The sequence below is a fragment of the Stenotrophomonas sp. Steno-C17 genome (genome assembly GCF_056393165.1).
The window spans coordinates 111525-197485 of record NZ_JBWJPD010000006.1; the positions used below are offsets into that span (position 1 = coordinate 111525).

The window sequence follows — 85961 nt, forward strand, 5'->3', positions numbered from 1 at the left end:
ACGACAAGCAGCGCTTTGCGATCAGCGAGGATGGCCTGCGTATCCGTGCCAGCCAAGGGCATTCGATTGCCGTGGACCTGGGGCTGCAACCGTTGGAGCCGCCCGCGTGGCTGTACCACGGCACCGTGCCGCGCTTCCTGGATGCCATCGCCACGCAGGGCCTGCGCCCCGGCGAGCGCCAGCACGTGCATCTGTCGCTGGACCGGCAGACGGCGCAGCAGGTGGGCGCGCGCCGTGGCGCGCCGGTCATCCTGAGCGTTGACGCCGGCCGCATGCATGCCGACGGCCACCGCTTCTACCGTTCGGCCAATGGCGTGTGGTTGACCGACCACGTGCCACCGAAGTACATCGCCGGGTGAAGCGCCCGGCCCGCGGCTGTTGGCCGCGGCAATGCTGCTGAAACCTGGAGGAGTGAATGCGTTCGTTGCTGCGTGCCGTGCCGTTGTTGTTGCTTTCGCTGGTGGCGCATGCCGCCGAGGTGGACCGTCGTATTGCGGTCACCATCGACGATCTGCCGTGGGCGCGGCTGGACGAGATCGTTCCGGCCGATCTGCCGCAGCGCCATGCCGCGCTGCTGGCGCAGCTGCACCAGGCCAATGTGCCGGTGGTCGGCTTCGTGAACGAAAACAAGCTGGAAGTGGATGGCCAGGTGCAGCCGCAGCGCGTGCAGATGCTGCGCGACTGGCGCGATGCCGGCTACGCGTTGGGTAACCACACCTATTCGCACATGGATCTGAATGCCAAGGGCGTGGCTGCGTTCCAGCAGGACTTCCTGCGTGGCGAGCAGACGCTGCGGCCGCTGCTGGCCGAGCGTGGCCAGGCGCCGCAGTGGATGCGCCACCCCTACCTGCGCGCGGGGCGCACCGCCGAAGAGCGGGCGCAGATGGACGTGTTCTTCCAGCAGCACGGCTACCGGGTGGCGCCGGTTACCGTCGACAACGGCGAATGGGTATGGGCGTTCGCCTATGCCAACGTGATGAACGAGCAGGCCGATTCGCCGCAACGCGAGGCGCTGCTGCAGCGCCTGCGCCGTGGCTACGTGCCGTACATGCTGAACAAGGTGGACTACTACGAACGGCAGTCACAGGCGCTGCTGGGCTATGCGCTGCCGCAGGTGTGGCTGATGCATGCCAACGAACTCAACGCGGCCACCTTTGCCGAGCTGGTGGCTGCCACCCAGCGCCGGGGCTATCGCTTCGTGTCGTTGCAGGAAGCCTTGCAGGACCCGGCGTATGCACGCGGTGCCGAAGGCTACAACGGTCGCTACGGTCCCAGCTGGCTGCACCGCTGGGCGATGGCCGAGAAGAAGCCCAAGGACTTCTACGCCGGTGAACCGGTGGTGCCGCAGTGGGTGAAGCAGCTGGCGAAGGTGGACTACGAGTGAGCGTCAGCGGCGCACGGCCAGCACGCCGTCCAGCGCCAGTTCGGCCTTGAAGCCGGCTTTTTCCAGGCGCTTGGCCACCTCACGCGGCACATCGCGGCCGCTGGTCAGCTTGTTCGGCGCGCCGGTGTAGTGGAACAGGCGCCCGCCCTTGCGGATCACGCGGGCCAGGTGGTCGTAGAACACCTGTGAGTACAGTTCGCCGGCAATACCAAAGCGCGGCGGATCGTGCAGGATGGCATCGACGCTGTTGCTGGCCACCTGTTCGATCTGCTGCGAGACATCGCCCTGGCTGAACTGCAGGCGCCCGCCTGCCGCCGCCGATTCCGGGTCGGGCGACCAGGGGTTGAGCGTGCGCAGCCACATTACGTCGGCGTTCTTTTCGAACGAACGGATCTGGCCGACACCGGCTTCCAGCGCGCAGGCGGCGAAGTAGCCCAGGCCACCGCAGGTATCCAGGATGGCCTTGCCGGCCGGCGCCACCAGTTCCACCTTGCGCCGCGCATCTTCGAACGGTGACAGCTTGGAGGTCGGCAGCATCTTGATGCCGTCGATCTCGAAGGTCGGTGCGCCCCATTCGGTGGGCACCAGCTTGATGAGCGAGCCACTGAAGCGGGAAATGGGCGCGAATTCCTCGCCATCCCAGTAATACAGCGTGCGGTCCTTCAGCTTGCCCGGCCAGGGGTAGTGCTGGCCACGGAACTGGAAACCTTCGGCGGCCAGGACGACCGTGTCCTGGGTGCGGTCCAGATCCAGCGAGCCCTGCCAGTCGCCCGCGCCCTTGTCGTGCGCGCGCTGCAGCGCCAGCGCGCTGTCGCGGGTGAGCAGGGGACCGGAGTAATGGGGCACGGCGGGCTACCGGGGCAGGTGGGGGAGGGCATGGTACCTGACCGGCCGCAACAGCGTGGGGGAGGTGGCCACAGTCACGCTGCACCGGACGGGTCTGGTTACTTCAGGTAGATTGGGTCAGCGAACGTCGATAGTGCCAGCATTGCTCCCGCAGGTCTTGGGAATGCAACCTTCCATACCTGTATTCAGGCTGCGCTGAGTCATCTCAATGCAGTTGATTCCGGCAACATGCTGTCCGTCGAAGGCCGAATCGAAGAACTTGTTGTAGTACGTCGAGCATCTCCTGTTGTCGACCTGAACGCTTCCACGAAGTTCGCCAGGAACTGAACTGCTAAAACGTATGACGCCTTCCGCAAAGAAGTTCTGGCCCACGGATGCCTGACCGTTGGGTGCTGAGGCGAACACATAATCAGTGCTCTTGAATGCCTCTGAGTTGCTGCTGACGTTCGCGCTCGAACAGTGGAATGCGGAAGCACCCTCACCTTCGGTGATCGCTTCACCGGTCGCTGGATCCATGCCGAATTTTGCACAGTATGCGCGGTGATACTGCTGGGTCTCCTCAGTCTGTTCGCTGAAACGGTAAACATATTTACCCTTGCTGTTCAACGTCAACGATTGATGGACTTGGACCGTGTGCCCAAGGAAGTCTGGCCATTCGCTCGGTGCTGTAATCGTCGCTGGTACTGTTTGTTCGACTACGTTTCGTCCGGCTTCTGCACCTTGGGCTGTGGGCCAGCCGATGGAAGTGGAAACTAGAAGCAAGTAAATGGAGATGCGCTTCATGAGGAACCTCGGGTGTGTGGTGAGGTTTCATCATGTTGCTGTGTGCTCGTGCGATTCCGTGGCCCGTTGTGCGGATTCAACGAATTACAACTTTCCTCATTGGGCCGATCTTGTAATCCACAATTCATCCCACGGTTGCCGTCCCGCGGATGCCGCACACGGCGTATCAATCGCACTTCACCGCGTACACCGGGCCGGCACCGATCAGCAGCAGCGCCATGTAATCGCTGTCGCGGGCCTTGGCTTTGAGCGCAGCGCCATCCTTTGCGTAGAACAGACCGAAGCCGCCGGCGCTGCGGATCAACGCGCTGTCGATCTGCTGCGCATCGTCGGGGAAGTACGTGCCGATGTCGCTGCGGCTGGCCTTGTACAGCGCGTTGGGTTCACGCTGCCAGCTGCCGTTGCGTTCGAAGGAGACGAAGTACTGGCCGCCTTCCTTGTCGATGCGGAACTCGGCGGCGCGGCGCGTGCTGGTGGCGAAGCAGCCCAGCAGCGGGTCGCTGGAGAACGGCAGATGGGTATCGCCGCTGCACGCGGCGAGCAACAGGGCACCGGGCAGCAGCAGGCCGAGCATGCGCATGGGATGTCCCCACGGGGCGGGTGCGGCTAGTGTAGACAGCAGTCGGGCGCGGCCCGTGCAGAAAATCGGCAAGAACGAGGGAGCGGCGATGGCACAGGGCAGGGCACCGTGGTGTGGGCTGGCGAGCTGGCTGGGGCTGGTGGCCGGCTGGGGGGCAGGCCGTCTGGCCGCCTGGGCGTTCGGCGCCAGCGCGCCGTCGGCGGGGCTGGGCGTGGCCGTGCTGGCGTCCGTGCTGGTGGGCGGCGGATTCGCCGTGGCCGCGCGGGTGCGCGGGGAGCGCCATGCGTGGCTGGGGATCGGCGGTGCGGCGCTGAGTGCGTTGCCGCTGGCGGTGTATCTGCTGCGGATGATGCTGAAGCTGTGATGGTCCAGTCGAGCGTGGCTGAACGCTACGAAGGCAGCGCGCTTCTGTAGAGTCGAGCCATGCTCGACTGGCGCTGCGCAGAGCAGTCGAGCAAGCTCGACTCTACGGAGGCAGCGCGCTTCTGTAGCGTCGAGCCATGCTCGATTGGCTCTGCGCAAAGCAGTCGAGCAAGCTCGACTCTACGGTGCGTTGGTCCGGCGGTGGATTTCCAGGGTGACGTGCACCAGCTCCTCGTGCACGCCCAGCGCCCCGCGCAGCATATCGGCGTCGAGCGTGGCATCGTCGGTGACCACGCTGGCGGCCACCGCGTATTTGCCGCGCCCCACCTGCCAGACGTGCAGGTCGGCCAGGCGCGCCTGCCAAGGGCCCTGTTCAATCACTTCACGCACCTCGGCCACCACCGGTGCATCCATCTGCGCATCCAGCAGGATGCGGCCGCTGTCGCGCAGCAGGCCGATGGCCCATACGGTAACCAGCACCGCGCCGACCAGGCCCATCACCGGGTCCAGCCATGCCGCGCCCCACAGCTTGCCGCCCAGCAGGGCGACGATGGCCAGCACCGAGGTCGCCGCATCGGCCAGCACGTGGATATAGGCCGAACGCAGGTTCAGATCGTGCCCGTGTGCGTGGTCATGACCGTGGCTGTGATCGTGACCGTGATCGTGGTGGTGCGCATGTGCGTGGTCATGGCCATGTCCGTGGCCATGTCCATGGTGATGGTGCGCATGGCCCGGGCTGTCATGCAGCCACCAGGCGCACAGCAGGTTCACCCCCAGCCCCACGGCAGCGATGGCAATGGCTTCGTCGTAATGGATGGGCGCCGGTGTCCACAGGCGCTGCAGCGACTGCGCCGCCATCAGTGCGGCCACGCCCAGCAAGGCAATGGCGCTGGTGTAGCCGGCCAGGATTTCAATCTTCCAGGTGCCGAACGCAAAGCGGTGGTCGTGCGCGTAGCGGCGCGCACACCGGTAGGCGAACACCGACAGCCCCAACGCCAGCGCGTGTGAGCTCATGTGCCAGCCATCGGCCAGCACCGCCATCGAGTTGAACCACCAACCGCCCACGATCTCCACCAGCATCATGGCAACGGTCAGCCACATGGCGCGGCGCGTGTTGCGTTCGGCCAGCGGATTGCCGTCGTCGAAGCGGTGGTCGTGGCGGCGTGCGGCCGCAAGGGCGTCGAGGTGCATGGGGGCAAAGGAGTGGATGGGTACCCCCCTAGGGTATATGATTCGCGCATGGGACATGTACACACACAGCGGAAACAGTTGCTGGCCCGGGTGCGCCGCATCGGCGGCCAGGTGGCGGCGTTGGAACAGGCGCTGGATCGGCCCGAGGGCGAGGCCGCCGATTGCGCCGGGGTTCTGGTGCAGGTGGCCGCGGTGCGCGGGGCGGCCCACGGCCTGCTGATGGAACTGCTGCACGAGCACCTGCAGGAACACGTGGTGGCTGCCGAAGACCCTCAGCAGCGTGCGGCCGAGGCCGAGGTGCTGGTGGAGCTGCTGCGCCGCTACGGCAAGTAAGGGCGGTCACCGGTTACGCCGGGCCATGCCCGGCGGCAGCACTGTGGGCTGAGCCGGAAATGTTATACAGTAACATTTCCATCCGCAGCCTTCCGCCCCGCATGAACCCTGTTTCCCGCGCCGACCGCCGCCTGCCGGTCACCGTGCTGTCCGGCTTCCTGGGGGCCGGCAAGACCACCCTGCTCAACCAGATCCTGCGCAACCGCGACGGCCTGCGCGTGGCCGTGATCGTGAACGACATGAGCGAGGTCAACATCGATGCGCAGCTGGTGCGCGACGGCGGTGCCGCGTTGCGCCGAACCGAAGAAACCCTGGTGGAGTTCAGCAACGGCTGCATCTGCTGCACGCTGCGCGACGATCTGCTGCAGGAAGTGCGGCGACTGGCCGACAGCGGCCGCTATGACTACCTGTTGATCGAGTCCACCGGCATTGGCGAACCCATGCCGGTGGCAGCAACCTTCGCGGTGCGCGACGAGCACGGCTTCAGCCTGGGCGATATCGCACGGCTGGACACGATGGTGACGGTGGTCGATGGCAGCGCGTTCCTGGCTGATTTCGGTTCGACCCTGCGCCTGGCCGAGCGCGGCCAGCAGGCCGGCCCGGACGATGATCGCGGCGTGGTGGATCTGCTGTGCGAGCAGGTGGAGTTTGCCGATGTGATCGTGGTCAGCAAGGTGGACCAGACCGACGATTACGTGCTGCAGGACACGCTGGCGGTGCTGCGCGGGCTGAACCGCGAGGCCAAGCTGGTGCTGTCGCGTTTCGGTGATGTGCCGCTGAGCGAACTGCTGGATACCGGTCGTTTCGACTTCGAGCGCGCGCAGCAGGCGCCCGGCTGGGTGAAGGAGCTGCGTGGCGAACACACGCCGGAAACCGAGGAATATGGCATCGGCAGTTTCGTCTACCGCTCGCGCCGGCCGTTCCATCCGGGGCGCTTCGCGCGCGTGCTGCAGCAGGGCATGCCGGGCGTGATCCGCAGCAAAGGCTGGTTCTGGTTGGCCAACCGCATGGACTGGGTGGGCGAACTGAGCAGCGTGGGGGCCGCCACCCGGACCCAGGCCGCCGGCTTCTGGCATGCCGCGCGAGAGCGTGTGCGGGCGGGCGAGGAAGACACCACGCCGCTGCTGTCGCCCACGCCGTTGCCGTACAGCGACCTGGGCTGGGCGCGGCAGCAGGCCGACTGCTGGAGTGCGCCACTGCCTACGGCTGCCGAATTCGCGGACGACGCCGCACATGCGGCCATGGCGCGGGTGTGGCACCCGCTGTGGGGCGACCGCCGGCAGGAGCTGGTGGTGATCGGTGTGCACATGGACGAACGCGCCGTGCGCGCGACCCTGGATGCGTGCCTGTTGAATGACAACGAACTGCGCGCGGGCCCGTTGTTGTGGCAGCAGCTGCCGCAGGTGTTCCCGGTGTGGAAGCGTTGAAGCAACGGCATCCACGCGTGTGGTAGAGCGGGGTCAGATCCCTTCTGCGTTGCAGAAGGGATCCGACCCCGGCTGTGCGTCGCGCCACTGCCAGCCTGCGGCGCCCACGTGCAGGATCTGGGTGGGCTGCAGCGCCTGCAGCAGATGGGTGTCATGGCTGACCATCAGCAGCCCGCCTTCCCACGCGGCCAACAGTGATTCCAGCGCCTGCAGGGCGGCCAGATCCAGCGCGTTGCCGGGTTCGTCCAGCAACAGCAGCTGCGGTGCGGGATGCGCGTACAGCACGCTGGCCAGCGCGCCCTTCACCCGCTCGCCATCGCTGAGGCTGCTGGCCGGGCGCTGGATGCGCTGGGCATCCAGGCCGAGCAGGGCGAGCCGTGTGCGCAGTTCGGCAGGATCGGCAGCCGGGTTGGCGGCCTGCACCGTGTCGAGGATGCTGCGGTCGCCCGCCAGTGCCAGCAGTTGCTGGTCCAGCAGGGCCAGCGGTGCGTGCCGCTGCACGCTGCCACTGCGCGGCTGCAGTTGCCCGGCCAGTACACGCAGCAGGGTGGACTTGCCGCTGCCGTTGTCGCCGACCACGGCAATGCGCTGGCCGCGGCGGATATCCAGCTGCAGTGGCGCGGCGCAGCCATGCGGCAGGACCAGATCCTGTGCCTGCAGCAGGCGCGCGCTGCCACGTTCGCCCTCGTGGGCGAACAGGGCCAGCTGTGGCGCAGCCTGCACGGCGGCTGCGGCACTGCGCAGCTGCTGCGCGCTGGCCTGCAGGCGATCGGCCTGGATCTGCTGCGCGCGGCCCTGCGTGGCTTCGGCACGCTGCTTCTGCCCACCCAGCAGGATCGGCGCCTGGTTGGCCTGCTTTGCATCACGGTTGCCGCGCGCCTGCCGCTGCTGCTGGCGTTCGTGCTGCTCGCGCGCGCTGCGCTGCTGCTGCCGGTGCTGCGCACGGGCGTGGTCCAGTTGGGCGGCGGCGGCTTCGCGTTCGGCGGTACGCGCATCCACGTAGTCCTGCCACGCACCGCCATAGCGATGCAGGCCGCGCCCATCCAGTTCGACGATCTGCTGCATGTGGGCCAGCAGGCCGCGGTCGTGGCTGATGGCCAGCAGACCGCCGCGCCACTGCTGCAGGTGCGTGTACAGCTGCTGGCGATGGCGCGCATCCAGGTGGTTGCTCGGCTCGTCCAGGATCAGCCAGTCGGCGCCACTGGCCCATGCGCCGGACAGCGCCACGCGCATGGCCTGGCCGCCGCTGAGGCGCGCGGCAGGTTGCCCCGCCTGCAGGTCGGCGGGCAGGCCCAGGGATTGCCACTGCTGCTGCAGGCGCTCGCGCAGATCCCAGCGCTCGCCCACGCAGGTGAAATCGTGCTCATCGATGCCACCGGCTTCGATGCGGTCCAACGCGGCCAATACATCACCCACGCCGGCCAGCTCGCCCACCGTGCCCCGTGGCGGATAGCCGAGCGTGGGCAGCAGGAACACCTGTCCACTGCTGCGCACCTGGCCGCTGTCGGGTGACAGTTGCCCGGCCAGCAAACGGGCGAGCACGCTCTTGCCCACGCCATTGCCGCCGACCAGCCCGGTGGCCAGCGGTTCGAAGGAAAACGACAGATCAGAAAACAACGGACGGCCATCGGCCAACCGATACGACACGCGATCGAGCGTGAGGGAGTGCGAAGTCATGCGACCTCCAAGCAATGCCATGGTCTCCCCTGCGCGCAGGGGCGGGAAGAGTCAGGCCGTCCGGTTTGCAGACGGCGGCATTACTGGCGCATTGGTCGCGAGCCTCTTGGAGGAATGAGGGGAAATTATAGCGTGGGTGGCTGAACGGGCGCGCGTGGGTTGTAGAGTCGAGCCATGCTCGACTGCTTCAAGCAGTCGAGCAAGCTCGACTCTACGGGTGCGCGCGGGTTGTGAAGTCGAGCATGGCTCGACTCTACAAGAAGGGTTACGGCACGGTTTCCAGGCGGGCGCTGACGAAATCGATGAAGGCGCGCAGCTTGGGCAGCACGTGGCGGCCGGACGGCCACAGCAGGTGGAAGATGCCGCAGGAATGCACGTGCTCGTCGAGTACGGTGACCAGGCGGCCATCGGCCAGTGCGTGGCGCACCGAGTGCACGGGCACGAAGGCCAGCCCGCCATCACGCAGGGCCATGGCAACGCGCGCTTCAATGGTGTTGGCCACCATGTTCACCGGCAGCTCCTGCGCCACTTCACCGTCGGGCCACTGCACCGGCCATGCTTCCAGTTTGCCGGTGCTGGGAAAGCGGTAATGCAGCAGGCGATGCTGCAGCATGTCCGCCGGCGTGCGCGGTACACCGTGGCGCTGCAGATACGCCGGCGAGGCCACCACGCGCCGTGGGAACACGCCCAGGCGCCGTGCGTTCATGCGTGAATCGCTGGGCTCGCCCACGCGCAGCACCGCATCGAAGCCTTCTTCGATCACATCCACCAGGCGGTCGCTGAAATCCAGTTCCAGGCGGATATCCGGGTAGGCGGCCATGAAGTCGGCCAGCAGTGGCAGGGTCAGGTCGCCGACCAGGGGCAGGCTGATGCGCAGGGTGCCGCTGGGCGATGCACTCTGCTGGGCCAGTTCGGTGCGCGCGGCATCGCGCTCGTGCAGGATCCGCCGGCAGCGCGCCAGGAACAACTGGCCCTCGGCGGTGAGGGTGATGCTGCGCGTGCTGCGGTGGAACAGGCGCACGCCCAGCGCGTGTTCCAACCGCGCCACGCACTTGCCCGCGGCCGATGCGGAAATGCCCTGCAGGCGCCCGGTTTCCACGAAGCTGCGGGTTTCGGCGGCATGGATGAAGGTCTGCAGGTTGGCCAGGTTGTCGAGCACGGACATGGCGGGCGTTCCGGGGGCATGGCGGTAGTGTCGGTCCGCTCATGGTGCCGATTGCGGACTTCACAGTCCACGATGTCGGGAGCGTGCCTTGGCTTTTTCCCGCCGACAGCGGGCTCTAACGTGGCGGCCCTCCCTCCCAAGGACTGCCGTGATGAATGCACTACCTGCGCTGGCGCCCGCCCCGCTGCTTCCTTCCGTGCAGCGCGTGCTGCAGCAGGCCCACCCCCGCCAGATCGTGGGGGCGGTGGTGCTGGTGCGGCACCGTGGTCTGTGGCGCCACGCCAGTGCCAGCGGTCTGGCCGATCGCGAGCTGGGCACGCCGATGCGCCGCGATCATCTGTTCCGCCTGGCCTCGGTCAGCAAGCTGCTGCTGACCGTGGTGTTCCTGCGCCTGGTGCAGCAGGGCGTGCTGGATCTGGATGCCCCGGTGCAACGCTGGCTGCCCACGTTCTGTCCCGCGCTGCCCAGCGGTGAAGCGGCGGCGATCAGCCTGCGCCAGCTGCTGAGCCACAGTAGCGGCCTGGGCTACCGCTTCCTGGAAGCCGATGCGCAGGGGCCCTACGCGCAGGCCGGGGTGAGTGATGGCATGGATGCCAGCCCGATCAGCCTGGCCGAGAACGTGCGGCGCATCGGCCAAGTGCCGCTGCAGTTCGCCCCCGGTACGCAATGGATGTATTCGCTGGGCGTGGATGTGGCCGGCGCCGTCGCCGAGGCCGCCACCGGGCAGTGCCTGCAGGATCTGTTCGAGCAGCACCTGGCCCGACCGCTGGGGCTGCGCGACACCGGTTTTGCCACTGCCGAGGGCGCACGCCTGGCCGTACCGTACGTGGACGATGCGCCGGCGCCGCACCGGCTGGGCGAAGGCGAAACCGTGCCGGTGTACGCCGATACCGTGGGCATTGCCTACAGCCCCGCGCGTGCCACCGATGCCACGCGCTTTCCGTCGGCGGGTGCGGGTCTGGTCGGCAGCGCCGACGATCTGATGGCGGTGCTGGAAGCGCTGCGCGACGTGCGCCATTCGTCGTTGCTGTCGCCTGAAATGGCTGCGCAGGTGGTGAGCCTGCAGGTCGGCCATGCCGGTCCTCCCGAGCCGGCGGGCTGGGGCTTCGGGCTGGGCGCGGCGGTGTTGCATGACCCGGCTGCCGCGGCCACGCCGCAGGCCATCGGCACCTGGCGCTGGGGCGGTGCATATGGCCACAGCTGGTTTGTCGATCCGCAGCGGGAACTGAGCGTGGTGGCGCTGACCAACACGCTGTACGCCGGCATGCACGGGCCCTTCGTGGATGCACTGCGCGATGCGATCTACGCCGACCTGGACGGTGCCCGATGAGCGGCCACGCAGCGGCCGATGCCCTGCCCGCGGGTGAGGCCACGCGGCTTCCCTGGGCGGCACTGCTGGCCCTGGCCGGTGGCGGCTTCATCACCCTGCTGACCGAAACCCTGCCGGCCGGTGTGCTGCGGCCGATTGGCAGCAGCCTGGGCGTGAGCGATGCCGCGGCGGGGCAGCTGGTGAGTGTGTACGCGCTGGGCTCGTTGCTGGCGGCACTGCCGATGACCGCGCTGACCCAACGACTGCCACGGCGCCCGCTGCTGCTGGCGGCCATCGCCGGCTTCGTGCTGGTGAACACGCTGACCGCGTTGAGCAGCAGCTACCCGCTGATCCTGGTGGCGCGCTTCCTGGCGGGTGTGTGCGCGGGCCTGTTGTGGTCGCTGGTGGCCGGCTATGCGGCGCGCATGGTGGTGCCGGCGCTGCAGGGCCGGGCCATCGCGGTGGCCATGGTGGGGTCACCGCTGGCGCTGTCGCTGGGTGTGCCGGCGGGCACCTTGCTGGGACAGCAGTTCGGCTGGCGCTGGGTGTTCGCCCTGATGAGCGTGCTGGCCGTGGCCCTGCTGGGCTACGCGCGCTGGGCGTTGCCGGCGCTGCCGGCCGCGGGTGGCGGGCAGCGCATGCCGCTGGGCGCGGTCTGGCGCCTGCCTGGCGTGCGCAGCACGCTGCTGGTGATGGCGCTGTACGTGCTGGCGCACAACGTGCTGTACACCTACATCGAACCGCTGGCCCTGCTGGCCCATGCCGGGGCATGGCTGGACCGCCTGCTGCTGGTGTTCGGGGTGTCGGCCATTGCCGGCATCATGGTGGCCGCCTGGGGCGTGGACCACCATCTGCGCGCACTGGTCTGGGCCGCCGTGCTGGGCTTCGTGGCGGCGGTGCTGGCCCTGCTGTTGTGGCCGCACAACGCGCGGGTGCTGCTGCTGGCGACGGCGCTGTGGGGGCTGGCCTTCGGCGGGGTACCGGCACTGTTCCAGACCGCACTGGCCCGCCGCGCGGGCGCCGCAGCGGACCTTGCGCAGTCGATGCTGGTGACCGGCTGGAACCTGGCCATCGCCGCCGGTGGCGTGGCCGGCGGCGTGCTGCTGCAGGCCGCCGGGGCGCAGGTGCTGGCGTGGCTGCCGCTGGGCCTGCTGCTGGTATGCGGGGCCTGGCTGCTGGCCCGGCCGCGGGCCTGGGGCTGACCGTCAGTTGTCGGAGAATTCGCGCTCGATCGGCACGCTGCGCGGGTTCTGCATGTGCTCGCGCGCGGCGCCGTACTGCTGCTGGCGCCGATGGTGGAAGGCCACGAACTCATCGCGTGGCAACGGGCGCGAGAACAACCAGCCCTGGCCGAAGTGCACGTGCTGGCTGTGCAGGTAGGCCAGCTGCGCTTCGGTTTCCACACCTTCGGCCACCACCCACAGGCCCAGTTCACGGGCCATCTCGATGATGTGCGGGGTGACCGGCGTGGTGGCGCTTTCGGTGCCGATCGCATCGACGAAGGACTTGTCGATCTTCAGTGCGTCCAGCGGCAGCTGTTCCAGGTACTGCAGGCTGGAATAGCCCACGCCGAAATCATCGATGGCGATGCTGTGCCCGGCCCGGCGTGCGGCGGCCATCATGGTGCGGGCGCGGTCGATATCCAAGAAGCCGCGCTCGGTGGCTTCCAGCCAGATCTGCTGCGGCAGGATGCCGCTGCCGGCCATGCGCGCCGAGACGACCTTCAGCGCACGGCCGCTGCTGATGTCTTCCGGCGCCAGGTTGATGGCGATGTGCGCGCTGCGGTCGGACACCAGCAGATCGCGCATGTCCTTCACCACGTTCTCGATCACTACATCGGTGAGCGCCTGGATCAGGCCGTGTTCCTCGGCCAGCGGAATGAAGATGTCCGGGCGCACCTGGGTGCCGTCGGGGTGCTGCCAGCGCACCAGCGCCTCGGCACCCACGCAGATGCCGGTATCCAGTTCGATGATGGGCTGGTAGTGCAGGTACAGTTCGCGGCGGCGGATGGCGGTGGCCAGTTCGCCGCGCATGGACAGGCGCCGCTGCGACAGCCACACCACCACGCCCACGCCCAGCGCGGCCAGCAGCAGGCCCACCGGTACGAACAGCCAGGCCTGCTGGCGGAACGTGGCGGCCAGGGCGGTGCGTGGCGCGGTGGCGATGGCCAGCCATTCGTCGTTGCGCGCGCTGGCATACAGGGTGTCCTGGTCCAGCCCTTTGCCCGGATTGCGCAGCAGGTCCAGCAGCAACTGGCGATCGATGCCGTCCTGGCGGGTCAGCAGGCGCCCATCGGGGCTGGCCAGGGCCAGCCGCACATCGGGGTCGGCGATGACGCCGACGAAGTGACGCGGGTCCACCAGCACATCGTACGACCCGTACAGCACCGCCAGCACCTTGCGCCCACCGGTGGCGGCGGGGCGGATATCCACGGCAATGCCGGCGCCGTCGCTGGTGACATGGTCGGCACGGGGCTGGTCCACGTTGCCTTCGAACGCGCCCCAGGACGTGCAGCGCAGCTTGCCGGCCTCGAAGTAGCCCATCTGGTCGATGGACGGGGTGGTCATCACCAGCGTCTGCATGCGCTTGATGTGCGCGCTGCCACAGGGCGGCATGGCGCCGGCCTCGGCCGATTTCAGCGCGGCCAGTGCTTCCTGGTAGGACAGGTCGGCGCGCCGCAGGGTTCGTTCGGCAATGCCATGCAGGCGCTGCTGTTCCACGTCCACGGCGCTGTTCCAGGTGGCATAGACCATGGCGGCGATGGGCACCACGGCAGCGACCAGCGCTGCGACGACGCCGAGGATGACGACCCGCAGGCGGCTCATGGCCGGTACTCCGGTCGGGCGGGCAGGGCTGCGGGCATGGCGGCCGATCCTTGGGCGGATGCGCTATCTGAGCATGCCGGGCCGCTGTGCGGAATGGGGCAGGAACGATAATCCGTCACATTGTGGCAATTGCGACAGCAGCTGGCGGCATCGAACCGACCCCGGCTGGCGCTCCGGGCCATACAGGACTACCGTCGAGGGCTTCACCCGCCCCTTCCAGCGCCCCGTCCATGACTGAACCCGCCACGCCCCCCGAGCATCTGCGCCGCAGCCTGTCCAACCGCCACCTGCAGCTGATCGCCATCGGCGGTGCCATCGGCACCGGCCTGTTCATGGGCTCGGGCAAGACCATCAGCCTGGCCGGGCCGTCCATCATCTTCGTCTACCTGATCATCGGCGCGATGCTGTTCTTCGTGATGCGGGCGATGGGCGAGCTGCTGCTGTCCAACCTGAACTACAAGTCCTTCATCGATTTTTCCACCGATCTGCTGGGCCCGTGGGCTGGCTTCTTCTGCGGCTGGACGTACTGGTTCTGCTGGATCGTGACCGCCATCGCCGATGTGATCGCCATCGCCGCCTATGCGCAGTTCTGGTTCCCCGAACTGGCCGCGTGGATACCGGCGCTGCTGTGCGTGCTGCTGTTGCTGGGCTTGAACCTGGTGACGGTGAAGCTGTTTGGCGAAATGGAGTTCTGGTTCGCGCTGATCAAGATCGTGGCGATCTGCGCGCTGATCATCACCGGTGCCGGACTGGTGGCGTGGGGGTTCACTTCGCCCAGCGGCCACACCGCCGCGTTGTCGAACCTGTGGAATGACGGCGGCATGTTCCCGATGGGCCTGGTTGGTTTCTTCGCCGGTTTCCAGATTGCGGTGTTCGCCTTCGTCGGCATCGAACTGGTGGGCACCACCGCCGCGGAAACCGCGAACCCGGAACGCAATCTGCCCAAGGCGATCAATTCCATTCCGGTGCGCATCATCATCTTCTACGTGCTGGCGCTGATCGCGATCATGGCGGTGACCCCCTGGCGCCAGGTGGTGCCGGACAAGAGCCCGTTCGTGCAGCTGTTCGTGCTGGCCGGCATTCCGGCCGCCGCAAGCCTGATCAACTTCGTGGTGCTGACCTCGGCCACCTCGTCGGCCAACAGCGGCATCTTCTCCACCAGCCGCATGCTGTACGGTCTGGCCGAAGAGGGGCACGCGCCGCGCGGGTTGTCCAGGTTGTCGCGTGCAGCGGTGCCCGCGCGTGGGCTGCTGTTCTCGTGCCTGTGCCTGCTGGGCGGCACGCTGCTGATCTACCTGATTCCCAACCTGGTTACCGCCTTTACCCTGGTGACCACCCTGGCTACCGTGCTGTTCATCTTCGTCTGGTCGCTGATCCTGGTGGCCTACATGGTCTACCGCCGCCGCTACCCCGAGCGGCACGCGGCATCGATCTTCAAGATGCCCGGCGGCGTGGCGATGTGCTGGGCCTGCCTGCTGTTCTTTGCTGGCGTGCTGGTGCTGTTGAGCCTGCAGGCCGACACCCGCCAGGCGCTGCTGGCCAGCCCGGCGTGGTTCGTGCTGCTGGGCGTGGGGTATTGGCTGCGTCGCGGGCGGCCGTAGAGTCGACCGTTGGTCGACTATTTGGTCGACTATCGCGCGCAGCGCGGGGATTCAGTCGACTGACAGTCGACTCTACCCCCCATTCACCCGGATTTAGCGGGCGCGGCCGGATCATCCGGCCGCCATGTTCCCCTGCCGTGCCGCCGTTGCGCTGTCGCTGCTGCTGGGCCTGTGGCCCGGCCTGGCCCAGGCGCGCACGGTGTACCGCTGCGTGCAGGGCAACACGGTCAGCCTGGCCACCGCACCCGAACCGGGTTCGCGGTGTACCGCAAAGCAGATCGATGACAACGCGGTGCAGGCACCCAACCTGTGGGGCAACATGGGGGTGTTCAGCGGCGTGCTGTACGAGCGTGAGCAGGACGGCGCGCTGGTCTATTCCACCCGCAATCTGCCAGGTTCGCGGGTGTACCTGAAGTTCACCGTGGCCACGCCACCGGGCGAGCCTGCGCATGAGGGCCTGGGCAAGGTGGGGGCGCCGCAGCTGGCGCCCCATGCCAAGCAGTTCAAGGCGGCAGCCAAAGCCACCGGGGTGGACGATGCCTGGCTGCGCGCGATCGCGCATGCCGAAAGCAACTTCGATGCGCTGGCCGTTTCCCGCAAGGGCGCGCAGGGCGTGATGCAGCTGATGCCGGAAACGGCGGTGGAATACGGTGTGCGCGATCCGTTTTCGGCGCAGCAATCAATCGATGGCGGCGCGCGCTACATGCGCAGCCTGCTGCGCCGCTACAACGGTGACCGCCCATTGGCGGCGGCGGCCTACAACGCAGGTATCGGCGCGGTGGCACGCTACAACGGCGTGCCGCCGTATGCGGAAACCCTGGCTTACGTGGAAAAAGTGATGGCGCTGTACGCGCGCTATCGGCAGGCCATGGGTATCCGCAGCGAGGTGCCGGCGAAGTAGCGTGGTTCAGCGCGACGATGTATTTCCGTACAGTGCGTAGCGCTCGATCCGCCCGACCTTGGCAATGGCCGCGCGCACGTCGGCGCGCTGCTTCAGCTGCCGCCAGCGCGCATCGATCTCCACTTCGGTGGGCAGCGACGGATAGACGCGCATGTCCTGCAGGTCCAGCAGGGCTTCGTTGCGGTCATCGGGCGATTGCAGCTGGCCGATCAGCGCGGCCGCTGCACCGTCCAGGTCGCCTTCCTCCAGCAGCATTTCCCGGTGGAAGGTGCGTGCCGTTTCGCGGTTGCGCACCAGCGTGGCCCGTGCCGTGGCAGCGGCGGCGGCATCGCCACGCTTGCGTGCCGCCACGAAGTCGATCAGCGCCTGCGCCGATTCCCGGTAGGGGGTTGGATTGTCCAGGCGGGCCAGCACCGTCTGTGCCTCGTCCAGCTGATCGGTGACGGCCAGCATGAAGGCCAGGTTCATGACGTGGTCCAGGTGGTCCTGGCCACGTGCACCGACCTTCTCGGCCAGCCGTGCCATGGCCCCGGCGTCATCCAGACGATCCAGCCGGCGCAGCGCCACCATGCGGTTGGTCAGCAGCCAGGCCATCCATTGCGCTTCATTGCCACCGGGCAGGTTGCCCTCGGCCACGAACTGCGCCATGCCGTCGGTGAACTGCACGATCTGTTCGTTCTCACCCAGCATCAACTGGGTGGCACTGAAATCAACCAGCGCAGCATTCAGGCTGCGATCCAGCAGGCTGGATACACGCAGGTCGTCCAGGTGCTGGCGCGCGGCGCGTTCGGGGTCATAGCGCGGGTCTGTGCGGTCTACGTAGCGGTCGAAGCGCTTGTCACTGCGCAGGGCGATCAAGGCCTGCGGTGTGCGGATGCGCTCGAGCGTGGCCGCCACATCACGGCCCGAATCGGTTTCGATCTGCAGGCGGGCCAGCGCCACCCAGTACGCGCTCGGTTCGAGCCCGTCAGTTTTCCAGCCGTTGTCGAACAGGGCCTTGAGCACCTCGCGCTGGCGTGCGGGCTGGTCGCGCAGCGCATACAGCAGGTAGCCCACCACGCGTGTGCCGAAGGTGAGGGGTTCGCGTGCGTGCGCCGTGGCCTGCAGCAGATGAGTGGCGGCCTGCTCGGTCTGCTTCTCGGTCAGATCGATCGATACCAGTGGCACCAGGGCTTCGATGTCGCCCGGATCGACGGCCAGCGCCATCTGCAGGTAGCGGCGCGCCAGGATGATGTCGTTCTGCAGGACCGCGGTCATGCCACCGATACGCGCGCCTTCGGCACGCGCTTCGGGTGTGAGCGTGGCCAACTGCGGATCGTCGATCAGCTTCTCGAACTCGACCATCGCGCCCAGCAGGTTGCCGCTGCTGGCGGTGGTCTGCGCGCTCTCCCAGCGTTGCTGGAACGTCGCGGCGGCCGTGCTGTCGGCGGCCGCCGCAGCGAAAGGCACCGCCAGCAGAGCGGCGGACAGTGCAAGCGGCAGCAGGCGGGCACGGGACATGGGCGGTTCCATCCTTGGCAAGAGCACTGATTGAAACCCGCCGCGCGACCGGCGGCAAGCGAGGGCATCGCAGGCGACCCGGCGGCGATTGGCACAACGGCACGCCAGCGACTATCGTCGTGGCCTGAAAATCGGCAGGGATGACGCGCAGCGATGGCACAGCGGTACTGGTGGGTGGCAGGTGTGGTGGTCGTGACGGCGGCGGCGTTGGCGGCGACCTGGTGGCCCATGGAGCCACCGGAGGCGTCTGCCCCGGTGGGGCCGCAACCCACGCCCCTGGCCTGGACCGCGCAGATTGAAACGCTGGCCGGCGACGGGCATCCCGGCAACCGCGATGGTGCCGCCGCGCAGGCGCGCTTCGCCGATCCCTATGCGGTGGTGCGCACGGCGCAGGGCGCGGTCTACTTCACCGATGCCGGCGACAACAACCGTATCCGCCGCTGGTGGCCTGATGGCCGTGTGCAGACCGTGGCCGGGCAGGGCGAGGGGCGCGTGGACGGACCCGCCCTGCAGGCCAGCTTCAACACGCCCTCGGGCATTGCCGCTGATGCGCAGGGCAATCTGTATGTGGCCGACACCGGCAACCACGCGATCCGCCGCATTGGCAGCGACGGACAGGTGACGACCCTGGCCGGGGGCGAGCAGGGCTACGCCGATGGTCCTGCCGCACAGGCGCGCTTCGATGGGCCGATGGGCATCGCCGTGGATGCGCAGGGCCAGGTATTCGTGGCCGATACCTGGAACGATCGCATCCGGGTGATTGGCACCGACGGCCAGGTGCGGACCGTGGCCGGCGGCGACCGCCCGGGGTTCACCGATGCGATCGGTGGCGAAGCGCGGTTTGATACGCCGGTGGCACTGGCCTTCGATGCGCATGGCGCCTTGCTGGTGGCCGACCTGTTCAACAACGCGGTGCGCCGCGTGGGCGCCGACGGCACTGTCAGTACGGTGGTGAGCACCGGCGGGGTGATGAACGGGCCCCTTGCGTTGGCCACGACCCACGATGGCGTGCTGTACGTGGGCGACCTGGACGGGCGCGTGCTGCAGATCACCCCGCAGGGCCACCAGATCGCGCTGCTGGGCAATGATCGCCTGCCACGCCTGGCCCGTCCCAGCGGCCTGGCGGTGGATGCCGATGGCAGTGTGCTGGTAGCCGACTCCACCGCGTACCGCCTGCATCGCCTGCGCCCGCTGCCGGTGGGCGAGCTTCCCGCACCGGCATTGGTGGGTCCGGCCGCCGATGCGGGGTTGCCAGATACCGGCGGACGCTGGCCGCTGGCACCGCAGGACGGCTGGCACGAAGTGGTGGGCACGCTGGGCGAAGTGCGTGGCACCTTCAAGGGCGAGAGCCGCCACCACCTGCACGGTGGCTTCGATGTGCGCGGCGACGTAGGGCAGACCGTTCTGGCCATTGCGGAAGGCAAGATCAGCAGCCCGATCGCCGCCTGGAGCCTGGGCGGGCAGGGCGAGGGCCTGGCGGTGGACCGCCTGAAGTACATCCACATGCGCGTGGGCCGCACGCCGCGTGGTGAACCGTTCGATGCACGCTGGCAGCCGCTGTATGCCGACGACGGAACGCTGAAGCGCATCCGTGTGCGCCGGGGCACGCGCATCCACGTGGGTGACCGGCTGGGCAGCATCAACAGCCAGGCGCACGTGCACCTGGCGCTGGGTACCGGTGGCTTCGAAACCAACGCGGTGGCCCTGGGCTTCCGCAACTACGCTGACCACTTCGCCCCGCGCATCACCGACGTGGCGCTGCTGGATGACAACGATCAACCCATGGCGCCGGGCAGCGACGGCGTGGTGATGGTGGCGCGGCAGGGACGCGGCGTGCAGATCGTGGTGGAAGCGTGGGACCAGGTGGACAACAACCTGCCGCGCCGCCGCCTGGGGCCTTACCAGGTGGGCTACCAGATCCTGGATGGCAGCGGCCAGCCGCTGCAGGGTTACGAGCAGCCGCGCTGGAACATCGTGTTCAACCGCATGCCGCCGCAGAACCTGGCAGCGAAGGTGGCCTATGCACCGGACAGCGGCATTACCGTGCACGGCAGTGCGGTCACCCGTTTCCGTTACCTGGTGACCAACACGGTGCGTGACGGCCTGATGGAAACCGGGCGCTGGCAGCCGGCCGCGCTGCCACCGGGCGAGTACATCGTGCGCGCCAGTGCGCGCGACTACAGTGGCAACGAGGGTGTGGGCCGGCGCGAGATCAGGGTGCGGCTGCTGCCGTAGCCGCAGGGGCGCCGCAGCGTTCGCGTTCGGCGTCCATGTCTTCCAGCGGGCGCACTTCGATGCTGCCGAAGCGTGCCCAGGGGAAGTCGCGGGCGATGGCCATGGCTTCGTCGCGGTTGCGCGCCACGATCAGGTTGAAGCCGGCCAGCAGTTCGCGGGTTTCGGCGAAGGGGCCATCGAGCACACGGCTGTGGCCATCGCGCACGCGCAGGGTCTGGGCGGTATCTACCGGCTGCAGTTTCTGCGCGGCCAGCAGGGTGCCTTCGGCCTGCAGTTGGTCGGCGTGGGCCAGGCAGTCGCGCATCAGCGCGTTGAATTCTTCGCTGGGCAGGGCCTGCAGCAGGGCGGGCTCGATATAGATCAGGAGCAGGTACTGCTGCATGGGGTGGTCCTGGCGTGGCGGGGCGGGTGACCATGATGGCGCAGGTCTGCGCGGAATCATGCTGCAGCGCGAAAAGCGCGCCTTCGGCGGGGACCGGCGAACGGCGGAGCCCCTCCGTGGTGGGTTTGGGTTTGTCGAGGAAAGCTGGGCTTGCTGGTTTGGGCCGGGCGGGTGGGGTTGGCTGGGACGCCGTGAATCCCTCCGTGGAGGCTTAGCCGCGCCATCCATGGCGCGGATACCCCGCCAACCCCACCCGCCCGGCCCCAGACAGGTTCACGCGGCTGACCCACCACGGTAGATCAAGAGAAAAAGGCAAAAGCAAAAGCAAAAGCAGTCCGGGCGCGGTGCTGGCTCTGCGAGCGAAGCGACCCGCTCTGTGCCTTTGCTTTTTGATTTCCCGTGGTGGGTCAGCCGCGGGAACCTGTCCGAGGCCGGTGGGGGTGGGGTCGCGGGACCGCAGGCGCCATGGATGGCGCCTACGAGCCTCCATGGATGGATTCACGGCGTGTCCCGCGGCCCCACCCCCGCCGGCCCAGCCAGCGATCCCAGAAAATGACCCACCACGGAGGGGCTCCGCCGTTCGCCGCCCCCCGCCGAAGGCGCGCTCTCCGCGATAAAAAATAAATTCCAGAAACCTGTCGATCCCCGTCCTCCTCGTTCGTTGTAAGAGAGAAGGGCGCGCCAATGCCGCCCACGGGAGAACGACATGAAAGTGATGGTGATCGTCAAAGCCAGCGCCGATTCCGAAGCCGGGCGCATGCCCAGTGAAGCGGAACTGACCACCATGGGCGCTTACAACGAACAACTGGTGGCTGCCGGCATCATGCTCGCCGGCGAAGGCCTGCACGCCACCGCCCGCGGGCATCGCATTCAGTTCGGTGAGGGCGCACCCACCGTGCAGCCCGGCCCATTCGCCCCGGCCGAGCAGCAGATTGCCGGGTTCTGGCTGTGGGAAGTGCGGTCGCTGGACGAGGCCATCGAGTGGGCACGACGCGCCCCGTTCAAGGCCGGTGATGCGCTGGAGCTGCGCCCGCTGATCACCGCCGAGGACTTCGGCGAGGCTTTCACCCCCGAATTACAGCAACAGGAACAGCGTCTGCGGAACCAGATCGACGCATGAGCCGTCCCGTAGTGTCATCGCCGGGCGCGCCCCGGCACCCACGCCCCCGCACACCCACTGGAGCATTGCCATGAAACTGATTCCCTTCCTCGGCTTCAGCGGCCAGACCCACGAGGCCATGGCGTTCTACGCCAAGGCGCTGGGCGGCCAGGTCACCTCGGAAATGAAGTACCGCGACATGCCACCCTCCGATGAGCCGGGATGTGGCGACATGCCGCCGGAAACGCTGGACCACGTGGCACACAGCCAGCTGGAAATCGGCGCGGCGATCCTGATGGCGGCCGATGGCCCGGGCGGCGAGGGGGGCAGTGCAACCACCATCAACGTGGACGTGGACAGCATCGAAGAGGCCGAACGCGTGTTCGCCGCGCTGGCCGAAGGCGGCCAGGTGCAGATGCCGATTGCCGAAACGTTCTGGGCGCATCGCTGGGGCATGCTGATCGACCGCTTCGGCAAGCCGTGGATGGTCAACTGCATGAAGCAGCCGTAACCGGCCCTCTCTTCAATCCAAGGAAAGCAGACCATGAGTGCAGCGCAACCGCAGATGATCTTCGTCAACCTGCCCGTGCAGGATCTGGACGCTTCCAAAGCGTTCTTCAGCGCCCTGGGCTACCAGTTCAATCCCGCGTTCACCGACGAGAACGCGGCCTGCATGGTCATCAGCGAGAGCATCTTCGTGATGCTGCTGGTGAAGCCGTTTTTCCAACAGTTCACCAACAAGACCATTGCCGATGCCCAGGCCACGACCGAGGTGATCACCTGTCTGTCGGCCGACAGCCGCAAGGCGGTGGATGTGCTGGTGGACAAAGCCGTGTCTGCGGGCGCCAGCGAGCCGCAGCCGGCGCGCGACTACGGTTTCATGTACCAGCGCGGCTTCCAGGACCTGGATGGCCATCTGTGGGAGATCGCGCACATGGACGGTGAGCCGGGGTGAGTGCCCCGCTTGTGGGGGCCGGCCGTTGATGCTGTGATCGGCACATGGCCGAGCCCACCCTGACCCAGCGCATGGATACCCTGTGGCGAATGGAATCGCCCGTGTTGATCGCACGCCTGGCACGGCTGCTGGGCGGTGATGTGGGCCGTGCCGAAGAGCTGGCCCAGGACACCTGGCTGGCCGCGCTGGAGCGTTGGCCGGCCCAGGGCGTGCCGGACAACCCGGGGGCCTGGCTGATGACCACCGCACGCAACCGCGCCATTGATGTGCTGCGCCAGCACCAGCGCGTGGCGCAGCAGCATGCGCAATGGGGTGAACTGCTGCACCCGGCGCCGCTGCCGGCGCCCGACGACAGCCAGGCGCTGGAGGACGATCTGGGCGACGATCTGCTGCGGCTGATGTTCGTGGCCTGCCACCCGGTTCTGCCGGCCGATGCCCGCGTGGCGCTGACCCTGCGCCTGTTGGGCGGGCTGACCACGCCGGAGATCGCACGCGCTTTCCTGCAGCCCGAGCCCACCGTGGCCCAGCGCATCGTGCGCGCCAAGCGCACGCTGGCGCAGAAGCAGGTGCCGTATGAAGTGCCGCGCGCCGATGCGCTGCCGCAGCGGCTGGGCTCGGTACTGGAAGCGATCTACCTGATCTTCAACGAGGGCTACGCGGCCAGTGCCGGCGATGACTGGATGCGTCCGGCGCTGTGCGAGGAAGCCCTGCGGCTGGTGCGCATCCTGGCGCACCGCATGCCGGTACCGCCTGTGCTGGGCCTGTTGGCGTTGATGGAACTGCAGGCCTCGCGCGCAGCGGCCCGCGTGGATGCGCAAGGCGCTGCGGTGCTGCTGGAGCAGCAGAACCGCGCGCGCTGGGATTGGCTGCAGATTGCGCGTGGGCAGCAGGCGCTGGCACAGGCGCTGGCGGCGGGCGGCCAGCATGACCCCTACGTGCTGCAGGCGCAGATTGCCGCCTGCCACGCCGCTGCGCGGCAGGCGCAGGACACCGACTGGGCGGGCATCGCCGCGCTGTACACCCAGCTGCTGCAGGTCATGCCGTCGCCGGTGGTGGCATTGAACCGTGTGGTGGCGGTGTGGCGCAGTGAGGGTGCGCTCGCCGCGTGGGCGCTGCTGCAACCGCTGCTGGTGGACGCACGGTTGCAGGGCTATGCGCCGCTGCAGGTGGTGCGCGGTGAGCTGCTGCAGGCGCTGGGGCGGGCTGCGGATGCGCGGGATGCATTCGCCGCTGCGGCGGAACAGAGCGCCAATGCCGCCGAGCGTGCCGTGCTTCGGGAACGGGCCGGCCACGGCGCGGAAGATTGAAGGCGACCCGGTACGCAGCGGGCGGGGCGCAGTCCTGCCGAACCCCTTACACTCCGGTAGGTTTGTCCTGCTGGAGAGAGCAATGAAACGAGTAGCACTGGGCCTGCTGGCCTTGTCGGTGAGCAGCGCATTGATGGCGGCCACGCCGAAGTTCGATGGCGCGCGTATTTCCGCCGATGTGAAGGAGCTGGCCTCCGACGCGTATGAAGGCCGTTCGCCGGCCACCGCAGGCGAACAGAAGACCATCGCCTACGTCAGCAAGCAGTTCGCCGAGGCTGGCCTGCAGCCGGGCGGTGACCTGAAGGACGGCAAGCGCCTGTGGACCCAGGCCGTGCCGCTGCTGAAGGGCGATATCGTCGGCGCGCCGCAGCTGGCGCTGCACCAGGGCGGCAAGACCGTGGCGCTGCAGCAGGGCAAGCAGATTGCCGTGCGCGCGGCCATGAACGGCGCCAGCGCGGTGGATATCAGCAAGGCACCGCTGGTGTTCCTGGGGTATGGCGTGAAAGCGCCGGAACGCAACTGGGACGACTTCAAGGGCGTGGACCTGAAGGGCAAGATCGCCGTGGTGCTGATCAATGACCCGGACTTCGAAACCGGCAAGGGCGACTTCGACGGCAAGGGCATGACCTGGTACGGGCGCTGGCCATACAAGTACGAAGAAGGTGCCTGCCAGGGTGCGCTGGGCGTGCTGATCGTGCACGAAACCGCGCCGGCGTCCTACGGCTGGGCCACGGTGGCCGGCTCCAACACCAACACCATGTTCGACGTGGTGCGCGACAACCCGGCCGATACGCATCCGACGCTGGAAGGCTGGATCCAGCGCGATCTGGCGGTGGACCTGTTCCGCTCGGCCGGCCTGGATTTCGAGGCGCTGAAGAAGAAGGCGCAGCAGCGTGACTTCACCCCGGTGCCGCTGACCGGTGCCAGCCTGGATGCGAAGTACGCGGTGAAGACCGAAGTGATCACCTCGCACAACGTGGCCGCGCGCCTGGAAGGCAGCCGCTATCCGGACGAGACCATTGTCTACAGCGCGCACTGGGACCACATCGGCGTGGGCGAGCCGGATGCCCGCGGCGACCGCATCTTCAACGGTGCGCTGGACAACGCCAGCGGTACCGCATCCCTGCTGGAACTGGCCCGTGGCTTCGCCAAGGGCCAGCGCCCGGAACGTTCGGTGCTGTTCCTGGCGGTCACCGCCGAGGAGAAGGGCCTGCTGGGTTCGGAGTACTACGCCACCCACCCGCTGTACCCGCTGGAAAAGACCGTGGCGATGATCAACATGGACGGCATGGCGCCGTTCGGTCCGTCGCGTGATTTCGGCATCTACGGCACCGCACGCTTCGAGCTGCTGGACCAGCTGAAGGAAGTGGCCAAGGGCTGGGATATCCGCTACACCCCCGATCCGAAGCCGGAAGCGGGCCTGTTCTTCCGCTCCGATCACTTCTCGTTTGCCAAGCGCGGCGTGCCCGCGCTGTCCTGGTCGGCCGGCCAGGACTGGGTGGACGGTGGCGTGGCGGCGGGCAAGAAGGCGTCCGACGATTACACGGCCAAGCGCTACCACCAGCAGGGCGACGAGTGGCAGCCGGACTGGGTGTTCGCCGGCGCGGCACGCGACCTGGAAGTGCTCTACACGCTGGGCAGCCAGCTGGCCAACTCGCGCAGCTGGCCGAACTGGAGCACCGACGAGTCGTTCCGTGCGGTGCGTGACGCCAGCGCCGACCAGCGCAAGTAAGGGAAGGCGGGGCACCACCCCGCCGACCTTCGGTAGCGCCGGGCCATGCCCGGCGTTGCTGTAACACCTTCCATCCCCACTTTCCGGGGCTTCGTCGCAGGCCGCTTGTCTGCCCGATGCGTCGGCCTATGCTCGGCTCACCCCTTCCCACCAAGGCACTGCCGTGTTTGCCAGCCTGATCCTCATCCTCCGTCATCTGTTGGCCTGGGCCGTGGCGCTGCTGGTGGCAGGCATGGTCTGGAGCGGCATCTTCAGTGGCATGAACGATGGCCCGGGCTGGATCTTCGGGCTGCTGGCGATGTTCCTGATGATTTCCGCACTGGGCAGCGCCATCACCCATGTGCGCCGGGTGTGGATGGTGGCCGGCAGGCTGGATGGCAGCACGTTGGCCGGGCGCCAGCGCCGCCAGGTGGAACTGCCCATGGACGCCGGCCAGGCCTACGCGGTGGTGGAGGCGGCGGTGGCCGAGTTGCCGCGCGTGGAAGACGTGGAAAATTCGGCCGGCAGCCTGCAGGTGCGCGCGTATGTGCGCCGCGTGGACCCCTGGAACGGCCGCCAGCCCTCGCGCTGGAACCTGCCGGCGCGGCTGGCGATCAAGCGCAACAGCGTGCAGGCCACGGTCACGCCGGGGCAGGGCACCAGCACGGTCACCCTGTTGTTCGAGCCCGACGCCGGCTGGTGGGCCGACCTGCTGGCCCTGGACGAGGGCAGCAACTACGAGAACGCCGAAGCAGTGACCCGCGCGATCAGCCGCCGGGTGGCCGACCAGCGCCGCGACGAACAGGCCGCTGCCGAACAGACCCAGGTGGAAAAGGAACTGTCGGTGGCACGCCTGAACCTGCTGCACGCGCAGGTGGAACCGCACTTCCTGTACAACACACTGGCCAACGCGCAGGTGCTGACCCGCACCGATCCGGGCCGTGCCGAGCAGATGCTGGGGCACCTGATCCAGTACCTGCGCAGTTCGCTGCCGCAGGTGGATGAATCGGTGTCCACGCTGGGCGTGGAACTGGAGCGCACGCGCGCCTATCTGGAAATCCTGCGCATCCGCATGGGCGCTCGCCTGGCGGTGGAAGTGCAGGTGCCCAGCGAACTGCACGGCGTGCACCTGCCGGCGATGGCCCTGCAGACGCTGGTGGAAAACGCGATCAAGCATGGCCTGGAGCCGAAGCCGGGCGGCGGCACCATCTGGATCCTGGCGCGTGGCTTTGATGACCACGTGACGGTGACCGTGGCCGATGACGGGCTGGGCTTCGGCCAGGGCACCAGCGGTACCGGCATCGGTCTGAAGAACCTGCGCGAGCGCCTGCGCCTGACCTGCGGTGAGCAGGCCGGCGTGGCGATCGTGGCCAACTTCCCCTCGGGCGTGGCAGCCACCATGACCCTGCCGCAGCCCGCCCAGGAGCGCACCCATGCCGCTTGAAGCGCTGATTGCCGAAGACGAAGAGCTGCTGCGCCAGGCGCTGGTGGAACAACTGGCGCGGCTGTGGCCGGAATTGAAGCTGGTGGCCGAATGCGAGGATGGCGCCAGCGCGCTGGAGCAACTGGCCGAGAAGCAGCCGGATATCGCCTTCCTGGATATCCGCATGCCCGGCATCAGCGGCATCGAAGTGGCCCGCTCCCTGTCCGAACTGAGCCCGCGCACGCAGGTGGTGTTCGTGACCGCCTACGACCAGTACGCCATCGATGCGTTCGAGCAGGGCGCGATGGATTACCTGTTGAAGCCGGTCAGCGACGAGCGCCTGCTGGCCACGCGCGAGCGCATCCTGGCGCGGCTGCCTTCCACCCGCCAGGACGATGCGGTGCTGGAACGCCTGCTGCAGCGGCTGGGCCCCTCGCAGGCGCATCCCGAACGCCCGCCGCTGGCCTGGATCACCGCCAGCAATGGCCGCGAAACCCAGCTGATCATGCTGGACGACGTGATCTACTTCCGCGCCGACAACAAATACACCACGGTGGTGACCGCCGCTGGCGAGAGCCTGCTGCGCACGCCGTTGCGCGAATTGCTGGAAGCGCTGGACCCGCAGCAGTTCCGGCAGATCCACCGGTCCACCATCGTGCACATGAAGGCCGTGGCGGCGGTCAGCCGCGACGATACCGGACGAGGGGTGCTGCGCCTGCGCCAGCGCCCTGAAACGCTGGTGGTCAGCCAGCCCTTCATGAGCCTGTTCCGCGGCATGTAGCGGGTACCGGAAAGAACAATGCCACCGTGGCTGTGCACGGTGGCATTGTGGCTCCCCCCGCTTTCCGGGCGATCAGAACGCCGGCTGCAGCGTCATGTCGTGGTGGTGTTCGGTTTCGCCTACATGGTTCAGCCGGCCCACCAGTTCCGAGTGCTGCTTCATGCGCCCGATCTCGGTCATGATGCGGATGTCCTCGTGGCGCAGCTCGCGCTTGGCGGTGACCGCCTGCTTGTAGTCCAGTACTTCCGGATAGTGCTCGGCCAGGTCCAGCGCTTCGGCCACGCATTCCACGCTGTCGGCACTGGAGCTGATGCGCGCGCGGCTGTTGAAGGCCTTCATCCAGCGTTCGAAGCCGGCGGTGTGGTCGAACATGTTGGCCATGAACCAGATGACGAACAGGATCGACACCCAGGAACCGAACACGATCACCACGCGGGTGAAGGTGATATGGAAATCGTCGCGCCACAGGTAGTTGGCGATCAGGCCCAGGATCAGCAGCGACGCCGCCTGCCAGCCCACGATGGAGGCCATCAGCCATTGGCACTTGGCCTTGGCCAGCACGGCCACTTCATCGCGGATCTGCTGCTCGCTCAGGTTGCGCCAGTGCGCGACCTGTTTTTCGAACGGGCTGCTGTACAGCTCGTTGTCCCGCAGCAGCATTCCCAAACCCTTGAACAAAGCAATCATGGCTGGCTCCTTTCTGGAACGTGCGTCGATCAGCAATGGACGATGTGGCGGGTTCAGTTCTAGCACTTCCAGCGGCCGGTGCAATGGGCGCAAAGCGAAGGGGCGCAAGGGTTTTGCCTGAATGCGTGAAGATTGGTGCGGCGCACCATCGCATTCACAGGCTGCGACAAGATGTCGCAGGGTGAATCGTGCTGCGTGCGCACATGCTGCCGCGGCGCGGCCGTCGGGCTCGCCGCGAGGCGCGTGATCGCCCAGAATCAAGCCGGACCGCGCAGAACCCGGTCGCTTCCGCCACCCACTGGACCCCGTATGCCGCCGTTGCTGCACCGTTTGACCCGCCCGGTTACCGCGCCCATCCGCCGCTGGGTGCTCGACGCCTTCCCGCGCGGCCAGAGCGGCATCGATTACGACCACCCGCAGGGCGATCCGGGCTGGTTCGGGCCGGACAGCATCACCTGGCGCGTGCATGCCGAACTGCCGTCGATGCTGGCCGGGGGCCTGTGTGCGCTGATGCTGCAGAGCCTGCACCCGCGCGCGCTGGCCGGCGTGTACGACCATTCCAACTTCCGCCAGGACCTGGTGGGGCGGCTGCGGCGCACCACGGCATTCGTGGCCGGCACCAGCTATGCGCCCCGTGGCGAGGTGGAAACGCTGGTGGCCAAGGTGCGCCACATCCATGCACAGATCCGTGGCCGTACCGCGCAGGGCCAGCCGTATGCGGCGGATGATCCGCAGCTGCTCACCTGGGTGCACGTAACCGAGGCCTATGGCTTCCTGCAGGGTTACCGCCGCTATGGGCGGGACGTTCCCGAAGCGATTGCAGACCGCTACTACGACGAGTACCGCTGCGTGGCCGAGGCGCTGGGGGCGGTGGACGTGCCGCGCAGCGAAGCGGAAGTGGCGGCGTACTTCTGTGCACGCCAGCCCGAACTGCTGGCGGATGCGCGTTCGCGCGAAGTGCTGGACGTGCTGTCTGCGGTGAACCTGCCGGTGCCGATTCCGGGGCTGTCACGCGCGGTGTTCCTGGGCGCCGGTGCCGCGCTGCTGCCGGACTGGGCCGAGACGATGCTGGAACGCACGACGGCTCAGCGTGCGCAGGCCGCGGCCTCGGCAAAGCTGATGCAGGGCATGGCGCCGCTGTTCCGCCGCGCCTTGCCCGATGGCCTGGCCACCCGTGCCTGTGCGCGCATGGGCGTGCCGGTGGAGGTGTTGCGCGAGTGGCCGGCAGCGCGGTGATCCACGTTGCCCATCCACGCATGGCGTGGATCTGCTGCAAACGAAACGGGCGCCTCTCGGCGCCCGCTCGCGTTACATCACCACACCTTGACCCGCTTTTCCGGCGCCAGGTACAGCTTCTGGCCGTCCTTCACTTCAAACGCCGGGTACCAGGCGTCGATGTTGCGCACGGTCAGCGCACGGAACTGGCCCGGTGCGTGCACGTCGGTCAGCAGCGAATTGCGCAGCGCCTGTTCGCGGCTCTTGCTGCGCCACGCCTGGGCAAAGCCCAGGAAGAAGCGCTGGTCCGGGGTGAAGCCTTCCAGGGTCTGGCCGGGCTTGCCCTGCAGCGACAGCTGGTAGGCATCGTAGGCCGTGCCCAGGCCCGCCACGTCGGCGATGTTCTCGCCCAGGGTCAGCTTGCCGTTCACGTGCACGCCGGGGAACGGTTCGTAGCTGCTGAACTGCGCGGCCAGCGCATCACCGGCGGCGTTGAACTGCTTCAGGTCTTCGGCGGTCCACCAGTTGTGCAGCTTGCCGGTTTCGTCGAACAGGGCGCCGGCGTTGTCGAAGCCATGGCTGATCTCGTGGCCGATCACCGCGCCGATCGCACCGTAGTTCACCGCATCGTCGGCGGCACCGTCGAAGAACGGCGGCTGCAGGATCGCGGCCGGGAACACCAGGCGGTTTTCCAGCGGCACGTTCATCGCGTTGATGGTCTGCGGCAGCATGGCCCACTCGCTGTGGTCCACCGGTTTGCCCAGCTTGGCGATGTTGCGCTCGTATTCGAAGCGTTCGGCACGCTGCGCGTTGCCTAGCGGATCGTCGCGGCGGATCTCCAGCCCGGTGTAGTCGCGCCACTTGTCCGGATAGCCCATGCCCACGGTCAGGCCGGCCACCTTGGCCTTGGCGCTGGCCTTGGTCTGCGGTGACATCCAGGCCAGTGCATCGATGCGCTTGGCAAAGGCGGCAATGATGTTCTTTGCCATCTCGTCGGCGCGTTCCTTGGTCTTCGCGTCGAAGTGCTTTTCCACGTAACGCTTGCCGATGGCTTCACCGACCGCGTGGTTGGCATCATCCACGGCGCGCTTCCAGCGCTCGCTCTGCTGCGGCGTGCCGCTCAGCGCGGTGCCGTGGAAGGCGAAGCGGGCGTCGGCGAAGGTCTTGGGCAGGTAGCTGGCGGCGCGGTCCAGCGCGTGGAAGGTCATGTAGTCCTTCCAGGCATCCAGCGGTTCGGTGGCCACCAGCTTGGACAGGCCGGCCACGGCCTTGGGCTGCCAGACGATGAAGTCCTGCTGCTGGCCCAGCTTGGCCGCTTCCAGGAACGCGGCCCAATCCATGCCCGGCGCCTTGGCGCTGAAATCGGCCTGGGTCCAGGGATTGGCACCCTTGGTCACGTCGTTGGTTTCTTCCTGGGTGGCGTGCGCCTGGGCGATTTTGGTTTCCAGCGCCAGGATGCGCTGCGCCTTGCCGGCCGGATCGGCCACGCCGGCCAGCTGCAGCACCTTGGCGATGTAGGCCTGGTACTGCTTGCGCAGCTCGGCCATGCGGCCATCGCCCAGGTAGAAGTCGCGGTCGGGCATGCCCAGGCCACCCTGCACCAGGTACGGCGCGGTGCGGTCGGGCTGCAGCAGATCCACCGACACCCACAGGCCGAACAGACGGTCGGTGTAGAAGTTGGTGGCGTTCAGCAGGTCCACGTCGGCGCGCATGTCATCGCCCAGTGCACGCGCCAGGCCGGCCTTGTCGGCGATCGCGCCGATGGCCTGCAGCTGCGGCTGCACGGGGGCCAGGCCGCGCTTTTCAATGCCAGCTTCGTCCATGTAGGCGGCGTAGTAATCGCCGATCAGCTTGTCATCGCCGCTGGCCTGCGCATTGCCTGCCGCGCCTTCCAGGATGGCGCGGGTATCGGCCTGGGTCTTCTCGGCAATCACGTTGAAGCTGCCGAAGCGCGAACGGTCGGCCGGAATTTCGGTGTTCTTCACCCAGCTGCCGTTGGCAAAGCCGAAGAAGTCGTCGCCGGCGGCAATGCTGCGGTCCATGCCGCTGGCATCGAAGCCGAAGCTGCCCAGCATCGGCTTGGCGGCGGCCGGGGCGGCGTCGGCGGGCGCGGCGGTGCCTGCCGCCGGCTCGGCCGGGCGATCGCAGGCGGCCAGGGACAGGCTGGCGAGGATGGCCAGCGCCAGGGTGGGACGGCGCAGCTTGGACATGGACTTCTCTTGCGACGGAAAACCCCAAGTCTAATCCCCTGCGGCGGCGCTGGACGCGCGCCAGCATGGGGTCGGGTGTGCGCGATCTGGCTGAACACGCGCTGTCGTGCTTCACGCAGTCATCCCGCTGGTGCATGCTGCGGGGCAGGGACCCACTCAGGGATTGGCCCGCAGAGCACGACGGGGCGTCAAGAATGCCGCGCTGCGGCCGCTCTGGTCGGGGATGTGGAGGAATCGTTCGCGCATGAAGCCAGCTGTCTGCACAGGGAACACCGACCGATGCCCGCGCTGAAGCGTGCGCTGGCGCGGCCATTGCGTGCCATCACCTGGGGCGGTGTGGCGTTGGGCGTGCTGCTGGCCGTGGGCATGGCGGCCATGCTGGCCAATGATCACCAGCGTCGGCTGGAAGCGGCGCAGCGGCAGAGCCGCGCCCTGGCGGTCGGCAGCGAGCGCCTGCTGGCGCTGGAACTGCGCAACCTGGAACGCGCGCTGGCCGGCATTGCCGGCGATGCCGCCGAACTGTTCGGTACGGTGCCGGCGCAGGCCCCGCAGTTGCTGGATGCGGCCATTGCAGGCGTGCTGCAGCGCCATGCCGAGCTGCACAGCATCGTGGTGGTCGATGCCTACGGGCGTGCGCTGACCGGCGGCGCCGACGAACTGAAGCTGCCGCTGTGGGCCGACCCGCAGCGGCGCGGGCAGGGCAGCGCGTTGTACCTGGGGCCGCCGCAGCGTACCGACGACGGCACCTGGGTGGTGCCGCTGGCGCTGCCGATGGCCGATGATCGCTGGCTGCTGGCGCGGCTGCGTTGCGGTGAACTGCAGCGCATCATCGGCGGTTTGGATGTGGGCCCCAACGGCATGGTGTCGATCACCGATGCCGACGGTTTCATGCTGGCGCGCGTGCCCGATCCCTATGGCACGGTGGGGCGCCGCTACACGCTGCCCTACCGCGACCTGGTGGGCGGTCCGGCGGTGGTGGAACTGGGCAGCTTCCCCGGCGTGGTGGACCAGATTCCGCGCATGTCCACCATCAGCACGCTGGAACACAGCCCGCTGGCGGTGCAGGTGGGGCTGGCCGATGCCGATGTGCTGGCCGCCTGGTGGCCCTACCTGCATGCGGCGGTGGCGATCCTGCTGACCTACGTGCTGGTGCTGCTGGGCCTGTTGTTCGCGATGCGCCGCAGCACCCGCAGCCAGCAATGGATGGCGGCGGAACTGCGCACCGGCCATACCGAACTGCGCATGGCCCACCAGGTGGGCCGGGTCTGCACCTGGTATGTGGACGAAGACGCCGCGCTGCTGCACTGGTCGCCGCTGGCGCGCGAGATCTTCGGCGTGCAGACCGACGCGTTGCCGGTGGCCGAGTTCTTCGCCCGCGTGCACCGCGAAGATGCCGAACGGCTGCAGCATGCCTTCCATGAAGCGTTCGCGCGCGGCGCGGTGCTGGATGAAATGTTCCGCCTGGTGCTGCCCGGCGGCGATGTGCGCTGGGTGTCGGCGCGCGGGCAACGGGTGGAACTGGCCGACAGCCAGCGGCGCATGATCGGCGCATTGACCGACGTGAGCGAACGGCATCTGGCACGCGAACAGATGAACCAGGTCGAGCGCCGCTTCCGCCTGCTGTTCGACCGCAACCCGGCGCCGTTCTGGGTGTTCGATCCCGATACGCTGCGCTTCCTGGAAGTGAATGAAGCGGCGGTGCTGCAGTACGGCTACACGCGCGAGGAATTCCTGGGCATGAGCATCCTGGATATCCGCCCGCGCGAAGGCTGGGAGGAAGTGAAGGGCGCCATTGCCCGGGCACGCGTGGGCGAACTGCAGGATGCGGCCGTGCGCATGCACCGGCGCAAAGATGGCTCGGTGTTCGAAGTGCGTGCGCACTTGTCGAAGCTGGATTTCGATGGCCAGCCTGCCTGCCTGGTGCTGGCCGAAGATGTGAGCGAGCGCTTGGCCTACGAGCGCGACCTGGCCTACCGCGCGCGGCACAACCCGGCCACCGGCCTGTTGAACGTGCGCGCCCTGAGCGAACAGCTGGACAGCCAGGACCGCGGCTACACCATTGCCTACGTGCAGTTGCGCGGCCTGCAGCTGGTGGCCGACACGCTGGGCCGCGAGATCGGCGATGCAATCCTGCAGTCGATGGCCGCGCGCTTGGGCGGGTTGGGCGCGCGCTTCGGCACGCTGGCCTTCCAGCCGGCCGAAGATTTCGTGCTGGCCATCGCGCCGCAGCACAATACCCAGGCGGTGCTGGACGACCTGCTGCAGATCGTGTCGGCACCGATGCGCGGCAAGGATTCACTGCACCAGTTCGAGCCGCGCATCGGCGTGGCTGTGCGCGAAGAGGGTGACGCGCTGCGTGCCGAACAGGTGGTGGGCATGGCCGCACAGGCAGCGCATGCCGGGCGCGCCGAAGGCAACGTGGTCGCGTGGTTCGACGCGGCGGTGTCCAACCGCCTGGCCGACCGCCTGCGTCTGGCAGGGCGCATTCATGCGGCCATCGACAACGAATTCCAGCTGTACTTCCAGCCGATCCGCCATGCCAGTGATGGCAGCCCGGCAGCGCTGGAAGCCCTGCTGCGCTGGCCGCAGGCCGATGGCAGTTTCATTTCGCCCAGCGAGTTCATCCAGCTGTGCGAGGACACCGGGCTGATCCTGGCGCTGGGGCGCTGGGTGATCCGCGCGGCTGCACAGGCGCAGCGGCGGCTGGTGGCGGCGGGCTGGGGCGAGTTGCCGATCGCGGTGAACGTATCGGCCGTGCAGTTCTTCAACAGCGATCTGGTGGCCGAGTTCGCCCGCGCCCAGGAGGACTTCGGCCTGGCCCGCGGTGCGCTGCATGTGGAACTGACCGAGAGCAGCCTGATGCGCAAACCGGCGCAGGCCATGCAGACCATGCGCCGCCTGCACGAGCAGGGCATCTGCGTGTCGCTGGATGATTTCGGTACCGGCTACTCCAGCATGTCCTACCTGCAGCACCTGCCGCTGGATATCCTGAAGATCGATCGCAGCTTCGTGGCCGACGTGGAAACCAACCCGCGCAACGCCTCGATCTGCCGCGCCCTGTTGTCGCTGGGCCACAGCATGGGCCTGACCATCATTGCCGAAGGCGTGGAAACCCCGGGCCAGCTGGACTGGCTGGCCGCGCACGGCTGTGACCAGGTGCAGGGCTACCTGCTGGGCCGGCCGGCGCCGCTGGAACAGATCATCAAGACGCTGGACGAAGTCGTCGCCTGATGGTGCAAACCCGCCGGGCATGGCCCGGCGGATGCCTCACACCCCGGCTTCCACCAGGTAATCGATGAAACTGCGCACCTTCGGTGCCAGGTGGCTGCGGCTGGTGTATACCGCGAAGATGCCGATCGGCGGCACTTCCCAGTCGGGCAGCACGCGCACCAGGCGGCCATCGGCCAGTGCCTGTTCCAGCAGGAAATCCGGTTGCAGGATCACCCCCATCCCGGCGATGGCCGCTTCGCGCAGCACGTCGCCGTTGTTGGCCTGCAGGATGCTGCTCACCGTTACCCGCACCTCGCCTCCCGGCCCCTGCAACGGCCACTGGCTGCCTGAAGCCCAGTAGCTGTAGCCCAGGCAGTCGTGCGCCGCCAGTTCCTGCGGCGTGGACGGCGTGCCGCGCGCGGCCAGGTAGGCGGGGGCGGCGCACAGGGTGATGCGGGCCTGGCCCAGCTGCCGCGCAATCAAGGCCGGGCTGGGGTCGCGGGTGATGCGCAGGGCCACGTCGTAGCCTTCCTCCACCATGTCCACCAGGCGGTCGGACAGGGCCAGGTCCAGTTCCACCTGCGGGTAGCGTTGCCGATAGCCGGCCAGCAGCGGCCCCAACCGCGCGATGCCCCAGCTGACCGGTGCATTGATGCGCAGCGTGCCCGACGGTTCCAGCGCCTGCGCCCCGATACTGGCTTCCAGCGCGTCGAACTCGGCCAGCAGGCGCACGCACTGCGCGTAGTACGCGGCGCCGGCACTGGTCGGGCTGACCCGCCGGGTGGTGCGGTGAAGCAGGCGGGTGGACAGGCGTTTTTCCAGCGCGGCCACCTGCCGGGTCACCCCGGCCGTGGAAACGCCCAGGGCGTCGGCGGCGGCGCTGAAGCCATTGCGCTCGACCACGGCCACGAACACACGCATCGCGTCCAAAGTGTCCATTGTTGCGCCTTGTGAAATAAATATGGTCGTTTCATCGTATTTATCGGCGCAAGAGTGCGCAATAACCTGTACGCACTCTCCCTGAGGTACGCCCCCATGAAAGCCTCCGCCACTGCCGTTTCGCCGCTGGCCCCCTATGCCGCCACCCTGCTGCGCCTGGCCTTGGGCGGCCTGTTCCTGGTGCATGCGTTGACCAAGCTGCTGGTGTTCACCCCCGCCGGTACCGCCGCATTCTTTGAATCGCTGGGCCTGCCGGGCGCGCTGGGCTACCTGACCATCGTGATCGAGCTGGCCATCGCCGCCGCCCTGCTGCTGGGCGTGTACGCGCGCTGGGTGGGGCTGCTGGGCGTGCCGCTGCTGCTGGGCACGATCGTCACCGTGCACGGTGCCAACGGTTTCGGCTTCGCCAACGCCGGCGGTGGCTGGGAATACCCGGCTTTCTGGGCGCTGGCCCTGGTGGTGCTGTTCCTGCTGGGCGATGGCCGCTGGACCCTGCGTTCGCGCTGATCGCTGCTTCCCCCTGATTCTGGAGAACGTCATGTCCCGCCTGCCTTCGCTGTACATCTCCCACGGCTCGCCGATGACTGCCCTGCACCCGGGGCAGGTGGGCGTGCGGCTGGCCGAACTGGCCCGCGACCTGCCCACCCCGCGTGCCATCGTGATGGCGTCCGCGCACTGGCTGGCGCGCCAGCCGCTGGTCGGCGCACATCCGCAGCCGCCCACCATCCACGACTTCGGTGGCTTCCCGCGCGCGCTGTTCGAGCTGCAGTACCCGGCCCCGGGCGACCCGGCGCTGGCCGAAGAAGTGGCCGGGCGCATCGCCGCGGCTGGCCTGCCGGTAGCGTTGGACGCCCAGCGCGGGCTGGACCATGGCGCCTGGGTGCCGCTGCGGCTGCTGCGCCCGCAGGCCGATATTCCGGTGGTGCCGCTGTCGATCCAGCCGATGCTGGGGCCACAGCACCAGTTCGCGCTGGGCCGTGCGTTGGCGCCGCTGCGCGAACAGGGCGTGCTGCTGGTCGGCTCGGGCAGCATCACCCACAACCTGCATGACTGGCGCGACTACCAGGACGGCAAGGAAGCGCCCTACGTGCGCCCGTTCATTGAATGGGTGGAACAGCGCCTGGCCGCCAACGATCGCGACGCGCTGTTCGATTACCGCCGCCAGGCACCGTTTGCCGAACGTGCGCACCCCACCGACGAGCATCTGCTGCCGTTGTACTTCGCCATGGGCGCGGCTGGCAGCGATGATTTCGGTGCCACCCGCATCGATGCGGGTATCGATGCGGGCATGCTGGCGATGGACCTGTACCGCTTCGACGGCGCCGCGCCCGTGCAGGAGGCCGCATGAACCCCGTGCTGACGCCGGTGCTGGAGCGGCCGGCGCAGGGCAGGGCGCAGGGCCTGGTGGTGCTGCTGCACGGCGTGGGCAGCAACGAGCAGTCGCTGGCTGCGCTGGCCAGCACGCTCGATCCGCGCCTGCACGTGCTGCTGCCGCGTGCACCGCAGGTGTTCGGGCCGCAGGCGTTCGGCTGGTTCACCGTGCGCTTCGGCGCGCAGGGGCCGGTGATCGATCCGGCCCAGGCCGAGGCGTCGCGGGTGCTGCTGCGCGATTGGTTGGCGGTGCAGCAGCAGCGGCTGGGGCTGGATGCGCGGCAGACCGTGCTGGCCGGCTTCAGCCAGGGCGGCATCATGAGCGCCAGCGTGGCGCTGACCGCGCCGGAACGGGTGAAATCCTTCGCGATCCTGTGCGGGCGCATCCTGCCGGAGATCGCGCCGTTGATTCCGCCCGATGTGGCCGGCGCCGGGCTGCAGGGGCTGGTGGTGCACGGGCGGCAGGATGACAAGCTGCCGTTCGCGCTGGCCGAGGCGGCCTCGCAGCGCCTGCACGGGCTGGGCGTGGCCCACCAACTGCGTGATTACCCGGTCGCGCACACGTTGTCCGCGGACATGCAGCGGGACACACGGGACTGGATCGCGGCGCGTTTGCTGTCGCCGCCCTGACGCGCATTCATGCAGGCGGCCGCAGCGGACGCCAGCTGTGCTAAGTTTTTTTCCTGTCTCCGGCGCATACCGGTTTTTTACCGGCCCCACGCGCCGCTTCCCGGAAGAAGCATGCACACCATCGAAGTCGTCCTGGCGATGCTGGTGGCCGTTGTCGCCAGCGGTTACCTGGTTCGCGTCCTGCCCTTTTCACTGCCGCTGCCGCTGGTGCAGATCGGTCTGGGCGCGGTCATCGCCGGGGTGTTCAACCGCGGCCACGCACTGGAACCGGAAGTGTTCTTCCTGCTGTTCCTGCCGCCGCTGCTGTTCCTCGATGGCTGGCGCATTCCCAAACAAGGCCTGTTCCGCGACAAGGGCGCGATCCTGGAACTGGCCTTCGGCCTGGTGGTGTTCACCGTCATCGGCGCCGGCCTGCTGATCCACTGGATGATTCCGGTGATGCCGCTGGCGGTGTGCTTCGCGCTGGCGGCCATCGTCTCGCCCACCGACCCGGTAGCGGTGGGGGCGATTGCTTCGAAGGCGCCCATTCCCAAGCGGCTGATGCACATTCTGGAAGGCGAATCGCTCTTGAACGATGCCTCCGGCCTGGTCTGCTTCCGTTTCGCGGTGGCCGCGGTGATGACCGGTTCGTTCTCGCTGGCCACCGCCTCGCTCACCTTCCTGTGGGTGGCGGTGGCGGGCCTGGCGGTAGGCGTGGCGGTCACCCTGGGCGTGTCCACCTTCCAGCGCTGGCTGTGGCGCCGCTTCGGCGAGGAGCCGGGTGCGGCCATGCTGGTGAACCTGCTGATTCCGTTCGCCGCCTATCTGCTGGCTGAAGAAATCCATGCCTCGGGCATCCTCGCGGCCGTGGCCGCCGGCATTGCCATGAGCTACGTGGAGCTGACCGGCCGCGTCTCCGGCAGCATGCGCGTGCAGCGCGCCGGGGTCTGGAACATGCTGCAGTTCAGCTTCAACGGCATCATGTTCGTGCTGCTGGGTGAGCAGTTGCCGGGCATCGTCGAGCGCGCGACCACGACCATGAACGAGACCGGTCACCAGAGTGCCTGGTGGTTGCTGGTGTACGTGGTGGTGATCAACGCCATGCTGATCGCGCTGCGCCTGCTGTGGGTCTGGCTGTCGCTGCGCTGGAACCTGCTGCGCGCACGCCGCCGTGGCCTGCAGCATGGCGAGGCGCCGAACTGGCGCATCGTGGTGGCCACCTCGGTGGCCGGCGTGCGCGGCGCCATCACCCTGGCCGGCGTGCTGACCCTGCCGCTGTTCCTGCCCGATGGCAGCCCGTTCCCGGCGCGTGACCTGGTCATCTTCCTGGCCGCAGCGGTCATTCTGTTCTCGCTGGTGGGCGCCAGCGTGGCCCTGCCGCAGCTGCTGAAGGGCCTGCAGCTGCCGGCCGATTCGGGCGAGCGCAAGGAAGAGGACCTGGCCCGCAAGCTGTCCTCCAAGGCCGCCCTGGCCGGGGTGGAGCGCATGCGCCAGCAGCTGGTGATGAACCAGAACACCGACAACGTGCAGCTGTTCAACGACGCCGCCTCGCGGGTCAGCCTGCTGTACCAGCGCCATCTGGAAAAGGACAACGAAGGCCCCGACGTGGACCCGGACAAGGTGAAGCGGATGGAGCAGGGCTACCGCCAGCTGCGCAGCGCGGGCCTGAATGCCGAACGCGAGGAACTGTTCCGACTGACCCGGCGCGGGGTGATTTCCGATGAGATCTCGCGGCGCCTGATCCGCAACCTGGACCTGCTGGAATCGCGCCAGCGCGGCTGACCAACCCTGCCCATGCCGCTGCGTGGCTGACCCTGAAACGTAGAGTCGAGCTTGCTCGACTGCGCTTGCTGAATTGTAGAGTCGAGCCATGCTCGACTGCTCTTTCCCAAAGCAGTCGAGCATGGCTCGACTCTACAGAAGCCGGTTATTCCGGCTTCTGTTCCAGGAAGTAGACCTCGACCTTGCCCTTGACCTTGATGGTCATCGGGTTGCCGCGGCGGTCGCGCGCCTTGCCGGCCTGCACGCGGATCCAGCCTTCGCTGACCGAGTACTCCTCGACGTTGTCACGCTCGACGTCGTTGAAGCGCACGCCCACGCCGCGCTCCAGCGCCTGCGCATCGTGGAAGGGGCTGGCCGGGTTGATGGCCAGGTGGTCGGGAGGGGTATCGCTCATCGCATCATTCACAGTGACGGCCACCACGGCCGGCTTCAGCGGCACAGGATAAACCGTAGAATGCCGGCCTGCCCCACAGGAATGCCCGCCATGCCCGACAACAGCGACTATTTCGACTTCGAGGAAGATGCCCACGATTTCGACGAGGACGATTTCGAGGCCCGTATCTGGAACCTGCTGGTGCTGATCAACCCCGGCGACGAGGAGCTGGCGCTGCAGCAGTTCAACCGCTGGCGCGAGATGCTGGCCGAGGCCGGCGAGCCGCTGGAGGCCGACGCCGACTGGGTGCCTGCGCTGTTCACCGCCATTGCCTGGCAGTCCGGCTTCGAGGTGGAGCGCGACGATCTGGAATCGCTGCAGTCGGCGGTGAACGAGCTGTCGGCGCGCTTCAACCTGCAGCTGGACTGGGGTGGCGACCTGGACGACGAGGATTTCGCCGAAGACCTGGACGGCGTGCAGTTGATGTCCACCGCCTTCGACCGCCTGCGCGAGCACAACTACACGCTGTGGAGCGTGGATGCCGGCAGCGACGGCTTCACCGGCTGGATGGCGTTGACCCGCGACGACGATGCGCTGCTGGCGCTGTGTTCGCTGTTGAACGTGGAAGTGCGGCTGGGCAGCGACCCGTTCTGATCGATGGCCCGCCCCGGCGGGGTTGATCGGGAACGGGGCGGAGAGCAGTCGACCAACGGTCGACTCTACCGGTACTGCGCGCGGTCGGTTTCTGAGCGATGGCCGGCCCCGGCGGGGTAGAGTCGACCGTTGGTCGACTGTCGCGCGCAGCGCGGGGTTGATCGGGACCGGGGCGGAGCGCAGTCGACCAACGGTCGACGCTACCGGTACTGCGCGCGGGCGTTGGCGATCACCGCTTTCACCAGGGCGCGGTCGGTGTGGCGGGAGATGGCGCGGGCGCCGAGGGCGATCGCCTGCGCGCGCAGTTCGGCGTTGACGTCGTAGTGCGCGCCGCTGGCCTTGTTCTGGAAGGCCCGGGGCGGGATGCCGAGCTGCGCCGCCATGGCGTGCAGCTCGGCCAGGGTGTCGGCCATCAGGTGCGCCCAGCGCTGTCCGCGCCAGGCATGCACTGCGTCATCGACGTAGACCGCCACCGCCGCGGCCGGGTCAGGCCTGCGGCTTGCCGTCGGTGTCGGCGTCAGCGGCCGGAGCGGCCTCGGCGTCGGCAGCGGCTTCAACCACGTCGCCTTCAGCGGCGTCTTCGCCTTCTGCGGCCTGCTCGCTCTCGAACTCGGCCACCAGCTTGCCCAGGTACTCGTCAGCGGTCTGGCCGGCTTCGGCCGCCAGGGTGTCCAGCAGCTTCTGCATCAGTTCGGAATACTCCAGGTTGACCTTGCGGCCTTCCTTTTCCTGCACGTTGGACAGGTGCTTGAGCATGGCCAGCATCGGCACCGGGTTATCGGCATTGCCCATGGTCTGGCCGCCGATGGCCAGCAGCCACTCGCGGCCCTGCAGACCGATGGCGGCGACCGGCTGGCCGTCTTCATTGGTCAGCACGGCGTGGTTCTGCACCTGCTGCTGGGCATTGAGGCGCAGGAACGGACGCTTGGCCTGCTGCTTCTTGCGCTTGTCGCGCTTGGCCTTGGAGTTCTGGGACATGGGGTGGGGTCACCTGGAAACGGAAAGACCGCCATTGTACTGCCCTTGGTAGGTGCGGACCTTGGTCCGCACGCGTTCCGGGCCCGGGGTAGGTAGAGTCGACTGTCAGTCGACTGGCGCGCGAAGCGCGGGATGGTGGATACCAGCCCTGCAGCAGTCGACTGACAGTCGACCCTGGAGCAGTCGACTGACAGTCGACTCTACCCCTCGATTCCCCGTCCCAACCTCCTGTCAGGGCGTCACGGCCGGAGGGCTGGCCTCGCCCTGCGCAGCCTTCACGTCCGGGTCGACCGTGGTGGCCGACAGCCCCACCTGCGGGCCGGCACCGGCCAGTGCGGCCTCTTCGGCGGCGTGGGTCATCACCACGATGCTGATGCGGCGGTTGATCGGGTTCTGCGGGTCCACCTTGTCGAACAGCACCGACGAGGACAGGCCGACCACGCGGGTGATCTTGCTGTCTTCCAGGCCGCCGTCCACCAGTGCGCGACGCGCGGCGTTGGCACGGTCGGCGCTCAGTTCCCAGTTGCCGTAGCCACGCGCGGCCGAATAGGCGGTGATATCGGTGTGGCCGGTCAGGCTGATCCGGTTCGGCACATGGTTCAGGTACTCGGCCAGCTCGTGCAGGATCTGCTGCGTGTACGGCTTCAGCGACGCGCTGCCCAGGTCGAACATCGGCCGGTTCTGCTTGTCCACGATCTGGATGCGCAGGCCTTCCGGGGTCAGGTCCAGCAGCAGCTGGTCCTTGAACGGTTCCAGCGCCTGGCTGCGGCTGATCGCTTCCTGCAGTTCCTTCATCAGCGTTTCCAGCTGCTGCTTGTCGCGCTGCTGCTGGTCCACCGGCTGCTGCATGGCCTGCTTCTGGTTCTGGAAGGGATCGTTGCTGTTGCCGCGCGACAGATCGGTGGCGCCGCCCAGCTTGATCATCGAGGTGCTGGCGCCGCCGGGGCCGGCCATGCCCGGTGCCGGCGTGGGGCTCTGCCCGGCCAGCGGGCTGGGATTGCGGAAGTATTCGGAAATGGCCGCGCGTTCGGGCTTGCTGGTGCTGGCCATCAGCCACAGCACCAGGAAGAAGGCCATCATCGCGGTCACGAAGTCCGCATAGGCCACCTTCCACGAGCCGCCATGGTGGCCGCCGTGGCCGGCCTTCTTGACCTTGCGGACGATGACGGTGGGCTTGGTCTCGGCCATGGCTTACTTGACCGTCTTCAGGTGCTGCTCGAAATCGGAGAACGCCGGGCGCACGTTCGACGGCAGCGTCTTGCGGGCGAATTCCAGCGCGATCTTCGGGTTGTAGCCACGCAGGCAGGCCAGCAGCGCGGTCTTCACCGATTCGTAGATGCGGCTGTCCTGTTCGGCGCGGGCTTCCATGGCCGAGGCCATCGGGCCGACGAAGCCATAGCCCAGCAGGATGCCCAGGAAGGTGCCGACCAGCGCACCGGCCACGTGGCCGCCCACTTCCACGATGTCGCCCCCGATCGAGCCCATGGTGATGACGATGCCCAGCACCGCCGCCACGATGCCGAAGCCGGGCAGGCCGTCGGCCACCTTGGTCAGCACCTGCGACGGCGCCATGGCTTCGGCGTGGTGCTTTTCCAGCTCCAGCTCCAGCAGCGGTTCCAGTTCGTGCGGTTCAATGTTGCTGCCGATCATCAGGCGCAGGCAGTCGGTGATGAAATCGACCAGATGGTGGTCGGCCTGCACCTTGGGGTAGTTGGCGAACAGGGCGCTCTCGGCAGGGCGTTCGACATGGTCTTCCAGCGCCATGAAGCCTTCGCGGCGGGCCTTGTTCAGCAGTTCATAGAGCAGGCTGAGGACGTCGATGTAGTCCTGCTGCTTGTAGCGCGGGCCCTTGAACACGCCGACCATGGCTTGCAGGGTCTGCTTGACCGTCTTGGCCGGGGTACCGACCAGGAAGGCGCCCAGGGCGGCGCCGCCGATGATGACCAGTTCGTAGGGCTGCCAGAGGGCACCCAGGCGGCCGTGGGCACCGAGGTAGCCGCCGAGCACGCTGATGATGACAACCAGGAATCCAACGATGATGAGCATGGCGCGACGCAAGGAGGGGGGATATCTCCTTGTCGGCGCGCCACCGGGATTTCTGAAGAGGGAATTGTGTGAAGTCGGTCGGCGGGGGTGTTCAGTCCGCCGTGCCGGCCTCGGCGCCGCCACGCTGCAGCGGGTCGGGCCACGGCTCACCCTGGCCGGTGAAGGAAAGTGAGACGGAATTCAGGCAGTGGCGCTCGAAGGTGGGCGGCGGGCCGTCCGGGAACACGTGGCCGAGGTGGCTGCCGCAGCGGGCGCAGGTGATCTCGGTGCGCACCATGCCATGGCTGGTATCGCGGATCTCGCGCACGTGGGCCGGGTCGTACGGCGCGAAGAAGCTGGGCCAGCCGGTGCCCGAATCGAACTTGGTGCTGGACCGGAACAGCGGCAGCGCGCACAGGCGGCAGCAGTAGACGCCGTCGCGCTTGTTGTCCAGGAACACGCCGCAGAACGGTGCCTCGGTGCCATGCTGCAGCAGCACGCGCCGCTCTTCGGCGCTCAGGCCGGCAACCAGTGCTTCGGTCTGGGCGGCGGTGGGGGGCGTGAGGTCGAACGCGCTCATGCGGCTCTCCGGGACGGTGGTGGGATGCTGGCAGAAGTGGGGGTGGCGGGGTGGCCTTGCAAGTGTGATGCGCGTTCATGGGCGGCACACGGGGCCGGGCGCATGGTGGGGGCAGTCCACGCTGGAGCGTGCCATGAACCGCCCCCTTGTCCTGCTGCTGTCGGCGCTGCTGCCGCTGGCCGCGCACGCGCAGATGCCGACCGGCAACCCGACCACCACCCGCAGCAGCACCGCGGTGGCGCCGCAGCCGGTGCAGCCGCCGGTGCAGCCGGCCCGCCCGCAGCCGCAGCCGTTGCCCTCGCCGCAGCCACGCCAGCCGATCAAGGCCACGGGCCCGGCGCCGATCACCTCCACCCCGGCGCCGGCACTGCCGGACAAGGTGTATGACCGCAACGGCCGCATCGTGCCGGGGGTGAAGCCGGTGGGCCCCAACCGCGTGTTTGATTCGCGCACCGGGCGCTACTACGACAGCGTGCCGCAGGGCACCGGGCAGCAGATCAAGCCGTGAGGGGCGGCGCGGGCGTGGCGGGCTGAACCCAGCAAAACGCGTGCGTGCCGATCACTGTTTTTTCGCCTGCGATTAACCCGCACGGGACCACCGTGGCGCTGCGTCGGCAACGTGCCGCCGCATGTCCTTCGTCCTTTGGATCGCGATCATGAAGAACCAGCAGAACCGTCCGTCCGGCAAGGAACCGCAGGGCCGCAACCCGCAGCAGCAACAGCAACAGCAGCAGATGGACCAGCAGCAGCCGCACAAGGGTGGCAAGCAGCAGGACCACCGCCAGCAGGGCGGCATGAAGCATCCGCAGCAGCGGTGACCGGCCCGGGGTCAGAGCCCGCCCTGCGGGCTCTGACCCCATCACCAGCCCCGGGGTCGGATCCCGCGCAGCGGGCTCTGACCCCACAGGCGGCATCGCCTCAATCGGCAATCGGCAGCGCCCAGGTCTCTTTCACTTCTTCCATCACGATGTAGCTCTTGGACTCGCGCACATGCGGCAGGGTCAGCAGGGTGCTGCCCAGCAGCTTGCGGTAGCTGGCCATTTCGCTGATGCGCGCCTTCAGCAGGTAGTCGAAATCACCCGATACCAGGTGGCATTCCAGCACGTTGGGCAGCTTCAGCGCGGCGCGGCGGAACTCTTCGAAGATGTCGCCCGATTTGTAGGCCAGGCTGATTTCCACGAACACCAGCAGGCTGGCTTTCAGCGCGGTGGGGTCCAGGTGGGCGTGGTAACCGGTGATCACGCCCTCGCGCTCCAGCCGGCGCACGCGTTCGGTGCAGGGCGTGGTGGACAGGCCGACCCGTTCCCCCAGCTCGGTGAAGGAAATGCGGCCTTCGGCCTGCAGGATGCGCAGGATCTTGCGGTCGATCTTGTCCAGTTCGCGGGAGCGGGTGGCCATGGCCGTCAACCTCGGGGAATGAATCGCAGGGAAACTGCCTGACTGTAGTCCTAAAAACAGGCAAATGCTCTAGGAATGCAGGCCTATACTTCCCCAATTATGGTCCCGGCGTGCTCAAACGCAGGGAATGATCGGGTTGGAGAGTCCCCATGCGAGTCCTCGTTCTTGGCAGCGGCGTGATCGGCACCACCAGTGCCTGGTACCTGCGGCAGGCCGGCTTTGAAGTCACGGTCATCGACCGCCAGCCGGGCCCCGCGCTGGAAACCAGTTTCGCCAACGCGGGCCAGCTCTCGTTCGGCTACACCTCGCCGTGGGCCGCCCCCGGCGTGCCGAAGAAGGCGATCGGCTGGCTGTTCGAAAAGCATGCGCCGCTGGCCATCAAGCCCGGCATGGACCTGGCCCAGTACCGCTGGCTGTGGCAGATGCTGCGCAACTGCACGCAGGAGCGCTATGCCATCAACAAGGCGCGCATGGTGCGCATGTCCGAATACAGCCGCGATTGCCTGAACGAGCTGCGCGCGCAGATCGGCATCGAATTCGAAGGCCGCGACCTGGGCACCACCCAGTTGTTCCGCACCCAGCAGCAGCTGGACGCCTCGGCCCAGGACATCGAGATCCTGGCCCAGTACGGCGTGCCCTACGAAGTGCTGGACCGCGCCGGCATCATCCAGGCCGAGCCCGCGCTGGCCCATGTGGACGGCCTGGTGGGTGCGCTGCGCCTGCCGCGCGACCAGACCGGCGACTGCCAGCTGTTCACCCGCCGCCTGGCCCAGCTGGCCGCCGACGCCGGCGTGGAATTCCGCTACGACCAGGACATCACCGGCCTGCAGGTCGAGGGCGACCGGGTGACCGGCGTGCGCATCGGCAACCGGGTGGAAACCGCCGACCGGGTGGTGGTGGCGCTGGGCAGCTATTCGCCGGCCATGGTGGCGCCGCTGGGCATGCGCCTGCCGGTGTATCCGCTGAAGGGCTATTCGTTGACCCTGCCGATCACCGACCCGGCGATGGCGCCGACCTCGACCATCCTGGACGAGAGCTACAAGGTGGCCGTCACCCGCTTCGACAACCGCATCCGCGTGGGCGGCATGGCCGAAGTGGCTGGGTTCGACCTGTCGCTGTCGCAGCGCCGCCGCGAAACCCTGGAGCTGGTGGTGCGCGACCTGTACCCGAAGGGCGGCGACCTGGCCAAGGCGCAGTTCTGGACCGGCCTGCGCCCGGCCACCCCGGACGGCACGCCGGTGATCGGCGCCACCCCGCTGCGCAACCTGTACCTGAACACCGGCCACGGCACCCTGGGCTGGACCATGGCCTGCGGTTCGGGCCGTTACCTGGCCGACCTGATGAGCGCGCGCCAGCCGCAGATCAGCACCGAGGGCCTGGATATCTTCCGTTACGGCCAGTACGGCCACGCTGCCCCGCAGGAGAGCCGCGCATGCGTCCTGCCCGCGCGCTGATCGATCTGGGCGCGCTGCGCAGCAACTACCGCCTGGCCCGCGAACTGGGCGGCGGCAAGGCACTGGCGGTGGTCAAGGCCGATGCGTATGGCCACGGCGCGGTGCGCTGTGCGCAGGCGCTGGAAGGCGAGGCCGATGGCTTCGCGGTGGCCACCATCGAAGAAGCACTGGAACTGCGCCAGGCCGGCATCCGCGCGCCCATCCTGTTGCTGGAAGGCATCTTCGAAGCCAGCGAACTGCCGCTGGTGGCCGAACATGACCTGTGGTTCTCGGTGGGTTCGCCGTGGCAGGTGGAGGCGCTGGCCGCCTTCGACAGCCCGCGCCCGCTGACGGTCTGGCTGAAGCTGGACAGTGGCATGCACCGGCTGGGCCTGGACGTGGCCGGTTTCCGTGCCGCGCATGCGCGCCTGTCCGCGCTGCCGCAGGTCGAGCGCATCGTGATGATGACCCACCTGGCGCGCGCCGACGAACTGGACAGCGAGCGCACCCATGAGCAGGCCGCGACGTTCAAGGCGGCCATCGACGGCCTGTCCGGCGAGACCAGCGTGTGCAACTCGCCGGCGCTGCTGGGTTGGCCGGACGTGCGCAGTGACTGGGTGCGCCCGGGCCTGATGCTGTACGGGGCCAACCCGCTGCCGGACGACAGCGCGCTGACCGCGCGCCTGCGCCCGGTGATGACCATGCAGTCGCAGGTGATTGCCGAGCGCTGGATCGAACCCGGCGAGCCGGTGGGCTATGGCGCCCGCTTCGTGGCCAAGGTGCGCACCCGGGTGGGCGTGGTGGCACTGGGCTATGCCGATGGCTACCCGCAGTTCGCCCCCAATGGCACCCCGGTGCTGATCGACGGCCAGCCCGGGGGCCTGATCGGCCGTGTGTCGATGGACATGCTGACGGTGGATCTGACCGCCCACCCGCAGGCCGCTGTGGGCAGCGTGGTGGAGCTGTGGGGTAGTGCCCCCACGCTGGCCGAACTGGCCCCGCGCTGCGGCGTCAGTGCGTACCAGCTGCCGTGCGCGGTGAAGCGCGTGGCGCGGGTTTACCAGGGTTGAGGCAACGCCGGGCATGGCCCGGCGCTACCTGGAACGTTCATGCGATGGTAGCGCCGGGCCATGCCCGGCGGACGTGCGTTACCGCGCGGCAGTGACCTGCGGGGTCAGCTGCTTCTTCACCCAATCGTCAATCAGACGCTTCTCGTAGCGCAGCGGATCGGTGTCGCTGCGCACGCCGATGTTGTGCAGGTAGCCGCTGTCGCTCAGCTTGGCCTGGCCTTCATCGATGATGCGGCCGCTGGCGTCCTTCAGCGTGTACTGCAGGCTGATGCGCGGCGGGTAGATGTCGCGCATGATCCGGATATCGCTGCCACGCGAGCCGTGCCAAGGCTCGTAATCACCCGCGCGTTTGATGTCGGTCACAGTCACGTCCAGTGTCTGCCCGGGCTGCAGCGGCTTGGCCGCGGTGGTCTGGATGTAGCGCGCGATCTGCTGCACCCAGTCACCACGCTCGGCCTCAAAGCGGTTGGTGGTCTGGCGCAGCTCGGTGAACTGCGCCGGATCGGTCCACTGCACGCTGACCGGGCCATTGGCCTGCAATGCGCGGGGTGCATCGGGTGCGGTGACCGTACGTGGCGCGGCGATGGCGCTGCCGGCAGCCAATGTGCAGGCCAGCAGCAGGCTGGCAGCGGCGGTGAAACGCATGCGGTTCATGGCAGGACTCCTGCGGCCGGAAGGGCCGATGGTCGAGGTTTCAGGCCGAGTGTGAGCCTGCGCCCGACCCGCTGCAACGGCGGAATACGTCACAGTTGGTCGCAGTTGCCGCCAATTCATTCACGTCAAGCATGACCGACGGCGCTTGACGCTGTGAATACGTCCTTTGGAAGATGCTGTGCGTCCATACCGGCTTGCCTCGACCCCCTTTGTCCACACTGCCGCCCCTCGCCGAGCGTCCAGCGCTGCTGGCCCCTACGCCGGAAACCGATCTGCACCGAGGCGTGCTCGAGCGCATCAATGCCGGTTTCTGCGTGATTCACGTGATGTTCGAGGGTGACCGCGCCGTCGACTATCGCTTCGTGGAGGTCAACGAGGCCTTCGAGCGCCACACCGGGCTGAGGAACGCGCGCGGCAAGCGCATGACCGAACTGGAGCCCAACCACGAACGCGACTGGTTCCGGATCTACGGGGAAGTGGCACGCAGTGGCCAACCGGCCCAGTTTGAAATGGAGGCACGCGCGCTGGGGCGTTCGTTCTCGGTCGACGCGGTGCGCGTCGGCCAGGAGGGCGAGGACATGGTCGGCATCTTGTTCTTCGATGTGACCGCCCGCAAACAGATTGAAGTGGAACTGGGCGAAAGCGAGGCGCGCTTCAGCGCGCTGGCCGACGGCCTGCCGATGCCGGTCTGGGTGCTGGACGACAAAGGCCATGCGCGCTTCGTCAACAGCGCCTTCAGTGAGTTCTTCGGCGGCGATGAAACCCGCGTGCCGGAAGATGTCTGGCGCGGCCTGGTGCATCCCGACGATGCCTCGGTGTTCGAATACGAGCTGCAGGAAGCGCTGAAGGCGCAGCGGTCGATGCATGCGCTGGTGCGCGCGCGCCGTGCCGACGGCCAGTGGCGCTGGCTGGAAATGAACGCTCGCCCGCGCTTTTCGCGGATGGGCCGCTTCATCGGCCTGGCCGGCAGCAGCCCGGACGTGACCGACCGCCGCGAGATCGAGCTGGCCCGAGAGGAACTGCTGCAGTCCGAGCGCGCCGCACGCAGCGCGGCCGAAAACATGGCGCGGCTGAAGGACGAATTCCTGGCCACGCTGTCGCATGAACTGCGTACCCCGCTGACCACCATCCTGGGCTGGAGCGAGCTGTTGCTGCAGCGGGTGGACAACACCAGCCCGCTGTTCAAGGGCTTGAACGTGATCGCCAGCAGCGCCACGGCGCAGAAGCGGCTGATCTCGGACATGCTGGACCTGAGCAGCATGCTGCTGGGCAAGGTGCAGCTGGAAGTGGAATCGCTGGACCTGCGTGGGCAGCTGGTCGAAGCCATGGGCGCGCAGGAACTGGTGGCCGAAGGCAAGGCGCTGGACGTCAGCCTGCAGATGCCCGAAGAACGCTGCCTGGTGCTGGGCGATGCCACGCGCCTGCAGCAGGTGTTCTGGAACCTGCTGTCCAACGCGATCAAGTTCACCCCGGCCGAAGGTCGCATCGATGTGCAGCTGCAGGCCGATGGCGCGTACTGGGTGGTGACCCTGCGCGATACCGGCGACGGCATTGCGCCGGAATTCCTCAATCACCTCTTCAGCCGGTTCCGCCAGGCCGATGGCACCACCACCCGCCGCCACGGCGGGCTGGGGTTGGGGCTGGCCATCGTGCAGCAGCTGGTGGAGCTGCATGGCGGTACGGTCAGCGCGGCCAGCGAGGGCCACGGCCACGGCGCCACCTTCACCGTGCGCCTGCCACAGCATTACCCCGATGCGGACAAGCGGCCGCTGCGGGAAGTGATCAGCGGCCCGATCGTCGAACCGATGGTGGTCGAGCCTTACCCGCTGCGCGGCCTGCACGTGCTGGCCGTGGAAGACCAGCCGGAAGTGCTGGAATACCTGCGGCGCATGCTGGAAGAGCAGGGCGCATCGGTGTCGGCGGCCACCTCGGCCGGCGAAGCGCTGGCCCTGCTGGCTGACAATGGCCACCTGCACTACAACGTGCTGCTGACCGACATCGGCATGCCGGGCATGGATGGGTACGGGTTGGTGCGCACGCTGCGCGATGACATGGGCGTGGATGCCACCACGCTGCCGGCCGTGGCGGTGACCGCGCTGGCGCGCGCCGATGATCGCCGCCGCGCGCTGGCATCGGGCTTCCAGGAGCATGTGGCCAAGCCCTATTCGGTGGCCCAGCTGGTGTCTGCGGTGCGCCACGTGCACGCGGCGCGCAGCGGCGACGCATTGCACTGAGCATTCACGGCCGATCGGCGACCCTGCGTGCAGGAGGTCGCCGAATGTCCCGTATCGCTCCCCGTATCCACACCGACCCGGCGCAGATTGCGCGCCTGGAATCCCTGCTGCCGCAGCTGGAAGGCGAAACGCAGGTGGAACTGACCCTGCAGGATGGTCGTCGCCTGCTGGGCACCGTGGCAGTCAGGCCAACGGTGCAGCAGTTCCGTAACGACGCCGGTGATGAAGGCACCAACGGCCAGCTGCGCCTGGACGACTACGATGCGCCCGTGCAGCAGCACTATGTGTGGCTGGACGAGATTGCCAGCGTGCGCAGGTTGCCGCCGAGGCCATGAGCACAGCCACGCATGGCATGGCTCTACCCGGTAGAGCCACGCCATGCGTGGCTGATCTGCCTAATGCTCGAACACGGTAGGCGTGGCCTCGAACCGGCGCGCGTAGGCGCGCTCCTCGGCCACGCGGGCCACCTCGTCATCGGCCAGATCCGGGGCGCCGTAGACCGCATACGCCACACTGCCATCGGCGCCATGGCCGACCTGGTGCAGGCGGTAGCGTGAATGCCCACCGCCGGTGTCTTCGGGGTAATGCACGGGCGGATGGCTGCCTTCCAGATCCATTTCACTGTTGTCGACCACACCACCGACGAACAAGGCGCGCATGCAGGAGCTCCAATAGGTTGCGGGGGGAGCCCTTACCCTGAACCCTTCAATGTTGCCGGCGCATCAACGCCCCGTTGAACTTTCGCAAAGTGCGGGCGGGGCGGGGCGGGCCGAGCCGGTACAATGGACGGCCCTCACGCTTCCAGTACCCGCGCCGATGGCCGCCAGCGACGACGCCCCCCTGCAGACCCTGTTCCTGCCGTTTTCCAGCGGCGCCCTGCGCTGGCCGGAGGGTCCGGTGGCCTTCCTGCGCGCCCGCGATGGCTGGCCGCTGCGCGAAGCCGCCGGCACCCGCGAGGTCCATTTCGAGCAGAGTTTTGCCCCCTTTGCGCAGCCCCTGCAGGCCAGCGGCTGGACCGTCAGCGGCCAGCTGGATGATGCCGCCGGCAAGGGCCGCTACCCGCTGGTGCTGGTGCTGCCGCCGCGCCAGCGCGAGGAAGCGCGTGCCTTGTTCGCGCGTGCCCTGGCGCTGGTGGCCGAAGGCGGCCGAATCGTGGCCTGCCAGTCGAACAACGAGGGCGCGCGCTCCGGCGAGGGCGACCTGAAGCAGCTGACCGGCCTGGGCGGCTGCCTGACCAAGAACCATTGCCGGGTGTACTGGACCGCGCCGCTGCAGGGCCAGCACGATGCCGACCTGGCCAAGCGCTGGGCCGCCCTGGATGCGGTGCGGCCGATCATGGGCGGGCGCTTCCTCAGCCGCCCGGGCGTGTTCGCCTGGGACCGCATCGATCCGGCCTCGGCCCTGCTGGCCGAGCACCTGCCCGCCGACCTGGCCGGCCGTGCCGCCGATCTGGGCGCCGGTTACGGCTACCTGTCGCGCGAACTGCTGGAGCGCTGCCCGAAGATCACCGCGCTGGACCTGTACGAGGCCGAGCAGCGGGCGCTGGCACTGGCCGAACTGAACCTGGCGCCGCCCCCGCGCGCCGTGCCGCTGCGCTTCCTGTGGCGCGACGTGACCGCCGGCATCGAGCCGGGTTACGACGTCATCATCAGCAACCCGCCGTTCCACACGCCGTCGCGTGCCGATCGTCCGGACATCGGCCAGCGCTTCATTGCCGTGGCCGCGCAGGCCCTGCGTCCCGGCGGCCGCCTGTACGTGGTGGCCAACCGCCACCTGCCGTACGAGCACACCTTGAACGACAGCTTCGGCGCGGTGCGCGTGGTGGCCGAGCGCGATGGCTTCAAGCTGGTGGAAGCGGTGAAGGGGAAGGGTCGATGAAACTGGTCAAGCACATCGCCAACCTGGGCTACGGCAGCCGCAAGCAGGTGCAGTGGATGTTCCGCGAAGGGCGCATCACCGATGCCGACGGCGAGGTGCTGTACGCCGATGACCAGGTGCCGCACGAGGCGGTGCGGGTCGATGGCGAGCCGCTGGACCCACCGCCGGGCCTGACCATTGCCCTGCACAAGCCGGCCGGCTACACCTGTTCCACCAAGGACACCGGCCGCCTGATCTACGATCTGCTGCCGCCGCGTTTCCGTGACCGCGACCCGGTGCTGTCCACCGTCGGCCGCCTGGACCGCGAAACCAGCGGCCTGCTGCTGCTGACCGACGATGGCGGCCTGCTGCACCGGATCATCTCGCCCAAGTCGAAGCTGCCCAAGGTCTACGAAGTGGAACTGGCCCAGGACCTGCGCGGCGATGAGGTGGCGCTGTTCGCCAGCGGCACGCTGATGCTGGAATCGGAGAAGACCCCGCTGCTGCCGGCCGAGCTGGAGGTGCTGGGCCCGCGCCAGGTGCGGCTGGTGCTGCACGAAGGCCGCTACCACCAGGTGCGCCGCATGTTTGCCGCCACCGGCAACCACGTGCAGGCGCTGCATCGCAGCCGGGTGGGCGGCATGGACCTGCAGGGCCTGGACGAAGGCCAGTGGCGCATGCTGGGCGCCGCCGATCTGGACACGCTGTTCGCCGTATGACTGTGATCGCAGCGCTGCCGTTCCTGCCCGACGCCGTCATCTTCGACATGGACGGCTTGATGATCGACAGCGAGCGCGTTTCGCTGGCCTGCTGGAACGAGGCCGCGCAGGCAAGCGGGCTGCCGCTGGATGAGCGCTTCTTCCTGCGCATGGTGGGGCTGGGCGACCGCGATTGCCGCGCGCTGCTGCAGCAGCAGGGGCTGAGCGAGGGCGCGATCGAGGCGCTGGTGAGCACCTGCCATGATCTGTATGACGCGCGTACCCAGCACGGTCTGCCATTGCGGCCGGGCATCATGGAACTGCTGGAGCTGCTGAAGGCGCACGCGGTGCCACGCGCGGTGGCGACCTCGACGCGGCAGCCGCGGGCCAACCGCAAGCTGGCCGCCAGTGGCCTGCTGCCGTACTTCGATGCGGTGGTGGCGGGCAACGACGTGGAACGGCCCAAGCCGGCGCCGGACATCTATCTGCTGGCCGCGCGCAAGCTCGGGCAGGACCCGCAGCGCTGCCTGGCGCTGGAAGATTCACCGGCAGGCACGCGCGCCGCATTGGCGGCGGGCATGACCGTGATCCAGGTGCCGGACCTGGTCGATCCGGACGAAGCGCAGCGAGCGCTGGGCCATCGTATCGTGGCCTCGTTGCTGGACGCGCACGCCCTGCTGCTGCCCCTGCTCAGGTAGGTGCCAACCTTGGTTGGCACGCCTCACCGCGTTGGTAGGTGCCAACCTTGGTTGGCACGATTCTCAAGCAGTCGAGCAAGCTCGACTCTACGGGGGCGACGTGGCGCGATTTTCGACCCGCGATTCCCGGTAGGTGCCGACCGTTGGTCGGCACGCCCTTCCATCACACCCGGCCGAACACCAGCGCTGCGTTGGTGCCACCGAACCCGAAGCTGTTGGACATCACCGTGTCCAGCTTCTGTTCGCGGCTTTCGCGCAGGATCGGGAAGCCTTCCACCGCCGGGTCCAGCTCGCTGATGTTGGCCGAACCGGCCACGAAACCATCGCGCATCATCAGCAGGCAGTAGATCGCCTCGTGCACGCTGGCCGCACCCAGTGAGTGGCCCGACAGCGCCTTGGTCGACGACAGCGGCGGCACGGCATCGCCGAACACTTCGCGGATCGCACCCAGTTCGGTCACATCACCCAGCGGGGTGGAGGTGCCGTGGGTGTTCAGGTAATCCAGCGGACGATCGACGTTCTGCAGCGCCATCTTCATGCAGCGCACCGCGCCTTCGCCGGACGGGGCGACCATGTCGGCGCCGTCGGAGGTCACGCCGTAGCCGATCAGTTCGGCGTAGATGCGTGCACCACGGGCCACGGCATGGTCGTAGTCTTCCAGCACCAGCATGCCGCCACCGCCGGCAATGACGAAGCCATCGCGGTCCTTGTCATACGGGCGCGACGCGGTGGCCGGGGTGTCGTTGAAGCTGGTGGACAGCGCGCCCATCGCATCGAACATCACGCTCATCGACCAGTGCAGGTCCTCGCCGCCACCGGCGAACATGATGTCCTGTGCGCCATGGCGGATCATGTCCGCGGCGGCGCCGATGCAATGCGCCGACGTGGCACACGCAGCGGACAGCGAATAGCTGACACCCTTGATCTGGAACGCGGTGGCCAGGCAGGCCGACACGGTCGAGCACATCGTGCGCGGCACCATGTACGGGCCGACCTTGCGCACGCCACGGGCGCGCAGCAGGTCCACCGCACCTACCTGCCATTCACTGGAACCACCACCGGAACCGGCGATCAGGCCGGTACGCAGCGCGCTCACCTGTTCCTGGGAAAGACCGGCGTCGGCGATCGCATCGCGCATCGCCACGTAGGCGAAGGCCGCCGCATCGCTCATGAAGCGCTTCTGCTTGCGGTCGATCTGTGCATCCAGATCCATGTCCACGCGGCCGCCGATCTGGCTGCGCAGGCCAGCTTCGGCGTGGTCGGGCAGCGCGGTGATGCCGGCGCGGCCGTCGCGCAGTGCCGACGACACGGTATCCAGATCGTTGCCCAGGCAGGAGGTGATGCCCATGCCGGTAATGACGACGCGACGCATCAGAAGCTCCCGGTTTCGGTGAACAGGCCCACGCGCAGGTCGCGGGCGTTGTAGATTTCGCGGTCGTCCACGTACATGCGGGCGTCGGCCTGGGCCATCACCAGCTTGCGGTTGATCACGCGGGTGATGTCGATCTCGTAGCGCACCAGCTTGGCTTCCGGCAGCACCTGGCCGGTGAACTTCACTTCGCCGCAGCCCAGGGCGCGGCCCTTGCCGGGGGCACCCAGCCAGGTCAGGTAGAAGCCGGTCAGCTGCCACATCGCATCCAGGCCCAGGCAGCCGGGCATCACCGGATCGCCGATGAAATGGCAGCCGAAGAACCACAGGTCCGGGCGGATATCCAGTTCGGCACGCACCATGCCTTTGCCATGCGGTCCGCCGTCCTCGCGGATTTCGGTGATGCGGTCGAACATCAGCATCGGGTCGTTGGGCAGACGGCCGGCGGCGGCGCCGAACAGTTCACCGCGGGCGCTGGCCAGCAGCTGGTCGCGGTTGAACGCGTGGAGACGAGTCATGGAAAGCGCATTCCTGGAAGCGAAAACAAGGCAACAAGTCCCCGAGGATGCACGACGGTTGCAACGGGAATCAAACCGACACACCGTACGCGTGCGTAGTGTCCTGCACCGGAATCGCGCATCCCGTTGATGCACAACGACCATACTTTGGCGTCTGGACGGGTACGGTGCAGGTATGATGGCGGCCGACCATGAACGCACTGCGCAAGATCATCCACGTTGACATGGACGCCTTCTATGCGTCCGTGGAGCAGCGCGACGCGCCTTCCCTGCGCGGCAAGCCGGTGGTGGTGGCCTGGCGCGGTGCACGTTCGGTGGTCTGCGCGGCCTCCTACGAGGCTCGGGTGTTCGGCGTGCGCTCGGCCATGCCAGCGCTGCGTGCCGAGCGTCTGTGCCCGGATGCGATCTTCGTGCCGCCCGATTTCGCCCGCTACAAAGCCGTCTCCCGGCAGGTACGCGAGATTTTCCTGCGCCATACCGACCTGGTCGAACCGTTGTCGCTGGACGAGGCCTACCTGGATGTGACCGCGCCGAAGAGCGGCATGGCCCTGGCCACCGACATCGCCCGCACCATCCGCGCGCAGATACGCGAAGAAACCCACCTGACCGCTTCGGCCGGCATTGCACCGAACAAGTTCCTGGCCAAGATCGCCTCGGACTGGCGCAAGCCCGACGGTCAGTTCGTCATTCCGCCGCAGCGCGTGGATGCCTTCCTGCTGCCGCTGCCGGTGAACCGCGTGCCGGGCGTGGGCAAGGTGATGGAGGGCAAACTGGCCGCGCGCGGCATCGTCACCTGTGGCGACCTGCGGCAGTGGGCGTTGCCGGATCTGGAAGAAGCGTTCGGCAGTTTCGGCCGCAGTCTGTACAACCGTGCCCGTGGCATCGACGAGCGCCCGGTGGAGCCGGACCAGCAGGTGCAGTCGATCTCCTCCGAAGACACCTTCGCCGAAGACCTGCTGCTGGAAGACCTAGGCGAGGCGATCGTGCATTTGGCAGAGAAGACCTGGAAGGCCACGCGCAAGACCGAGCGCATCGGCCATACCGTGGTGTTGAAACTGAAGACCGCCCAGTTCCGCATCCTGACCCGCAGCTTCACCCCCGAGCGCCCACCCGAATCGGAACAGGAGCTGCGTGACATCGCCCTGGCACTGCGCGCGCGCGTGGACCTGCCCGCCGACACGCGATACCGCCTGGTAGGTGTCGGCCTGGGTGGTTTCCGCGAAAAGGAACCGGTGGTGCAGGGTGAACTGTTCGGGCAAGAGCCAGACAGTCCCACAGAAATCTAGTCGTCAGACAATGGGGTCAGAGCCCGTTGCGCAGCAACGGGATCCGACCCCTCCATCGCGCTGGTGAAGGTCGAGGCAATCGGGTCAAGCCGTCGAGCATGGCTCGACGCTACAGAAACCCTTCCAATCACATTGATCCCAGTTCGGGATCCGACCCCATGCCATTCCGACAGACCGCAGCCAACTGTCGAAGGCGGGGTGGGTCCGGTTGCGGGGGTGTCCGCGGCATGGATGCCGCGGCCAAGCCTACAAGGACGTATTTACGGCGTCCCCCGCAACCGGACCCACCCCGCCATCCCACGGATAGCCCGCTTTTGCCGTAGCCGTTGACGTTGAGCAGGTGCAGGGCGCAGCCCTGCAAAAGAATCCCCACCTTACGGCCACTGCATCTCGCCCTTGGCCACCTTCGCACTCAGCTCCAGCGATTCCACGCCAGCCAGCGTCGGGTAGCGCGCCCGCATGGCCTGCACCAGTGCCGCACTGTCCTTCGCCTTCGCAGTTTCAACATCGAACGCACGGATGTAGTCGGCAGTGAAGCGCAACGCGCTGGCATCCAGCGCCGCGCCTGCAGCGTAGTGCCCCGGAACCACCACCTTCGGCTTCAGCGCCTGCAGCTGCTGCAGGGTATGCAGCCAGTCGGCATGTGACTGCGCGCTCTGCGTGTCGGCCATCCACACGTGTTCGCCGGCGACCACCGGAATGCCGCCGACGATCGCGTGCAGTGAGGGCACCCACAGCACACTGCGGTCCGGTGTCGGCCCATCCAGCCCGATCAGCGGCAGACGCTCGCCTTCCAGCGTCAGCGCATCGCCGTCCAGCACCTGTGGCACGACGATGCGCGCGGGCACATCGGCCCCCATCTTCGGCCCCCAGTACGCCAGCTTGGCGGCCTGGGTCTGCTGGATATGCGCCACCGTCTGCGCGGTGGCGACGATGCGCGCCTGCGGGAACGCATCCTGCAGCGTGGCCAGGCCGAAGTAGTAATCGGGATCGCCATGGCTGATGTAGATCGTGGTCAGCTGCTTGCCGCTGGCACGGATCTTCTCGACCAGCGCACGTGCGTCGCTGGCAGCGAACTGGGCATCGACCAGGATCGCATCACGGCGGCCTTCGATCAGTACCGAGGACACCGCGAACAGTGCCTGCGACCCGGGGTGGAAGGTCTGCAGGCGCAGTTGTGCCTTCGCCGCGGTTGCGGCAGCGGGCGCAGCGGGAGTGGCCAGCAGGGGCGCACTGGCGAAGCCGGCGGCCAGGGCGATGGAGCACAGAAGAACAGTACGCATGTGCGATGCCTCGTAGCGTCGAGCTTGCTCGACGGCGTTGTTGGTCAGTCGAGGTAGCGTCGACGACGGCGGGATCAGTACGCGGCGGTGATGATCTGCTTCGGGTACGTGCCCGCTTCCAGTTCCGCAACGAAGGCAGCGCCGTAATCGGCGTAGCTGATGCGGCTGTGGCCTTCGGCATCGGCCAGGAAGGTCTTCGCCTGCACGCGGTACTGGCCGCGTTCGTCGCCCGGGCCGATTTCCGCCGCTGGCGAGAAGAACGTCCAGTCGATGTCCTCCACGGCCTGCAGCTGCTTCAGCGCTTCGCGTGCGGCCAGTGCATACGGCTTGTAGGCGTCGGGGAACCCGGGGGTGTCGACCAGCTGCACGCCGGGCGCCACTTCCAGGCTGCCGGCGCCGCCGACCACCACCACGCGCGGCACCTGGGCCTGGCGTGCAGCGGCCACCAGCTGGCCGGCCACGGTGGCGATCTGGCCGATGTCATCGCCCGGGCGAGGGCCATAGGCACTGGCCAGCACATCGTGGCCGGCAATGGCGGCGGCCAGCGCATCGCTGTCATCCAGCGCGGCGATGACCGGATGGGCACCGGCCAGTTCGCTGGGCAGGTTCTGCGCGCTGCGCACGATCACGGTCAGGGTGTGGCCGTGGGCCAGGGCGTGGCGGGCAATCTGGCGGCCGATGTTGCCGGTGGCGCCGACGAGGGCAATCTTCATGGCAGGACTCCGTGGGGCGGTAGGGTGGGGTACGGGGCCACTGTAGGCCGCTGCAGTTGCTCGAAAAACAGCGTATAACGCGCTTGTTTGTTGCATGGATCGAGCATATGGACCGATTGACCGCCATGACCGTGTTCGTGGAAGTGGCCGAGCGTGGCAGCCTGACCGCCGCCGCCGAAGTACTGGACATGTCGCGGGCGATGGTCAGCCGCTACCTGGCCGAAGCCGAGGGCTGGCTGGGCGCGCGCCTGCTGCACCGGACCACCCGCCGCATCAGCCTGACGAGTGCCGGTGAGGCGGCGCTGGCACGCTTCCGGCAGATGCTGGCCATTGGCGAGGAACTGCAGGGCGAGCTGGCCAGCGACGACCCGGAACCGCATGGCACCCTGCGGATCACCGCGAGCGTTTCGTTCGGGCAGAGCCATCTGGCCCGCGCGGTGGCCGCGTTCGTGCAGCGCCATCCGGCCGCACGCATCGAACTGCTGCTGGTGGACCGCATGGTGAACCTGGTGGAAGAGCGGGTGGACCTGGCCGTGCGCATCGCCCGGCAGATCGATCCGGGCCTGATCGCGCGGCGCTTGGCCACCTGCCGCTCGGTGCTGTGCGCCAGCCCGGCCTACCTGCAGGCACGCGGCACGCCCACCGTGCCGGAGCACCTGGCCGCCCACAACTGCCTGACCCACCATTACGTGGGGCGCAGCCTCTGGCAACTGCACCGTGAAGGCCGCGCGCTGTCGGTTGCAGTGGGCGGCAACATCAGTGCCAACGAGGCCTCATTGCTGGTGGAAGCGGTCCGCGCCGATGCGGGCATTGCCATGCTGCCCAGCTACCAGGTCGCGCCCATGCTGCGCAGTGGCGAGCTGGTGGCGGTACTGCCCGAGTATCAGCTGGACGAGTTGGGCGTTCATGCCGTCTACGCATCGCGTCGACAGCAGCCCGTTATCATGCGGCGATTCCTGGATTTCCTGGCGGGATGCTTCAGCCACGATCCGGCCTTCCAGGACCTCGACTGGCAACCGACGGGCAAGGAGCGCGCATGAACCAGGGAACGGTAGTGATCGACCCCTCTCGTACGCTGTGCGATCTGCACGCGCAACAGGCAGCGCCGGCGCCGCACCCGGTCGACGCCGAGACCATCGCCGCCGCCCGCAGCGGGCGATGGCAGGTGCACCTGACCCCGCGTGCACTGCCGCTGGACTGGCTGGGCGATGTCCGTGGCCGGCGCATCCTGTGCCTGGCATCCGGGGGCGGCCAGCAGGCGCCGGTACTGGCCGCTGCGGGCGCGGATGTCACCGTGTTCGACCTGTGCGAACAGCAACTGGCGCTGGACCGCGCGGTGGCCGCACGTGATGGCCTGCGCCTGCAGGCGGTGCAGGGTGACATGCGTGACCTGCAGGCCTTTGGCCACGGCAGCTTCGACGTGGTGTTCCATCCGGTGTCCAACCTGTTCGTGCCCGACGTGCGACCGGTGTGGGCCGAATGCCACCGCGTGCTGGCGCGCGATGGCGTGCTGCTGGCCAGCTTCTACAACCCGGCGCTGTTCGTCGGCGCGCACGACCTGCAGCTGGCCGAACAGGGGCTGATGCGCCCGCGCTATGCCATTCCCTATTCCGACCTGGACGACCTGCCCGCAGATGAGCGTCAGGCCAAGCAGGCGCGTGGCGAGCCGATGGTCTTCGGCCACAGCCTGGGCGATCTGATCGGCGGCCAGCTCGATGCCGGCTTCGTGGTCGAGCGCTTCATGGAAGACTGGCAGCCGCGGCCGCGGGTGCTGATCGAACGCTATCTGCCCGCATTCCTGGCTACCCGGGCGCGGCGGATCGGCTGATGCCGGGGGAGTACACTGGCCGGCCCATGTCGCACAGGTGCCGTCTCTTGTCCTATCCCTATCCGTTGGTGGTGTTCGACCTGGACGGCACGCTGGTGGACAGCGCTGCCGATATCGCCGAAGCGCTGAACCGCACGCTGGAAGCTATCGGCCTGCCACGCGTGGCCGAAGCGACCGTGCTGGGCTGGATCGGCGATGGCGTGCGGCGGCTGGTGGAACAGGCGGTGCAGGCAGCCGGGCGCGAACTGGATCTGGCACAGGTGATGCCGGTGTTCATGGTGCACTACCGCGAGTGCCTGCTGCGCAGCCCGCGCCTGTATGACGGTGTACCCGAAGCGCTGCAACAGCTGCGGGCGCAGGGCGTGCCGCTGGCGATCTGCACCAACAAGCCGGCCGCGCTGGTGCCGCCGCTGCTGCAGCACCTGGGCATCCGCGATGCATTTGCCCTGCTGCTGGGCGGCGATTCGCTGCCGCAGCGCAAGCCCAGCGGTGAACCGCTGCGGCACATTGCCGCGCACTTCAATCTGCCGGTGGCGCAGTGTCTGATGGTGGGCGATTCGCTCACCGACTACCGCGCCGCGCAGGATGCTGGCATGCCGATCGCGCTGGTGCGCTACGGCTACCCGCGCGGCCTGGATCTGGACACCGCACAGGCCGTGGCCGTGATCGACGACCTGCGCGATCTGCCGGGGCTGGCCGCCGACCTGCCGACGGCGTGATGCATCGATAGCGCCGGGCGTGGCCCGGCGCTACCGCGCGCGCATCAACCGATCACTTCGGCTGGTAACGCACGCTCAGCTGGTACTCGCGGCCCGGCTGGTTGAGCCAGGCAATGGTCTCGTACTGGCGGTCGAACACATTGGCCACGCGCGCCAGCACCGACCACGCCGGGGTGAGCGCGTACTCGGCACGCAGGTCCAGCAGGCCATAGCCGCCCACCTTCACCGCGTTGTCGGCATCGTCGAAGCGCTTGCCGGCGCCCTGTACGGTCACACCGGCGCGGAAATCACCGAAGCGGCGGTCCACGTCCAGGCGGGCGGTCTGCTGCGCGCGGCGCGCCAGCCAGTTGTCGTACTGGCCGCTGCCTGCGGTGCGGTTGCGCGGGTCGGTGAAGCTGAGCTGCGCATTGATGTCGAAGCCGGCCAACACCGCGCCGCCGGTCAGTTCCGCACCGCGGATGCGCGCCTTTTCCACCTGCTGCATCATGAAGGTGGCCGCGTCGTAGGTGATCAGATCGTCGATGCGCGTTTCATACACATCCAGGCCCCAGTGCCAGCCCTGGCCGTGCTGGGAAACACCGATGTTGGCGCTCTTGGATTCTTCCGGGTCCAGCGTCGGCACGCCGCTCCACGGGTCATACAGATCGCTGAAGGTCGGCGCCTTGAACGCGGTGCCATAGCTGGCATTCACGCGCAGCCCGTGGCCCAGTTCCATCGCCCAGCCCAGGCTGCCGGTGGCATGGTTGCCGAACTGCTGGTTGTCGTCGTTGCGCGCGCTGGCCTGCAGCTGGTGGCGGCCGAAGCGGGCCTGGTACTGCACGAACACGCCGGTGTTGCGGCGGCTGTCCACCAGGTAACCGGCGCTGCTGCCGTCCAGGTTGTCCTGGCTCCAGTCCACGCCGGTGCTGAGCAGTTGGCCGTCGGCCACGCCGATGTCGGCCTGCAGTGATGCACTGTCGCGGTGCGTCTGCGCGCTGCCACGGACACCGAAGTCACCGAAGTTGTCCGACTCGTTGTCGCTGCGGCCGACATTGGCGGTCAACGCCAGGCGTTCGGACGGGGTGTAGCGCAGCTTGCCGGCCAGCACCTGCTGGCGGGTTTCCGAATAGTTGTAGTAGCCGTCGTAGTGGTTCTGGCCGTCAGCGCGCAGTGCGCTGCCTTCCACGGTCCACTGATCGTTGAAGCTGTAGCCACCGCGCAGGCTCTTGGACAGATTGCGGTAGCCATCGCGATCGGGTTCATCGGCAAAGCAGCCGGTGAACAGGGTGGCCGAACCGCGGCAGGCATCGATGCCATCGCTGTGCTGGTAGGCAATATCGGCGCCGAACCAGCCGTTCTCACCGCTGCCGCCGATGCCGCCGCTGGCCTGGCGCAGGCCATTGCTGCCACCGCCCAGCTGGAAATGCGGGGCGAAGCTGCCGGCATTGCGACGGGTGAAGATCTGGATCACGCCACCGATGGCGTCAGCGCCGTACAGGCTGGACTGCGGGCCGCGCACGATCTCGATGCGTTCGATCTGCGCCAGCGGCAGGTCCTGAAACATGGCCAGGTTCAGGTCGGCGCTGTTGATGCGCACGCCGTCGACCAGCACCACGGTGTGCGAGGAATTGGTGCCGCGCAGGAACAGCGAGGTCTGCTTGCCCAGGCCGCCAGCGTTGGTCAGGTTGATGCCGGCGCGGCCAGCCAGCAGTTCCTGCAGCGAGGTCGCCTGGCTGGTTTCGATCTGTTCGCGGTCGATCACCTGCGCCGGTGCGATGCTGTCCTGCAGGGCGATCGGGGTGCGGGTGGCGGTGACCAGGATGGGGTCGAGCGCATCGGCGGCTTCATCGGCCAGCGCCAGCGCGGGCAGGGCGGCCAGCACGGCCAGGGACAGCAATCGGGACTGCAGCTTCATCGGGGGAACTCCGGGTGCCGCGCACGCCCGCGCGGCGAAGGGGAGGAGCCACGAGGGCAGGCACGCGCCGATGCCGCAGCCCGTGCTGCAGTCATCCAGCGCCATGCCCACCGCATCGCGACCTGAGGCTTCCGGGCCGGTCTCCGGGCTTGCCGCCTGATGGCACCAAGGCCATCGCCCAGGCGCCTTCCCGTGCGCGCGGCACAGTGGCGTGTTGCCTGGAACTGACGTGCTTACCGTTGCGGGGGCAGCGCCGGCCTGGCGTGTTGCCACGCGTCACCGGCTTCCCGTTTCAACCTGCCGGCCAAGGCCGCAGGTCACCTGGAAGTGCGCGCAGTCTACGCCATCCCCGCCAACGCGTAGAGTCGAGCTTGCTCGACTGCCTTTGCGCCCCCGTAGAGTCGAGCTTGCTCGACTGCATTTCCCGTACCCGTAGAATATCCCCTCGCTCCCGTGGTGCCGTTGCCGATGTCCCGCTGTTTCCCGCAGTTCCCGCGTTGCCTGCCCAGGACGCGCGCATGATCCTCGATCTGGTCCGCCACGCTGCCAATGGGCGCGATGAATTCCTCGATGGCCGCAGCGATCCGCCGCAGCTGGCCCGTCTGCCGCAGGAACTGGTCGATGCCTACGCCGCGCAGGAATGGCAGCGGGTGATCAGTTCGCCGCGGCTGCGTTCGCTGCACACCGCGATGGCCCTGGCCACCCCGCGCGGGCTGGACGTGGACGCCGACGAGGAATGGGAAGAGCTGGATTTCGGCGACTGGGATGGGCAGAGCCTGTTTGATCTGCCCGAAGACGCGCTGGCCGCGTTCCATGCCGACCCGCATGCGTTCCCGCCGCCGCACGGCGAAAGTTGGGGGCATTTCGAGCGCCGCATCGCGCGCGCGCTGGACCGCCTTCTGGACGAAGAGGACGCCGTGCCCACCGTGGTGGTCAGCCATGGCGGCCCGCTGCGCATGGTGCTGTCGCTGGTCTGTGGCCTGCCGCTTTCGCTGTGCTGGGCCCTGCGCATCGACCACGGCACGCGTCTGCGGGTGTGGGTCGAGCGCGGTGAAGTGGGGTTGGTGGGCGAACTGCTGGAACTGCAGCAGCCCTGAGTGCGTCGCCGGGCATGGCCCGGCGCTACCCGACGAATACCGGGCCACGCCCGGCGGAGACGCGCGCACACCGGTAGCGCCGGGCCATGCCCGGCGAGCGCGGCGCCCTCAATCGTCGTCGGTGCTGTCGGTCGTGTCGTCGTCGTCGTCGCCGTCATCGAAGCGCTTCTCGTGCACCGGGCCCGAGGCCGGGCCGGCCGCCTTCAACGGGTGTGCGGCAATACGCGCTTCGTAGTCCTGTACCAGCGCTTCGCGCTGCGGTTCGCTCAGCTCCTGCCAGTGGCAGTCCAGCAGCGCGCCTTCCAGCGAATAGAGCAGGTTCAGGCTGGGTTTGAAGCCGGCCCGCTTGACCTTCACGAAGGCCCCGACCGCGCCGAGCGCGGCCAGGTCTTCGCGGCTGCGCAGACCGACCTGGCGCAGCCAGGCCGCACTCTTCGGGCCGATGTTGCGCAGCTTGGCCGCGCTCATCCCAACGCCTCCACGAACACGCGGGCGATGGCTTCCAGGCCGGCCTGGTCGTCGCCATCGAAGCGGGCGGCCTTCGGGCTGTCGATGTCGAACACGCCGATCAGTTCATCGCCGCGCAGCAGCGGCACTACCAGTTCCGAACGCGAGGCCGAATCGCAGGCAATGTGGCCGGGGAAGGCATCCACGTCCTCCACGCGCTGGGTGACGCGCTGGCTGGCGGCGGCACCGCACACGCCCTTGTCCAGCGGGATGCGCACGCAGGCGGGCAGGCCCTGGAACGGGCCGACGACCAGTTCCTTGCCGTCGTACAGATAGAAACCTACCCAGTTCAGGTCGGGCAGGGCGTGGTAGACCAGCGCAGAGAGGTTGGCCGCATTGGCGATACGGTCGGTCTCGCCGTAGACCAGGCCACGGGCCTGTTCCAGCAGCTGGGCGTATTTTTCCGGCTTGCTGCCGGTAAGCGAGGCATTGGCGAACATGGCCGCAGTCTAGCAAGCGCGCCGGGCCAGCGATAATGAACGCTCTGTTGCCCTGCTGGAGCCCCTGCCATGCCGTTGCCCACCGTGTTGCCGCCGGCGCTGTTCGTCACCGGTACCGATACCGAGATCGGCAAGACCGCTGCCAGCACGGCACTGCTGCACGCGCTGCGTCGTCGCGGCCTGCGCGCGGTGGGCATGAAGCCGGTCGCCAGCGGCAGCCAGGACCTGGGGCAGGGGCTGCGCAATGACGATGCGCTGGCCCTGCAGGCGGCCAGCGACCCCATCCCGGCCTATGCCGATCTGAATCCCTATGCGTTGCGGCATCCCCTGGCGCCGGAACTGGCCGCGGCCGAAGACGGCGTGCAGGTGCAGCTGGCGCCGATCGTGGCGGCGTTCGATCGCCTGCGGGCCACGGCTGACACCGTGGTGGTGGAAGGCGTGGGTGGCTGGCTGGCACCGCTGTCGGCGCAGCTGGACCAGCTTGACCTGGTGCGCGCGCTGGGGCTGCCGGTGGTGCTGGTGGTGGGCCTGCGCCTGGGCTGTGTGAACCATGCGCGGCTCACCGCGCAATCGCTGCAGGCGGCCGGCGTGGAGTGCCTGGGCTGGATCGGCAACCACATCGATCCGGCCATGCAGCGCCAGGACGAAAACATGGCCACCCTGGTGCAGCGCCTGCCGATGCCGTGCTGGGGCCGCCTGCCCTATCTGCCAGGCGCCGATGGCCGAACCCTGAGCGAGCACCTGGGCGCGGGCCAGCGCGCGGAGCAGCGGTAGAGTCGACTGTCAGTCGACTATCGCGCGCAGCGCGGGGTTCTGGGGCGTTCTACGGGAAGCGGTCGACTGACAGTCGACTCTACCCCGTCGTCACCCACCCGTCGTCGATTCCAGCCGCTCATCACCGTGCCGCCAACTCCCGCGCGATCGCACCCAACCGTTCGACCGCACCGATGAACCGCGCATCCAGGCTCTGGCAGCACGACAGCCGCAGGCAATGGCGGTAGCGCGCGCCGCGCGAATACACCTGGCCCGGCATGAACACGATGTCCTCCTGCAACGCGCGTTCGAACAGTTCGCCGGTATCGACGCCCGGCAATTCCAGCCACAGCAGGAAGCCGCCCGAGGGTTCGGTGGCGCGCGTGCCTGCGGGGAAGTGTTCGGCCACCAGTTGCCGCAGGCGCCCCACCTGTTCGCGGTACAGGCGGCGCATGCGGTGCAGGTGGTGCTCGTAGCCACCGCCTTGCAGATACGCGGCCACGGCGTCGGCCAGCAACTGCGGTTCGCCACCGGTGCTCTGGAATTTCAGCAGCGCGATGCGTTCGGCGAAGCGGCCGCCATCGAGCCAGCCGATGCGGTAATCCGGCGCCAGCGTCTTGGAAAAGCCGCCCACCACCATCACCCAGCCGTCGCGATCGAAGGTCTTCAGCAAGGGAGCCGGGGGCTCGCTGAACTGCAGTTCGGCGTACACCGCATCCTCGATCAACGGCAGCTGTCGGGTATTGGCCAGCTCGGCCAGCCGCTGCTTGTCGGCCACCGGCATGCTGCAGCCCAGCGGGTTGTGCACGGTGGGCATCACCACCACGGCGGCCAGCGCGGTGTGCTCCAGCAGGGCCTCCAGTGCATCCACCTGCAAGCCATGCTGCGGATGGGTGGGAATCTCGATGGCGCGCAGGCCCAGGTTGGCCAGCAGCGGGTACAGGTTGAAGTAGGACGGTGCTTCGATGCCGACGGCATCGCCAGGCTCGGCTACCGCACGCAGCGCCAGCTGCAGTGCTTCCATCGCACCGTGGGTCAGCAGCAGCCGCTCGGCCTGGGTGTGCAGCCCCATGCGCGGGCCGCGGCGCACGATCTGCGCCAGCAAGCGGGGCGAGCCGTTGGTGCGTGCATAGGTTTCCAGCGTGTGCTGGCCATGCCGCAGCACCTGCGCCGTGTGCCGGGCCAGCTGAGCGCCAGGGTAGAACTGGCGACCACGCGGGCCGGCGAAGGCCAGATCGACCACGCCGGGGCGTTGCTGCGCGGCCAGCACGCGCGCCATCAGCGCCTGCTGCTGCGGCGCGGTGGGGGCAGACGGCGCGTCCCGCAGGGAGCGCTGTGGTGGCGACAGGCGCGGCGCCACCTCGAAGCCGGCCTTGGGCCGTGGGATCACCAGACCGGCGTCTTCCAGCTGGCGATAGGCCGCAATCACGGTGTTCAGGCTCAGCTGGCGCTGCGAAGCCATCTGCCGCAGCGAGGGCAGGCGGCTGCCCACCGGCAACCGTCCGCCATGGATGGCCTCGGCCAGTTCATCGGACAGGCGCTGGTAGCGTGGCGGGGCCATGCTGGCCTGTTCATCTGTATCCATCGATCTGGCCATGCGCTGGCTCTGTACCCGTTGTGCGGGTGAGCCTAGCATTTCCTTGTCGGCCCGGCCTGATCGGGGCAGGGCCGAACTTTCGCAGCGCACGGTCCTGGTGGCCGTGCGTTTTTTTTGCGGCGGGTTCGTGGCGTCGAGCGTGCTCGACCGGTTGACCCAGGTAGAGTCGAGCTTGCTCGACTGATCGGCAAAGCAGTCGAGCAAGCTCGACTCTACGAAGGACCAAGTCGAGCAAGCTCGACTCTACGAAGGGCCAAGTCGAGCAAGCTCGACGCTACAGAAGCGGGGTGCCATCAGCGCATCGGTACCAGCGTGGGCTGGCGGCGGTACAGCGCGGGGAACTGGCGGCCCAGCGCGGCCAGTTTCGGGGCGTCGTAGTAGCGGATGTACGCGGCCTGCGGGTAGTTGGCCATGTAGTTCTGGTGGTAGGCCTCGGCCGGGTAGAAGCGCTGCCCGCTGGCAATCTGGGTGACGATCGGTGCGCGGTAGACGCCGGCCTGCTGCAGCTGGCCGACGTAGGCGCGGCTGGCCGCCAGCTGGCGCGCATCGTCGCTGAAGATCGCCGAGCGGTACTGGCTGCCATGGTCCGGGCCCTGCCGGTTCAACTGGGTCGGGTCGTGCGCCACCGCGAAGAACACCTGCAGCAACTGGCCATAGCTCACCTGGCGTGGGTCGTAGTCGACCTTCACCGCTTCGGCATGGCCGGTATCGCCGCGGCTGACCCGCTCGTAGCGCGCGTTGGCCGCGCTGCCACCGGCATAGCCGGACACCGCATTGCTGACGCCCTTCACGTGCTGGAACACGCCCTGCACGCCCCAGAAGCAGCCGCCAGCAAACACCACGCTGGCATGGGTGGCATCGTCGGCAAACGCGGCCGCCCCGGTCGGCGCGGGCAAGGCTACGGGCGCAGGCGCTGCAACAGGCGCGGCGACGGCGCCGCGGTCCAGCAACAGCACGCCTGCCACCAGCGCGCTGGCGACCAGGCCGGCCACGCCGGCGGCAATTCCCTGTTCAAAGGACAGCTTCATCGCAACCTCCCGGTTCAACCGAAGGTAAAGGCGTAGGCCTGCACGCCGGCATCAAGGAACTCGATCTCGAAACGGTGCGGCGCTACCGCACCGCGCTGGCGCACCAACTGGTACAGCCGGTGTTCGTCGACTACGCCGCTGCCATCGGTGCGCACATCCGCGCCGGCATCGGCGGCAGGCAACGGCTTGCCATCCAGCAGCACGCGGAAGCGCACCGGGCGTCCGTCCGCGCCGGGCGCCAGCACCAGATGCAGGTCGCGCGCATGGAACTGGAAAGCGATACGGCCGCCGCTCTGCTGCAGTTGCGCGTCTTCATCGTGCACCGTCCAGCGCCCGGCCAGCCCCCACTGGTTCAACGCCAATGTCGTGGGCAGGGTGTAATCGAACGGCGCGTCCTTGCGCTGGCCGCCGGGCGAGGCGAAGTGTTCGGCGCGGGCATGGCCCAGGTAGGTTTCCGGCGAACGCAGGTTGCCCATGTCGGCCTGCGCGGCCACACCCTGCAGATCGGCGGCGGCAGGGTCGGCCGGTGCCGGCAGGTCGGTCTGTCCGGCTTCGGTCAGCAGACGGCGGATCACCTGTTCGGAATGCGCGTAGTTGCCCTCGCCGAACTGGTGCGCGCGGATGTTGCCCTGTGCATCCACGAAGTAGTGCGCCGGCCAGTAGTTGTTGTTGAACGCACGCCAGATCGCGTACTGGTTGTCCAGCGCCACCGGGTAGTCGACCTGCAACTGCTGCACCGCCTTCATGACGTTGCGCGGGTCCCGTTCGAAGGCGAATTCCGGTGTGTGCACGCCGATCACCACCAGGCCATGGTCGCGGTAGCGGCGTTCCCATTCGTGCACATAGGGCATGGCGCGCAGGCAGTTGATGCACGAGTAGGTCCAGAAATCGACCAGCACGACCTTGCCGCGCAGCTGCTCGCGGTCCAGCGGCGGGCTGTTCAACCAGCCGGTGGCGCCGGTCAGCGCGGGCAGGGTGCCTTCCACGGGCAACGGTGCATCGGCTGCAGCGCCAGTGGCCGACATCATCATCGACGGCGGCGACGGTTGTGCGCCGGGCACGGCATCCAGCAGGCCCTGTTCGATGCGCGCGGTGCTGACCGTGGAAAGACGGGTCAGCAGACCGGTGTCCCAGCCCAGGCCGATGGCCACCACGGCCAGCAGCGCGGCAACGCCCAGCACCTTGCGCACGGCGTCGCCCAGCCCCAGCCGCGCCTGCAATGCGCGGAACACGCGGCCACCCACCCACACGGCCAGCGCCAGCGCGGTCATCGCGCCCAGCGCATAGGCCAGCAGCAGGGCACTGGTGCCCACGCTGGCGCCATGCAGGGCGGCGCCGGTCAGTACCAGCCCCAGGATCGGGCCGGCGCACGGCGCCCACAGCAGGCCGGTGGCGATGCCGATCAGCAGCGAGGTCCCGGCGCCACCGCGGCCGGCGGCGTCGGCGCGTGCGCTCAAGCGCGCACCCACGCGCTGGAACGGTGCCAGCAGGTGGTCGGCCAGGCGCGGCCACAGCAGCGCCAGCGCGAACAGCGCCATCAGCACCAGCGCCACCCAGCGCCCGATCTGGTTGGCCTGCGCCACCCATTGGCTGCCCACCGCGGCCAGGCTGGCCACCACGGTGAAGGTCAGCGCCATGCCCAGCAGCAGCGGCAGGGTGCTGCGCAGGAACGGCCGGTCGGCGCGCGCGAACACGAAGGGCAGCACCGGCAGGATGCACGGGCTGAGCAGGGTCAGGGCACCGCCCAGGTAAGACAGCAACAGCAACAGCATGGTCAGGCTCCTGCAGCAGAAGAAGTGGCGCCGACAGGCACGCGCCAGCCACCGCTGGCGTCCTGCTGCGCCGGGCCGGGCTGGAACAGCAGCGCCACCCCGTTCATGCAGTAACGCAGCCCGGTCGGGCGCGGGCCGTCGTTGAAGACATGGCCCAGGTGGCCACCGCAGCGCCGGCAATGCGCCTCCACCCGCAACATGCCGAAGGTGGTATCGCGGTCCTCGCCGACGGCGTTGTGCAGCGGCGCCCAGAAGCTGGGCCAGCCGGTGCCGCTGTTGAACTTGGTGGACGAGGAGAACAGCGGCAGACCGCAGCCGGCGCAGACGAAGGTGCCGCTGCGGTGCTCGCGGTCCAGCGGGCTGCTGCCGGCGCGTTCGGTGGCCTGCTGGCGCAGAACGGCGTATTGCGCCGGGGTCAGCAGGCGGCGCCATTCGGCATCGCTGCGCATCACTTCAAACTGGCGTTGCGGGCGAGCTTCAGCGGCTGCCGGAGTGGCCCGGCTGCAGGCGGCCAGGCCCAGCAGGCCAGCGGCGGTGGCGGCACCGCCCAGACCCAGCAGGTGGCGTCGGGTGAGGGGCATGGCGGACTCCGGGAAGGGGCGACGGGGCCATGCTGCGCCTGCCTGGGTCAACGAATCCTCACGCAGGATTCAATTTTTCGTGAGGTATCGGCCACCGTCCCGCGCCACAATGCGGACAGCCTCCCCACTGGCCCCGAGCTGCCGATGTCCGCAAAACGCGTCCTGATTGTCGAAGACGATGCCCATATCGCCGATCTGCTGCGCATGCACCTGGCCGACGAAGGCTATGAGGTGATGCACGCGGCTACCGGCGACGCCGGCCTGCACCTGCTGGAGCAGGACGGGCCCTGGGACGCGCTGGTGCTGGATGTGATGCTGCCGGGCGTGGACGGGCTGCAGGTCTGCCAGCGTGCGCGTTCGATGGCGCGTTACGTGCCGATCATCATCATCAGTGCGCGCGGCAGCGAGACCCAGCGCATCGTCGGCCTGGAACTGGGCGCCGATGACTACCTGGCCAAACCCTTTTCCATGCCCGAGCTGGTGGCGCGCGTGCGCGCGCTGCTGCGGCGTGCCGAAGCGATGGCCCAGAGCGCCCGCATCGATGCCGGTGCGATCGATCTGGGCGGGCTGCGGCTGGACCCGGTGGCGCGCACCGCATCGGTGGAAGGCAACGTGCTGGAACTGACCCCGCGTGAGTTCGACCTGCTGCTGTTCTTCGCCCGCCATCCCGACCAGGTGTTCGCGCGCATGGAACTGCTGAACCAGGTCTGGGGCTACCAGCACGATGGCTACGAGCACACGGTGAACACCCACATCAACCGCCTGCGCAGCAAGATTGAAACCGACCCGGCGAACCCGCGCCGGCTGCTGACCGTGTGGGGGCGCGGCTACAAGCTGGTGGACCCGGCCGGGGCGGGCGCATGATCACGCCGAACCTGTGGCAGAAACTGGCGGCGGTGATCGCCGCGCTGATGCTGGTGTGCTGCATGGCGTTGCTGGCGCTGCAGATGCGTGCCAACACCCGCCACGAACAGGAAGTGGTGCAGCGGTTGTCGCTGGGCCTGGCCGAGCACATCGCCCAGCGCAGCGAACTGATGGACACCAGCGGCATGCGCGATGCCGCCGTGCGCGCGCTGTTCGGCCAGCTGATGGCGGTCAATCCCAGCGTGGAGGTGTACCTGCTGGACGAGCAGGGCCGCATCCTCGGTCACGATGCGCCCAGTGGCCACCTGCGGCGTGACCGCGTGGATGTGGCGCCGCTGCGTCGGCTGCTCGCGGGCGCGCCGCTGCCGATCCTGGGGGACGATCCGCGCAGCGAGCGCGGTCGCAAGGTGTTCAGCGTGGCGCCGCTGGTCGTGCAGGGGCGTCCGGCGGGCTACGTCTACGTGGTGCTGGTGGGAGAGCACCGGCAGATGCTGGCCGACGATCTGGCCGCCAGCAGCCAATGGAACACCACGCTGTGGTCGATCGTGCTGGTCGGCAGCCTGGGCGTGCTGGCTGGCCTGCTGGCGTTCTACTGGGTCACCCGGCCGCTGCGGCGGCTGACCCGGCGCATCCAGGCGTTCGACATCGACGCGCCGTCGGTGCTGCCGCCGCTGGCACCGCTGCGCCCCGGCGAGCGCGACGAACTGAAGATCCTCGAACATGCCCATGCACAGATGGCGCAGCGCCTGGGCGAGCAGTGGCAGCAGCTGCGCCAGCAGGACCTGCAGCGGCGCGAGCTGGTGGCCAACATCTCGCACGATCTGCGCACCCCGTTGTCATCGCTGCATGGCTACCTGGAAACCATGGCGCTGAAAGAGACGACGCTGGCGCCCGATGAACGCCGCCGCTACCTGGGCATCGCCCTGGCGCAGAGCGCCAAGGTCGGACGGCTGGCGCGCGCGCTGTTCGAACTGGCGCGGCTGGAACACGGCGAAGTGCGCCTGGAATGGGAGGTGTTCGCGCTGCCCGAGCTGGTGCAGGACGTGCTGCAGAAGTTCGAACTGGCGGCGCAGGCGCGTGGGCAGCGGCTGCATGCGGATGTGCCGCAGGGCCTGCCGCTGGTGCGCGCCGACCTGGGGCTGGTGGAGCGGGTACTGACCAATCTGCTGGACAACGCCTTGCGCCACGCGCCCGAGGGCGGCCAGGTAGCGCTGGCGTTGCGCGCCACGGAGGACAGCATCGAGGTCAGCGTGGCCGACGATGGCCCCGGCGTCGCCCCGGCCCTGCGCGAAGGCCTGTTCCAGGCACCGGCCGCGCTGGGCGCGCGGCGCGGCGACAACGGTGGGCTGGGCCTGTTGATCGTGCAGCGCATCGTGCAGCTGCATGGCCGCCGCATCGAACTGCGCGAGAGCGCGCAGGGGGCGCTGTTCGTGTTCAGTCTGCCGCGCGCGGATCGCGCGGCGGCCTGACGCGCCGCTTCGCTCGCCGGGCATGGCCCGGCGCTACCGTATCGCAGGCAAAAAAAGACCCGGCAGAGGGAGGGATCTGCCGGGTCCGGATTGCATGGGGGGAGGGACCCATGCAATGAGCGTGGGCGTAACGTCAGTGGCTGTTGGCCGTGGCGTCCGCCGTGGATTCGTTGTGGCCCTGTACCAGTTCAGACCAGGCCTTTCCGGCCTGCAGGCCCAGATCGACCATGTCCTGCTGGGCCTGGCCCAGCCGCTGCAGGTTGTCCTGCCACAGCTGCGCGCCCTTGGGCAGCAAACCCGCCGGGTCCTCGCTGCGGGCCAGTTCGCCCAGCCAGCCGCCGGTCGCGGTCAGGTTGCGTTCCATCACCTTCAACTGCACGCCGAACATGCTTTCCGCGTTCTCCAGCGCCATCCGGTTCGCACGGGTGGCGGCCGCCGCCAGCTGGCGGGTGGCATCACTGAAACGATCGGCGAAGGCGTTGGCCATGGCTGCGTCGAAGAAGTTGATGCAATGCAGCATACGCCGATCATGCCGCATTGCAACAAAAATAATGAAGGCGCCCAGGGCGCCTTCAAAAAGCCTTCAGGATCAACGGGTTGATCAGGCGTTCGGGCCGCGGTAGCGGCAGCCGGAGGTGCAGGTTTCGTGCACGGTGATCTCGCTCAGCGCCGGCAGCACGGGCTTCAGCTCGTTCCAGATCCACACGGCCAGGTTCTCGCTGGTGGGATTTTCCAGGCCGGGAATGTCGTTCAGATAGTGGTGGTCCAGGCGCTCGTAGATCGGCTGGAAGGCCGCTTTCACGTCGCCGAAATCCATGATCCAGCCGGTCTGCGCGCCGGGTTCGCCTTCCACCTTCAGTTCCACCCGGAAGGAGTGGCCGTGCAGGCGCGCGCACTTGTGCCCCGGCGGCACGTTGGGGAGACGGTGCGCCGCCTCGAGCATGAAGACTTTGAAGATTTCCATGCCGCGATTGTACGCCGCCGGCCGCTCGCTGACCCGCCTGCATCGGTTGCTGATGTAAACATTTCATTTCCATCTTGATAAAGAGATGTTAGCTTCTCTTATATCCGTATGAAGAGATGTTATTGGTCCGGACCGGGCCAGGCATGGACTACTGCGGAACTTGTCGTCGCCACCACCCCACGAACGTCATGCCCCAGAACACCCTCCTTGCAGCGGCCCTTGCGGCTGCCCTGGCCACGCCGTTGTCCGCGGCGGCCGACACCTCCACCGACGCCAGTGGCGAAGCCAGCACCCTGGCTGCCGTGCGCGTTACCGGTTCCAACATCAAGCGCTCCGACACCGAAGCCTCCAATCCCGTGCAGGTGATCGGCCACGAGCAGCTGCAGGCCAGTGGCAAGGCCACCGTGGCCGACGTGCTGCGCTCGATCTCGGCCAACACCGGTAACGCTGCCAACGAAACCACCAACAACGGCTGGGCGTCCGGTTCGGCCGGCATCGGCCTGCGCGGCCTTTCGCAGAAGAACACGCTGGTGCTGCTGAACGGCCGTCGCCTGGCCAACTACGGCTTCCCCGCCGGCGGCCTGTCGGACACCTTCGTCAATCTCAACGCGCTGCCGCTGGTGGCCGTTGAACGCATCGAAGTGCTGAAGGACGGCGCCTCGGCCGTGTACGGCTCCGACGCCGTGGCCGGGGTGGTCAACATCATCACCCGGCAGAACTTCCAGGGCGCCGAAGTCGGTGGCAGCACCGGCACCGCCGACCAGGGCGGGCTGGACGAACAGAAGCTGCATTTCGTCGGCGGCATCGGCGATCTGGACAAGGACGGCTACAACATCCTGGTCAGCCTGGAAGGCTACAACCGCGACCGCCTGGACCAGGACCAGCGCGACCTGACCAAGAGCGGCATCTACAGCGACCAGCCCGGCGGCCGCTGGAACGGCTGGTCGGCCAAGGGCGCGCGCTACCTGGTGAACGGCGTGTCGGTTCCCATGCTCGATGCCAATGGCAACTGCCCCACCGGCACCACCCGGGTCGCCAGTGCGCCCATCGACGGCCTGGCCGGCGATACCTGCGGCTTCAACCAGGCGCCGTACACCACCCTCATTCCGTCCACCAAGCGCTGGCAGGCCTACGTCAACGGCACCTTCCGCGTCAGCGACAACGTCGAAGCCTTCGGCGAAGTGCTGTACAGCGATATCAAGGGCGTGTCCTGGTTCGGCAGCAGCCCGTACTTCACCCTGGAAAGCGGCCGTTTCGCGCTGAACGCCGATACCGGCCTGGCCGAGCCCGTGTCGTCCAACCTGCCGGCCAGCAGCCCGTACAACCCGTATGGCCGCGCCATCCCGATCGAATACACCTTCTTCGATCTGGGCGGCACCATCAAGACCAACCGCTCGCAGGCCTACCGTGGCCTTGTCGGCCTGCGCGGCAGCACCGCCAACTGGGATTGGGAAGTGGGCGCCTTCGGTGCACGCAGCAGCGAGCGCGAGACCGTGTCCGGCGGCTTCGCCAACCGCTGGGCGCTGGCCGATGCGCTGGCCACGGGCAGCTACAACCTGCTGAACCCGTCGGCCACCCCGGCCGAGGTCATCAACGCGATCAACATCAGCACGCTGCGCCCGGCCGAGTCGGTGCTGCAGGGCATCGATGCCAAGGTGTCGGGCACGCTGGGCCGCACCTGGGCCGGTGATATCGGCTTCGCCGCCGGTGCCGAATGGCGCCGTGAGAAGCTGGATTCAGAAAATCCGTGGCAGATCGACGCCGGCCTGCAGATCCGTCCGGCCATCGCCGAAGTGCATGGCGAACGCAAGGTCACCGCGGCCTACGCCGAAGTGAACGTGCCGCTGGCCTCCACGCTGGAGCTTTCCGCCGCCGCGCGCGCTGACCATTACAGCGATTTCGGCGATGCGTTCTCGCCGAAGCTGGGCCTGCGCTGGCAGCCGCTGGACATCCTGCTGGTGCGTGCCTCGGCCTCGAAGGGTTTCCGCGCGCCGTCGCTGTCGGAAAACTCCAACAGCACCAGCATTTCCTACGGCAGCGTGATCGACCCGCGTGATCCGGACGTGCCGGGCTCGCGGCAGAACCCCACCTTCTTCACCGTCGGCAACAACGATCTGAAGCCCGAGCGCACCCGCAGCTACAACCTGGGCTTCGTGCTGTCGCCGTGGTCGAACACCAACCTGAGCGTGGATTACTACAAGATCGAGCTGGACAACCTGGTCGGCACCAACAACAGCCAGACCCTGGTGACCGACAACGTGGCCGGTGCGGTGCTGCGCGACGAGCGCGGCAAGCTGCTGGCGGTGTACAACCGCTACCAGAACCTGAGCAGCCTGAAGACCTCGGGCATCGACGTGGAACTGCGCCAGCGCATTCCCACCGACGCCTTCGGTGAGTTCACCGTGTCCAGCGCCTTCACCCATGTGCGTGATTACCGTCGCCCGACCGTGGTCGGTGGCCCGCTGGTGGATTACGCCGGCAGCAACCTGGGCGCCACCCTGCCCAAGAACAAGGCCACCACCACGCTGGATTGGCGCTACGCCGACGTAAAGGCCGCGCTGACCTGGTACTACACCAGCGGTTACGACCAGAAGGCCAGCACCGCGGCCGCCGCCGTGCAGGATCGCGTGGATGCCTACAACCAGCTGGACCTGTATCTGGCCTACACCGGCTTCGACCAGCTGACCCTGTACGCCAAGGTGCAGAACCTGGCGGACAAGGAGCCGCCGTATGACGCCTCCTTCCCCGGTATCCGCGCGCCGTACGACTTCAGCCAGTACGACCTGCGCGGGCGCTACTTCACCGTCGGCTTCGATTACCGCTTCTGAACCACCGGCCGCGACCGGCCAGCACTGGCCGGTCGCGCTGCCCTGCATTCCGGGAAACCATCGTGTCCTTCCATCGCCGTACCGTCCTGCCGCTGCTGATCGCCGCGGCCACCGTCCTCGCCGCGCCTGGCGTGGCCCAGGCGCAGAGCAGTTACTTCTTCCCGCAGGCCAGCGAGGCCGCGGCCTTCGACGCCAGCATTCCCACCCCGGAACAGTTCCTGGGCTATCCGATCGGCAGCCGTTTCACCCGGCATGACCAGCTGGTGGCCTATTTCCAGGAGCTGGCGCGTCATTCGGACAAGATCAGCGTGCGCGAGATCGGCCGCAGCTACGAAGGCCGGCCGCTGCTGATCGCCACCGTCACCGCCGCCAGCAACCAGGGCCGGTTGGAGCAGATCCGCCAGCAGCACGCGACCCTGGTCGATCCGGCGCAGCCGCGCAGCGCCGCCGGTGACAGCCCGGTGGTGGTGTGGCTGGGCTACAGCGTGCACGGCAACGAAACGTCCAGCGGTGAAGCGGCCATGCTGACCGCCTACTACCTGGTGGCCAACCGCAGCGCCGAAACTCAGCAGTGGCTGCAGCAGGCGGTGGTGTTGTTCGACCCGGCGCAGAACCCCGATGGCCGCGATCGCGCGGCGAACTGGCACAACGCCTGGGCCTCGGACCCGGCCTCGGCCGACCCGGCCGACAAGGAACACGTCGAACCCTTCCCGCAGGGCCGCACCAACCACTACTTCACCGATCTCAACCGCGACTGGCTGGCGCTGACCCAGCGCGATTCGCGGCCGAAGGTGGAGGTGTTCCACCAGTGGTACCCGAACGTGCAGATCGACTTCCACGAGATGGGCAAGGACAACACCTACTACTTCGAGCCGTCGCCGAAGAGCATGCACAGCCCGCTGATTCCGGCGGCGTCGTATGAATTCAACAAGACGCTCGCCAAGTACCACGCGCAGTCGCTGGATGCGCTGGGCTCGCTGTACTACACCGGCGAAAACTACGACAACTTCTCCCCGGTCTACGGTTCCACCTATCCCGATTTCCACGGCGCGGTAGGGGTGACGGTGGAGCAGGCCAGCTCGCGCGGGCGTGTGCAGGAATCGGTGAACGGCCTGCTGACGTTCCCGTTCACCATCCGCAACCAGGTGGCCACCGGCCTGGGCACCGTGCGTGGCGCGGTCACCGAACGCAGTGGCCTGTTCGATCTGCAGAAGACCTTCTTCCAGAGCGCACTGAAGCAGGCCGGCCAGCAGCCGGTGAAGAGCTTCGTGTTCGGCGATGCGCACGACCCGGCGCTGACCCGCCGCCTGCTGGAACTGCTGCTGCTGCACCGTATCCACGTGCAGGCGCTGCCGCGCGATGTCAGCGTGGACGGCCAGACCTTCAAAGCGGGTAGCGCCTACGTGGTGCCGGTGCAGCAGGCGCAGTTCCGCCTGGTCCATTCGATCTTCGCCGAAACCCCGCCGATCAAGGGCGACGTGTTCTACGGCAGCACCAGCTATGCCATCGCGCCGGCCTACGGCGTGGCCTTCGCTGGCAGCCGCAGCCGCATCGACGGCGGTGCCGCCGTTGCGGAACTTCCGGCGGCCAGCGGCGGTGTGGTCGGTGGTCAGGCCACCTTCGCCTATGTCATCGACTGGCGCGACTACAACGCCGGCCGTGCCCTGGCCGAGCTGCAGGGCAAGGGGGTGCTGGCGCGTGCCGCGTTCAAGCCTTTCACCGCCGGTACCGCGCAAGGCGACGTGGCCTTTGCCGCAGGCAGCATCATCATTCCCGTGGCAGGCCAGTCGTTGCAGGGCGCTGCGCTGCTGGACGCGGTGAGTGCGGCCACGCGCAGCGCCGGCGTGCAGGCCCATGCACTGTCCAGCGGCCGCAGCCGCGATGGCATCGATCTGGGCAGTGACAGCGTCAAGGCACTGCGCAAGCCGGCCGTTGCGCTGGTGATGGGCGAGGGCGTGACGGCCACCGAGATCGGCTCGGCCTGGTTCCTGCTCGATCAGCAGCTGCACCTGCCGGCCAGCAAGCTGGACCCGCAGCAGCTGGGCAAGGTGCCGTTGGATCGCTACACCACCCTGGTCCTCTCGGGTGGCAACTACGCCGGCGTGGACGCCACGGCAGTGGCCGCGCTGAAGCGCTGGGTGCAGGCGGGCGGTTCGCTGGTCACCTACGGCAGCGCCTCGAAGTGGGCGATCGAACAGAAGCTGGCCGAGGGCGAAAAGCTGGGCAAGGATGAGGATGCCGCCGACGAGAGCCGTCGTGCGTTCGGCGACCAGCGCGATATCGCCGCGATCGAGCGGGTCAGCGGCAACATCCTCAGCGCCGACGCCGATACCTCGCACCCGCTGGCCTTCGGCGTACCGCGCCGGCCGCTGGCGGTGAACAAGGAAAATGCCGTGGTGCTGCAGCCCAGTGCCAATCCGTTCTCCACCGTCGTACGTATCGACAGCCCGCCGCGGGTGAACGGTTATCTGTCCGAACGCAACCGCAGTCGCGTGGCGGGCAGCGCCTGGTTGCTGGTATCGGCGCAGGGGCAGGGCAACGTGGTGTTGTTTGCCGATGACCCGGCCCACCGCAAGTACTGGCACGGCACGGATCGCCTGCTGATCAACGCGATCTTCTTCGGGAATCTGGTGAATCCTAGTAAAGCGCGGGGTTGAGGCTTTACGCGCCTACCTGATGCTGGGGTGGGAGGACGGAGGGGCCGCGCAGGACACGCCGCAAGTACGTCCCTGTAGGCTCGTAGGCGCCATCCATGGCGCCTGCGGTCCTGCGCAACCCCTCCGTCCTCCCAGGACAGTTTCCTGCGGGCGCGGACGCATCAAACCCGAGGGCGGGAGCAAGGGCAAAAGCAAAAGCCGAAGCTCCTGCTTCGGCTTTTGTCTTTGAATTTGAATTTGATCTTTCTTCTCCCGGCTACCCTGCGGGACAAGAAGGCGCTGGAAATGTCTGAAGCGGATCGGGGCGGGGGGAGCGCGAAACCGCAGGCGCCATGGATGGCGCCTACGAGCCCCCATGGATGGGTTTACGGCGTGTTTCGCGCTCCCCCCGCCCCGATCCGCCCCAAGCAGAACCAACCGCAGGATCCAATACCACCCGGTAGCCAGCCAAAAAAAGGACGGCGCGTCAGCGCCGTCCCTCGATAGCCCTCCCGCGCAGCGGGACGCACGACTAGAAGCTGGCGCGCACGCCCACCCGGTACTCGGACGCGTCCTTGTCGAACTGGCCTTCCATTACCACGCCCCAGGTACCGGTAATGTTCAACTGCCCGCCAGCCACGCCATACCAGCGCGCCTCCTGTCCGTCGCCGCCGTTCGCATAACCGCCCTTCAGCCAGCCCTCCAGGTGATCGGTGAACCTGCCGCGCACACCGACCATGCCCAGCACCTGATTGAACCGCACGGTCTGGCGCGACCGTTCATCACCCACGCGATGGTCCGACTTCGCAGAGCGGTGGTTCCAGGCGAACTCGCTGGTGAAATCCACGCGGTCGCTGATCGGCGCGTGGTATCCCAGGCCGAGGTACGGCGCATCGAGCGTGGTCTTCACCTTCGCAGCGCCTGTCTGGTCCGTGCCGCTGACGCGTGATGCGCCAACGATCGCATGGAACTGCGGTGTGATTGCGAACGAACCTCGTACGTAGCCGCCATCGCTGGTGACGTCACCGTCATTGCCAGCGTCCAGTTGCAGCTGGTTCCAGCCCCCCTCCACATAGGTGTAGCTCATGCCGTCGTCGGCGATGGCTGTCAACGGAGCACCGAGCAGCAGTGAGGAGGCGAGGAGAATCTTGCGCATCATGCGTGTCCTTGTCGTAGCGATCCAGACCGGGACACCCCGCAGGCAACCCGTCCGCGACATCATGTCGCTGGCCGAGTCTATCCATATTTCACGCCGCGTGAACGGCCTGTGCCAACAAAAAAGGGACGCAGCTTTCACTGCGTCCCTTTCTGTTCTGCAAGGTCCAGGCGATCAGCCAGCGCGACCGCCGCCGTTGCCGCCCTGGCCACGGCCGCGGCCGCCACCATTGCCGCCACCGCCACGACGCTGGCCCTGACCCGTACCGGCACCTGCACGCTGCTGGCCATTACCACCGCCCTCGCGACGGCCGCCGCCCGACTTCTTCGGACCGGCATGCGCGTGACGCGGCGCATCGCCGTGCGGACGACGCGCATGGCTCTTGCGCGGCGCGCGTTCGCCGGTTTCGTGCTCGGCCTTGCCCGGCGCACTGTTGCCCCAGCGGATCGGCACCTGCAGCTCGAAGCCCGGCACGTCGCGGATATCCATGTCGCGGCCCAGCAGACGCGTGATCGCGCGCAGCAGCTTCACTTCATCCTGCGCGACCAGCGAAATCGCCTGGCCGGTGGCACCGTTACGGCCGGTACGGCCAATGCGGTGCACGTAGTCTTCGGCCACCATCGGCAGATCGAAGTTGATCACCTTCGGCAGTTCGTTGATGTCGATACCGCGCGCGGCGATATCGGTAGCCACCAGCACGGTCACCCGGCCGGCCTTGAAGTCGCCCAGTGCACGCAGGCGCTGGCCCTGGCTCTTGTTGCCGTGGATCGCGGCGGTCTTGATGCCCGACTTTTCCAGGAACGCAGCCAGCTTGTCGCTGCCGTGCTTGGTGCGTGCGAACACCAGGGTCTGCTCGCGGCTGTCCTGCGCCAGCAGGTGCAGCAGCAGGTCGCGCTTGCGGCCGCCGTCGACCGGGTGCACGCGGTGGGTGATGGTTTCGGCCACGGTGTTCTTCGGCGTCACCTGGATCTGTTCCGGGTTGCGCATGAATTCCAGCGCCAACTGACGGATGTTGTCCTCGAAGGTGGCCGAGAACAGCAGGGTCTGCCGGTTCTGCTTCGGCAGCTTGGCCAGGATGCGCTTGATGGACGGCAGGAAGCCCATGTCCAGCATGCGGTCGGCTTCGTCCAGCACCAGCAGTTCAATGCCGGACAGGTCGATGCTGCGGCGCTCCAGGTGGTCGATCAGGCGGCCCGGGCAGGCCACCAGCAGATCCACGCCACGGCGCAGGATGTCCAGCTGGTTGCCCATGCCGACGCCGCCGTAGATGCAAGCGCTGGGAATGCGCAGGTACTTGCTGTAGCCGCGCAGGCTGTCATGCACCTGGGTGGCCAGTTCGCGGGTCGGGGCCAGGATCAGCGCACGCGGCTTGCGCGGGCCGCTGCGCACTTCCTGCGAGGCGGTACCCAGGTGCTGCAGCAGCGGCAGGCCGAAGGCGGCGGTCTTGCCGGTACCGGTCTGTGCGCCGGCCAGCAGGTCGCGACCGGCCAGCGCCAGCGGGATCGCCTGCTGCTGGATCGGGGTCGGGTTTTCGTAGCCCTGCTCGGCAAGCGCACGCAGCAGGAAGGGCGCCAGGCCCAGCGATTCAAAAGACATTGAGATTGCTCCAAGTACAAGAAACGCCTGACCGATCGGACAGGCGGGGGCAGATCAGAGTGATCGGCTGACTCGGAGCGTTCCCGTGAACCGCGCTGCGAGAAGTTGGGTGCAGCCGGCGCGGAGCACAGGCTGGAATGCGTGACGAACGGTGTCGGAGTGGGGGCGGGCGAAGGGGCGGACCCCGGTCGCCGGCGATCCCGAAGGGAAACGGACGGCCGCTGCAGACCCGCATAGTCTAACCCAAGCCTGAGACCTCACGCAAAAACCCCTGTTCAGGGAAGGGTGAGGGTGCTGGCAGGGCTGCGCCCTGCACCCGCTACCGTCAACGTCAACGTCAACGTCAAAAGCGGGATATCCGTGGGATGGCGGGGTGGGTCCGGTTGCGGGGGACGCCGTAAACCCATCCGTGGGGGCTTAGCCGCGCCATCCATGGCGCGGATACCCCCGCAACCGGACCCACCCCGCCTTCGACAGTTTCGCGCGATCTGTCGGAACGGCGGTCTGCCTTGGTGGGTGTCGACCTTGGTCGACACGGATGAATTCATTCGATATCTGACCGATGTGTCGACCAAGGTCGACACCTACCAACAGCCGCGCAGAACGACAGGCGCCGTTGCCAACAGCCGCGTGAAGCTGTCAGAGGCGGGGCGGTGTGGGCTTGCAGGACCGCAGGCGCCATGGATGGCGCCTACGAGCCCCCATGGACGGGTTTACGGCGTGTCCTGCAAGCCCACACCGCCCCGCCATCCCACGGAATGCCCGCTTTTGGCGTTGCCGTTGCCGTTGCATTGAGCAGGTGCAGGGCTGCAAGCCCTGCCCAAACCCCCTCCTGCGGTAGGGTGGGCCGATGCCGCGCTGCAGCTTGGCTATGCCGCGCATTTGATTACACTTGAAACTTGTTTGCCTACGACTCCGGACACCCACCCATGAAGCTTGGTTCTTTGAAGGAAGGCGGCCGCGACGGCACCCTCATCGTCGTCTCGCGTGACCTGCGCCACGGCGTACGCGCCACCGGCATCGCCGCCACCCTGCAGCAGGCCCTGGAAGACTGGAGCCACACCGCACCGCGCCTGAACGCGCTGTACGCCTCGCTGAATGCCGGCGACGCCGATGGCGTGTTCGACCTGGACCCGCAGGCCCTCGCCGCGCCGCTGCCGCGTGCCTATGAATTCGTCGATGGCAGCGCCTACCTGCCGCACGTCGAGCGCGTGCGCCGCGCCCGTGGCGCCGAAGTGCCGGAAAGCTTCTACACCGACCCGCTGATGTACCAGGCCACCAGCGCTGCCTTCTACGGCCCGCGCGATGCCGTGAAGGTGATCAGCGAGGACTACGGCATCGATCTGGAAGCCGAGCTGGTGGTGATCACCGACGACGTGCCGATGGCCGTCAGCGCCGAACAGGCGGCTGGCCATATCCAGCTGATCGGCCTGGTGAACGATGTCTCGCTGCGCAACCTGATTCCCGGCGAACTGGCCAAGGGCTTCGGTTTCCTGCAGTCCAAGCCGCGCTCGGCGCTGTCGCCGGTGTTCGTCACCCCCGACGAGCTGGGTGACGCCTGGCAGGACAGCAAGGTGCACCTGCCGCTGCTGACCCACGTCAACGGCGCCTGGTTCGGTGCTCCGGAAGCTGGCGTGGACATGCAGTTCAACTTCGCCCAGCTGGTCGCGCACGCTGCCAAGACCCGCCCGCTGGGCGCCGGTGCCATCGTCGGCTCGGGCACCATCGCCAATGAAGACACCAGCAAGGGTGCCTCCTGCTTCGCCGAACAGCGCACTGTGGAAACCCTGCGCGACGGCAAGCCGAGCACGCCGTTCATGTCCTTCGGCGATGTGGTGCGCATTGAAATGCTCGATGCCGCCGGCAACAGCATCTTCGGTGCCATCGAGCAGCGCATCGAACAAGCGGCCAAGCCCTGAGCATGGAGGCGGCGATGGACATCCCGGTCGACGACGGCATCGTGCTGTACACCTACTGGCGATCCAGCGCCGCCTACCGCGTGCGCATCGGCCTGGAGCTGAAGGGCCTGACCTGGGAAGGGCGGCTGGTGCATCTGCTGCGCGACGGTGGCCAACAGCATGCCGATGCCTATGCCGCGCTCAACCCGCAGCAGCTGGTACCAACCTTGGTGCATGACGGCCATACGCTGAACCAGTCGCTGGCGATCCTGGAATACCTGGACGAGCGCTTCCCGCAGGTGCCGCTGCTGCCGGCCGATGCCGCCGGTCGTGCGCGCGTGCGCGGGTTGGCGCAGTTGGTGGCCTGCGATATCCACCCGATCAACAACCTGCGGGTGATGCAGTACCTGGAGCGCGACCTGCAGGTGCCGGCCGATGCGCGCACGCAGTGGACCCTGCACTGGATGGCCGAAGGGCTGGCGGCGATGGAAGCGCTGCTGGCCGGCAGCGGCGACACCGGGCGCTTCTGCCACGGTGATCGCCCCACCTTGGCGGATCTGTGCCTGATGCCGCAGCTGTACAACGCGCACCGGTTCGGCCTGGACCTGGCCCCGTACCCGACCCTGCGCCGCATCGAGATGGCCTGCCAGGCCGTGGAGGCCTTCGATCGCGCGCGTCCGGAAAACCAGCCCGACGCAGGCTGATGGCCACT

At 67.8% G+C, this 85961-nt stretch carries 81 protein-coding genes and 1 riboswitch (1 of these 82 only partly in view); of the genes, 45 read left to right on the forward strand and 36 right to left on the reverse strand.

All coding sequences use genetic code 11. The annotated features are described in order from the left end of the window. Together AC06FA_RS07605 and AC06FA_RS07610 are read left to right on the forward strand one after the other, a co-directional pair. Window positions 1–359, forward strand: the 3' portion of a protein-coding gene (locus tag AC06FA_RS07605; RefSeq protein ID WP_478067778.1) for an RNA 2'-phosphotransferase. Its footprint begins 187 nt before the window's first position; 359 of the gene's 546 nt are visible here — the last part of the coding sequence; the start codon falls outside the window, past its left edge; it ends in the stop codon at window positions 357–359. A 56-nt stretch (window positions 360–415) separates the two neighbouring features. Further along, window positions 416–1384 carry a polysaccharide deacetylase family protein gene (locus tag AC06FA_RS07610; RefSeq protein ID WP_478067779.1) on the forward strand — a complete coding sequence of 323 codons (969 nt, stop codon included), beginning with the start codon at window positions 416–418 and terminating at the stop codon, window positions 1382–1384. A gap of 3 nt (window positions 1385–1387) precedes the next feature. Here the strand turns inward: AC06FA_RS07610 and AC06FA_RS07615 are convergent, their stop codons facing one another. The 3 genes from AC06FA_RS07615 to AC06FA_RS07625 form a co-directional block, all read right to left on the reverse strand. Further along, window positions 1388–2230, reverse strand: a complete 843-nt coding sequence (locus tag AC06FA_RS07615) for a class I SAM-dependent methyltransferase (RefSeq protein ID WP_478067780.1) — start codon at window positions 2228–2230, stop codon at window positions 1388–1390. 117 nt (window positions 2231–2347) lie between these two features. Further along, a complete protein-coding gene (locus AC06FA_RS07620) occupies window positions 2348–3013 on the reverse strand; it encodes a hypothetical protein (RefSeq protein ID WP_478067781.1) in 666 nt (221 codons plus the stop codon). Between the two features lie 166 nt (window positions 3014–3179). Next, window positions 3180–3593, reverse strand: coding sequence for a hypothetical protein (locus AC06FA_RS07625; RefSeq protein ID WP_478067782.1), 414 nt, complete (start codon window positions 3591–3593; stop codon window positions 3180–3182). A gap of 88 nt (window positions 3594–3681) precedes the next feature. Between AC06FA_RS07625 and AC06FA_RS07630 the strand changes: the two genes are divergently transcribed. Continuing rightward, window positions 3682–3957, forward strand: coding sequence for a hypothetical protein (locus AC06FA_RS07630; RefSeq protein WP_478067783.1), 276 nt, complete (start codon window positions 3682–3684; stop codon window positions 3955–3957). Between the two features lie 179 nt (window positions 3958–4136). On the opposite strand, the gene dmeF is transcribed toward AC06FA_RS07630, so the two are convergent. Continuing rightward, complete coding sequence (dmeF, locus tag AC06FA_RS07635) at window positions 4137–5147, reverse strand: CDF family Co(II)/Ni(II) efflux transporter DmeF (protein ID WP_478067784.1); 1011 nt, start codon at window positions 5145–5147, stop codon at window positions 4137–4139. 48 nt (window positions 5148–5195) lie between these two features. Here dmeF and AC06FA_RS07640 point away from each other — a divergent pair, with 48 nt between their 5' ends. Further along, window positions 5196–5480 (forward strand): metal-sensing transcriptional repressor, encoded by a 285-nt coding sequence (locus AC06FA_RS07640; protein ID WP_478067785.1) that lies wholly within the window; start codon window positions 5196–5198, stop codon window positions 5478–5480. A 101-nt stretch (window positions 5481–5581) separates the two neighbouring features. Beyond that, a complete protein-coding gene (locus AC06FA_RS07645; RefSeq protein ID WP_478067786.1) occupies window positions 5582–6907 on the forward strand; it encodes a GTP-binding protein in 1326 nt (441 codons plus the stop codon). A 33-nt stretch (window positions 6908–6940) separates the two neighbouring features. Here the strand turns inward: AC06FA_RS07645 and AC06FA_RS07650 are convergent, their stop codons facing one another. Beyond that, window positions 6941–8584: an ATP-binding cassette domain-containing protein gene (locus tag AC06FA_RS07650; protein WP_478067787.1), complete on the reverse strand. Its 1644-nt coding sequence runs from the start codon at window positions 8582–8584 to the stop codon at window positions 6941–6943. Window positions 8585–8849: 265 nt separating this feature from the next. Next, entirely contained in the window at window positions 8850–9749 is a 900-nt protein-coding gene (locus AC06FA_RS07655; RefSeq protein ID WP_478067788.1) for a LysR family transcriptional regulator, read from the reverse strand. Window positions 9750–9900: 151 nt separating this feature from the next. Here AC06FA_RS07655 and AC06FA_RS07660 point away from each other — a divergent pair, with 151 nt between their 5' ends. After that, a complete protein-coding gene (locus AC06FA_RS07660; protein ID WP_478067789.1) occupies window positions 9901–11079 on the forward strand; it encodes a serine hydrolase domain-containing protein in 1179 nt (392 codons plus the stop codon). Beyond that, on the forward strand, window positions 11076–12260 hold the full coding sequence (locus AC06FA_RS07665; protein WP_478067790.1) for an MFS transporter: 1185 nt from the start codon (window positions 11076–11078) through the stop codon (window positions 12258–12260). The genes AC06FA_RS07660 and AC06FA_RS07665 overlap by 4 nt, the downstream gene beginning before the upstream one ends. Window positions 12261–12263: 3 nt before the next feature. Here the strand turns inward: AC06FA_RS07665 and AC06FA_RS07670 are convergent, their stop codons facing one another. Next, window positions 12264–13883, reverse strand: a complete 1620-nt coding sequence (locus tag AC06FA_RS07670) for an EAL domain-containing protein (protein WP_478067791.1) — start codon at window positions 13881–13883, stop codon at window positions 12264–12266. Window positions 13884–14113: 230 nt separating this feature from the next. Here AC06FA_RS07670 and cycA point away from each other — a divergent pair, with 230 nt between their 5' ends. Together cycA and AC06FA_RS07680 are read left to right on the forward strand one after the other, a co-directional pair. Continuing rightward, window positions 14114–15484, forward strand: a complete 1371-nt coding sequence (gene cycA, locus AC06FA_RS07675) for a D-serine/D-alanine/glycine transporter (protein WP_478067792.1) — start codon at window positions 14114–14116, stop codon at window positions 15482–15484. Between the two features lie 124 nt (window positions 15485–15608). Next, a complete protein-coding gene (locus tag AC06FA_RS07680; RefSeq protein ID WP_478067793.1) occupies window positions 15609–16385 on the forward strand; it encodes a lytic transglycosylase domain-containing protein in 777 nt (258 codons plus the stop codon). A gap of 6 nt (window positions 16386–16391) precedes the next feature. Here the strand turns inward: AC06FA_RS07680 and AC06FA_RS07685 are convergent, their stop codons facing one another. Then, the gene (locus AC06FA_RS07685) at window positions 16392–17885 is read right to left on the reverse strand and encodes a tetratricopeptide repeat protein (RefSeq protein WP_478067794.1); all 1494 of its coding nucleotides are present in this window, start codon (window positions 17883–17885) and stop codon (window positions 16392–16394) included. A 153-nt stretch (window positions 17886–18038) separates the two neighbouring features. Between AC06FA_RS07685 and AC06FA_RS07690 the strand changes: the two genes are divergently transcribed. Continuing rightward, window positions 18039–20120, forward strand: coding sequence for an NHL repeat-containing protein (locus AC06FA_RS07690; protein WP_478067795.1), 2082 nt, complete (start codon window positions 18039–18041; stop codon window positions 20118–20120). On the opposite strand, the gene AC06FA_RS07695 is transcribed toward AC06FA_RS07690, so the two are convergent. Then, window positions 20098–20502 (reverse strand): YciI family protein, encoded by a 405-nt coding sequence (locus tag AC06FA_RS07695; protein ID WP_108755287.1) that lies wholly within the window; start codon window positions 20500–20502, stop codon window positions 20098–20100. The two genes, AC06FA_RS07690 and AC06FA_RS07695, sit on opposite strands and share 23 nt — an antisense overlap. A 706-nt stretch (window positions 20503–21208) precedes the next feature. Here AC06FA_RS07695 and AC06FA_RS07700 point away from each other — a divergent pair. From AC06FA_RS07700 to AC06FA_RS07730, 7 genes are all read left to right on the forward strand, one after another. Next, window positions 21209–21622, forward strand: coding sequence for a YciI family protein (locus AC06FA_RS07700; protein ID WP_478067796.1), 414 nt, complete (start codon window positions 21209–21211; stop codon window positions 21620–21622). A 70-nt stretch (window positions 21623–21692) separates the two neighbouring features. Continuing rightward, window positions 21693–22112, forward strand: coding sequence for a VOC family protein (locus AC06FA_RS07705; protein WP_478067797.1), 420 nt, complete (start codon window positions 21693–21695; stop codon window positions 22110–22112). A gap of 33 nt (window positions 22113–22145) precedes the next feature. Beyond that, window positions 22146–22556 carry a VOC family protein gene (locus AC06FA_RS07710; RefSeq protein ID WP_312710335.1) on the forward strand — a complete coding sequence of 137 codons (411 nt, stop codon included), beginning with the start codon at window positions 22146–22148 and terminating at the stop codon, window positions 22554–22556. Window positions 22557–22600: 44 nt separating this feature from the next. Next, on the forward strand, window positions 22601–23863 hold the full coding sequence (locus AC06FA_RS07715) for an RNA polymerase sigma factor (protein ID WP_478067798.1): 1263 nt from the start codon (window positions 22601–22603) through the stop codon (window positions 23861–23863). 82 nt (window positions 23864–23945) lie between these two features. Continuing rightward, window positions 23946–25595, forward strand: a complete 1650-nt coding sequence (locus AC06FA_RS07720) for a M28 family metallopeptidase (protein WP_478067799.1) — start codon at window positions 23946–23948, stop codon at window positions 25593–25595. 163 nt (window positions 25596–25758) lie between these two features. Further along, on the forward strand, window positions 25759–27018 hold the full coding sequence (locus tag AC06FA_RS07725; RefSeq protein ID WP_478067800.1) for a sensor histidine kinase: 1260 nt from the start codon (window positions 25759–25761) through the stop codon (window positions 27016–27018). After that, entirely contained in the window at window positions 27008–27778 is a 771-nt protein-coding gene (locus AC06FA_RS07730) for a LytR/AlgR family response regulator transcription factor (RefSeq protein WP_478067801.1), read from the forward strand. Before AC06FA_RS07725 ends, AC06FA_RS07730 begins: the two co-directional genes overlap by 11 nt. A 72-nt stretch (window positions 27779–27850) precedes the next feature. Here AC06FA_RS07730 and AC06FA_RS07735 read toward each other — a convergent pair whose 3' ends face one another. Beyond that, entirely contained in the window at window positions 27851–28465 is a 615-nt protein-coding gene (locus tag AC06FA_RS07735; RefSeq protein WP_478067802.1) for a hypothetical protein, read from the reverse strand. A gap of 309 nt (window positions 28466–28774) precedes the next feature. Between AC06FA_RS07735 and AC06FA_RS07740 the strand changes: the two genes are divergently transcribed. Continuing rightward, window positions 28775–29701 (forward strand): oxygenase MpaB family protein, encoded by a 927-nt coding sequence (locus AC06FA_RS07740; RefSeq protein ID WP_478067803.1) that lies wholly within the window; start codon window positions 28775–28777, stop codon window positions 29699–29701. Between the two features lie 77 nt (window positions 29702–29778). Here AC06FA_RS07740 and AC06FA_RS07745 read toward each other — a convergent pair whose 3' ends face one another. Further along, window positions 29779–31890 carry a M13 family metallopeptidase gene (locus tag AC06FA_RS07745; RefSeq protein WP_478067804.1) on the reverse strand — a complete coding sequence of 704 codons (2112 nt, stop codon included), beginning with the start codon at window positions 31888–31890 and terminating at the stop codon, window positions 29779–29781. Window positions 31891–32169: 279 nt separating this feature from the next. Between AC06FA_RS07745 and AC06FA_RS07750 the strand changes: the two genes are divergently transcribed. Next, the gene (locus tag AC06FA_RS07750; protein WP_478067805.1) at window positions 32170–35121 is read left to right on the forward strand and encodes a bifunctional diguanylate cyclase/phosphodiesterase; all 2952 of its coding nucleotides are present in this window, start codon (window positions 32170–32172) and stop codon (window positions 35119–35121) included. Window positions 35122–35157: 36 nt separating this feature from the next. Here the strand turns inward: AC06FA_RS07750 and AC06FA_RS07755 are convergent, their stop codons facing one another. After that, entirely contained in the window at window positions 35158–36039 is an 882-nt protein-coding gene (locus tag AC06FA_RS07755) for a LysR family transcriptional regulator (RefSeq protein WP_478067806.1), read from the reverse strand. A 96-nt stretch (window positions 36040–36135) separates the two neighbouring features. Here AC06FA_RS07755 and AC06FA_RS07760 point away from each other — a divergent pair, with 96 nt between their 5' ends. The 4 genes from AC06FA_RS07760 (at window position 36136) to AC06FA_RS07775 (ending at window position 39801) form a co-directional block, all read left to right on the forward strand. Further along, window positions 36136–36546: a DoxX family protein gene (locus AC06FA_RS07760; protein ID WP_478067807.1), complete on the forward strand. Its 411-nt coding sequence runs from the start codon at window positions 36136–36138 to the stop codon at window positions 36544–36546. Between the two features lie 31 nt (window positions 36547–36577). After that, the gene (locus AC06FA_RS07765; protein WP_108761126.1) at window positions 36578–37387 is read left to right on the forward strand and encodes a dioxygenase family protein; all 810 of its coding nucleotides are present in this window, start codon (window positions 36578–36580) and stop codon (window positions 37385–37387) included. Then, window positions 37384–38040: an alpha/beta hydrolase gene (locus tag AC06FA_RS07770; protein ID WP_478067808.1), complete on the forward strand. Its 657-nt coding sequence runs from the start codon at window positions 37384–37386 to the stop codon at window positions 38038–38040. Before AC06FA_RS07765 ends, AC06FA_RS07770 begins: the two co-directional genes overlap by 4 nt. A 111-nt stretch (window positions 38041–38151) precedes the next feature. Beyond that, window positions 38152–39801: a Na+/H+ antiporter gene (locus tag AC06FA_RS07775; RefSeq protein WP_108752047.1), complete on the forward strand. Its 1650-nt coding sequence runs from the start codon at window positions 38152–38154 to the stop codon at window positions 39799–39801. Window positions 39802–39946: 145 nt separating this feature from the next. Here the strand turns inward: AC06FA_RS07775 and AC06FA_RS07780 are convergent, their stop codons facing one another. Beyond that, window positions 39947–40195 (reverse strand): DUF3297 family protein, encoded by a 249-nt coding sequence (locus AC06FA_RS07780; protein WP_108751456.1) that lies wholly within the window; start codon window positions 40193–40195, stop codon window positions 39947–39949. A gap of 90 nt (window positions 40196–40285) precedes the next feature. Between AC06FA_RS07780 and AC06FA_RS07785 the strand changes: the two genes are divergently transcribed. Then, window positions 40286–40828 (forward strand): DUF6630 family protein, encoded by a 543-nt coding sequence (locus AC06FA_RS07785; protein WP_312707904.1) that lies wholly within the window; start codon window positions 40286–40288, stop codon window positions 40826–40828. A gap of 200 nt (window positions 40829–41028) precedes the next feature. On the opposite strand, the gene AC06FA_RS07790 is transcribed toward AC06FA_RS07785, so the two are convergent. From AC06FA_RS07790 to msrB (AC06FA_RS07810), 5 genes are all read right to left on the reverse strand, one after another. Next, complete coding sequence (locus AC06FA_RS07790) at window positions 41029–41301, reverse strand: DUF4031 domain-containing protein (RefSeq protein ID WP_478067809.1); 273 nt, start codon at window positions 41299–41301, stop codon at window positions 41029–41031. A gap of 13 nt (window positions 41302–41314) precedes the next feature. Further along, window positions 41315–41806: a hypothetical protein gene (locus tag AC06FA_RS07795; RefSeq protein WP_478067810.1), complete on the reverse strand. Its 492-nt coding sequence runs from the start codon at window positions 41804–41806 to the stop codon at window positions 41315–41317. A gap of 231 nt (window positions 41807–42037) precedes the next feature. After that, window positions 42038–42994 carry a flagellar motor protein MotB gene (motB, locus tag AC06FA_RS07800; RefSeq protein WP_478067811.1) on the reverse strand — a complete coding sequence of 319 codons (957 nt, stop codon included), beginning with the start codon at window positions 42992–42994 and terminating at the stop codon, window positions 42038–42040. Between the two features lie 3 nt (window positions 42995–42997). Next, window positions 42998–43852, reverse strand: coding sequence for a flagellar motor stator protein MotA (gene motA, locus AC06FA_RS07805; protein WP_108752051.1), 855 nt, complete (start codon window positions 43850–43852; stop codon window positions 42998–43000). 91 nt (window positions 43853–43943) lie between these two features. Beyond that, window positions 43944–44411: a peptide-methionine (R)-S-oxide reductase MsrB gene (msrB, locus tag AC06FA_RS07810; RefSeq protein WP_312707899.1), complete on the reverse strand. Its 468-nt coding sequence runs from the start codon at window positions 44409–44411 to the stop codon at window positions 43944–43946. A 133-nt stretch (window positions 44412–44544) separates the two neighbouring features. On the opposite strand from msrB (AC06FA_RS07810), the gene AC06FA_RS07815 reads away from it, so the two are divergent. Continuing rightward, on the forward strand, window positions 44545–44919 hold the full coding sequence (locus AC06FA_RS07815) for a classical arabinogalactan protein 4 (RefSeq protein WP_478067812.1): 375 nt from the start codon (window positions 44545–44547) through the stop codon (window positions 44917–44919). 121 nt (window positions 44920–45040) lie between these two features. Then, window positions 45041–45229: a lana protein gene (locus tag AC06FA_RS07820; RefSeq protein ID WP_478067813.1), complete on the forward strand. Its 189-nt coding sequence runs from the start codon at window positions 45041–45043 to the stop codon at window positions 45227–45229. A gap of 100 nt (window positions 45230–45329) precedes the next feature. Here the strand turns inward: AC06FA_RS07820 and AC06FA_RS07825 are convergent, their stop codons facing one another. After that, window positions 45330–45809 carry a winged helix-turn-helix transcriptional regulator gene (locus AC06FA_RS07825; protein ID WP_108748377.1) on the reverse strand — a complete coding sequence of 160 codons (480 nt, stop codon included), beginning with the start codon at window positions 45807–45809 and terminating at the stop codon, window positions 45330–45332. A 149-nt stretch (window positions 45810–45958) separates the two neighbouring features. On the opposite strand from AC06FA_RS07825, the gene AC06FA_RS07830 reads away from it, so the two are divergent. Together AC06FA_RS07830 and alr are read left to right on the forward strand one after the other, a co-directional pair. Further along, window positions 45959–47263, forward strand: coding sequence for a D-amino acid dehydrogenase (locus AC06FA_RS07830; RefSeq protein WP_312707896.1), 1305 nt, complete (start codon window positions 45959–45961; stop codon window positions 47261–47263). Then, window positions 47242–48312: an alanine racemase gene (gene alr / locus AC06FA_RS07835; RefSeq protein WP_108761133.1), complete on the forward strand. Its 1071-nt coding sequence runs from the start codon at window positions 47242–47244 to the stop codon at window positions 48310–48312. Before AC06FA_RS07830 ends, alr begins: the two co-directional genes overlap by 22 nt. Window positions 48313–48390: 78 nt before the next feature. On the opposite strand, the gene AC06FA_RS07840 is transcribed toward alr, so the two are convergent. After that, on the reverse strand, window positions 48391–48966 hold the full coding sequence (locus tag AC06FA_RS07840) for a DUF3016 domain-containing protein (protein WP_478067814.1): 576 nt from the start codon (window positions 48964–48966) through the stop codon (window positions 48391–48393). A 173-nt stretch (window positions 48967–49139) separates the two neighbouring features. On the opposite strand from AC06FA_RS07840, the gene AC06FA_RS07845 reads away from it, so the two are divergent. Continuing rightward, on the forward strand, window positions 49140–51200 hold the full coding sequence (locus tag AC06FA_RS07845) for a hybrid sensor histidine kinase/response regulator (RefSeq protein WP_478067815.1): 2061 nt from the start codon (window positions 49140–49142) through the stop codon (window positions 51198–51200). A 44-nt stretch (window positions 51201–51244) separates the two neighbouring features. Then, window positions 51245–51535 (forward strand): DUF3247 family protein, encoded by a 291-nt coding sequence (locus tag AC06FA_RS07850; protein WP_108752057.1) that lies wholly within the window; start codon window positions 51245–51247, stop codon window positions 51533–51535. A gap of 60 nt (window positions 51536–51595) precedes the next feature. Here AC06FA_RS07850 and AC06FA_RS07855 read toward each other — a convergent pair whose 3' ends face one another. Further along, complete coding sequence (locus AC06FA_RS07855) at window positions 51596–51859, reverse strand: hypothetical protein (RefSeq protein ID WP_053518254.1); 264 nt, start codon at window positions 51857–51859, stop codon at window positions 51596–51598. Window positions 51860–52016: 157 nt separating this feature from the next. On the opposite strand from AC06FA_RS07855, the gene AC06FA_RS07860 reads away from it, so the two are divergent. Genes AC06FA_RS07860 through AC06FA_RS07870 form a run of 3 tightly spaced genes read left to right on the forward strand, consistent with a single transcriptional unit; the run spans window position 52017 to window position 54453 of the window. Next, a complete protein-coding gene (locus AC06FA_RS07860; RefSeq protein ID WP_478067816.1) occupies window positions 52017–53078 on the forward strand; it encodes a class I SAM-dependent methyltransferase in 1062 nt (353 codons plus the stop codon). Further along, window positions 53075–53776, forward strand: coding sequence for a pseudouridine synthase (locus AC06FA_RS07865; RefSeq protein WP_478067817.1), 702 nt, complete (start codon window positions 53075–53077; stop codon window positions 53774–53776). Before AC06FA_RS07860 ends, AC06FA_RS07865 begins: the two co-directional genes overlap by 4 nt. Next, a complete protein-coding gene (locus AC06FA_RS07870) occupies window positions 53773–54453 on the forward strand; it encodes an HAD family hydrolase (protein WP_478067818.1) in 681 nt (226 codons plus the stop codon). The genes AC06FA_RS07865 and AC06FA_RS07870 overlap by 4 nt, the downstream gene beginning before the upstream one ends. A gap of 163 nt (window positions 54454–54616) precedes the next feature. Here the strand turns inward: AC06FA_RS07870 and fabB are convergent, their stop codons facing one another. Together fabB and fabA are read right to left on the reverse strand one after the other, a co-directional pair. Then, window positions 54617–55825: a beta-ketoacyl-ACP synthase I gene (fabB, locus tag AC06FA_RS07875; protein ID WP_478067819.1), complete on the reverse strand. Its 1209-nt coding sequence runs from the start codon at window positions 55823–55825 to the stop codon at window positions 54617–54619. Then, entirely contained in the window at window positions 55825–56340 is a 516-nt protein-coding gene (gene fabA / locus AC06FA_RS07880) for a 3-hydroxyacyl-[acyl-carrier-protein] dehydratase FabA (RefSeq protein ID WP_079220498.1), read from the reverse strand. Before fabA ends, fabB begins: the two co-directional genes overlap by 1 nt. Before the next feature lie 191 nt (window positions 56341–56531). On the opposite strand from fabA, the gene dinB reads away from it, so the two are divergent. Next, the gene (gene dinB / locus AC06FA_RS07885) at window positions 56532–57626 is read left to right on the forward strand and encodes a DNA polymerase IV (RefSeq protein ID WP_478067820.1); all 1095 of its coding nucleotides are present in this window, start codon (window positions 56532–56534) and stop codon (window positions 57624–57626) included. 374 nt (window positions 57627–58000) lie between these two features. Here the strand turns inward: dinB and AC06FA_RS07890 are convergent, their stop codons facing one another. Continuing rightward, window positions 58001–58909, reverse strand: coding sequence for an MBL fold metallo-hydrolase (locus AC06FA_RS07890; protein ID WP_478067821.1), 909 nt, complete (start codon window positions 58907–58909; stop codon window positions 58001–58003). Between the two features lie 74 nt (window positions 58910–58983). Next, complete coding sequence (locus AC06FA_RS07895; RefSeq protein ID WP_478067822.1) at window positions 58984–59622, reverse strand: NAD(P)-dependent oxidoreductase; 639 nt, start codon at window positions 59620–59622, stop codon at window positions 58984–58986. A gap of 107 nt (window positions 59623–59729) precedes the next feature. Here AC06FA_RS07895 and AC06FA_RS07900 point away from each other — a divergent pair, with 107 nt between their 5' ends. The 3 genes from AC06FA_RS07900 to gph are packed head-to-tail and all read left to right on the forward strand — an operon-like array spanning window position 59730 to window position 62169. Next, window positions 59730–60662, forward strand: coding sequence for a LysR family transcriptional regulator (locus tag AC06FA_RS07900; RefSeq protein WP_478067823.1), 933 nt, complete (start codon window positions 59730–59732; stop codon window positions 60660–60662). After that, on the forward strand, window positions 60659–61450 hold the full coding sequence (locus AC06FA_RS07905) for a class I SAM-dependent methyltransferase (protein ID WP_478067824.1): 792 nt from the start codon (window positions 60659–60661) through the stop codon (window positions 61448–61450). The genes AC06FA_RS07900 and AC06FA_RS07905 overlap by 4 nt, the downstream gene beginning before the upstream one ends. 47 nt (window positions 61451–61497) lie before the next feature. Continuing rightward, the gene (gene gph / locus AC06FA_RS07910; RefSeq protein ID WP_478067825.1) at window positions 61498–62169 is read left to right on the forward strand and encodes a phosphoglycolate phosphatase; all 672 of its coding nucleotides are present in this window, start codon (window positions 61498–61500) and stop codon (window positions 62167–62169) included. A 52-nt stretch (window positions 62170–62221) separates the two neighbouring features. Here gph and btuB read toward each other — a convergent pair whose 3' ends face one another. After that, the gene (btuB, locus tag AC06FA_RS07915) at window positions 62222–64063 is read right to left on the reverse strand and encodes a TonB-dependent vitamin B12 receptor (protein WP_478067826.1); all 1842 of its coding nucleotides are present in this window, start codon (window positions 64061–64063) and stop codon (window positions 62222–62224) included. Between the two features lie 117 nt (window positions 64064–64180). Next, a riboswitch (cobalamin riboswitch) is annotated at window positions 64181–64403 on the reverse strand. A gap of 178 nt (window positions 64404–64581) precedes the next feature. Between btuB and AC06FA_RS07920 the strand changes: the two genes are divergently transcribed. Further along, on the forward strand, window positions 64582–65160 hold the full coding sequence (locus tag AC06FA_RS07920) for a histidine phosphatase family protein (RefSeq protein ID WP_478067827.1): 579 nt from the start codon (window positions 64582–64584) through the stop codon (window positions 65158–65160). A 108-nt stretch (window positions 65161–65268) separates the two neighbouring features. Here the strand turns inward: AC06FA_RS07920 and AC06FA_RS07925 are convergent, their stop codons facing one another. After that, a complete protein-coding gene (locus AC06FA_RS07925; protein WP_478067828.1) occupies window positions 65269–65628 on the reverse strand; it encodes a TfoX/Sxy family protein in 360 nt (119 codons plus the stop codon). Beyond that, window positions 65625–66107, reverse strand: a complete 483-nt coding sequence (locus AC06FA_RS07930; RefSeq protein ID WP_478067829.1) for a GAF domain-containing protein — start codon at window positions 66105–66107, stop codon at window positions 65625–65627. The genes AC06FA_RS07925 and AC06FA_RS07930 overlap by 4 nt, the downstream gene beginning before the upstream one ends. A 69-nt stretch (window positions 66108–66176) precedes the next feature. On the opposite strand from AC06FA_RS07930, the gene bioD reads away from it, so the two are divergent. Further along, window positions 66177–66881 carry a dethiobiotin synthase gene (bioD, locus tag AC06FA_RS07935; protein WP_478067830.1) on the forward strand — a complete coding sequence of 235 codons (705 nt, stop codon included), beginning with the start codon at window positions 66177–66179 and terminating at the stop codon, window positions 66879–66881. 121 nt (window positions 66882–67002) lie between these two features. On the opposite strand, the gene AC06FA_RS07940 is transcribed toward bioD, so the two are convergent. From AC06FA_RS07940 to msrB (AC06FA_RS07955), 4 genes are all read right to left on the reverse strand, one after another. After that, a complete protein-coding gene (locus AC06FA_RS07940; protein WP_478067831.1) occupies window positions 67003–68445 on the reverse strand; it encodes an aminotransferase-like domain-containing protein in 1443 nt (480 codons plus the stop codon). 305 nt (window positions 68446–68750) lie between these two features. Then, complete coding sequence (gene msrA / locus AC06FA_RS07945; RefSeq protein WP_478067832.1) at window positions 68751–69485, reverse strand: peptide-methionine (S)-S-oxide reductase MsrA; 735 nt, start codon at window positions 69483–69485, stop codon at window positions 68751–68753. Window positions 69486–69499: 14 nt separating this feature from the next. Further along, on the reverse strand, window positions 69500–71257 hold the full coding sequence (locus AC06FA_RS07950) for a redoxin family protein (RefSeq protein WP_478067833.1): 1758 nt from the start codon (window positions 71255–71257) through the stop codon (window positions 69500–69502). Between the two features lie 2 nt (window positions 71258–71259). Then, the gene (msrB, locus tag AC06FA_RS07955) at window positions 71260–71838 is read right to left on the reverse strand and encodes a peptide-methionine (R)-S-oxide reductase MsrB (RefSeq protein WP_478067834.1); all 579 of its coding nucleotides are present in this window, start codon (window positions 71836–71838) and stop codon (window positions 71260–71262) included. 144 nt (window positions 71839–71982) lie between these two features. Here msrB (AC06FA_RS07955) and AC06FA_RS07960 point away from each other — a divergent pair, with 144 nt between their 5' ends. Both AC06FA_RS07960 and AC06FA_RS07965 read left to right on the forward strand, forming a co-directional pair. Continuing rightward, the gene (locus AC06FA_RS07960; RefSeq protein ID WP_478067835.1) at window positions 71983–72702 is read left to right on the forward strand and encodes a response regulator transcription factor; all 720 of its coding nucleotides are present in this window, start codon (window positions 71983–71985) and stop codon (window positions 72700–72702) included. Then, a complete protein-coding gene (locus tag AC06FA_RS07965) occupies window positions 72699–74171 on the forward strand; it encodes a sensor histidine kinase (protein WP_478067836.1) in 1473 nt (490 codons plus the stop codon). The genes AC06FA_RS07960 and AC06FA_RS07965 overlap by 4 nt, the downstream gene beginning before the upstream one ends. 133 nt (window positions 74172–74304) lie before the next feature. Here the strand turns inward: AC06FA_RS07965 and AC06FA_RS07970 are convergent, their stop codons facing one another. Together AC06FA_RS07970 and queD are read right to left on the reverse strand one after the other, a co-directional pair. Further along, a complete protein-coding gene (locus tag AC06FA_RS07970; RefSeq protein WP_199934639.1) occupies window positions 74305–74658 on the reverse strand; it encodes a phasin family protein in 354 nt (117 codons plus the stop codon). 114 nt (window positions 74659–74772) lie between these two features. Then, complete coding sequence (gene queD / locus AC06FA_RS07975; RefSeq protein WP_478067837.1) at window positions 74773–75135, reverse strand: 6-carboxytetrahydropterin synthase QueD; 363 nt, start codon at window positions 75133–75135, stop codon at window positions 74773–74775. Window positions 75136–75323: 188 nt separating this feature from the next. On the opposite strand from queD, the gene AC06FA_RS07980 reads away from it, so the two are divergent. After that, window positions 75324–77963 (forward strand): TonB-dependent receptor plug domain-containing protein, encoded by a 2640-nt coding sequence (locus AC06FA_RS07980; RefSeq protein WP_478067838.1) that lies wholly within the window; start codon window positions 75324–75326, stop codon window positions 77961–77963. A 62-nt stretch (window positions 77964–78025) separates the two neighbouring features. After that, complete coding sequence (locus AC06FA_RS07985) at window positions 78026–80620, forward strand: M14 family zinc carboxypeptidase (protein ID WP_478067839.1); 2595 nt, start codon at window positions 78026–78028, stop codon at window positions 80618–80620. A gap of 511 nt (window positions 80621–81131) precedes the next feature. Here AC06FA_RS07985 and AC06FA_RS07990 read toward each other — a convergent pair. Both AC06FA_RS07990 and AC06FA_RS07995 read right to left on the reverse strand, forming a co-directional pair. Beyond that, window positions 81132–81755 carry a hypothetical protein gene (locus AC06FA_RS07990; RefSeq protein ID WP_478067840.1) on the reverse strand — a complete coding sequence of 208 codons (624 nt, stop codon included), beginning with the start codon at window positions 81753–81755 and terminating at the stop codon, window positions 81132–81134. A gap of 174 nt (window positions 81756–81929) precedes the next feature. Next, window positions 81930–83351: a DEAD/DEAH box helicase gene (locus AC06FA_RS07995; RefSeq protein WP_478067841.1), complete on the reverse strand. Its 1422-nt coding sequence runs from the start codon at window positions 83349–83351 to the stop codon at window positions 81930–81932. Between the two features lie 929 nt (window positions 83352–84280). Between AC06FA_RS07995 and AC06FA_RS08000 the strand changes: the two genes are divergently transcribed. Both AC06FA_RS08000 and maiA read left to right on the forward strand, forming a co-directional pair. Further along, entirely contained in the window at window positions 84281–85270 is a 990-nt protein-coding gene (locus tag AC06FA_RS08000; protein ID WP_478067842.1) for a fumarylacetoacetate hydrolase family protein, read from the forward strand. A 14-nt stretch (window positions 85271–85284) separates the two neighbouring features. After that, window positions 85285–85953 carry a maleylacetoacetate isomerase gene (gene maiA / locus AC06FA_RS08005; RefSeq protein WP_478067843.1) on the forward strand — a complete coding sequence of 223 codons (669 nt, stop codon included), beginning with the start codon at window positions 85285–85287 and terminating at the stop codon, window positions 85951–85953. Window positions 85954–85961: the final 8 nt, after the last annotated feature.

Coding starts and splice junctions, on each gene's coding strand:
- AC06FA_RS07765 (WP_108761126.1), top strand. CDS start 36,578: ATGTCCCGCCTGCCTTCGCTGTACATCTCCCACGGCTCGCCGATGACT.
- AC06FA_RS07775 (WP_108752047.1), top strand. CDS start 38,152: ATGCACACCATCGAAGTCGTCCTGGCGATGCTGGTGGCCGTTGTCGCC.
- AC06FA_RS07695 (WP_108755287.1), bottom strand. CDS start 20,502: ATGCAGCAGTACCTGCTCCTGATCTATATCGAGCCCGCCCTGCTGCAG.
- AC06FA_RS07665 (WP_478067790.1), top strand. CDS start 11,076: ATGAGCGGCCACGCAGCGGCCGATGCCCTGCCCGCGGGTGAGGCCACG.
- AC06FA_RS07865 (WP_478067817.1), top strand. CDS start 53,075: ATGAAACTGGTCAAGCACATCGCCAACCTGGGCTACGGCAGCCGCAAG.
- AC06FA_RS07940 (WP_478067831.1), bottom strand. CDS start 68,445: ATGGATACAGATGAACAGGCCAGCATGGCCCCGCCACGCTACCAGCGC.
- AC06FA_RS07740 (WP_478067803.1), top strand. CDS start 28,775: ATGCCGCCGTTGCTGCACCGTTTGACCCGCCCGGTTACCGCGCCCATC.
- AC06FA_RS07825 (WP_108748377.1), bottom strand. CDS start 45,809: ATGGCCACCCGCTCCCGCGAACTGGACAAGATCGACCGCAAGATCCTG.
- msrB (WP_312707899.1), bottom strand. CDS start 44,411: ATGAGCGCGTTCGACCTCACGCCCCCCACCGCCGCCCAGACCGAAGCA.
- msrA (WP_478067832.1), bottom strand. CDS start 69,485: ATGAAGCTGTCCTTTGAACAGGGAATTGCCGCCGGCGTGGCCGGCCTG.
- AC06FA_RS07895 (WP_478067822.1), bottom strand. CDS start 59,622: ATGAAGATTGCCCTCGTCGGCGCCACCGGCAACATCGGCCGCCAGATT.
- AC06FA_RS07795 (WP_478067810.1), bottom strand. CDS start 41,806: ATGTCCCAGAACTCCAAGGCCAAGCGCGACAAGCGCAAGAAGCAGCAG.
- AC06FA_RS07905 (WP_478067824.1), top strand. CDS start 60,659: ATGAACCAGGGAACGGTAGTGATCGACCCCTCTCGTACGCTGTGCGAT.
- fabB (WP_478067819.1), bottom strand. CDS start 55,825: ATGCGTCGCGTCGTCATTACCGGCATGGGCATCACCTCCTGCCTGGGC.
- AC06FA_RS07770 (WP_478067808.1), top strand. CDS start 37,384: ATGAACCCCGTGCTGACGCCGGTGCTGGAGCGGCCGGCGCAGGGCAGG.
- alr (WP_108761133.1), top strand. CDS start 47,242: ATGCGTCCTGCCCGCGCGCTGATCGATCTGGGCGCGCTGCGCAGCAAC.
- AC06FA_RS07840 (WP_478067814.1), bottom strand. CDS start 48,966: ATGAACCGCATGCGTTTCACCGCCGCTGCCAGCCTGCTGCTGGCCTGC.
- AC06FA_RS07990 (WP_478067840.1), bottom strand. CDS start 81,755: ATGCGCAAGATTCTCCTCGCCTCCTCACTGCTGCTCGGTGCTCCGTTG.
- AC06FA_RS07890 (WP_478067821.1), bottom strand. CDS start 58,909: ATGCGTACTGTTCTTCTGTGCTCCATCGCCCTGGCCGCCGGCTTCGCC.
- AC06FA_RS07630 (WP_478067783.1), top strand. CDS start 3,682: ATGGCACAGGGCAGGGCACCGTGGTGTGGGCTGGCGAGCTGGCTGGGG.
- AC06FA_RS07970 (WP_199934639.1), bottom strand. CDS start 74,658: ATGGCCAACGCCTTCGCCGATCGTTTCAGTGATGCCACCCGCCAGCTG.
- AC06FA_RS07680 (WP_478067793.1), top strand. CDS start 15,609: ATGTTCCCCTGCCGTGCCGCCGTTGCGCTGTCGCTGCTGCTGGGCCTG.
- AC06FA_RS07995 (WP_478067841.1), bottom strand. CDS start 83,351: ATGTCTTTTGAATCGCTGGGCCTGGCGCCCTTCCTGCTGCGTGCGCTT.
- btuB (WP_478067826.1), bottom strand. CDS start 64,063: ATGAAGCTGCAGTCCCGATTGCTGTCCCTGGCCGTGCTGGCCGCCCTG.
- cycA (WP_478067792.1), top strand. CDS start 14,114: ATGACTGAACCCGCCACGCCCCCCGAGCATCTGCGCCGCAGCCTGTCC.
- AC06FA_RS07670 (WP_478067791.1), bottom strand. CDS start 13,883: ATGAGCCGCCTGCGGGTCGTCATCCTCGGCGTCGTCGCAGCGCTGGTC.
- AC06FA_RS07950 (WP_478067833.1), bottom strand. CDS start 71,257: ATGCTGTTGCTGTTGCTGTCTTACCTGGGCGGTGCCCTGACCCTGCTC.
- AC06FA_RS07930 (WP_478067829.1), bottom strand. CDS start 66,107: ATGTTCGCCAATGCCTCGCTTACCGGCAGCAAGCCGGAAAAATACGCC.
- AC06FA_RS07855 (WP_053518254.1), bottom strand. CDS start 51,859: ATGCGCGCCTTGTTCGTCGGTGGTGTGGTCGACAACAGTGAAATGGAT.
- AC06FA_RS07645 (WP_478067786.1), top strand. CDS start 5,582: ATGAACCCTGTTTCCCGCGCCGACCGCCGCCTGCCGGTCACCGTGCTG.
- AC06FA_RS07920 (WP_478067827.1), top strand. CDS start 64,582: ATGATCCTCGATCTGGTCCGCCACGCTGCCAATGGGCGCGATGAATTC.
- AC06FA_RS07745 (WP_478067804.1), bottom strand. CDS start 31,890: ATGTCCAAGCTGCGCCGTCCCACCCTGGCGCTGGCCATCCTCGCCAGC.
- maiA (WP_478067843.1), top strand. CDS start 85,285: ATGGACATCCCGGTCGACGACGGCATCGTGCTGTACACCTACTGGCGA.
- AC06FA_RS07690 (WP_478067795.1), top strand. CDS start 18,039: ATGGCACAGCGGTACTGGTGGGTGGCAGGTGTGGTGGTCGTGACGGCG.
- msrB (WP_478067834.1), bottom strand. CDS start 71,838: ATGCCCCTCACCCGACGCCACCTGCTGGGTCTGGGCGGTGCCGCCACC.
- bioD (WP_478067830.1), top strand. CDS start 66,177: ATGCCGTTGCCCACCGTGTTGCCGCCGGCGCTGTTCGTCACCGGTACC.
- queD (WP_478067837.1), bottom strand. CDS start 75,135: ATGGAAATCTTCAAAGTCTTCATGCTCGAGGCGGCGCACCGTCTCCCC.
- AC06FA_RS07830 (WP_312707896.1), top strand. CDS start 45,959: ATGCGAGTCCTCGTTCTTGGCAGCGGCGTGATCGGCACCACCAGTGCC.
- AC06FA_RS07685 (WP_478067794.1), bottom strand. CDS start 17,885: ATGTCCCGTGCCCGCCTGCTGCCGCTTGCACTGTCCGCCGCTCTGCTG.
- AC06FA_RS07760 (WP_478067807.1), top strand. CDS start 36,136: ATGAAAGCCTCCGCCACTGCCGTTTCGCCGCTGGCCCCCTATGCCGCC.
- AC06FA_RS07980 (WP_478067838.1), top strand. CDS start 75,324: ATGCCCCAGAACACCCTCCTTGCAGCGGCCCTTGCGGCTGCCCTGGCC.
- AC06FA_RS07860 (WP_478067816.1), top strand. CDS start 52,017: ATGGCCGCCAGCGACGACGCCCCCCTGCAGACCCTGTTCCTGCCGTTT.
- AC06FA_RS07735 (WP_478067802.1), bottom strand. CDS start 28,465: ATGATTGCTTTGTTCAAGGGTTTGGGAATGCTGCTGCGGGACAACGAG.
- AC06FA_RS07660 (WP_478067789.1), top strand. CDS start 9,901: ATGAATGCACTACCTGCGCTGGCGCCCGCCCCGCTGCTTCCTTCCGTG.
- AC06FA_RS07710 (WP_312710335.1), top strand. CDS start 22,146: ATGAGTGCAGCGCAACCGCAGATGATCTTCGTCAACCTGCCCGTGCAG.
- AC06FA_RS07650 (WP_478067787.1), bottom strand. CDS start 8,584: ATGACTTCGCACTCCCTCACGCTCGATCGCGTGTCGTATCGGTTGGCC.
- AC06FA_RS07755 (WP_478067806.1), bottom strand. CDS start 36,039: ATGGACACTTTGGACGCGATGCGTGTGTTCGTGGCCGTGGTCGAGCGC.
- fabA (WP_079220498.1), bottom strand. CDS start 56,340: ATGACTCGTCTCCACGCGTTCAACCGCGACCAGCTGCTGGCCAGCGCC.
- AC06FA_RS07610 (WP_478067779.1), top strand. CDS start 416: ATGCGTTCGTTGCTGCGTGCCGTGCCGTTGTTGTTGCTTTCGCTGGTG.
- AC06FA_RS07960 (WP_478067835.1), top strand. CDS start 71,983: ATGTCCGCAAAACGCGTCCTGATTGTCGAAGACGATGCCCATATCGCC.
- AC06FA_RS07750 (WP_478067805.1), top strand. CDS start 32,170: ATGCCCGCGCTGAAGCGTGCGCTGGCGCGGCCATTGCGTGCCATCACC.
- AC06FA_RS07730 (WP_478067801.1), top strand. CDS start 27,008: ATGCCGCTTGAAGCGCTGATTGCCGAAGACGAAGAGCTGCTGCGCCAG.
- AC06FA_RS07780 (WP_108751456.1), bottom strand. CDS start 40,195: ATGAGCGATACCCCTCCCGACCACCTGGCCATCAACCCGGCCAGCCCC.
- dmeF (WP_478067784.1), bottom strand. CDS start 5,147: ATGCACCTCGACGCCCTTGCGGCCGCACGCCGCCACGACCACCGCTTC.
- AC06FA_RS07620 (WP_478067781.1), bottom strand. CDS start 3,013: ATGAAGCGCATCTCCATTTACTTGCTTCTAGTTTCCACTTCCATCGGC.
- AC06FA_RS07655 (WP_478067788.1), bottom strand. CDS start 9,749: ATGTCCGTGCTCGACAACCTGGCCAACCTGCAGACCTTCATCCATGCC.
- AC06FA_RS08000 (WP_478067842.1), top strand. CDS start 84,281: ATGAAGCTTGGTTCTTTGAAGGAAGGCGGCCGCGACGGCACCCTCATC.
- AC06FA_RS07785 (WP_312707904.1), top strand. CDS start 40,286: ATGCCCGACAACAGCGACTATTTCGACTTCGAGGAAGATGCCCACGAT.
- AC06FA_RS07640 (WP_478067785.1), top strand. CDS start 5,196: ATGGGACATGTACACACACAGCGGAAACAGTTGCTGGCCCGGGTGCGC.
- AC06FA_RS07900 (WP_478067823.1), top strand. CDS start 59,730: ATGGACCGATTGACCGCCATGACCGTGTTCGTGGAAGTGGCCGAGCGT.
- AC06FA_RS07815 (WP_478067812.1), top strand. CDS start 44,545: ATGAACCGCCCCCTTGTCCTGCTGCTGTCGGCGCTGCTGCCGCTGGCC.
- AC06FA_RS07715 (WP_478067798.1), top strand. CDS start 22,601: ATGGCCGAGCCCACCCTGACCCAGCGCATGGATACCCTGTGGCGAATG.
- AC06FA_RS07965 (WP_478067836.1), top strand. CDS start 72,699: ATGATCACGCCGAACCTGTGGCAGAAACTGGCGGCGGTGATCGCCGCG.
- AC06FA_RS07850 (WP_108752057.1), top strand. CDS start 51,245: ATGTCCCGTATCGCTCCCCGTATCCACACCGACCCGGCGCAGATTGCG.
- AC06FA_RS07720 (WP_478067799.1), top strand. CDS start 23,946: ATGAAACGAGTAGCACTGGGCCTGCTGGCCTTGTCGGTGAGCAGCGCA.
- AC06FA_RS07925 (WP_478067828.1), bottom strand. CDS start 65,628: ATGAGCGCGGCCAAGCTGCGCAACATCGGCCCGAAGAGTGCGGCCTGG.
- dinB (WP_478067820.1), top strand. CDS start 56,532: ATGAACGCACTGCGCAAGATCATCCACGTTGACATGGACGCCTTCTAT.
- AC06FA_RS07625 (WP_478067782.1), bottom strand. CDS start 3,593: ATGCGCATGCTCGGCCTGCTGCTGCCCGGTGCCCTGTTGCTCGCCGCG.
- AC06FA_RS07845 (WP_478067815.1), top strand. CDS start 49,140: ATGCTGTGCGTCCATACCGGCTTGCCTCGACCCCCTTTGTCCACACTG.
- AC06FA_RS07705 (WP_478067797.1), top strand. CDS start 21,693: ATGAAACTGATTCCCTTCCTCGGCTTCAGCGGCCAGACCCACGAGGCC.
- motB (WP_478067811.1), bottom strand. CDS start 42,994: ATGGCCGAGACCAAGCCCACCGTCATCGTCCGCAAGGTCAAGAAGGCC.
- AC06FA_RS07700 (WP_478067796.1), top strand. CDS start 21,209: ATGAAAGTGATGGTGATCGTCAAAGCCAGCGCCGATTCCGAAGCCGGG.
- AC06FA_RS07870 (WP_478067818.1), top strand. CDS start 53,773: ATGACTGTGATCGCAGCGCTGCCGTTCCTGCCCGACGCCGTCATCTTC.
- motA (WP_108752051.1), bottom strand. CDS start 43,852: ATGCTCATCATCGTTGGATTCCTGGTTGTCATCATCAGCGTGCTCGGC.
- AC06FA_RS07820 (WP_478067813.1), top strand. CDS start 45,041: ATGTCCTTCGTCCTTTGGATCGCGATCATGAAGAACCAGCAGAACCGT.